Origin of the sequence: Haloarcula salina, assembly GCF_010119195.1 — an archaeon.
GTDB classification, from domain to species: Archaea; Halobacteriota; Halobacteria; order Halobacteriales; family Haloarculaceae; genus Haloarcula; species Haloarcula salina.
On record NZ_WRXL01000001.1, the window covers coordinates 217198 to 326012 of the forward strand.

Genomic DNA, 108815 nt, shown 5'->3' on the forward strand with positions numbered 1-108815 from the left:
CCCGGACGGGACGGTCGGCGTGGCCCACAACGCCGGCGGCACGGTGGCGTCTACGACCGTCCACGTCATGGAGGTGAAAGAATGACCGACCAAGCGCCAGACGGCGAGTACGACGCGTGGCTCGACAGCATCGAGGCCGGCGAGGGATACTACCTCGAATGCGGGAACGGCCACGGCTGGCTCCCGCCCCGCCGGGTGTGTCCACAGTGTCACGACCGGGACCTCTCGCGGGAAGGCCTCCCGGACTCGGGCGAGATCGCGAGCCACACCACGATCACCGTCCCGACGCCGCAGTTCGAGGACGACGCGCCCTACGTGACCGCCGTCGCGGACTTCGGCCCGGTGTCGGTCACCGGCGTCGTTCGCGGCGCGGACCCCGCGGACGTGGCTCTCGGCGACGTTGTCGGACTGGAGGTCGGCGAGCGCGCGACGACCGGCGACCGACTGGTCGTGTTCCGGCCGCGCTGACAGGGAGAAACGGAGCCGCGCGACCGAGAGGACCGCTCAGCCCTCGACGGTCACCGACGTGACATCTCCCCGGACCACTGAGACGAACTCGCCGGGGTGTTCGACGTGGGGGAGCAACAGCGAGTCGCCGAAGACGACGAGGCGCGCGTCCGCCGCCTCTGCGAGTTCGCGCCCCGCCGACAGCGGCGTGATGTCGGCGTCTTCGCCCCAGACCAGCGTCACGGGCACGTCGAGGCCCGCGAGCACCTCGGCGAGGTCCTCGTCCGGATCGAGGAAGCCGGAGACGAACGACGCCGGCGCGAACCGCGCGCCGGGCTGGTGGCCGCTCTTCCACTCGTAGTCGACGATCTCCTCTGTGAGGTTGTCCATGTCGTAGTAGCCGTGGTCGGCGTGGAAGTGCCGGATCGAGGGCTTCGAGACGATGAGGTTGTGGATGGCCTCGCCCAGGAGCGGCGAGCGGATCAGCGAGCGCCGCCAGACGTTCCGGTCGCCCATCGAGCTATCGGTCGGACAGATCAGGATCAGTTCGCGTACGTCGACCTCGCTGGCCGCGCTCGCGGCGTACGCGCCGGTCAGCGACGACGCGACGACCGTCGCGTCGGTGCTGTTGTCCTCGATGAAGTCGCGGACGAACGCGGTGAGCAGGGACGCGGAGTAAAGCAGCGGCGGTCGGTCGGTCTGCCCGAACCCGGGCAGGTCCGGCGCGAGGACGTGATACTCCTCGGCCAGCGTCTCGAACACCGGGTGGAACTCGTGGCTGCTCGCCGCGGCGTTGACGCCGTGGAGGAGCACGAGGTCCGGGTCGTCGGGGTCGCCGGCCTCAGTGTAGGCGACGTCGAACCCGCGCCAGCGGTACGTGCGCTGTTCGCCGGGCAACAGCGGGTCGAAGTCGTCGGCTCGCGAGCGGAGCAGGCTGTTGGCGGCGGCCGTCGCCCCGACCGCGCCCACGGCTGCACCGAGGGCCTTGCGGAGGTTCATATCCTGACGTACCGGCCCGGACGGGCTTATACGTGGGGGACGGTCACCGTCCGAGGGCGGCGAGAAACCGGGAGCGACAGTCGCCGCTGGCCCGAGCGGGCGTCAGCCGTCGCGACGCTCGGCGACGCACTCCCGGAGCGGTTCGAGCACCTCGTCGACGACGGTGTAGGGGTCGGTGTGGCGCTCCACCACGTCGTCGACGTAGCGCTCGATACCGCCCCGTCGCGCGAGCTCGTCTGCCAGCAGTTCGTTCGCGTCCTCCCGGAGCAGGGTCCTGATCTCCGAGGCGTACCGCTCGCGGGTCTGGCGCACTCGCCGGCCGGTTCGGTCGAGATAGTCCCCGTGATTCGCGAGCGCGTCGATGAACGCGCCGACGCCCTCGCTCCGGTTCGCGACGGTCTCGACGATGGGCGGATCCCACGTCTCCGGTTCGTCGTCGCCGTTGGCCTCCAGGGCAGTCGCGTCGCCGCCGAGTTCGGTCGCGCCGTGGTGGCCCGTCTCCGGCCGGCCGTCGCGGCCCTGCAGCATCTCGCGCAGTTGCTGGACGGTCCGGTCGGCCCCGTCGAGGTCGGCCTTGTTGACGACGAACACGTCGCCGATTTCGAGGATGCCCGCCTTCAGCATCTGCACGTCGTCGCCGCTTCCCGGCGGGACGAGGACGGCGACGGTGTCGGCCGTGCGGACGATGTCGACCTCGTTCTGGCCCGCGCCGACCGTCTCGACGATGATCTTGTCCTTTCCGAAGGCGTCGAGCGCTGTCACGGCGTCGGTCGTCGCCGTCGACAGGCCGCCCAGCGAGCCACGGGCGGACATCGAGCGGAAGAACACGTCCATGTCGCCGGCGTTCGAGGCCATGCGGATGCGGTCGCCCAGCACCGCGCCGCCGGAGAACGGCGACGACGGGTCGATGGCGATGACGCCCACGGTCAGGCCCCGGTCGCGGTACGTCGCGGCGACCTTGTCGACCAGCGTGGACTTGCCCGCACCGGGGCTGCCGGTGACGCCGATCACGTCGGCCGACCCGGTGTGCTCGTGGAGGTCGGAGACGATCTCTCTGTAGCCCGGCGAGCGGTTCTCGATCTTCGTGATGACCCGGGCGAGCGCGCTGTGTTTGCCCGCGAGCAGGTCGTCGACGAGGTCGCTCATCGCTCGGGCGCGTTGTCGTGGATGAAGTCGATCATCTCCTCCATCGACGCGCCCGGCCCGAATATCTCGTCGACGCCGAGGTTCCGCAGCTCGTCCTTGTCGTCGTCCGGGACGATGCCGCCGACGAGGATCAGCCGGTCGTCGAAGGCGTCGTACTCCTTCAGCCCATCGAGGATCTTCGGGACGAGCGTGTTGTGCGCCCCCGAGAGAATGGAGATGCCCACCACGTCCACGTCCTCCTGGACGGCGGCCTGCACGACTTCCTCCGGCGCTCGATGGAGCCCGGAGTAGATCACCTCGAAGCCGGCGTCGCGTAACGCCCGCGCGATGACGTGCGCGCCGCGGTCGTGTCCGTCGAGCCCGACTTTCGCCACCAGGCACCTGATGGTCCGTTCCGCCTGCTCCTGCTCGACACTCATGGCAACACCTACCACGTCGGGTGTTTTCATTCTTGCCCTATCGTTCGTGGGAAATCGGCGGCGGCGCGATCACCGGGCAGGCCAGTCACAGACCGTTCGATGTACGCTATGCCGGGAACAGCAGGTACGGGAGGACGAACAGCAGGAGAAACAGGAACAGGAGGACGAGTCCGTACCCCGCGAGGGTCCCCGCCGCGGTCAGCCAGGCCGGATGGTCGAACCGCTCGGTGACGGATGCCATACCGAGCTGTTCGGCGGGAACGGCAAAGTGGTTCGGGTCGTCAGGCCAGTCCCTTCTCTCTCGCGCCCTCGCGGATGCCCTCGGCGCGCTTTCGCACCCGCGAGACGTAGCGCGTGACTTTCTCGCGCTTCACGCCGTAGAACGACGCGAGCCAGTAGTGGTCGATACCCGGCTGCGTGAGGAGGTACGCGACGAGCGTGTCGCGGCCGGCCTGGATGATGGTCGGCGGGACGCCGCGCTCGCCCGTGCCGGCCTCCTGGAAGCCGTTCACGTCGAAGTACACGTCAGCGTACAGCGTGGCCATTTCGGCGTCCTCGAAGGCGATGCCCTCGTGGTCGGGGGCCTCGAAGCGGTAGCGCGTTTCGCCGTCGGCGGTCGTCCGCTCGACCACGCGCACGCCGAGGATGTACTCGCGGTAGGTCGAACTGTCCGTCGCTGGGTCGGCGGTGTCTGATCGTGGCATGGGTCTGTGGATGAATCGCTACGGTCGTCGGGCGGTGCTGGCGGCGAACGCCGCCGCGGCGGCGAGCGCGGCGAGGACCAGCGCCATCGGGAGCGGTCCCTCGGCCGCGGTGGTGGACTGTGCGCCGGCGGCGTTCGCGGAACCGCCGTCTCCGTCACCCGCGGCGCTCCCCGACTCGGACGTAGACGCGTCGGCCGGCGAGGACGCCTCGTTCGCGGCGGCCGCCTCCGTCCCCGCGTCCCCGGTCACGGTGAGCGTCGTGGCCGTCGTCGCGGGCTCGACCGCCCCGCCGCCGTCCGCGTCGACCTGGCTCGATGCGACGGTCAGCCGCGTCTCGCCGCCGTCGACGCCGGCGAGTTCGACCGTCGCGAGCGTCACGTCGCTGGCACCGGGTTCGACCTGGCCGTCGAGGTCGGCCGCCTCCAGCGTGATCGCCCCGCCGTCCGAACTGACGACGGGGTCCGTCGTGAGTCCGAAGCTGTCGGGGTAGCTCGCGTTCTCGAACCGGGCGACAGCGGGGTCGTCGAGCGCGAGTTCGAGCTGGTAGCCGGCCAGGCCGTTCGGCGCGGTAGTGAGGACGACCGGCACGGCGGTGGTCTCGCCGGCGGCGATATCGTCGGTGGCGACGCTGATGGCCGGGTCGCTCTGCCCCGCAGCGAGCGCGGGGACCGTCCCCGCGAGGAGGACGAGCGCGACGAGCGCGAGGGAGGGGCCGGCTGTTCGGACGTGGCCGCGTATCGAAATCGGTCGGGATGTATCGTCGGTCATGGGTCGCTGTATCGAAAGATGAGGGGGGTTCGGCCGCGGCCGTCAGTTGACCTCTTCGTAGAGGGCCGTCACGTCCGCGAAGTCGAGCTTGCCGTTCTCGTTGAAGTCGTACGCGCCGATGTTCAGGCGGACGCTGTCGGCGTCCATGTTCGAGAACAGGACCTGGACGTCCTCGTAGTCGAGGCGGCCGTTGCCGTTGAGGTCCTCGAAGCGGCCGTCGCCGTCCGGGTCGGTCGGCGCGGCGTCACCGACGACCGTCTTCGGGCCGCCGACGACGAGTCCGTCGCGCGTCTCCGCCTCGATGGCGGTGCCGCTCTCGTCGTCCATCGCGTTCACCTCGACGGTGAGGTCGGTCGTGCCGCCGCCGTCGGCGCGCACGTCGAGCGTCGCGAGTTCCACGTCCATCGCGCCGGACTGGACGTTCGTGTCCACGTCAGCCACGCGGATCGTGGCGGACGAGCCGTCGTCGCTAATACTGCTCTCGGTGAGCCCCAGCGCGTCGGGGAAGGAGACGCCCGTGATCGACGCGATGTCGGGGTTCGAGACGCTGACGGTGAGGCGCGCGCCGGAGAAGCCGGCGGGGAGCGAGGACGCCGTCAGCGGGACGCTCCCGGTGGAGCCGCCGCCGACCGCGGCCGAGCCGAGGCCGACGATGACGTTCGGCTGGTAGACGTAGAGCCCGTCGTTCGGGTAGGACCGAGCGGGGCCGCCGAAGCCGTCCTCACAGCAGAGCACGCGGCCGTCTCGCATCGTGTAGACGTTGTCGATGTTCCGGAGGGCGTCGTTGGCGTCCTCCGGCGGGTCGGTGAAGTCGGGGCCGGTGATGACGGGTTCGAGCGTCGAGACGTTGTAGTCCGGTTCGAGCACGCCGCGGTAGACGACGCCGCCGTCGACCCGATCCATCTGAATGTCGCCCTCCTCGTCGGCGAGGGCATCGTTGAACTCGGAGATGCCGAAGTAGACGAAGTCGCCGGGCTGGGAGTCGTCCATGCTGTCGACGCCCTCGGCCTTGTTGAACTCGATGGACGCGCCGATCTCCTTTGCGGCCGCGCGGGTCTCCAGGAACGGGACGTGGCGGAGGTCCTCGTCGACGCCGTCGGGACCGTTGGACTCGTACTGGTCGGCCCACTCGACGATCTCCTCGTTTGCGACGTAGTTCTGGTTGCCGTTCTCGATGACCGTCAGGTCGGCCTGCTTGATCGTCTCCGCGGTCACCTCGTCGCCCTCCTCCCAGTCGGCGTGGGCGCTGAGGTAGTCGGCCTGCGTGACGTCGTCGTACTCGGCGATCCAGGACTCGACCTCGCCGTTGGTGGCGTGGCCGAGTTCGAGCCACTCGACGTCGAGCGGGGTCTGTGCGGGGGAGTTCCGACTGTCGGACTCGGCGGCGCTCGCCGCGTCGTTGGTGATCTTCGGGGCGTACAGCGTCCCGGCGACGTCCATCGGGTCGTCGTACTCCGGAATCGGCTCGTCGGCGACGAACTTGTAGATTCCCTTGCTGTCGCCGTCCGAACAGCCGTAGACGGTCCGCTGGTCGCCTTCGATGTCGGGGGCCTCCCAGGAGGCGCGCCCCATCACGTAGTACTTGACCGCTTCGGGTTCGTCAGCGGTCGGCTCCCGGAAGTCGACGAAGTACCCGTACCGATACGGGTTCGGGTACACGTCGTCGATTGGCGTCGTGGCGAGGTTCTCGCCGTCGCCCTGGTCGTCGCGCTCGGCACCGAGATAGTACGCGAGGAACTCGACGCCGGTCAGTGCCCAGTAACCCTGCGGGCCGAAGTTCGATTCGAGGTCGCCGTTCTCCGCGTAGGTCTCGATAGCGCCCGAGATTTCGCTGGGATTCGGTCGGTTCCAGAACTGACACCCGCCGATGAGTCCCTCACCCGAGCCCGCCTCAACGATGTCGCTGACAGTTGCCTTCAGACTGACGCGGGGATGTGCGTAGTTCTCCTCGGCGGAAATCATCGTCCCCCACGGACTGAGGTCCCCGTAACAGTTGATCCGCGTCCCGCCGTGTTCGCGGAGCGACTCGGTGTTGGTCAGGTTCATCGCGTTCTCGGTGTCTGCGCTCCACTCACCGTTCTCGGTCTGGCTGAGCGGGACCCGCGAGACGCATCCGGGGCTGTTCTCCCAGTTCGTGAACAGGTAGCCTTCTGTCCCCTCGTCGTTCGTTGGGACGAACTGATTGCAGTCGGGGTTCGTCGCCGCGCCACCGTACTGGGTGCCGGCGAAGTTCTCCTGGGTGATGTCCGTTCCGTCAGGCGTCTGGACCACGCCGAGGCGCTCCTCGCCGCCGTTGATCGGCTCGCGGCCCTGCACGAGGATCTCGTAGTTGCCGGCACCGGACCGGACCCGGCGCTGTTTCTCCTCGGTGTCGGGGATGCCGACCTCCGGGAAGTCGTCGTTGCTGCCGTCGAACTCGAACTGGAAGCCGCTGAAGTAGCCCACCGCGGCCCGTCCGAACGGCTCGGGGTTCTTCCCCTCGGGGTGCTGGAGGCTGTAGAGGAGCGACCCGTCCTCGAAGACGAACGGACCGGTCACCTCCGCGCCGAACGCCGTCGTCGAGAAGCGCTTGAGACTCCCCTTGACGCTCGGTGCCCCGGGCGTGTCCGATTCCTCGATTTCTTCCCCACTCGCCACACCGAAGACACTCGCTCCCAGCGCGGCCGCCGCCGACGTCGAGAGCAATTGCCGTCGTGTAAGATCGACCATGCAGGTGAGGGGGAGGAGTGTTCGTAAAAAGCAGTTTATAATACTGGTATGACAGGTCCGGGAGGCTACCCGAGACGACGTGCTCGCCTGTACCAATCGGCTAACGGACGTGTCACACAGGAGATCTATTTTGACGGGATGCGTACCACGTGCGGCCGGTGACAGACGGGCGCATACCACGTTGTTACGAGTCGGCTTCAGTTGGACTCGCGGCGCACCGGACCTGACGGTCCGGCAGTCGCCCCTCGGAGTCGACAGCGCGGGAGAACGGCGAACCGGCCTGCGTCGCGGCCGGTCGCGCGCTTACATCCCCATGTCGGCCGCCGCGCCGGGGACGGGGAGCGCGTTCGGCGACACGCCCAGCAGTTCCGCGGCGTGGTTGAGCGCCATGTCGAAGCCGTAGTAGCGTTCGAGTTCGTCGCCGTCGGCGGTCGGTCGGACCTTCAGCATCGCGTAGCCCTCGATGTTCTGGGCGATAGCGGCCGTTCCGGCGGCGCTCTCGAAGGTGAGGAGTCGCTCGCCGTCGGTCTCGCGATAGCGGGCCGTGATTCCGTCGGCGGAGGCCTCCGCGGCGGAGTCGGTGTCGGTCATCGACGGGCCTAGGGAGCGGGGGTATGCCAAGTTGACGGTCCCGCCGAAACCGAAACCGCGAAGCGAACGGGCCCACACGGGTGGGTATGGCGAAGTGGCTCCAGAGCGGCCGCCGGCGGGACATGTGCGTCCTCCTGGCCGCCGCCGAGGACGGCGAACTGGCCGGCCAGCGGCTCAAGACGCGACTGGAGAGCCGCTACGAGACGCGCATCGAGCCCAAGAGCTTCTACGGCGCGCTCGACGCGCTGGAGTCGGCCGGGTTCGTCGAGCACCGCGAGGACGGTATCGCCGACAAGTACTCGCTGACCGAGGCCGGCGAGCGGCGACTGCGCGAGCAGTTCGAGTGGATGCGCGGGGCGCTCGAAGACGGGGCCTGAAACGGGACGCGGTCTTCTCCCCTCGGGCGGGAGAGGACGATTTATGTTCGAACCGCGAGATGGGACCGGCATGTCCCTGTCCCGCACTGCCCTCGTGGCGGGGCTGGACGCCCTCCCGTTCGCGGCGCTCGCCAGCCTCGCAACAGTCGTGTTCGCCCGCGCCGGTGACCAGCCACCCGAATTCGTCGCGCCACTCGCTGGCGTCGTCGGCACGGCCGCGCTCCTCGGTCTCGGAACGATCAGCGCGAACCGGTACCGACAGACCGACACGCGGTTTTACTTCACGCGTGCCGTGGTCGTCGAGGGGCTCCTGTCGCTCCCCTAGTCGAACAGCTGGTCCGCGATGGTGTTCCGGAGGACCTCGCTGGTCCCCTCGTAGATCTCGTTGAGCTTGGCGTCGCGGTAGAACCGCTCCACCGGGAAGTCCTTGGTGTAGCCGTAGCCGCCGTGGATCTGGATGCCCTCGTTGGCGACCTCCCGGGAGACCTCGGAGGCGTACAGCTTGGCCTGTGCGGCCTCCTTGACGAAGGTCTCGCCGCGCATCTTCTTGTCCGCCGCCCGGTGCATCAGCAGGCGGGCGGCCTCGGTCTTGGTGTCCATGTCGGCGAGCTTGTGCTGGATGGCCTGGAAGTCGCTGATGGGGCGGTCGAACTGCTCGCGGTCCTGGGCGTAGCGCAGCGCCTCGTCCAGCGCGGCCTGCGCGATGCCGACGCCGCGGGCCGCGATGGTGATGCGGCCGCCGTTGAGCGTCTTGAGCGCGTGGACGAACCCGCGGCCCTCCTCGCCGAGAAGCCGGTCGGCCGGCAGTCGCATGTCGTCGAAGCGGAGTTCGGCCGTCGGACAGCCCTTGTCGCCGAGCTTGTGCTCCGTTCCCTCGACGTGGAAGCCCTCGTCCTCCTCGGGACGCACGACGAACGAGGAGATGCCCTTGTTGCCGGCCTCGGGATCGGTCTTGGCGAAGAGGACGACCGTGTCGGCGACGGAGCCGTTCGAGATCCAGAGCTTGCCGCCGTTGACGAGGTACGCGTCGCCGCCGTCGATCGGTTCGGCGGTGGTGTCCATCGCCGGCACGTCGCTGCCCGCACCGGCCTCCGAGAGGGCGAACGCGCCGATCTCGCTCCCCTCGGCGAGCGGGGTGAGATAGGTCTCCTTCTGGCCCTCGTCACCGAACTCGTAGACCATGTTACAGGCCAGCGAGATGTGCGCGGCGACGATGGTTCCGAGGCCGCCGCTCCCCCGAGAAATCTCTTCGAGCGCCATCGCGTAGCTGTGGTAGTCCAGCCCGGCCCCGCCGTAGGTCTCGGGAATCGGCATGCCCATCAGCCCCAGATCGGCCATCTCGTCGACGAGATCCCACGGGAACTCGTCGGTCTCGTCGATGTCGGCGGCGCGGGGGACGACCTCCTCGTCGACGAACTCCGCGACCATCTCCCGGATCTGGCGTTGCTCCTGCGTGGGACTGAAGTCCATGCCAGAACGTACCGAGGGCCGGTCCTTTACTGTTCGCCAACGGGTCACCCGTTGGCGGCACTCGTACTCACGTCGGGCGACCCGTGCGAAGCGCGTTCGCGCTCAGTTGTACTCGTAGAATCCCTTGCCCGACTTCTTCCCGAGGTCGCCCGCCGCGACCTTCCGCTTGAGGAGGTACGCCGGCTTGTAGCGCTCGCCGAGTTCCTCGTACAGCGTCTCGGAGGCGTCGAGCACCACGTCGAGTCCGATGTGGTCGGCGAGTTCGAGCGGCCCCATCGGGACGTTCGTCCCGAGCGTCAGGCCGCGGTCGATGTCGGCCTTGTCCGCGACGCCCTCGTCGTACGCGCGGACGCCCTCGTTGATCCACGGCATGAGGACGCGGTTGACGACGAAGCCCGGCTTGTCGTCGGCCTCCCAGGTCTCCTTGCCGATGTCGCGGGCGAACTCGTGGCCGAGCCTTACCGTCGACTGGTTCGTCTTCTCGCCGACGACGATCTCGACGCCCTTCATCACCGGGACCGGGTTCATGAAGTGCAGCCCCAGCACCTGGGCGGGGCGGTCGGTAGCGCTGGCGATGGTGGTGATCGACAGGGTGCTGGTGTTGCTCGCGAGCACCGCCTCGGGGCCACAGACCTCGTCGAGTTCCTCGAACACCGACCGCTTGATGTCCATGTCCTCGGTCACCGCCTCGACGACGAGGTCGGCGTCGGCGAGGTCCGCCATGGCCGTCGTCCCCGCGATTCGCTCCTGTGCCGCTTCGGCTTCCGACGCGGAGACCGTCCCGCGAGCGACGAGGTTGTCGAGGCTCGCCCCGATGTCCTCGAACCCCGCGGACACCAGGTCTTCTGACACGTCGCGCATGACCACGTCGTAGCCGGCGGTCGCCGAGACCTGCGCGATGCCGTTGCCCATCGTGCCGGCCCCGACGACGCCGACGGTGTCGACTGCTTCGAGGTGCATGAGCGGTAGTTCGACTCGTACTCGTGTAAGTCTGCCGACGGGACCGGCGACGGCCCGCGGACCGCCAGTGGAGCGACACCCGTGACATCAGATAGCGTACGTAGCGGCAATTGAGGAACGTAACGCTAGGATTCACTCGCTATGTAGTAAATGTCAGCAAAAAGATACTTATGGTGTGCCGGAGAAGCACGTCGTACTGGAACGAATCGCGGGTACCCCGCTCGCACCATGACTCGACCGGACTCCGGATCTCTCGGGTCCGACGGGTCGATTCCCGTATCTGACAAATGAGCAAGTCACTCAACACCTCGGCATCCGAGTCCGAGCAGACGGTCGCACAGGTCATCGACACCATCGCCGCGACGACGCCCGACGTTCGCCACGCGATCGCCGAGTACCGCGGCCAGAGCAACTCCGTCAACCCCAGCGGCGACGATCAGTTGGCCGCCGACCTCCGCGCCGACGAACTGTTCGAACAGCGCGTCCTCGACATCGACGGCGTCGCCACGTACGCGAGCGAGGAGCGCGCCGAAGTCGAGACCACGGACGGCCGCCTACACGTCGCCATGGACCCGCTCGACGGGTCGAGCAACCTCGAACCCAACAGCGGGATGGGGACGATCTTCGGCGTGTACAGCGAGCGCCCCCCGACGGCCGGGACCAATCTGCTGGCGTCCGGGTTCGTCATCTACGGGCCGATCACCTCGATGGTCGTCGCCCGGGGCGGTCAGGTCCGCGAGTACATCCTCGAAGACGGCGACAAGCGACTCGTCGACGACGACGTGACGCTCCCCGAGGAGCCGACCGTCTTCGGCTTCGGCGGCGGCGTCGACTCCTGGACCGAGGACTTCGAGTCCGTCGCCGAGGAGATCCGCTACGAACTGAAGCTTCGCTACGGCGGCGCGATGGTCGCCGACATCAATCAGGTGCTCACCTACGGCGGCGTGTTCTCCTACCCGAAGCTGCAGTCTCGGCCCGAAGGAAAGCTCCGACACCAGTTCGAGGGGCACCCGATGGCGTACATCGTCGAGTCCGCCGGCGGGCGCTCCTCCGACGGCGAGCGGTCGCTACTGGAGACCGCGCCGGACGAACTGCACTCGCGGACGCCGCTGTACCTCGGCAACGCCGACCTCATCGAACGGGTCGAATCGAACGTCAACTGACCGGCGCACGGTCAGCGGTCGCGAAGTGATCGGAGAGAACTGTTCGCTGCTCGGTCCGCGCTCGCTGTCGTTACGCGATAGTGGTCGCCGCCGCGATGAACGACCATCGGGTTCCGGACGCTGTCTCGCGCTGCTTGTTCGCCGCTTTCGTCTCGTTTCGTGGGTGATTCCAGTTCATCGCCCGATCGTACGCACCGGACGCCAAAAAGTGTTCGTATAGTGATTATTATTGATGAGAGTCAATCACGCCCCTCGGTACTGTGTGACGTTCCGAGAGCCACAGTGAGTATCGTTCCCATTCAGAAACGTCACTATTCTAACTACACTACTGGAGCGATCAGTGCCGCGGTGTCCCCGGGTCCGAAGTCGCGGGCAGCCGAACGGCAGGACGATCGTCGGACCGACCTCAGTACCCGAGATAGATCGCGAGCGCCTTCAGCACGCCGTAGACCGTGAGGACCAGTCCGACGAGCGCACCGAGGACCGTCCCGACGAGGCCGTCGGGCCACAGCGAGAGCGGGTTCGGGAGCGACGGCAGGGACGGAATCGGGAGGCCGCCGCCGCTGTCGCCGGTCACCGTGGCGACCGGTCGCCCGTCGACGGTCAGCTCGCCCGTCGCGTTCCCGGACACGTCGGGAACGAACGCCGTCGTCCGCGTCTCGCTCGGGGGGACTGTTACCGTCCGGCTCGTCACGATGGAGCCGTTCACCGCGACGAGGACGCGGTGGTCGCCGGTCGCCGTTCCTCGGTTCCGCAGTGCCACGGTGAGCACGACCCGCTCGCCGGGCGCGACCGTCGTCGGGTCGGCCGAGGCGTTCGTCACGGCGATCTCCGGTTCGCCCGTCTCGCGTGGCTGTGACGACTCGTCGGCGGTCGGCGCGTCGGCCGCGGCTTCCGGGGTCGACTCGGGCGGCTGCGCCTCGTCGGTCGCCGTGTCGTTCGCGACGCCGACGACGAACGTCGACAGTCCCGGTGACCGGGCGCGATAGACGACCTGCGACGGACCGCGGCTGGCGACGGTCGTCTCCAGTTCGGTCCAGTCGCCCTGCCGCCGGAAGAGCGCGACGCTGGCCGGCGTTCCGCCGGCCGCGTCGATAGCGGTCCGGTCGACGGCGAACGTGAACGTCACGTCCTCGGCGATGGCGTCGTGGTCCACGTCGAACCGCCCCACGCCGCGGCTGTCGGTCGACGCGCCGAACGACGCAGGGGCCGGCCCGGCGCGGACGGCCACTCGCACCGACTCGTTGGCCGGGAACGATCCCACGAGGCGCTCCAGCGTGACGTTCTCGTCATCGACGAGCGGTCCGTCGGCCGCTTCGACGCGCTGTGGTCGTCCGGTGGCGTTGATCCGCGCCGTCGCGGCGGTCGCGTTCGGTCGGGTGACGGTGACGTTGCCACCCCCGCCGCCCGTCACCGTGACGACCCGGGTCACCGAGGCCGTGTTCCCCATCGGGTCGGACACGCGCGCTTCGACCTCGTGGGTCCCCGGCGTGGCGAAGGCGACGGCGATTCGCTCGCCGGTGAGAATCGTCCCGCTGCCCAGATACCACCGGACGGAGTCGATCCCGTTGTCGTCGGTCGAGTTCGCCGCCGAGAAGTTCACCGACTCGCCGACCGTCGCGTTCGTCGGGCCCTCGACGGTGACGGTCGGCGCGGTCCCGTCGTAGCGGAACGTCCGCTGGCGTCCGAACCTGTTCTCGTTGCCGTTTCGATCGACGGCGCTCATCAGGAGCAGCGAGTACTGGCCCTCGACCGGGAACGTGTACCGGCGGGTGTAGGTCGCCGTCGTTCCGACCCGCTCGGAGAACCCCGAGACGTTGAGCGTGTCGAGCTCCGCGCCGCCGACGGAGATCGTCAGCGCGCTGATCGGTTCGTGCATCTCGACGACGATCTCGGCCGTCGAATTACTGACCCGCCGCACCTCGAAGGACTTGTACTTCGGAACGACCGAGTCCATCCCCGTCACGGTCACGTCCTCGTCCGGGAGTTCGTTGCCCGCCTCGTCGGTGATGCTGGCCGTGTCACTCAGGCTTACAGTGACGTTGTCCACGTCCACCTTCCGTTCGAGCAGCAGCGAGACGCGCGCTCCGGTCCTGTTCGCGCCGGACGCGTTGACCGACGCGACGCTCACGTTGGCAACTCGTCCGGCGGTCAGAGAGAAATCCCCCGCGTCGATGGTCCCCGTATCGAGCGTGCCGCTGTCGTACAGGTAGACGTCGATGGTGGTCGCGTTCCCCCGGGTGGCGTTGCCCCACTCGGGCGGGTCCTCGTCGGCGGCGGCCGCGGGCCCCGCGACCATCCCGGCGAGCACCGGGAGCGCGAGGAGCGCGACGAGTACCGGGAGCCACCGGGCGCGCCCGCCCGACGGCGGCGCGGTCCGGGGACGGGGACCCAGAGAATACATCGGCCAACCCTACCCCGGCCTCCGACATGAATGGTCCCCCGTCATTACGAGACGTGATAATCGGTCGGGGCAACAACTGTGGTCCTCGGGGACGTTGGCCACGGTATGAAGGTCCACATCGCGGCCGAGGCGAGCCACGACGAGGCGTCGGCCATCGCGGCCGCCGTCGCCGAGCACACGGGTCGAACCGTGGAAGTGTTCGTCGGCGACGCGGAGACGCCGACGATCGTCCGCGAGGTGACGGCTGACAGGGACGGCGGGGGCGCGAACAGGGACGCGGGCGTCGATACAGACGGCCGCGGACCGACCGAGCGCGAGGAGGGCCTCCGCGAGGAGATCGCCGACATCGAGTGCGGCGGCCCGCAGAAGTACCGCGAGCGCCTCGCCGACCAGGGCAAGCTGTTCGTCCGCGACCGACTCAAGCTGTGGTTCGGCGAGGAGGGCCTGGACTTCGAGGACGGCCGCTTCGCCAACTTCGACCATTGGCACCCGAGCGCTCCAGAAGGGTCCGACGACGACGGCGACAGACTGCCTGCGGACGGCCTCGTCACCGGCGCGGGGACGTTCGAGGGGCGGAAGGTCCACGTCGCCGCCAACGACTTCACCGTCAAGGCCGGATCGATCGCCAGCCGCGGCGTCGAGAAGTTCCTCCGCCTCCAGCAGCGCGCGCTGAAGAGCGGGCGGCCGCTGCTCTACCTCGTCGACTCCTCCGGCGGGCGGATCGACGAGCAACGCGGCTTCTTCGCCAACCGCGAGGGCATCGGGAAGTTCTACTACAACCACTCGCTGCTCTCGGGCGCGGTCCCGCAGATCTGCGTGCTCTACGGCCCCTGCATCGCCGGCGCAGCCTACACGCCGGTGTTCGCCGACTTCACCGTCATGGTCCGGGGAATGAGCGCGCTCGCCATCGCGTCGCCGCGGATGGTCGAGATGGTCACCGGCGAGGACATCGACCTCGAAACGCTCGGCGGACCCGACCTGCACGCCCGGCACTCCGGGAGCGCCGACCTCGTCGCCGACGACGAGGAGCACGCCCGGGACCTCGTCGCGCAACTCATCACGTATCTGCCCGACAGCGCCGACGAGAAGCCCCCGCGGACCGAGGGGGTCGCGCCCGCCGCCGACCCCGCGGGCCTCGACGCCGTCATCCCCTCGGAGCCGAACAAGGGCTACGACATGCACCGGGTCATCGAGCGCCTGGTGGACGCCGGCTCGTTCTTCGAACTCCAGGCGCAGTACGGTCCAGAGATCTTGACCGGGTTCGCCCGCGTCGACGGCCGCCCGGTCGGCGTCGTCGCGAACCAGCCGAGCCAGCGCGCCGGGGCCATTTTCCCGGACTCGGCCCGCAAGGCCGCCGGCTTCGTCTGGACCTGTGACGCCTACGACATCCCGCTGCTGTACCTCTGTGACACGCCGGGGTTCATGGCCGGTTCTTCCGTCGAGAAGGAGGGAATCCTCGAAGCCGGCAAGCGCATGATCTACGCCACCTCGCAGGCCACCGTCCCGAAGCAGTGCGTCGTCGTCCGCAAGGCCTACGGCGCGGGCATCTACGCCATGTCGGGCCCGGCCTACGACCCCGAGGCGACCCTGGCGCTCCCGGGCAGTGAAATCGCCATCATGGGACCGGAGGCCGCGATCAACGCGGTGTACGCGAACAAACTCGACGCGATAGAGGACCCCGAGGAACGCGCCGAGCGCGAGCGGGAACTCCGGGAGGCCTACCGGGAGGATATCGACGTCCACCGGATGGCCAGCGAGGTCGTCGTCGACGAGATTCTCCCGCCGAGCGACCTGCGCGCCGAACTCGCCGCGCGCTTCGATCTCTACGAGGACGTGGAGAAGGACCGTCCCGACAAGAAACACGGCACGATCCTCTGAGTGCCGAACCGGCGCGCGACGAGCGGAGTAGACGGGGACTACCACGAGAGTTTCGCCGCGTAGTCGCCGAGTAGTTAACATCGCGTCCGAGGATTTCTGGCGTAGACCACGTGGGGGCGTGGTCAGGGTGAACTGTGTTCGAAACCGACCGGACGGCTCCGACAGGAGCCATCGAGCGGTGGTGTAGCGTCCTGCTCGACGAGCTCGCCGCCGTCGAGCGAGAACTGTGGCTGGTGCTCGCGGTGACGCTGGCCATCGACGTGTGGCTGACGCACGTCGGCCTCCAGCACGGCTTCCACGAGGCCAACCCGGTGATGCGCGTCGCGATCGAGACGTTCGGCATCGCCGTCCTCGCGCTGACGAAGGTCGCCGTGCTGTGCGTGGGCGGGCTGGTCCGGCGGGCGCTGAGCGACCCGGGGGGCGTCGTCGTCCCGCTGGGGCTCACGCTCCCGTCCATCGGGGCCGTGCTGGTCAACGCGACCCTGTTAGCGGCGGGCTAACCGGGAACGGGGGTCAGTCCTCCGTCGGGGCCCGCTCGACGAGCGCGGTCCGCTCGAACGTACAGACGAGCGTGTCGTCCTGTTTGTACGCGTCGACCTGCATCGTGACGACGCCGCGCTCCTCGTCGCTGGTCAGGTGCTTTTCGAGGACTGTCGTCTCGGCGCGGATCGTGTCGCCGTGGACGACCGGCGCGGGGTGTTCGACCGCGTCGTAGGAGAGGTTCGCGACGATGGTCCCGTCCGTGGTGTCCGGGATGGTGAGTCCCACCGCGAGCGACATCGTGTAGAGCCCGTTGACCAGGCGCTCGCCGAACTGCGTCTCGGCGGCGAACTCGGCGTCGAGGTGGAGCGGCTGTTGGTTCATCGTCAGGTCACAGAAGCGCTGATTGTCGCTCTCGCTGACGGTCCGGCGCTTCTCGTGGGCGATGCTCTCGCCCGGGGTGAACGCCTCGTAGTACTTGCCGGCCATACGCAAACTCTGGGAGCGGGTACGGTTTAGCCGTGGGGGACTGCCCACCACGCCATCATTTACCACGGGGGCGGGCGTAGCGGGGGTATGCCCCGGAGAAGTGTGTTGTTCTCCCCCGGCGACGACGCGGCGAAGTTGCGGAAGGCGCTCGATAGCGACGCCGACGTGGTCGTCTACGACCTCGAGGACGCCGTGGCACCCGGTGCGAAGCCGGCCGCCCGGCGAACCGTCCGAGAAGTGCTCGACGACGTGCTGCCGGCCGACCGCGAGGTGTGCGTCCGCGTCAATCCGGTCGGCTCGGGGGCCGGCGCGGACCTCGACGTCGTCCTCGACGGCCCGTCGCCCGACAGCGTGATGCTCCCCAAGACCAGCGCGGCGGCGGACGTGCGGAAACTGCGGTCGATGCTCCGGGCGCGCGGCGCGGACCGCCCCGTCCTGGCGCTCGTCGAGTCCGCGGCCGGCGTCCTCCGCGCGGAGGAGATCGCGGCGGTCGACGCGACAGACGCGCTCGTGTTCGGCGCGGAGGATCTCGCGGGCGACATCGGCGCGACCCGGACGCCCACCGGGTCGGAGGTGTCCCACGCCCGCCAGCACGTGGTCCTCGCGGCGCGCGCGGCCGGCGTCTCACCCATCGACACGCCGTACCTCGACTTCTCCGACGCGGACGGGCTCCGCGACGAGACGCGGACGGCGATCGGTCTGGGATACGACGGCAAACTGGCGATCCACCCAGCGCAGGTCCCGGTCATCAACGGGGCGTTCGCGCCGGACGCGGACGAGGTCGCGTGGGCCGAGCGGGTCCTGGACGCGCGGGACGAGGCGGACGGCGGCGTGTTCGTCGTCGACGGCGAGATGGTCGACGCGCCGCTGGTGACGCAGGCCGAGCGGATCCTGGCGCGGGCGGGTGTCGACCGTGAGTGAGCAGTAGGTGCCGTCGAAGGAACCGCGAACGCGGCGCGTTTCCATGGACGGCGGTACGTTTTTCCCACTCGTCGCAGTCACGTACGGTATGTCATCCGAGGTAAACCCGTTCGAGAGCCTCCAGGAGCAGATCGACGACGCGGCGGACTACCTCGAATACTCGACTGACGTGCTGGAGCGACTGAAACACCCCGAACGGGTGCTCGAAACGAACCTCTCGGTGAAGATGGACGACGGCTCGCTCGAAGTGTTCCGGGCCTACCGCTCGCAGTTCAACGGCGACCGCGGTCCCTACAAGGGCGGTATCCGCTACCACCCGCAGGTCTCTCGCGACGAGGTCAAGGCCCTCTCCGGCTGGATGGTGTACAAGTGCGCCGCCGTGAACATCCCCTACGGCGGCGGCAAGGGCGGCATCGAGATCGACCCGCGGGAGTACTCCGCCGACGAGATGGAGCGCATCACACGGTCGTTCGCGAAGGAGCTCCGCCCGATCATCGGCGAGGACCGCGACATCCCCGCGCCCGACGTGAACACCGGCCAGCGGGAGATGAACTGGATCAAGGACACCTTCGAGACGCTGGAGAACACGACCGAACCGGGCGTCATCACCGGGAAAGCGCCGGAGTCCGGCGGCAGCGCGGGCCGCGTCGAGGCGACGGGTCGCTCGGTGATGCTCACCGCGCGCGAGGCGTTCGACTACCTCGGAAAGGACATCGAGGACGCGACCGTGGCCGTCCAGGGCTACGGCAACGCCGGGTCCGTCGCGGCGAAGCTCATCGAGGACCTCGGCGCGAACATCGTCGCCGCCTCCGACTCCTCAGGCGCGGTGTACAACCCCGACGGGTTCGACGCCCGCGAGGCGAAGGACCACAAGCGCGAGACGGGATCGCTGTCGGGCTACGACGGCGCGACCGAGGAACTGTCGAACGAAGACCTGCTGACGATGGACGTGGACCTGCTCGTGCCGGCGGCGCTCGAAAACGCCATCGACGGCGACCTCGCGGCCGACGTGCAGGCGGACATGATCGTCGAGGCGGCGAACGGGCCGCTGACGCCGAACGCCGACGACGTGCTGAAAGATCGCGACGTGGCGGTGTTCCCGGACATCCTCGCCAACGCCGGCGGCGTCACGGTGTCGTACTTCGAGTGGGTCCAGAACCGCCAGCGGTTCTACTGGTCCGAGGAGCGCGTCAACGACGAACTGGAGACGATCATCACGAACGCCTTCGAGGACCTGGTCGAGTCCTACGAGAACACCGGCGCGCCGAACTTCCGGACGGCGATGTACGTCGTCGCCATCCGTCGGGTCGTCTCGGCCGCCGAGGAAGGCGGAATCTGGCCCTGACCCAGCGGTCTCTCGACGCGCTCAGCGTGCGAGACGAGACCGCCGCGACCGCGGGTGTTTTGCCGGCGCTGTCCCTAACGAGCGCATGGACACCTACGAGCGACAGGTCCGCGTCGCCGCGCCCCTCTCTGAGGTCTGGGACTTCCACGCGACGGGCGACGGACTCGTCGCGCTGACCCCCGACTGGATGAACATCCGCATCGAGGAGCAGCGCGGCCCGGACGGCGAGTCCGACCCGGACGAACTGACCGCCGGGTCTGTCGTCGTCTCCTCCATCAGGCCGTTCGGCGTCGGACCCCGACAGCGCTGGGTCTCTGACATCGTCGAGCGCCGGGAGGGAGACGGCGAGGCGATGTTCCGCGACGAGATGCGGGAGGGGCCGTTCCCCCACTGGGTCCACACCCACACCTTCCGCGCGGACGGCGACGACGGAACCATCGTCCACGACCGCGTCGAGTACGAACTCCCCGGCGGGCCGCTGGGCCGGGCCGTCGGCCCGTTCGGGCTGATAGGGTTCGAACCGATGTTCCGCTACCGGCACCGAAAGACGAAGGAACTGCTGGAATAAGCGTTCGGGACCGCCGACGCGACGGAGCGGTCCGGCGCGACCGTCGCCCCGTCAGAGCGGTCCGGGCCCGTTGTGGCCACCGCCCCGACTATGGTCTCCGGTGGCTCTTTAGCCCCGTGTCGGATACTGCCCCTCAATGACTGAGGGACGGGCGGCCGACGAACGGTCAATCTGGTCGAGCTGGCCACGCGGCCACTGCGGAGACCGCGGGCGGGACGACGGAGCGCGATGGGCGTGAGCGAACCGCGCGTCGACCCGCGACTCGCGCTCGCCGTCGCCGTGCTGGCGGTCAGCACCAGCGCCATCCTCGTGCGCTGGAGCGACGCGGCGGCCTCCGTCGCCGCGTTCTACCGGGTGCTGCTGACGACCGCGATGCTGGCTCCGCTGGCGCTCGGTCGCCACCGCTCGGCGTTCGCCGGCCTCTCCCGGCGGGACGTGCTGGCCGCCGGGGCGACGGGCGTCGCGCTCGCGGTCCACTTCGCGGCGTGGTTCGAGAGCCTCGCGTGGACGAGCGTCGCGGCGTCGGTGACGCTGGTCCAGTGCCAGCCGCTGTTCGTCGCCGTCGGCGCGTGGGCCCTCCTCGACGAGCGCGTGACGCGGGGGACGACGGCGGGCATCCTCGTCGCCGTCGGCGGCATCGCGGTGATGTCCGTCGGCGAACTCCTCGGCGGCGGCGCGGTCGGCCCGCGCCCGCTGTACGGGAACGCGCTGGCGCTCGTGGGCGGCGTGATGGCCGCCGGCTACGTGCTGGCCGGACGCTCGCTCCGCCAGCGCTTTCCGCTCATTCCGTACGTCACCGTCGTCTACGCCGTCTCCGCGGCGTGTCTGCTCGCGTTCGTCGTCGCGTCGGGCCACCCCGTGACCGGCTACCCGCCCCGCGAGTGGGCGCTCTTTCTCGCGATGGCCGTCGGGCCCGGCGTGCTCGGCCACACCATCCTCAACTGGGCGCTGGCCCACGTCGAGTCGAGTATGGTCAGCGTCTCGCTGCTGGGCGAGCCGGTCGGGAGCGCGCTGCTGGCACTGGTGTTGCTCGCTGAGATCCCCGGCTGGTCGACGCTTACCGGCGGAGTGGTCGTCCTCGCCGGCATCGGCGTCGTCGCCCGGAGCCGGTCGGTCGCGGAGGCGACGCCGGACTGAGCGAGTCGTCGTCCCGAGCGGCTACCGGGCGCGCTTCTCGACCGCGCCGCGGATGGAAGCCGCGTCGAAGTCGTGATCCGGCCGGAGGTTCACGAAGTCCAGGAACTCCTCGGCGGCCAGCAGTTCCGCGGGATCGTAGTGGCGCGCGGCGGCCGCGACGGCCACCGGCGCGCCGACGAGCGGTTCCAGCGCACCGAGCGCGCAGGCCAGGTCGTACGCCCGCGCGTCGGCGATCGCGCCCTCGCGGACGCTGGTCGCGTCGATGAAGTACAGGTCGCCGTCCGCGACGAGGACGTTCTCACAGCGGAAGTCGCCGTGGGCGAGCCCGTCCTCGTGCATCCGATGGAGGAAGTCGAACACCGCCGGGGCGTGGCTCTCGATAGCCGCGGGCGGCAGGTCGTCCAGCGTCTCGAACGCCCGCAGGTAGCCCAGCACGAGCACACCCAGCCCCTCGTACTCGAAGGCCTCGACGGGCTCCGGGGCGTTGACGCCGATCTCGCGCATCCGCCGGGTGGCCGCCAGTTCGTGCGTCGCCATCTCCTGAGGCGTCTCGAAGTGCTCGAAGAAGCCCTCCGTCCCGGAGGAGAACGCGCCGATGTTCCGGCCGGCGGTCAGCAGCGAGTGGACCAGCGAGTTCTGCTGGGTGATCACCTTCACGAACCACCGGTCGTTGACGACCATCGGCGTCGACAGCCAGTTGTTGGCCTCCAGAAACGTGACGCGGGCGGCGGGCTCGTCGTACCGGTCGACGACTGCCAGCGCTACGCCCTCGAGCTGGTCCCACGGGACCGTCCCGCGTAGCAGTCGCCGGAACGCCATTCACCTGAGGGACGGCGCGGACGGGCAAATGGCTTGCGCCCGCCCCCATGGTATTAGTTCGCACAGCCCCAACGCGGGGCATGGAGTTCGCCATCCCGGACGAGCACCGGATGATCCGCGATTCGGTCCGCGAGTTCTGCGAGAACGAGATCCAGCCCGTCGCCCAGGAGATCGAGGACGAGCACCGCTTCCCCGCGGAGCTGTTCGACGAACTGGGCGAGCTCGACGTGATGGGCGTCCCGATCAGCGAGGCGTGGGGCGGGCTCGGCGGCGACACGCTGATGTACGCCCTCGTCGCCGAGGAGCTCGGTCGGGTCTCGGGGAGCGTCGGCCTCTCGTACGTCGCCCACACCTCGCTCGGGAGCAAGCCGATCGAGCTCTTCGGGACGGACGCCCAGAAGGAGCGCTGGCTCCGACCGCTGGCCACCGGCGAGCACCTCGGCGGCTGGGCGCTCACCGAGCCCGGAAGCGGGAGCGACGCCAGCGACATGGAGACGACGGCAGAGCGCGACGGCGACACGTACGTGCTGAACGGGACCAAGCAGTTCATCACGAACGCCTCCGTCGCCGGCTCCGTGCTCGTCAAGGCCGTCACCGACCCCGAGGCCGGCTACGACGGCATCTCGACGTTCATCGTCTCGCCCGAGGACGACGGCTGGGCGGTGACGACCGAGTGGGAGAAGATGGGGCTGAACGCCTCACCGACCTGCGAACTGCAGTTCGACGACTGCCGGCTCCCCGCGGACCGCCTGCTGGGCGAGGAGGGCGACGGCTGGGACCAGACGCTGAAGACGCTCGACGGCGGCCGCATCTCCATCGCCGCGCTCTCGACCGGCCTCGCACAGGGCGCGTTCGAGGCCGCGAAGTCCTACGCCACGGAGCGCGAGCAGTTCGACCGCCCCATCTCGAAGTTCGACGCGATCCGCGACAAGCTCGTCGAGATGGACCGCAAGATCGAGCGCGCCCGGCTGTTGACCCACAAGGCCGCGACGCTGTACGACGAGGGCGAGGACGTGACGCGCATGTCGTCGCTGGCGAAACTGGACGCCAGCGAGATCTGCCGAGAGGTCGCCGAGGACGCGGTCCAGGTGCTCGGCGGCTACGGCTACACGACGGACTTCGCTCCCCAGCGGTTCTACCGGGACGCCAAGCTCATGGAGATCGGCGAGGGGACCAGCGAGATACAGCGGATGGTGCTCGGGCGCGAGCTCGGGCTGTGAGCGGCGGCGAGCGGTCGGTAGCCGATCAGATCGTCGGCCGCGGCCCGACGGCGGGTCACACCGAGTCGTCGACGGCGGCCTCGCTCCCGTTCGGCACGATGGTGACTGGCACGTCGGCGTCGGCGACGACGGCGAACGCCGTGTCGCCCTCGCGGAGTCGCGCGAGCCAGCCCTTCGACGCGTGGCCCATGACGATGTGGGAGATGTCGACGTCCGCCGCCAGGTCCACGAGCTCCTGTCCGATCCGGCTTCCCGGCCGCGCACCGCTGTGGCTGACGTGTTCGAGCGCGACGGTCGCGACGACGTTCGCGTCGGCGACCCGCTCTCTGGTGGCGTCGCGGACGCGCTTGGCCTCGGCGTCCGCCGTCTCGGCGTCGACGAGGTGGACGACGTAGAGGTCCTGTTCGAGTCCCTTCGCCAGGGCCACCGCAACGTCGAGGACCGCGTCCTGGACGGTGTCTTCCGCGACGGCCACGAGGATCGTCATACGTCCGCACACGACACGGGCCGACAAAGAGATTACCCCACCACCGGCGAGGGTCGATGGCTACTGGGTCGCCTTCAGATTGTGGACTGGCCGAAGATGTTCAGCGATCTCGACAGTTTCCGTGATGTTATCGAGTATTTTCGAGGCGTTTTTGTATGCCGCTGGGGCCTCGTCAATCGGGATGTGTTCAGTGTACACGTTTTCCATGCTCTCTTCCACCTCTCTTTCGGTTAAAGTCTCGTGAGCATCGCGCCGTCCCATCCGGCGACCAGCGCCGTGGGGAGCGGTCTGATGCCATTCCGCGTTACCCTGCCCGCGGGCGATTACCGATCCCTCCGCCATGTTGAACGGAATGAGTAGACGCTGACCCTCGCGGGCGGGCGTCGCGCCTTTGCGAATCGTGAGATCAGTGAAGTCGACCAGATTGTGAACGCTCTGGAAGCGCTCGACGGGGTCGATTCCCAGCGCGTCGCAGACGGCGTCGCTCATCAGCTCGCGGTTCCAGCGGGCGTACTGCTGGGCGAACAGCATGTCGACCAGATAGCCGTGGGCCTCCCGCCCCTCAAGCCAGTCAAGGTCGGTGTTCCGGTCTTCGTCGTCGTCGCTGTGGATCGCGTCCTGTACCTGCCCGAGCGCGTCGAAGGCGTTCTCGATCTCCGAGCCGTCGAGGTCGCTCCGCAGGCGCTCTTTTCGAATGAAGGACTCGCCCATGCCACCGGTGACCCAGGCGTAGAGGTCGCGGGACTCGACGGTGTCGGGGTCGAACTTCAGGTACTCGACGTATTCTTCGGGGAGTTGCTCGCGGATGTCGCCGATGGTCCGGCGGTCCGTGGCCGTCGACTGCCAGTACTCGGCGACGGACTTCCCGAGGTACCGAGAGCCGCTGTGAATCACGAGCCAGTAGTCCCCCGACTCGCGCCCGCAGCCGAACTCAACGAAGTGGTTCCCGCCGCCGAGCGTCCCCGCGCTCCTGATCACGTACCCCATCCCCTGTCGCTGGTCGGCCAGCACGCGGTCACAGAGGGCCTCGAAGTAGTCCCCGTCGTAGCCGTCGAAGTCGAACTCCAGGGGGTCGACGCGCTGGCCGAATCGCTCGGCGTAGGCGTCGTCGAACCGCTCGAAGACGCGGTTCGCGCGCTCGAAGGGGAACTCCTCGACGAGGTGGACGGCGTCGTCGTAGTCGTGGACCGACCGCCCCATCGGCACGGCCTCGCGGACGCGGCGCTCGCGCTCCGCGTCTCCGAGCGGCAGTTCGGGGCCGAGGTTCGTCGCCGCCATCCCACAGCCCACGTCGACGCCGACGATGTTCGGGACGACGCGGTCGCCGAGCGGCATCGTGAAGCCGATGGGCGCGCCCGCACCCCAGTGCGTGTCCGGCATGATGCGGACCGGCTCGGTGAACGCCGGGTGGTCGATGAGCGTCTCGATCTGCTCCAGACACCCCGCTTCGACCAGCGACTCGTCGTCGACCATCACTCGCGCCGTCGTGTGTTCACCCGTCAGTTCGAGTACCATCCTTGTCGTAGGATAGTCGCATCCGCGGCTTGTACTTCACGGTGGCCCGTCACCGGCTGTCATCCTCGCTCCGGGTTCCGGTAGGGGGCTCGGTCGTCGGCCCGTTGACGGCGTAAAAAACCCCAGCCGAACAGGGTCGTCACGCCCGGTTCGAAAATTCACACTTCTCAGGGCCTGAGACCCGTTTTCATCCGCTGGGAACGCGCTCCCGTTTATATGCTCCCTGCCCGCTCAGGTACACATGTGAGGTAACACAGATGTCCTATCAAGCGGCGAACCCCCTGGCAGACGAGTTCGAGCTAGAGCTCGGCGGGGCGTGGACCGCGTACTGGCTGGCGTTCCTGCGTGTCGTGACCGGCTGGTGGTTCTTCCACGCGGGTGTGACGAAACTGATCGAGAACGGCCTGGCCTACGGGTACGGGCCGGCCTATCTCCAGCAGATGACCGGGACGGCGCTCGGTCCGCTCCCCGTCTGGATGGGCGCGAACCTCGGCTGGCTCATCGAGGCGATGGTCCCGCTCGGGGAGACGCTCATCGGCCTGGGACTGATGGTCGGCGCGCTGGTCAGGCTGGCCTCCGTGTTCGGGGCCTTCTTCATGGCCCTGTTCTGGGTCGGCAACGCGGGCTTCGGCCACGGCGTGGTCAACGGGGACTTCATGGGTCTCCTGCTGTTCGTGACGATGATCGTGCTGGCGACCGGTCGCTACTACGGCCTCGACGCCATCATCGAGAAGACCCGGTTCGTCCAGCGCCACCCGCGCCTGAAATACCTGCTCGGCTAACGAGGTGAGAGACAATGCAACAACACACCGACATCATCGACAAGGCGGCGATGGCACTCAGCGGCGGGCTGATGCTGCTGGGCATCGTCGGCCTCGGCATCGTGGAAGTACTCGCGGGACAGCCGTACGGCGCGGCCCCCCTGACCAACGACGCGGGCGAGATCATCGCAACCCCGATGGTCGACCCCACCATCCGAACGGGGCTCGTCCTCGCCGGACTGGTCGTGCTGCTGGTCTACGGCCTCTACCGGCTCGCGACGCCGGTCGAGGAGGCCGACGCCGCGACCGGTCACGAGACGATGGCCGACTGACCCGTGACGGCGACGACCGGCTCCTGACTTCCCCCGCTCTGTTGTGACCGCGTAGCGACGGCACTGGTATCGACGGTCAGGTTCTTCTCTCCGCGCGTCGTCTGCCGTGGTATGCTCGACGCAGGTGACCCCGCACCGGATTTCGACCTGGAGGGGACTGCCGGTGGACAGTCGGGGGCCTACCGGCTCTCGGTCGCCGCCAGCCAGGCCCCCGTCGTCGTGGCGTTTTACACGGGGGACTTCGAGCCGCGCTGTCGGCGGTACCTGACCGCGCTCCGGGACACCGACTGGGGATCGCTGGCCGACGCCGTCGCCGTGCTCGGCGTCGCGCCGGGCGACCTCGAAACACACCGTGAGTTCGCGGCCGACCTGGGACTCCCGTTTCCGCTGCTGGTCGACCACGCCGGTATCGACGCGCAGTTCGGCGTCCAGCGGCCCGACGGGAGCACACGCCGGACCGCGTTCCTCGTGGACGAGCGCTGTCGCGTGCGGTTCGCGTGGGCCGACGACGGGTCGGGGGACGCGCCGGACCTCGGCCCGGTGCTCGACGCCGTCAGCGCGCTGTGATTAGCGCTCCCACTCGGCGGCGAGCAGGCCGTAGACGACTACGTCCTCGTATCGCCCGTCCCGGTACCAGTGGTCGCGGAGGACCCCCTCCTGCTCGAACCCCGCCGTATCGAGGACGCACCGGGACCTCTCGTTCCCCGCGACGGCCTTCGCGTGGACCCGGTTGAGGTTCCGCTCGGAAAAGGCGTACCCGAGAAGCGCCTCGACGGCGTCGGTGGCGTAGCCGTTGCCCCACGCGTCCGGCGCGAAGAAGTACCCGACTTCGGCGTGGCGCGACTGCGCGGCGAGGCTTCCGAGCCCGACCGTCCCGACGGGACCCTCCTCGATACAGACGAGGAGGTGGACGCCGTCGGCGTCGGTGCCGGTGGCGGACTCGACCCACTCGCGCTGGGCCTGCTCCGTCGTCGGTTTCGACACGGCCAGTCCGCGGCGGACCTGCGGATCGTTTCGGAGTCGCTGGAGGAACGTGACGTCGTGGTCTTCGACGGTGTGGAGCGTGACCTGTTCGCCACGGAGGAAGACGGGACCAGGCATGCCGAACACTCCGCATGGGTGACAGAAGAGCGTTCCCGTACCCAGAGACGTGTTAGCACCCGTCAATATAGGGATCGAGAACGACACGCCAAAGTCGGCCCGGCCCCGTCGAGGGGTATGGGCACCCCGCTGGACTCCCGCGAGGAACAGGCGGCCGAAGTCGTCGACAGACTGCACGAGGAGTACCCCGACTCGACCATCTCGCTGACCTACGGCGACCGGCTGGAACTGCTCGTCGCCGTCGTCCTCTCGGCCCAATGCACCGACGAGCGCGTCAACGAGGTCACCGCGGACCTCTTCGAGACGTACCAGTCCGCCGCGGACTACGCGGCGGCGAGCGAGGAGCAACTGGCCGAGGACATCTACGGCATCACGTTCCACAACAACAAGGGCGGCTACCTGAAGGGCATCGGTGAGATCCTCGTGGAGGAACACGACGGCGAGGTTCCCGACACGATGTCGGAACTGACCGACCTCCCCGGCGTCGGCCGCAAGACGGCCAACGTCGTCCTCCAGCACGGTCACGACATCGTCGAGGGCATCGTCGTCGACACCCACGTCCAGCGGCTGTCGCGGCGACTCGGCCTGACCGAGGAAGAGCGCCCCGAGGCTATCGAGGACGACCTCCTCGACGTGGTTCCCGAGGACGAGTGGCAGCAGTTCACGCACCTGCTCATCGACCACGGGCGAGCGATCTGTGGCGCGCGCTCGGCCGATTGCGGAGCCTGCGTCCTCGCGGACATCTGCCCCTCGGAGCAGGGTGACGGCGCCGTCGACCTCGCCAGCGGCGAGGCGTGGTAGCCCGGCTACTGGTAGGCCCCATCGGCCCGCCGACACGCGACGCGCTCAGTCCTCGTCGTCGGCCCGAGCGGTGAGTACCGGCACGTCCGACGTTCTGACGACTTTCTCCGCGATGCTCCCGAGCAGGTAGCGCTCGACGCCCGTCCGCCCATGGGTCCCCATGACGATGAGGTCGATGTCGTGTTCCGCGACGTAGTCGAGGATGGCGGAGTGCGGGTCGCCGCCAGCGACCGCGGTGACGGTCTCGACGTCGCCGGCGGCGCTCGCCGCCTCGTCGACGAGTCCGGTCGCGCGCTCCGCGATAGCGTCCGCGATGTCGTGCTCCTCGCCGACCATCCCCGGTTCGATGGCGTCGTGCTCCGTCGCGATCATGCCGGTCGTCCCCTCGTCGTGGCCCTCGGCGGTCATCCCGATGTGGGGCGAGGACGTGTCCACGACCGTCAGAACGTGGAGCGTCGCGCCGTAGGTGTCGGCGAGGTCCCGCGCGTGTTCGAGCGCCGCCGAAGCGCCGTCGCTGCCGTCGGTCGGAAAGAGGATGTCGTCGTACATCTGAACCACGGCCAAACAGTCGTCCCATTGATACTTAAAGCGTCACACTGCCCGAGCACCGTCCGATCAGGCCACGTATCGGAGTCCGTACCTGACCACGCCGACGAGGTACGCGAGGATCCAGAAGACGACGTAGCCGAACACGCCGATTCGGAGCCGCGACCGCCAGTGGCCCATCGTTTCGCCGCCGATCTCGTCGAGCAGCACGTCCTCGTCGTAGTCGTTGTACAGGTCGTGCTGGCGCTTCGCTCGGAAGATGCGAACGATGCCCGTTCCGCCGAACGCGAGCAGAGCGTACGCCTGCAGACCGAGATACGCGTGGACGGCCGAGAGGCCGCCGAGCTGGTCGGGCAGGCGTGGCAGCATCCACAGCAGCATCGGGACGGTCGTCAGGACCAGCCCGGTCGTGACGAACTTCAGGTGGTGAACGAGCACGTCCCACGTCACGGGCTCGGTCTCGATGATGTAGTAGGCCCCGTAGAGAAAGCAGGGCAGGCTGAGCGTCACCGACACCAACACGACCGTGGCCACGAGGCCGTCCGACACCATACCCGACCTAGGGACAGTGCTCGCTAAAGCGTGCCGAATGTCAGAAGCTGTAAGGCGACGGGGCCCGTACACGTCGGCAATGGCCGACCCGGACTCGACGGCGTCGTCGGACGACGAGCGCGGGACCGCTCCCGAGGAGGCGATCTCCGCCGAAACGGCACCCGGCGAGGGCGCGACCGAGGACGCCGACCTCGACACCGAGGAACTCCGGAAGCAGGTCGAAGAGAAGTACGACTTCGACGACTTCGGGCCGGCGGACATGGCCGAGATGACCGCCGAGGAGTGGGACGTGGCCTTCGACGAGGAGACCTGGATCACCGGCGACGACCTGCTGGACCGAGTGGCCCAGGACCTGCGGTCGCGCGTCGCGAATCGCGACGTGTTCGCTCGCATCGAGCGCCACCGGGACCCCCCGCGAGTGCTCGCGTACTCCGACGAGGGATACGCCATCGTGTACCCCGACGGCAGCCTCGAAGGCGAGGGGACCGTCATGCGGGACGTGAAGCCGACAGTGGCGCTGTGCTCGATGGACTCCTACGACGTGCCCGAGAACGTCCCCGACCGGCCGCTCCCCGAGCCAGAGGCGGTCCCGGAGGGCGGCGGCGAACTCGGTAACCGGATGCTCCAGGCCGTCGCGGGCGTGCAGTTGCTCGCCGGACTCGCGCTGCTCGGGAGCGGCGTCCTCGCGGCGACCGGGATCATCGGAAACGCCGGGACCAGTATCGCGTTGCTCATCGTGGCCGGACTGGCGTTCGTCGGCGTCTCGCTCGTCCTCTTTTTCACGGTCGCGAACGCGCGGCTCTCGGACACGTTCAGAGCCGAGGAGTACCGCGACAGACTCCGAGCGATCGGGCTCGAAGACGGGGAGCGCCCCGACTTCGTTCCGGAGCTAGACCCTCAGAATACGGGGGAACAGACCGACCGCGAAGACGCCGACGAAGCCGGTGGATGACGGTCCCTGCGGGCGGTATTCGGTGGGTTTATACAAACTCAGGCCTGACGGCCAAACGTATATGAACAGACGGGAGTTCGTCCGGACTGCGGGGGGTACCGCCGGCGCTGCGGCGGCCCTCAGCGCCACCGGCTCCGCTGCCGCACAGGAAGGCGGCGGCGAGGGTGGCGAGACCGTCCCGGACTACGGCGGTTTCCTCGACCCGGTCGGAAACTTCAACGGCACGACTGTCGACGCGACGGGACAGGACACGGCGACGGTCGAGGTCGGCGTCCAGGCCAACGGCGGCGCGTTCGGGTTCGGCCCGCCCGCCATCCACGTCGACAACGGCGCGACCGTCCAGTTCGAGTGGACCGGCAACGGCGGCGGCCACAACGTCGTCTCCGCCCCGGACGGTCCGCTGGATTCGGGCAGCGCGGTCTCCAGTGCCGGCGTCAACTACGAACACACGTTCGAAGAGGACGGCATCTACACGTACGTCTGTGTCCCCCACGAGGGACTGGGCATGAAGGGTGCCGTCGTCGTCGGCGAGGAGTACCCGACACAGACCATCGGCGGCGGCGGACCGGTCGAGGTCGACCCCCACTACGCCGGGGTCCCGATCCAGCCCCACTTCGTCGGCTTCGGCGCCGGCCTGGCGGTCATCATCCCGCTCATCTTCACGTTCTTCCAGCTGAAGTACGGTGAGTCGCCCCACACCAGCGGAGGGAACAACTGATGGCCTCAGAAGGCTCCACCTACGGCGACATTCACCGCTACGAGCCGCCGCGCGAGAGCACGGCGGCCGCCGTCGGCATCGTCCTGCTGACCGTCATCCAGGTCGTCCTCGTCGGCCTCTTCACCTACGGCATGATCGCCGGCTGGGCCTCCGGGGTCGGGACGACGCTGACGGTGCGACTCATCGAGGCCAACATGTTCCTCGGGGGCGTGCTGACCGCAATCTTCATCGACCTCGCGTTCATCATGTTACTGTACCGCAAGGAGTTCCTCCCCGACGTGATGATCGTCAAGAAGCGCCGGCGCAAGTGGGAGGACCTCTACGTCCGACAGGAGGACGTCGACGGGGAGACGATGACCGACGGAGAACAGTTTGTCGAGACGTTCAAACGCGCCGTGTATCCATACTACAAGAAATAACATATGCCACTTGATGAAGACAAGTATCCGGCCGAGACAGGTCGGCGACGGTTCGTAAAGGGCGTCGTCGGGAGCGCCGCGCTCTCGAGCGTCGGCGTCGGTGGCGCTGCAGCCGTCGACGCGACGACGGACGCAGCCGGCGAAGGCGGCGGGACGACGCAGTTCGTCGCCGTCGAGAACACCGACGGCCCCGCACCGCGCGGAATGCCGATCATCCCCATCGAAATCAACGGCGGCGAACTCCAGGGCGTCTGGCCCGAGTACGACCCCGATGCCGGGGTCGCGATCGCCCGCGACTTCGGCGGGAGCGGCATCGACTACTCCTCGGCCTGGTTCCAGTACTGCGGGATGCAGACCGCACAGGGTATCTACCCGCAGGCCGAACAGGACAACCTCTTCCGGAGCAGCAGCGGCTCCTACGCCTGGCAGGGCGAGGTCGAAGACGGCACGCCGCTGACCGTCGACATGTTCGACGATTACAAGGAGTGGGGCAACGGTATCGGGAACGCCGGGATCGGGAAGCCCGCGAGCGCGAACTGGCGCTCCGACGGCGACGTCAAGACCATCCCAGTCCAGCTCATCCGCTCCGTCGAGGTCGAGAAGATGGCAAACGGCGAGGGCAAGTACAGCAGCCTGCCCAGCAGTATCCAGAGCTTCATCTCCGAGGCGACGGCAGACGGGTTCATCGCCTGGCTGAACAAGTGCACGCACTTCTGCTGTGTGCCCGGGTTCAAGACCCAGGAAGGGAGCGCCAACTTCGGCGCGGCCAACGACATCTACTGCCAGTGCCACCAGTCCGTGTACGACCCGTTCAGCCCGATCCAGAAACAGTTCGTGGCACTGCCACGCCCACCACAGACGGAGTAACACATGAGTCTCGAACGCAAAGACGAACACGACCACAAAGGCTGGATGGAATCGCGCGATCTGACGCCGATCGAATCGGTGTACCTGACCGTGCTCGTCTGGCTCGACAAGCGCCTGCGTGTGGTTGACTACCTGGAGATCCTCGAGGACCTCTACTACAAGGTCAACATGCAGATGCCAAAGAGCCACACGGAACAGTACAACCTCGACAACAAGTTCTGGTACTGGTACCCGCTGTACGCACTCGGGTCGTTCTCGACAGTCGCGTACGTCGTCGCGGCGATTTCGGGCGCGCTGCTCGGGTTCTACTACGCCCCCGCGGCGGCCGCGGCCGACGGCACACCGACCATCGCGTACGATTCGGTGCTGATCATCATGGGCCAGCTCAACCTCGGGTACTTCCTCCGGTCGGTCCACCGCTGGGCCGCACAGATCATGGTCGCGGCCGTGTTCCTGCACATGCTCCGCGTGTACTTCACCGGCGCGTACAAGGAACCCCGCGAGCTGAACTGGATCATCGGCATCGTCCTCATCTCGCTGACGCTGGTGTTCGGGTACACGGGTTACCTGCTCCCGTGGAGCCAGCTGTCCTACTGGGCGGGCCAGATCGGCGTCGAGATGTCGCTGTCCATCCCGCTCATCGGGGAGTGGGTCGCACAGCTACTGTTCGGCGGGTTCTCCCTGTCGCAGTCGACGCTGCAACGGATGTACATCCTGCACGTGTTCTTCTTGCCGTTCATCACGACCGCCATCATCGCGGTCCACATCGGCATCGTCTGGATGCAGGGGATCGCGGAGCCACACTGATACCATGAGCGACAACACCACAGACGACGACGTTCGCACGGACGGTTCCGGAACCGGTATCGTCTCGCCGGACGACGAGACCCCCGCGTGGTCCGAACGCAAGGAGCGGACCCAGGGGCTCTCCCGGCTGACCTACGAGTACTTCGAGCGCGCTCGCCGCGAGGACCAGGACCTGCGCCAGGAGTCCGACTACGTCGAGCGCGACGTGCTCGCCTTCCCGGCCTGGCCACACGAGATGATGCGCAACATCGCGCTCACCTCGTTCTTCGTCGGGATGATCCTGTTCGTCTCGGCGACGCTCCCGCCGGAGATGCCGAACCCGGCCAACTCCAGCGTGACGCCGGCCATCATCCTGCCGGACTGGTACCTCTACTGGTCCTTCGGCCTGCTCAAGCTCGGCCCGCTGAATCCCGACCTGAGCATCCTCGGCGGCACGAAGCTCATGGCCGACCGAACCTACGGCGTGCTCGCGAACGTGGTCGTCGTCGGCTTCGTCGCCATCGTGCCGTTCCTGAACAAGGGGTCGGCGCGCCGTCCCGTCGAGCAGCCCTTCTGGGCGGCCGTCGGGATGTCCGGCGTCATCTTCAGCTTCACCATCGCCGCGCTGTCCATCAAGAACCTCATCCCGATGGACTCCCACCTGCTGTTCGACCTGACGTTCCTCGTGCCCATCGTCAGCGCGACCATCACCTACGCAGTGCTAAAGACGATGCGCGAGGGCTACATGTTCGACCTCAACCGCCGGTACTACCGACTCCGGCCGCCGAAGTAACGCGCTGTTTTCGACGCGATTTCGCCGGCCGCCGTCTCGCCGCAGTAAAGTAGCTCCCGCCCCTAGCCACGGTGATGACAGACGACCAGTCGGCGGACTCGGGGAATCAGCGACGCGACGTCGTCGTCCCCCTGCGGGTCTACAAGACGGTCACCGTGTTCTCGACGCTGTTCGCCGTCGCCAGCGTCGTGGCCGGGTTCATACTCGTCGACGTGGCGACCCAACTCGCGTCCGCTCCGGTGTCGGAAATCGACGTGCCGGTCGCCATCGCTGGCATCGGCGCCATCCTCGCGGGGACGGTGGTCTACGCCTTCTCGACGCGCTTCCGGACCGAGGAAATGGGAAAGTCTAAAGACGACGCTGACAAACCTTCAGATAATGGCTGACGAGTTCATGAAGGGGTTCGCGTGCCTCATGATCGGCGGGCTCGGATGGATGACCATCGGCGGCTGGTACCGCACTCCGAGTTTCGAGGGGGCACAGATTACGGGCGAAGTGACCGTTGAGAATCTCACGCTGTACGACCAGATCGGCCTGTTCATGGGCGAGGCGTTCTTCTGGTTCGCCGTCTTCGGCGCGCTGACGTTCTGGGTCCTGCTCCCCCTCGCCAGCGAGTTCCGAACCTACCTCGACGAGCGGTCGGCCTGAATTCGGGTCGTCTAGTTCGTTGTCTTTTCTTATCGACCGTCAGTTCGCCGCGCGGTCGCGCTGTACGGTCTGATCGTCTTCGCGCACCGAGATTCCACGGGACCGGAGGGCAGTCTCGAGCTTCTCTGTCGAGACGCCGCTGTAGTCAGCCGCTTGTTCGAGCGTGAGTGTCCGGCCACGGTACAAAGTCAACGCCGTCGTGAGGGACCTGTATGACATCGTTCTCTACACCACCACCAATACATTACGAGTATTAAACTATTTCGGCGGTTAGTGCCCAGTCATCCGAGTTATTCCAGATATAATACTCCATTTGATCCAATATCTCCGAAATAAGATTGTGTTCTATAAATTCCTCAGTGTAGTCAGTTCACACGGTTCGAGCACGAGCGTCCCAATTGTGCTCTGACGGCCGGTGACGCGGGAACGCCGAAGCGGTCGGCACGCTACGATCGCGAGACGAGCGGCCACGGAGAAGACAGCGATGGGAAGAGAAACCGTGAGACGGTGTTAGACGATGGCGCTCCAGGGGCCCTTGATGACCCAGAACAGGCTCTGATAGCCCGCGTACATGAACACGACCAGCGCGGCTACGATGGCGCCCTTCGGTCGCTCGAGGGGAATGTCACGGCGCGCTTCGACCTTCCGAGACTCGAACTCGAAGAAGTCGGTGACGACGGCTCCGAGGACGAGCACCGACAGGACCATGCCGCCGTGCTGGTGGAGCGTCGTGTAGTAGAACGACAGCAGGACCAGCGCGACGTTCGAAGCGGTGTGGAGCGGATAGCGGCTGACCGCTTCGGCTCCGCCGTCGTCGTACTGTCTCGTGTGCCGTCGGTGGGCGAGCGCCCGGGTGACGAAGTTGGCAACCACCAACACGAGGATGACGTATTCGATGAGGTACGTGCCACCGGGTGCGGTACTCCCCAGGATGGTGTCCAGTGGCCCGAAGAGGGTTACGGATGGCTGCATATCTCATGCTCTGTCCGAAGCCCATTAGTGTCTTTCCAATCTCCGGCGGCGTCACCCGAACCGAGACCGGCTCTGGGCGACCACGGCGACGCGGACCGGGGGTGCGGTCGAGATCGCGACCCCCTCGTCACAGGCGACCGTCCGCGACGGCCGGTCGTCGAGCAGCAACTCGACGGTCGCTTCGTCGCGGGCGACCGTCACGCCGATGTCGTCGACCGGGAGGACCCAGTGATCGGGATCGGTGGCGAACGGGGCGATGGGCGCGACGACGGCCTGCGCCGACGGTGCCAGGATCGGTCCGCCGACGCGGTGGGCGTAGCCCGGCGAGCCGGCCGCCGTCGCGACGACGACGCCGTCGGCGCGGAACTGCCCGATGTGGTCGGCCGCCGAATCGATAGCGAACTCGGAGATGCGAGCGGCGTCGGCCGTGACGAGTGTGACATCCCAGAACGCCCGGTCGACGGTGCCGTCGGCCGCTTCGACGGCCAGCACCGGGTGCGATTCGACCCGGGCGTCGCCGAGCGTGGCGACGGCGTCGGCGACGGCCGTTCGGGGAACCGAGCGGACGCCGCGCCCGGCATCGACCGGGACAACGAGCGGGTCTGCCTCGGCCCGGGCGACGGCCGTCATCGCGGCCTCGCCGACGGCGACGACGCGGTCGGTCGCCGGGACCGTCCCGTCGCCGATTTCGACCGCGACGCCGGCCTCCTGCAGGCGGTCGGCGACGGCGGCGTCACCGACCACGCCCACGGTGTGTTCCATCACTGGAAGGTCCGAGCCGTCGGGGAAAAATCTGCCGCACCGCCGCCGTCCGCGCCGCGCTCGGCCGGCTCGCGTGACCCGATCAGATGCCAAGCCGGCGGCGAGCGTACGCCGCGATGACCGGCACGTCGGAGAGGTGCGCCAGCTTCGCGATGGCCCGCCGGTCGCCGCTGTTGATCTGCTTCAGCGTGTCGTCGGCGGTCTGGCGGAGGTCCGCCATCAGTTGATCGTAGCGCTCGTTGGGCGCGAGATACAGCAGTTCGGTCATCATCAGCCGGGCGCTGTGTTTCGGGGCCACGTCGCTGTGCCACAGCTGGTCGTAGACCGACAGCGTCTCCGCGGAGGTGTCCGGCTCGTCGGGCGTCAGCGCCGCGTCGACCGTCGCGGCGGCGGCGCGGGCCGACTTCATCCCCTTGTGGATGCCCTCGCCCCACAGCGGGTCGATCGTCGGGACGGTGTCACCGATGGCCATGAAGCGGTCCGTGCTCATCGACTTCGGTGGCTGGATGTGCGCCGAGCCCCGGTGCTGCTGGCCCTCGATGCGCTCCGCTCCGTCGAATCGGGGGTCCGAATCGAGCCAGTACTCCAGGTAGTCGTCGATGCCCATCCCGTCTTTCGCGTACTTGTGGTGAGAGCCGTTCTGGATGTAACAGAGGCCGACCTTCGCCGTGTCGGCCCCCGTGTGGAAGATCCAGGAGTAGCCGCCGGGAGCGAGATCGTGGTCCAACCGCAGCATCATCGCGTCACGGAGGTCGGCGTAGTCGTCGTGGTTCACGTCGACGCCCTCGAGCTCGTACTCGACGCCGATGGCCTGGTGGTCGCGCTGGAGGTCGCACACGTCGAGCTTCTTCGCCAGCGGCGCGGCGGGGCCGGTGGCGTCGATGACGATGTCCGCGTACACTTCCTCGTCGCCGTCGTACCGGACGCCGGCGATCTCGCCGTTCTCCATGATTGGCGCGGACACGCGGGCGTCGAACCGGTAGGTCGCGCCGTGGTCGCGTCCCTCGGCGACCAGCCAGCGCTTGAACTCGGCGAACTCGAGGACCGCGCCGGTCTGCTTGCGAACGTAGTGGTCGTTCGGGGACTCGAGGACGACGTTGTCCGTGTAGTTCATCACGACTTCGTCGGGGATGCTGAAGGAGGTCATCGCCGACATGAACGTCCCGGCGGTCGACTTGTTGCTCTGACGCGGGAACCCGTCCTCGGACTCGGTTTCGAGGACGAGCACGTCGTAGTCTCGCTCCGCCAGATCACGGGCACACTGGGCTCCTGCGGGCCCGGCCCCGGCTATCACCACGTCAAAGCGCTCGCGCATGGTTGTGGGTGATTCCTGTTCGTAATCAGTCTTTCCGAATAGGGTGACGCCGGTCTCGAAAGGGTAAAGGCGGCCCCCGCCACACCACCGGAACACCCGGGGCACACACGATGGTTCTCAAGACAGGCGCAGGCGCGCTCGCGGACAGGCGGCGACTTCCCACGGCGCTACGAGCGGTGCTGGGATACTACGCGGACACCGGCGTCTTCGACTACGCCAGCCTCTCGCTGAAATCGGAGATCGACGACCGCACGGAACAGATGGTCGACGACGTGACCGCCCGCGTCGAGGACGCGCTCGAAGCCGAGTTCGGTCAGCCGGTGGACTTCTCCTACGACACGAAGCTCATCCTACCCGCCCAGCTCACGCTGGGCTACGTCTACCGGAACGCCCGCCAACAGGCCCCCGGCGACCCCGTCATCGACGCCATCGCCGACGGCGTCCCGGCGGTCGACGAGACGGCGCTGGAACAGGGGCCGGCCCAGGACCTCGCGCCCCGCGAGATGGTCGTCCGGGCCGAGCAGATGACGCGCCTGTCCATCGAGGCGCTGCTCGACGGCGACATGCGCGACGCGATCAACGACGAGGAGTTCGAGGACTTCGAGGTCGAGTTTGAGGCGGGCGAGGGCGACCGCCGGGAGCCCTCGAAGCGACGCGAACCGTGGAGCGGGAGCGAGGCCGACCGACGGCGCGTCGCCGAGGTCGCACAGGAGGCGCTCCAGTCGCACCTCGACGGCCTGCTCGAGGACATGCCGCCGGTCGTCGCGGAGGCCTACCAGTGGGCCGTCGACTACAGCGAGGCACACCAGGCCCGCGACGAGCACTTCCGGGACCTGATGACCGCGGCCGAAGACGGGGACGAGGACGCCCTCGACGCCGTCCGCGAGGAGTACAAGTTCGCGACCTACGACGAGGAGCCCGCGACCTTCACCGAGCGGGAGAAAGCCCTCCCGTACAGCAAGACCCAGTACGCCCGCGTCGGGGTCATCTACGACGGTATGCTCGACCTGTACCGGCTCGCCGGACTGGACATCGACCGCGAGTTCGCGAAGGCCATCGTGCTCGCCATCATCGGCGCGCAGGTCTGGCTCGACGACGTGGACGACTACGACGACGACCGCCGGGAGGGACAGCTCACGCCGGTCACCGCCGAGTACCTGCTCGCGCCGGACGACGAAGCCGCCTACCGCCGCGTCGTCGACGTGACCGAGCAGTACCTCGACCTGGCGAAGACCTACGCGACCGAGGCCGACTCGCCGCTGACCGGCGTCGCCGTCGAGTACATTTACCGCTCGGGCGTGCCCGGCGTGTTGCCCGGGAACCCCGACCGCTGATCGGCGACCGCGCCGCGCACCCGCCCCAGCGACTGCCCGAGAGCGATAGCGTTTACTCCTGGCCGACCCCAGCGAGACGTGAATGCTCCACTCGTGGCCGGGACGGATCGCGGGCGTCGTCGCTCTCCTGGCCGTGCTGTTCGCGCTGGTGGTCGGGTTCGGCTCGCTCGGACCCGCTCCCGAACTCGGGGCGTACCCGGACGGGGAAGCGCTCGCTCAGGAGTACGACGCCCACGTCGGCGACGAGATTCAGGTGACGGGGACCGTCGTCCGGACCGACCCCGTCGCTATCGCCGTCGAGTACGACTTCTACGCCGACGGTGGCCGTCACACCGGGGTCCTCGAACTGACCGTCACAGCGGTCTCGACGGCCGTCAGCGAGGGAGAGACGGTACAGGTGTACGGCACGCTCCAGTCCGACCGGACCGTCGTCGCGTCGAACAGTGTGGCCATCCCGGCGGCCAACTTCGCCTCGATGTACGTCGTCTCCGCGCTCGCCGGGGTGTGGACGCTCGGGCGACTCGTCTGTGGCTGGCGGATCGACTGGCGACGCGGTGCGTTCCGTCGGCGCGACGACCCGCTCACGCCCGGTCGGTCGGCCCTCACCGCGGTCAGGGAGGCCCTCGACTGATGCCGGACCTGCTGTCGCACGCGTTCATCGCGTTCACGCTCTGTACGCTCCTCGCGCGTCGGTACGGCTGGCTCACCAATGAGTACGTCACCGTCGGCATGGCGGGGGCGTTCATCCCCGACATGGCGAAGGTCAAACTCGTCGTCGACGGGGCGGCGGTCGGGGCGGCGCTCGACCTCCCGTTCAATTGGTTCGGCATCCACACGCTCGGCGGCGCGGTCGTCTCGGTCCTGATCGGCGTCGTCGCCGTGACGCGCGAGGACCGTCGGCGCGTGCTCGCACTGCTCTCGCTCGGAGCCGCCAGCCACCTGCTCGCCGACGCCCTGCTGTTCAAGGCGTCGGGCCGCTCCTACCCGCTGTTCTGGCCGCTGACGCAGTATCACCCGCCGACGCCCGGCCTGTACCTGAGCACGGACCTCTGGGTCGCGGGCGCGACCGGGGCCGTCGCGGCGGCGACGTGGCTGGCGGTGCGGTGGCGAGCGTCGACCGCGGCGTGACGGTCACCGTACCCCGAGCGCGCGTTCGAACACCCGCTGTGCCCGCTCGTAGGCCGCGTCCCGGTCGACGATGGGACTCGGATACTCGGGCGCCAGCCGCTCGCGCTCGTCCTCGGAGAGCGTCGGCCAGTCGACGACTTTCTCGGGCGGCACGCCGCGGAGCTCGGGCACGTAGGCCGTGACGTAGTCCGCGCCGGCGTCGTACTTGTGCAGTTGTGCGACGGGATCGAAGATGCGAACGGCGACCGAATCGGTCCCGGTGGACGCGATCCACTGCCAGTTCGCGGCGTTGTTCGCCGGATCGTAGTCCAGCAGTTGCTCGCGGAAGTGACGCTCCCCGATCCGCCAGTCGACCAGCAGGTGCTTGGTCAGGAACGACGCGACGTTCTGGCGCGGGCGATTGTGGATATAGCCCTCGCGGTCGAGCTGGCGCATCCCGGCGTCGACGAGCGGGTAGCCCGTCTCGCCGCGCTTCCAGGCCGCGACGTGGTCCGGGTCGTTCTCCCACTCGATGGGGTTCGGGACGGACGTGTAGTTCTCCGACGCGAGCGCCGGATTGCGGAACAGAAGGTGGTAGTTCGCCTCGCGCCAGGAGAGTTCGTAGCGGTACTTCTCGACGTTTCGCTGTGCGTCCCCGCTCACCTCGGCGTGGCGGTCCGACGCGTCCGCCCACACCTCGCGAATACCGATCATGCCGGCCGCGAGGTACGGCGACAGCCGCGAGACGGCGTTCGCGGGGCGGTCCACGGCGGCCGCCACGTCGTCGCGCGTGTCGCGATACGTCTCGATACCGTCGGCGAGGAAGTCGTCGTAGCGCCGGCGGGCGACCCGGTAGCCGGCGTCCGGGAGCTCGATGTCCGTCTGGACAGACGGTGGGGTCGCCGGATCGTCGAGCGTCACGAGCGCGTCGCCGTCGGGGGCGTCGACCGGCGACGGCTTGGCTCGCGTCTGCCAGTCGTCGTGGAACCGACCGTGGGTCTCGTACCGTTCGTCCAGCGTCGCGGGATCGACCAGCACGAGGTCGGTCCGCGAAGCCGTCGCCACGGCCTCAGCCACCCGTCGCTGTCGATCGCGGCGCTCCGGAGCGTAGTGCTCGTTGTAGAACACGCGGTCCGCGCCGTACTCCGAAACGACATCGGAGAGGACCGCCGCCGGCGAGCCCTCGCGGACGAGCAGGTCGCCGCCGCGGTCGCGATAGGCCCGCTTCAGCGCCCGGACACCGGCCAGGGAGAACGCTCGCTGTCGCGCCCCAAGCCCCGCAAGCAGGTCGGCGTCCACGACGTACACCGGCAGGACCTCGCCGTCCGCGGCCGCGGCCGCGAGCCCGCGGTTGTCCGGGACGCGCAGGTCCCGCTGATGCCAGAAGACGTGCATACCGTCCGTTAGGGTTCCGGGCGTATGGACGCGGCCCCGATTCTATTGTGTACGAGACCGATTGAAGCGGTGCCATCGCCCGTTGCGAGACCAGAAACCATCGCGGTCAGCGTACGGCGGCCTGTGGCCGCCGTTTCACGACTTCGCGGCGTCGCCGCGAAGTCGCCTTTTTCGCCACCGAAAGACTCGCTTCGCTCGTCTTTCGAGCCTTGCTTCGCTTCGCTCAGCAAGACCACGTTTTTCGAGTCGAGCGGGACCAAAGGTCCCGCGGACCATGCGAACGGGCGCTTCGCGCCCGTGAGCAGAGAGCCTTCCCACAGCGCGCTCGTAGAGCGCGCGAGGAAAGGCGACGACGAAAAACGTGGTCTAGTAGAACTCGCGGACCAGATCCATCGCGCCCTCGGGCGCGCCGTCGGGGATCTCGGCCATCGACTCTGTGACGCCCTCCCGCTCCTCGAAGGGGACGGAGCCCTCGTCCTGGTAGAGGACGCCCATGTACTCCTTGTCGCTCTCCAGGATCTTGTCCTTGGCCTGGTCCCGGTCGGTCCGGTCGTGGTCGGTCTCGTCGAGGTCCACGATGGCGTCCCGGAAGTAGTCGTAGGTGTCCACGTCGTTGAACGTGACACAGGGCGAGTAGACGTTCACGAAGCCGAAGCCGTCGTGCTCGATGGCCTCCTGGACGATCTCGGCGTGGCGCTGGGCGTTCGAGCTAAAGGACTGTGCGATGAAGGTCGCGCCGGAGGCCAGGGCGAGCGCCTTGGGGTTGACCGGCGGCTGGTTCGGGCCGTCGGGCGAAGTCGAGGTCTCGAAGTCCTCGCGCGAGGTCGGCGAGGCCTGGCCCTTGGTGAGGCCGTAGATGCGGTTGTCCATCACGACGTAGCTCATGTCGACGTTGCGCCGGACGGCGTGGATGAAGTGGCCGGCACCGATGGAGTAGCCGTCGCCGTCGCCGCCCGAGACCATCACTTCGAGGTTCGGGTTGGCCATCTTCACGCCGATGCCCACGGGCAGCGCGCGGCCGTGGACGCCGTGGAGCGCGTAGCTGTGCATGTAGGTTCCGATCTTGCCGGAACAGCCGATTCCGGCGACGATGAAGGTGTTGTCGGGGTCGTTGCCCGTCTCGGCCAGCGCCTTCATCATGCCGTTCATCGTCCCGAAGTCGCCGCATCCGGGACACCAGGTCGGCTGCTTGTCGGACTTGAAGTCTGTGAAGCGAACGTCGGAGCTCATTGTGCTGCCTCCTGTGGTTTGTCGAGCGTCTGCTTGATCTCGTCTGCGAGTTCGTCGGCCTTGAACCGCACGCCGTTGTACTTGTTGATGCGCTCGACGCGTTCGAGCACGTCGTGTTCGATGATGTCCGCGAACTGCCCGGTGGCGTTACACTCGACGACGATGACGTTGTCGGCCGCCTGGATCTCCTCGGTGAGGTCCGGGCGCGGGAAGATGTACGGGACCGAGAGGAACCGGATGTCGTAGCCGTCGTCTTCGAGGAGTGTCAGCCCCTCGCGGAGCGCGCCCTCGTTGGAGCCCCAGGAGATGACGAGCGTGTCGGCGTCCGCGTCGCCGAACTCGCGGTAGTCGAAGTTCTCCTGCTCGCGAGCCGTCTCGACCTTCCGCTGGCGCTTGTCGACCTGTTCGATGCGCACGTCGGTGTCCTCCGTCCGGCGACCGAGTTCGTCGTGTTCGAGGCCGGTGGTCATGTGCGCGCCGTCGGTGGTCCCGGGGAAGGCCCGCGGCGAGACGCCGTCTGCGGCCGGGAAGTGGGCCTGGAAGCGGCCCTTCTCGTCCAGCCAGGTGTCGACGTCGTCCCCGTCGACGACCTTGCCGCGGTCGATCTCGACTTCGTCCATGTCGAAGGTCTCGGGCGAGAACGTCTGTTCCGTTACCGCCATCGCGAGGTCGGAGACGAGGAAGACCGGCGTCTGGTACTTCTCGGCGAGGTTGAACGCCTCGACGGTCTTCCAGAAGCACTCGGAGACGGTGGTCGGCGCGACGACGAACCGCGGGATCTCGCCGTGGCCGCCGTACAGCGTCATGTTGAGGTCGCCCTGTTCCTGCTTGGTCGGCATCCCGGTCGAGGGACCGGAGCGCATGACGTCACAGATGACCAGCGGCGTCTCGCTCGTGGCGACCAGCCCGAACGTCTCGGTCATCAGGTCGATTCCTGGGCCCGACGTGGCGGTCATCGCCCGAGCGCCGGCGCGAGCGGCACCCAGCGCCATGTTGATGGCGGACAGCTCGTCCTCGGCCTGGACGACTTTACCGCCGTACTGGTCGACGCGGCCGGTCATGTACTCCATCACGTCCGTCGCGGGGGTGATGGGGTACCCCGCGTAGAAGCGACAGCCGGCGGCGATGGCGCCCATACCGATGGCCTCGTCGCCGTTCAGCAGGACGTAGTCGGCGTCGGTTGTCTCGAGGTCGTAGTCGAAGTCCTCGTCGAACTCCTCGCGGACGTACTCCTGGCCCTTCCGGGCGGCTTCCTTGTTGTTCTCGACGATGGCCTCGCCCTTGTCCCCGAAGCGCTTCTTGAGGCTCTCGTCCAAGTTCTCGATGGGGAAGTTCGTCACCTCGCACGCCGCGCCGAGCGCGACGACGTTCAGCATGATCGCGCCGCCGGCGTCTTCGGCGAGACGCTTCAGCGGCACTTCGAGCGCGGTGGCGTCGCCCGGAACCTCCACGTCCTGCATCGTCGAGCGCTCGCCGTCGTAGATGATGACGGAGTCGTCGTGGAGCTCGTCCTCGTTCTCGTGGATGGTTCGTTCGGTGAGTGCGATCAGGATGTCCAGGCGGTCGACGACGCTCTCGACCCGGTCGACGGACGTCCGGACTTTGTACGCGGTGTAGCCCCCGCGGATGCGGGAGGCGAAGTCCTTCGAGGTGAAGACGTGACGACCGGCCCGGGAGAGCGCCTGCGCGAAAATCTTCCCGGTTGAGTCGATTCCATCGCCGGCTTCACCGCCGATGGCCCAGTTCAGGTCCTCTGGCATTATATCGCACGGGTAGCCCTCGGGGTAGGAAAAGCCTTCCGTAAACGCCCGCGCGCGTGTAACTCGGTTTCGAGTTAACACCGGCAGGGATGCCCGAATGTTGGAAGAAGGAACCGGTCGCATTCGCAGACAGCCGGAATTTGCGGCATATATCTCCGCTTCGCGTGACGAACGCCGACCGTAATTCCCATGCCGGGCCGCGGCGAGGTACCGGTATGGACGAACGCGAACTCGCCGTGGTCGCCGTCCGAGACGTGGGACCGGACACCGTCGCCATCGACATCGAAACGCCGGACGCGTTCGACGCGCAACCGGGCCAGTTCGTCAAGCTGACGCTGACCGTCGACGGCGAGGACGTCTCGCGGTTCTACACCGTCTCCTCGCCCGCGGTCGAGGACGCCTTCGAGATCACGGTCGGTATCGACCCCGACGGGGAACTGGCCCCCCAGCTCGGCGCGCTCGAAGCGGGCGACGCCGTCCGCATCGCCGGGCCGTTCGGCTCGGATTTCTACGAGGGCGAGGCCCGCGCCGTCGTGCTCGCCGGCGGTCCCGGTGTCGGGCCGGCGGTCGGCATCGCCGAGCGGGCGCTCGAAGACGGGAACGAGGCCGCCGTGGTGTACCGGGACGACGAGCCGGTTCACGAGGAGCGCCTGGACGCGCTCGCCGAGGCCGGCGCGCTCGTCCGCGTCGTCGGGGCCGACGAAGACCTCACGGAGCACGTCGCGGACGCCGTGGCCGACGGCGGGCAGGTGTTCATCTACGGGTTCGCGGACTTCCTCGACGCCGCGACCGAGGCGCTGGACGCGGCCGGCGTCGACACCGACGACGCCAAGGTCGAGAACTTCGGGTAGCGCGGCCGCTCAGGCCTCGTCGCCGGCGTCAGGCGACCGGACGGTCAGGACGGGGACCGGCGCGGTCCGGACGATCTTCTCGGTGACGCTCCCGAGCAGGTAGCGGTCGATACCGGTCCGCCCGTGCGTGCCGATGACGACGAGGTCCACGTCGTTGTCGTCGATCGCCTGAAGGATCACCTGGTAGGGAATCCCGTGTGCGACGGCCGTCTTGACGGCATCGACGCCGTCCTCGTAGAGGCGATCGGACGCGGTGGCGACGGCGTCGTCGGCGACGGACTCCAGCTCGTCGATGATGACGCTCGACCCCACGTCGATACCGAGCGAGCGCGTGTCCACGGCAGAGAGCACGTGGACGGTCGCGTCGGTTGTACTGGCGAGCGCCGCGGTCGGCTCGATCGCCGCCTCGGCCCCGCTGCTGCCGTCGGTCGGGAGCAGGATGTCGTCGAACGAGACCTCGCCCGCCTCGGCGTCGGCCTTGACCGAGAGGACCGGCACGTCGGACAGGCGGACCACTTTCTCCGTGACGCTCCCGAGCAGGTAGCGCCGGACGCCGGTGCGCCCGTGGGTCCCCATGACGACGAGGTCGACGCCGCTCTCGTCGGCGTAGTCGAGTATTTCCTCGTGGACGACGCCCTCGCGCACGGCGGGCGTCACGTCGATACCGTCGGCGCTGACCGCGTCAGCGTGCTCGTCGACAAAGGCCGCCGCTGGCGAGTCGCCGTCCCTATCCCACTCGTCGGTCCGCGGGCCGTGCTCGTCGACCACGGAGAGGACGTGGACCGCCGAACCGTACTGCTTCGCGAGGGTCACTGCGGCCTCGAAGGCCCGCTCTGAGCCGGGGCTGTCGTCGATGGGAACGAGGATGGTATCGAACATCGCTTGTGGACCCGGTGTTCGCCGGCGGGCGTGATAAAGTGTCGTGACGGGTGTGGGTATCCATCACCGTCGAGAATACGCCCAACTAGCAAGCCGGTCGAGTCCGGGAACGCGACCCGTTTCTGTCACCCCCACATTTAGGGAAAACACGGTCGACAGTCGACGCATGGCAACCGTCCGCCGACTCGTCATCGACGTGCTGAAGCCCCACGAGCCGCCGCTGATCGACTTCACCGAGCGGATCGCCGCTCAGCACAGCGTCGCCGGCGTGACCGCCTCGCTCGTCGAGCGCGACAAGGAGGTACAGAACGTCAAACTCACGCTCGAGGGCGACGGCGTGGACTACACGTCGGTCCAGGAGGCCGTGGAGGAACTGGGCGCGTCGGTCCACTCGATCGACGAGGTGAGCTGCGGCGAGCGCGTCGTCGAGGAGCGAGCCACGTTTCAGGACCGCTGAGCCGTGGTCTCGATACGCCAGTTGCTGACGCGCCTCCTCGGGAAGGAGGACGTGCGCGCCATCTCCCGGCGGTACTTCATCTCCAACGGCTTCGACGGCACGCTGACGAGCATCGGTATCGTCGTCGGCGCGGTGCTGTCGGGCGTTCCCGACGGCGCCACCGTCATCAAAATCGGCCTCGGCGCGGCGGTGGGCCTCGGCACGTCCGCGGTCTGGAGCGTCTGGGAGATCGAGCGCGCGGAGACGCGGGCCGAGATCCTCCGCATCGAACAGGCCATGCTGGCGGACTTAGACGACACCCGCATCCAGCGCGAGCAGCGCGGCGCTCGCGTCCTGCACGCGACGATGAGCGGCCTCGGTCCGCTCATCGGCATCGCCGTGCCGCTCGTCCCGTTCTTCTTCGAGGGGTCGGTGCTGACGATGGGCGAGGCCGCGCTGGTCGCCGTCGGGCTGGGTATCGGCGTCCTCGGCGTCTTCGGCGCGTACATGGGTTCGATCTCGGGCCAGCGGTGGTACGTCGCCGCGGCCCGGATGGGCCTCGCCGGCCTCGTGGTGGCCGTCATCAACTACGTCATGCCCGGCTAGGCGGCGTCGACGCGCCTGACTCCCCAGCCGACGAGGGCGAGCAGCGGCGCGCCGACGGCGAGCATCACCGCGATCAGCCCCCAGTCGGCGACCCCGAGCGCGACCGTCCCGAAGTACTGTCGGAGCGGCGTGTACAGGATCGCGAGGTGGAGGGCGAGCGAGGCGGCGACGGACGCGGCCAGCCACGGGTTCGAGAGCAGCGGCGTCTCGCGCGTCCAGCGCACCACGTACAGCTTCACGAACTCAAGCGCGACGAACCCGGTGAACACCATCGTCATCGCGTAATCCGTGGTGGACGGCGCGCCGTCGAGCGCGTACGTCATCAGCCCCAGCATGAGCGCCGTCGCGACCAGCCCCATGCCGCCGATGAGCGTCAGCATCTGCCGGTCGATGATGCCCGTCTCGCCCGAGCGGGGCTCGCGGTCCATCACGTCGCCGGAGGGGTCGGCCCCGAGCGCGAGCGCCGGCAGGCCGTCGGTCAGGAGATTGATCCACAACAGTTGCACCGCCGGGAGGATGAGGTAGCCAAAGAGCGACGCGATGAAAACCAGCAGCACCTCGGCGGCGTTCGCGCTCAACAGGTAGCCGACGAACTTCCAGACGTTGTCGAAGATGGTCCGCCCGCGGCGGATGGCGTTGCGGATGGTGGCGTAGTTGTCGTCGAGCAGGACGATGTCGCTGGCCTCCTTCGCCACGTCCGTCCCGCGGACGCCCATCGCGATGCCGATGTCGGCGTTCTTCAGCGCCGGCGCGTCGTTGACGCCGTCGCCGGTCATCGCCACGGAGTGGCCGTTGCCCTGGAGCGCTTTGAGCACGCGGACCTTGTGGGTCGGTTCCATCCGGGCGAACACGTCGACCGCTTCGGCGCGCTCTGAGAGCGTCTTGTCGTCCATCTCGGCGACCTCCGTGCCGGTCAGCACGTCGGATTCGATCCCGATTTCGGCGGCGATAGCGGTGGCCGTCACCGCGTTGTCGCCGGTGACCATCTTCACGTCGATGCCGGCGCGGTGCGTGTCCGCGATGGCGTCCCTGACGGCCGACCGAGGGGGGTCGATCAACCCCTGCAGGCCGACGAAGACGAGGTTCTCCTCGGGGCCGCCGTCATCGCTTCGTTCCTTGTACGCGAATCCGAGGACCCGGAGCGCGTCGCCGGCGAAGGAGTCGACCTGCTCGGCAATGCGCTCGCGGGTCGCGTCGTCCAAGTCGGTCGGCCCGTCCGCGGTGAGCACCCGCGTCGAGCGGTCGAGGACCACCTGCGGCGCGCCCTTGACGTACACTTCGTCGTCGTGTACCGTCGCCATCCGTCGGCGTTCCGAGGAGAAGGGAACTTCGTCGGTCCGCGGGCGTTCCTCGCGGAGCGCCTCGACGTCGATACCGCACTGGCTCGCGCCGTCGACCAGCGCCCGCTCGGTCGGGTCCCCGTCCTCGGCCGTGGCGTCGTTACACAGCACGCCGATTTCGAGGAGTCGGCGGAGCCGCTCGCCCTCGACGGAGGCCGGGCGGTCCTCGCCGCCGAGGTCTGTCGCTTCGTCGTACACCCAGGCGGCCCTGAGGCGCATCTCGCCCTCGGTCAGGGTCCCGGTCTTGTCCGTACAGACCACGTCGACCGCGCCCAGGCCCTCCACTGCGGGGAGCGTCCGCACCAGCGCGTTCTCGTCGGCCATCCGCCGGACGCCCAGCGCGAGCGTCAGCGTCACGACCGCGGGCAGGCCTTCGGGGATGGCGGCGACGGCGAGCGAAATTGCGGTCAGCGCCGCCTGCACGAGCGCGGTCCCGCCGAGGGAGAGCACCGGCACGATGACGACCGAGAGCGCGACGACGCCGAGACCCAGGCGTCGGCCGAGCGTGTCGAGGTCGCGCTGCAGCGGCGTCTGGCTGTCCTCGGCGCTGAGCAGTTCCGTCGCGATCGCCCCCATCTCCGTCTCCATCCCGGTCTCGACGACGACGGCGACGGCGCTCCCCCGCGTGACGCTCGTGCCCTTGTAGAGCACGCTCGTCCGCTCGGCCAGCGGTGTCTCCTCCGCCACGGGCTCGACGCTCTTCTCGACGGGCATGCTCTCGCCGGTCAGCGCCGCCTCGTCGACTTCGAGGGACTGCGACTCGACGACGCGGCAGTCAGCCGGCACGACGTCGCCCTGCTGGAGGACGACCACGTCGCCGGGGACCAGCGCCGTCGCCTCGACGGTCTGTTCGGTCCCGTCCCGTCGAACCACCACCTCCGGTGTGGCGAGCTCGCGGAGCGCCTCAAGGCTCTGCTCGGCACGGTACTCCTGGACGAAACCGAAGACGCCGTTCCCGAGGAGGATGATCCCGATGAGCACCGCGTCGACGGTGTGTCCGATGGCCACCGACAGCGCGGCCGCGCCGAAGAGGACCCAGATGAGCGCGCTGGAGAACTGCGAGAGGAACACCCACAGCGGGCTCCGGCCCTCGCTCGACGTGATCTCGTTCGGGCCATCGGCGTCGAGTCGCGAGGCCGCGTCGTCGGCCGACAGGCCTCCCTCGGCGCTGTCGAGCGCCTGGAACACGTCGTCGACCGGGCGCGCGTGCCAGGAGGCGTCGCGCCCGTCGGGACGCCCGTCGCGGGTCTGTTCGGTCGATTGCGGTCCGCTCTCGCCGGTCGTCGGCTGCGTCCCGGTATCCGACATCGACCGTTCAGGTCCCGCGCTGGAGTTCCTCGCGAGCGGTCAGTTCGTCCGGCACCAGCCGGAAGAACTCGAAGGTGACCTCGCGGACCGGGCGGTCGAACACGTCGACGAGCGGGATGTCGACGCGCTCGAAGCCGTCGAGGACCTCGCTCGTGATGTCGTCGCGCGACGCGTCTTCGAGCCGCCCGCTGGCGACGACGCTCTTCCAGGGCTCGTCGCCGTCGCCGTAGGTCACGAACGTCACCGGACGGCCGTCGAGGTGCCCCTTCTCGCTGTCGCGGTTCGCGGCCAGACGGAAGTAGAAGACGGAGTCCTCGGGGTCGTAGCCGTACGAGACCGGGGCCGCGTACGGGGCTGTCTCCTCGTCCACCGCGAGCGACAGGACCCCCGTTCCGCCGACGCCGAGGAACGCGTCCCGGTCGTCGGCACTCATCTCGGTGCGCTTCGTTTCAGCCATACGAGATATCACTCGCCGACGGTAAATAAAGCCCCGCGCGCCTCGCGACCGACCGGGAACTCCCGGGCGGAATAAGACATATAACGGTCGGTTGCGAACTGTTGCCATGCGCGAGGCACGTCGGACGACACGCCAGCGCATCGCTGACCAACTGCGCGAGGAACCCATGGCGGCGGGGACAATCGCGAACGTTTTCGAGATTCAGACCAGCGACGCGCTCACACACGTCGAACACATCGCGAAATCGCTCGACGCGACCGACGAGCAGCTGCTCGTCGCCCCGCCCGAGTGCGAGGAGTGCGGCTTCACCGACTTCGACGACCTGACGAACCGGCCGAGCAGGTGCCCCGAGTGCAAGTGCGAGTCGGTCGCCGAACCGGCCTACCGGATCGGCTGACGCGGTATCACCGCCGCGGCGTTAGTTCCCGGAGAAGCCGATGCGACCGCGCGAGGAGAGGTCGTGGTCGCCGGAGGGCCCCTGCTGCTCGAACTCGTAGCGGTCGTCGGTCAGGTAGACGACGCCGTCCTCGACGGCGACCGACACCTCCTCTAAGACCGCGCCCTCGCAGGGGCCGTAGTTACACAGGCCGGAGTCCGATTCGAACGTCGCGCCGTGTTTCTCACACACCAGTTCGCCGTTGCGGACCGTCGCGCCGTCGCCCTTGTCGAGGCGGATGTCCCGCCAGTGGGGGCAGTAGTTCTCGAAGGCGACGACGGCGTCGGACAACTGCACGACGAACGCCTCCGTCGTGTCGAAGCCGTCCCGGACCGTGAACAGGAAGGTTCCGTCGTCGGGCACCTCATCCAGCGCGACGATACGACTGTCCTCGTCCATGCTGGTCACCCGTACGATTCTCGGGGGTTTCAAACCGCCGGTCGCCACAGGATAGTGACTACACCGGCTTCGATCGGTCGTCGGGGGGTTGCCATTCAGGGCGACGGCTGTTTGGGTGTCGAGACCCCGTCCAGTTTGCGATGACAGATCAGGGGAGTTTGCCGAATAATGCACCGCTCAGTTCCTGTTACCCCAAATTTATAATGAAGTAATTATTCATCAATTTTCACTGCCGGAACAGGTCCGGCAGAACCACGGTTCGACACAGATGACACGAAACGCAATCCCAGGCGAGGCTCGACGCTCTCGGCGAACAGTTCTCAAAGGCATCGGCGCGCTCGGTGCGGCGGCGGTCGGTACGTTCGTCCCGTCCGGTCCCGCGAGCGCAGTCGGGTCGAGCGCCGTCTACCAGTACTACCACACGGACTGGAGCGAGATCACCGCCAATCTGGCGACGCTCGCAGAACAGGGCTACGACGCGATACAGGTCCCGCCCGCTCAGCGGAGCCGACTCGACCGGAGCCACCAGCGCGGCGTGACGGACCCGCCGCTGGGCTACCAGCCGGTCGACTACACGGACTTCGACAGCGTGTTCGGCACGGAGGCGGAGTACGAGACGATGGTCGAGACGGCCCACGACCACGGGCTCGACGTGGTCGCCGACGCCGTCATCAACCACATGGCGGCGAACGACGATTTCCGCGGCGCACCGGGCTACACCTTCGCCGATCTGCCGTATTTCAGTGAGCGGGATTTCCACCCACAGGACCCGATCGACTACGACGACCCGGAGTCGGTCGAGGACGACTGGCTCGTCGGACTCAAGGACCTGAAAATCGAGTCCTCGTACGTCCGTGGACAGCTCGAAAACTACGTTGAGAAGTACGCGAATCTCGGCGTCGACGGGATCCGGTGGGACGCCGCCAAGCACGTCCCGGAGTCGTTCTTCCGGGACTACGCCAATCAGTGGGCCGACGACCTCGGGCTCTGGACCGTCGGCGAGGTCCTGCAGGGAAGCGTCGACTACTGCCAGGGCTACGCCGACACCGGGATGTCGGTCACCGACTACCCGCTGTACTACACCATGAAGGAGGACGCGTTCCACAGCGGCGGGGACATGCGCGCCCTGGACGGGGCCGGCCTGGTCGACCAATCGCCGTTCCGGTCGCTGACGTTCGTCTCCAATCACGACAGCGACCCGCCCGAGTACGAGAAGCTCGCGTACGCCTACATCCTGACCTACGAGGGGTATCCCCGCGTCTACAGCAACCGAATCGGAATCACGGACGGCGACGTGCAGAACCTGCTCTGGATCAGGAACAACCTCGCGGGCGGCTCGTCGAAGACCCGGTACGTGGACCGTGACCTCTACGTCTACGAGCGGACGGGGAACCTCCTCGTCGGCCTGAACCGCTCGAGCAGCCAGCGGAGCGCGTGGGTCTCCACGGGCTGGAGTTCTCGGACGCTCAACGACTACAGCGGGAACGCGGGGAACGTCTCGACGGCGGGCGACGGCCGGGTGCAGGTGTCCGTCCCGCCGACGGGCTGGGTCTGTTACGCGCCTGAGTGACCGTCCGAGCGCGTGACGGCCGAGAAAGAGTCCTTCGTCTCAGTAGTGCTCGGCCTCGACGCGGTCGTCGAACAGCCGCTGCAGCAGTTTCGTCATCGGTCCGGTCCCGACGGGGATGCCGTCGACTGACTCGACCGGGCGGATCTCCCACGTGGAGTTCGTGAGGAACGCCTCGTCGGCGTCGCGGACGGCGTCGAGCGAGTAGTGGCCGGTCTCGACGGGGAAGTCCTCGGCTCGGGCGAGGTCCATCACCACGTCGCGGGTCACGCCGGGGAGCAGGTCGAGGTCCGCGCTCGGCGTTCGCAGGCCGTTCTCCGTGACGAAAAAGAGGTTGCTCGTCGCGCCCTCGACGACGTTCCCGTCCGTGTCCCGGACGAGGCACTCGTCGGCGGGGTCGCCGCCCGCGGCCGCTTTGCGGAGTTCCAGTCGGCCGAGGATACCGTTGAGGTAGTTGTGCGTCTTCGCGTCCGCCGGGACGGCCTCGCCGGGAATCCGCCGGGTCCGCACCGTCTGGACCGATGCCGGGCCGTCCCAGACGCGCTCGCCGTCGCGGCCGCCGCGAGGCAGTTCCGAACAGAGCACCACGGCCGTCGGGTCCACGTCGGGATCGGGCGTGAGCTTCCCCGGCTGAACGCCGCGGGAGACCGAGAGGCGGACGTAGGCCTCGGTGAGGTCGTTGGCCGCGAGCGTCTCGTCGACGCGCTCGCGGAGGTCGTCGGGGACGGCGTCGGCGAAGCCGAGCGTCTCGGCGGTCCGCTGGAGGCGCTCGCGGTGGGCGTCCCACGCGAACGGGTCGCCGCCGTAGGCCCGGAGCGTCTCGAACGCCGCGTCGCCGTACATGAAGCCGCGGTCGCGCACCGACACCCTCGCCTCGTCCGCCGGGACGAGGTCGCCGTTTACGTGGTAGTGCATAGCAGGCAGAAGTTCTCGATCATGGTCTTGCCGTGGTCGGTCAGGATGCTCTCCGGGTGGAACTGGACGCCGAGGTGCGGTCGGTCGCGGTGGCGCACCCCCATCACGACGCTGGCCTCGTCGGTGCCGAGGTGACCGTCCCCGTCGGTCGGTCCGGCACTCTCCTCGCCCGCCCCGCCGGTGACGGTGTAGGCCGTCTCGGTCAGCGCGTCGGGCAGGTCCTCGCGGTCGACGGCGAGCGAGTGGTAGCGGCCGACCTCGACGGGGTCGGGCAGCCCCTCGAAAACGCCGGTGCCGTCGTGGGTGACGGCCGACGACTTGCCGTGGACGACCGCCTCGGCGTGGCCGACCGGCGCGCCGTTGGCCGCACACAGCGCCTGGTGGCCGAGACAGACCCCGAGCGTCGGGTACCGGAGGTCCGCGAAGATCGGCATCGAGACGCCGGCCTCCTCGGGGGTTCCGGGGCCCGGCGAGACGACGATGCCGTCCGGGTCGAGGTCGCGGATCGCGTCCACGTCGACGGCGTCGTTGCGCCGGACCACCACGTCGTCCTCGGTCCCGCCGAGGCGCAGGACCACCTCGCCGACGTACTGGACGAGGTTATAGGCGAACGAGTCGTAGTTGTCGACGACGAGGACAGTCGGGGCGAGTGCGTCGGGGTCGCTGCCCGCCGCGTTCGCCCCGCTCATGCCGCGTCCTCCATGTCGAGGTCGACGCGCCGGCCGAGCGCCTCGTCGACGGCCGTGACGAGCGCGCGGCCCTTGTCCAGCGTCTCCTGATACTCCGCGTCGGGGTCGGAGTCGTGGACGATGCCGGCCCCCACGCGGAGGTGGTACTCGTCGGCGTAGCGCACGAGCGTCCGGATGACGATGTTCAGCGTCGCCCGCCCGTCGAAGCCGAAGATGCCGATCGAACCGGTGTAGGGGCCGCGGCGCGTCGCCTCCACTTCGTCGATGATCGCCATGGTCCGGGGCTTGGGCGCGCCGGTGATGGTCCCGCCGGGGAACACCGCGGCGACAGCGTCCTCCAGACTCGCCCGCTCGCGGAGGCGACCCTCGACGACGGAGACGAGGTGCATCACCTCCGAGTAGCGGTCGACGCGGCGGTAGTCCGACACCTCGACGCTGCCGAACCGGCTCACCTTTCCGAGGTCGTTTCGCTCCAGGTCGACGAGCATGGCGTGTTCGGCCCGCTCCTTCTCGTCGGCGAGCAGGTCGGCCTCCAGTCGCTCGTCGTCGGCCGGCGCGTCGCCCCGCGGGCGCGTCCCGGCGATGGGCTCGGTCACGAGGCTGTCACCGTCGCGGTTGAGCAGGAGTTCCGGGCTGGCGCTGACGAGGTCGACGCCGGGGAACTCCACGAGCGCCGAGTAGGGCGCGGGATTCACCGCCCGCAGCGCGTCGAACGCCTCGACGGGGTGGACCGCCGCGGGCGCGCGGAGGCGCTGGGAGACGTTCGCCTGGAAGGTGTCGCCGTCGCGGATGTAGTGCTTGACGGTCCGGACCCGGTCGGCGAACGCCTCGCGCGTGCAGTCGCTCTCGAAGGTGGCCTCGTCGGCCGCGACCGGCGGGTCGCCGACGCTCGGGTCGCCCTCGACGGCCGCCGTCGCGAGGTCCAGGGCGTGTTGCTTGCCGAACTCGTAGGCCAGGTCCGCGGTCTCGAAGTCGTCGAGCCGCGGGCAGGCCGTCACCCGGAGCGTCACGCGGTCCTCGCGCGGCTCCTCCCAGGCGGCGACGCGGTCGTACTTCGCCGCTTGCAGTGTCGGCAGGGCGCGGTCCGCGGCGGCGCTGTCCGGCAGCGACTCCAGTTCGCGGGCCACGTCGTAGGAGAGCCACCCGATCGCGCCGCAGGGGTAGGGAACGTCGCAGTCGCCGCGGGCGAGCGACTCGCCGTCGAGGAAGTCGGTGAGCGCGGCGAGGGTGCCGCCCGCGCCGGGGTCGACCTCGCGGAAGTCCGCCGGCGCGGTGGCGAAGTACCCCCACCCGGACTGGCCGCCGGTGGTCGCCAGGTACGCGCCGCCGATGTCCTCGCGCGCCCGGCGGTAGGCGAGAAACGGGTCGTCGACGGTGACGCGGACCTCGACCGGGACCCGAGCGGTCGGGGGCGCGTCGGCTGCGAGGTCGGCGAACGCGGTCCGGTCGGTCTCGACCGATGGCATTACTGCAGGAAAGCGGCGCGGCGACTAACTCCCTTGCGGTTCGCGCAGTCAGTACGCCGCGGCCCGCTCGACCCAGCCGGCGACCCGGCTCTCTGAGAGGTCGGTCTCGGCCGCGATGTCGGCGGCGTCCGCGGCGGCGAGGTCGCCGACAGTCTCGATGCCGATGTCGGCGAGGCGCTCCGCGTACGCGGGCCCGATGCCCTTGATCTCGGTGACGGGGTCGTCCGATCCCTCGGCCGCCGCGTCGGCCTCGGCGGCGTCCTCCCCGTCAGATGCGGCTGCGTCCCCGTCGTCGGATTCGGCGGCGCCGCCTTCACCCGCCGGTTCGGCCTCGTCGATGACGGGTTCGTTCTCACCCGTGGCGTCGTCGATGGCTGGCTCCTCGTTGGCCTCGGTGTCGGAGTCGGACGCAGCCTCGGCGTCGATATCCGTATCGGTGTCAGCGTCCGGCTCGACGCCCGCGTCAGGCGTCGCCTCGGACGCGTCGCCCCCGGCGGTGCCGACCTCGCTCGTCGCGGTGTTCGTCCCCTTCACGGCGTCCTCGTCTTCAGTAGAAGGCTCGCGCTCGACGGTGACGTCGACGTCGGAGGCCGTCGACGTGGTCGAACTCGACCCGTCGAGCCCGAGGGCGGATTTCAGCTTCTGAAGCAGACCCATACACGAACGTATTTTGCCCCCACACAAATCTCTTACCTGTGGCCGCTTGCGCTACAGGTTCGCACGGAGCGCGTCGTTCATCGCCGCGACGGGGGCCTCAGCGCCGGTCCACAGCTCGAACGCCTCGACGCCCTGGAACAGGAGCATCCACGCCCCGTCGACGGTCGTCGCGCCCGCGTCCGCGGCGTCGCGCAGCAGTCGCGTCTCGATCGGCGTGTAGACCGCGTCGAGCACCGCGAGGTCGCCGTGCAGTGCGGACGCGGGGACCGGCGTCTCGTCGCTCTCCATGCCGACGCTCGTGCAGTTCACCAGCACGTCGGCGTCGGCGAGCAGGTCCCCGAGTTCGTCGAGCCCGTGGCCCGTCGCGCCGGGCACGTCGTCCGCGAGCGCGTGCGCCTTCGACTCGGTTCGGTTCGCGATGCGGACCGACAGGTCCTCGTCGGCGAGGCCGAACGAGACCGCGCGCCCGGCGCCGCCGGCACCGACGACGACGGCCGTCCCGGACAGCGCCACGTCGTGGTGCGAGAGGGCGCGGACCGCGCCGACGGCGTCGGTGTTGTGGCCCGTCGGCGTGTCGCCCGAGAAGTCGACGGTGTTGACCGCGCCGATGCGCTCGGCGAGCGGGGTCGGCTCGACGGCCTCCATCACGTCCTGCTTGAACGGGATGGTGACGTTGAGCCCCGAGACGCCGAGCGTCTCGGCCGCCTCGACCGCCGCCGCACCCTCGTCTGCGGGCGGCTCGAAGGCGACGTAGCGCGCGTCGAGGCCGAGTTCGTCGTAGCCCGCCTCGTGCATCGGCGGGGACAGCGAGTGACCGACCGGGTTCCCGATGAGACCGTAGACGTCCATACGAACGCCAGCGGGCCCCGGTCGTATGAACGCCACGCTCTGGTGCGAGCGAGCCCTGTGCCGTGGGTTCAGGCTCGGAATACCTCGTCCAGTCGACGGTTTCGCAAGCTTTTCACGCGGACCTGACCACACCTCGGGTAGTGAGCAGTCTACGTCATCCCCTGGTACAGGTCGCCGTCGCGTTCGCCCTGACGGCCACCTGGGTCGGTCTGCTGGTCACCGGGACCGAAGTCGGAACCGTCGCGACCGTCGCGATCAGCGGATTCGCGGTGCTCGGCGCGTCGTTCCTCCTCGCGTGGGGGGCGGAGACGGCCGAGAAGGACGTGCCGCGCGCGTTCGCCATCGCCGTCCTCGCCATCCTCGCCGTCGCCCCCGAGTACGCCGTCGACGCGCTGTACGCCTGGAACGCCGGGGCCGGCGGCGCGACGGCCGAGGCCTGCAGTCAGCTCTCCGCGCAGGCCGTCGAGGCCGGCGAGACGCAGCTGGCCCGTGCCTGTCACGACGCCAACCTCGCCATCGCGAACATGACCGGCGCGAACCGCATCCTCATCGGCCTCGGCTGGGCCGGCATCGCGGTGTTCACCGTCATGCGCGCGGCGTCGACCCGCGACACCGCCGTGGTGAACCGCGACGGCTTCCTGAACGACGCGGTCCAGCTCGACACCGACATCGCGATGGAGATCGCCTTCCTCTTTCTGGCGACCTGCTGGGCGTTCCTCGTGCCCTTCGGCGGCGGCATCGGCGCGCTCGACACGCTGTTTCTCGTCGGCCTCTACGTCGCGTACATCGGCCTCGTGCTCAGATCCGACATCGAGCAGAGCGAGCACACCGTCGGGGTCCCGAAGTACTTCCAGGAGTGGTCGCTGCCGTGGCGGCCCATCGTCGTCCTCCTGCTGTTCGGCTACTCCGGCGCGATGATCTTCACCGCCGTCGAGCCGTTCGCCCACGGCCTCGAAGAGATCGGTCTCGACAACGGCATCCCCGAGTTCTTCATGATCCAGTGGGTCGCGCCGCTGGCGAGCGAGTCGCCGGAGCTCATCGTCGTCGCCGTGCTGGTCAACAAGGCCCGGTCGACCGCGGGCTTCAACGCCCTCATCTCCTCGAAGCTCAATCAGTGGACGCTCCTCATCGGGACCATCGCCGTCGTCTACTCCATCGCGCTCGGCGGCTACGGCGTCCTCCCGTTCGACGCCCGACAGGGGGCGGAGATCTGGATCACGGCCGGACAGTCGTTCTTCGCGCTGGCAATCCTCGTCAACTTCGAGATCAGCATCCGCGAGGCGGTGGTGCTGTTCGCGCTGTTCATCTCGCAGGTGCTCCTGGAGTTCGCGCTCATCAGGGACCTCGTCGAACTGCCGCTGAACAGCCACGACCTGCTGCTGGCCTACACCGCCCTGTACCTCGTCGCGGGCGGGGCGCTGTTCGCCCACCGCCGGCGGGCGCTGAAGCGCCTGTTCGGACTGGCCGGCGACGCCATCCGGAGCGCGTTCGGTCGCGAGCAGGTCTCCGGGGAGCAGGCGGACTGATGCTGGGGATCGTCGTCTCGCGCGAAGACGCAGCGTCCGAACACATCGGCGAACACCTGCTGTCGCTGCGCGACTGGGACCGCACCACCGACGACAGCCGCGCTGACGCCGACGGCGGGGGAACGGTGTACCGAACGGACGCCGTCGAACTCCGCGAGTTCGAGTCGCTGCACCTGCACCTCGACGGCGTGGCGTCGGCCTTCGGCGACGTGGACTTGCTCGTGTTCGCCTCGAAGCACGCCGGCGAGACGGACGAACTGCTGACCGCCCACCACACCGGGAACTTCGGCGTCGCGGAGTACGGCGGCCGCGACGGCCGCTTCGCCCGCGCCTGCCCGAGCGCGCATCGCGAAGTCGTCTCGGCGCTCGACGACCACGCGCCCCCCGACTACGAGGTCGGGATGGAGTGCACCCACCACGGACCGACCGACGTGGGCGCCCCCTCGATGTTCGTCGAGGTCGGCAGCGCGCGCGAGCAGTGGGAGGACCCCGCCGCCGCCGAGGCAGTCGCGAGAGCGATCCTCGATCTGGCCGAGGAAGCGCCCGACGCCGCGGGCGAGAACGGCACGCGCCGCCACCTCGTCGGCCTGGGCGGCGGGCACTACGCGCCGCGCTTCGAGCGGGTCGTCCGCGAGACGGACTGGTCGGTCGGCCACGTCGCCGCCGACTGGTCGCTGGACGCGCTCGACGAGTGGGCCGACGACGAGGACGAGCGCGACGCCGTCCTCGACCGCGCCTTCCGGGCGAGCGCGGCCGACTACGCGCTCATGGAGGGCGAGCGCCCCGGTCTCCGGGACGCCGTCGAGTCGCTCGGCCACCGCGTCGTCGGCGAGACGTTCGTCCGCGAGACCAGCGGCGTCCCGCTCGGACTCGTCGAGGAGCTTGAGACCGAAGTCCAGTCGGTCGAGGGCGGCCTCCGATTCGGCGAGCGAGCGGTCGGGTACAGCGGCGAGTGGACGGTGCTCGACCTCCCGGCGGACCTGCTCGCGGACGCTCGCGGCATCGACGACGAGGCGCTACGCGAGGCCGTCGAGCGACACGCGGTCGCGTTCGACACCGACCAGAACGGCACGGTCGTCACGGAGCCGGTCGTCGTCCGCGCGGGGACCGACGTCGAGGCGCTCGTCGATCCGCTTGCCGACATTCTCGAAGCGGGGTACGACAGCGTCGCTAGAGAGGACGGCGACATCGTCGCCCGCGAGACCGCGTTCGACCCCGACCTCGCGCGAACCGCGGGCGTCCCCGAAGGCCCGAAGTTCGGCAGGCTCGCCTCGGGCGAGTCGATCGAGGTCGACGGCGAAGAGATCGGCCCGGAGCGGTTCCAGCGGGAACGTATACGTCGATACACGCTGTGAACACGCGCGTCTCAGTCGCCGAAACTGACGTTCGGCGCGTCAGACGCGTGTCAGACGTGAGGGGAAAACTAATAACTGTTCGTCTGCAAGGGGGTTTTAAATTATGGATTCGATAATCGACGACGCTATCGACGAGGCCGAACAGGAAGGGGAGGACGCGGACGGAGGACGTGTCGACAAGTCGACATCGACGCCGTCACAGGACATGTCGACCTCCGGGACGATGTCCGACGAGGAACTCGCGAGCGTCGTCAAGGACTTAGAGACGAAGATCACCGTCGTCGGCTGCGGCGGTGCGGGCGGGAACACGGTCACCCGGATGATGGAGGAAGGCATCCACGGGGCCAAGCTCGTCGCCGCCAACACGGACGCCCAGCACCTCGCCGACGAGGTCGCTGCCGACACCAAGATCCTCATCGGCCGCAAGCGCACCGGCGGCCGCGGCGCGGGCTCGGTCCCGAAGATCGGCGAGGAGGCCGCCCAGGAGGACATCGAGGACATCCAGCAGTCCATCGACGGCTCCGACATGGTGTTCGTCACGGCCGGCCTCGGCGGCGGGACCGGCACCGGCGCGGCCCCGGTCGTCGCACAGGCCGCCCAAGAGGCCGGCGCGCTCACGATCTCTATCGTCACCATCCCGTTCACCGCGGAGGGCGAGCGACGCCGCGCGAACGCCGACGCCGGCCTCGAACGACTCCGCTCCGTCTCCGACACCGTCATCGTCGTCCCGAACGACCGCCTGCTCGACTACGCGCCCTCGATGCCGCTGCAGGACGCGTTCAAGATCTGCGACCGCGTGCTCATGCGCTCGGTCAAGGGCATGACCGAACTCATCACCAAGCCCGGCCTCGTCAACGTCGACTTCGCCGACGTTCGAACCATCATGGAGAACGGCGGCGTCGCCATGATCGGCCTCGGCGAGTCCGACTCCGAGAACAAGGCCCAGGACTCCATCCGCTCGGCCCTCCGCTCGCCGCTGCTCGACGTGGAGTTCGACGGCGCGAACAGCGCCCTGGTGAACGTCGTCGGCGGCCCCGACATGAGCATCGAGGAGGCCGAGGGCGTCGTCGAGGAGATCTACGACCGCATCGACCCCGACGCCCGCATCATCTGGGGCGCGTCGGTCAACAACGAGTTCGAGGGCAAGATGGAGACGATGATCGTCGTCACCGGCGTCGAGAGCCCGCAGATCTACGGCCAGAGCGAGGCCCAGCAGGAGAAGGCCGCCCAGCAGATCGGCGAAGACATCGACTACGTCGACTGAGGCGTTCTGTGACACGGGTGCGGTTTCGCTTCTTGTACACTTGAGCCGCGGCTCCGGCCCCGTCTCTCGCCGCGACGCATCACAATATAGAAAAGCCACCAGTGGGTACGACCCGCTATGGACGTTCCGTACGACCTCACCTCCTACATCCGCGTACTCAAACTGGCGAGTACGCCGTCGTGGGAGGAGTTCTCTCAGATCGCGAAAATCGCCGGCGCGGGCATCGCGCTGGTCGGACTACTCGGGTTCATCATCTTCGCCGTCATGACGTTCGTCCCAGGCAGCAAGCCGGTGTAAACAGATGAGTATCTACGCAGTCAAAACCACGGCCAGTCAGGAGCGCACCGTCGCGGACATGATCATCTCGCGCGAGGAAGACGAGATCCACGCCGCGCTCGCGCCGGACTCGCTGACCAGTTACGTCATGGTCGAGGCCGACAACCCGGCCGTCTTCGACCGCATCCTCGACGAGATCCCCCACGCCAACGGCGTCGTCCAGGGCGAGTCCTCGATGGCGGAAGTCGAGCACTTCCTCTCGCCGAAGCCCGACGTGGAGGGCATCGCCGAGGGCGACATCGTCGAACTCATCGCCGGCCCGTTCAAGGGCGAGAAGGCGCAGGTCCAGCGCATCGACGAAGGCAAAGACCAGGTCACCGTCGAGCTGTACGAGGCGACCGTTCCGATTCCGGTCACCGTGCGCGGCGACCAGATCCGCGTGCTGGACAGCGAAGAACGGTAAGCGTCAGACGGGGCGAACACGGCGATTCGAAGCGGTCGCCGACTCGCTCACAGCCGGATTCAGTACCGTCTCGACGCCGGGTTTTCCCGAGAGTTCGTTCGTCCGGATGGTCTCTCCTCGTATTCGATCGGGTGCCGGAATCGCCGCAGACAGCCATTCAAGGGAGAGTTTCGAACCGCGGACGTGTCTCGGAGGGTATGTTACGGGACCAATATATACGGGTGTCCACGTCGTTGGGACCGTATCAGCATGAGCGTTCTACTGGAGTTCACCGTCGCGAGCAAAGAGTTCCAACTGGGACAGGTACTCGCACACCCTTCGGGGATGCACATCGAGATCGAACGGGTCGTGCCGACGGGAGACCAGATCATGCCCTTCATCTGGGTGACTGGGGACGACCACGCTGAGTTTGAGGAATCGGTTCGAGATCACGCTGCAGTCAGAGAACTGGTCGCTCTCGATCCAATCAGCAACAGTTGCCTGTATCGACTCGAGTGGGAACACGCCGGGGACGACATCGTCGACGGCATCGCGCTGGCGGAGGGGACCGTCCTCGAAGCGACCCGAGACGAGCAGTGGCTGTTCCGACTGCGCTTTCCCGACCACACCGGTCTCACCGAGTTTCACAACTACTGTACCGAACACGAGATCTCCATTCACGTCGAGCGGACCTACACGCTCAGTGAGGCGACCGACGAGCACCGCCAGTTCGACCTGACGGACGAACAGCGCGCGGCGCTCGTCCTGGCGCTACGCCGCGGGTACTTCGCGACACCCCGAGAGACCAGTCTCGGCGACATCGCCGACGAGCTCGACATCTCGCGACAGGCGCTGTCGAACCGGATTCGTCGGAGCAACGAGAAGGTGCTCCAGACGGTGCTGATCTCGTCGTTTCCCGACATCGAGTGAGGTTCCCACTTAGTAGGTTTTACAAGTCAACCACGTCTCGTAACCCGGTTGGACGGATACAGCAGGTATGTCCTTTCGTCGCACTGGCCTCGGGGAGTACAGGACCCGCCACGCACGGGAGAGCGGTGAGGGCGGCCGCCGCGCGTACGAGAACCGTGAAGGCGGATGCCATGACTAGTGACGGCAGCGGCGAGGCGAGAAGTATGGCGACGAGACCCGACGTGACGGGCGGCTATCGGTGGACGTGCCCGCTCTGTGAGAAGTCACAGACGAACTACCTCAGCGGGGGCGAGGACGAAGCGACGGTCGTCCAGGCACTGGAGGCACACATCCGCGTCTCCGACGGCGACGGACACGGTGAGGCACACACGATTCCCGAGGAGATAGACGCTGATTCGCTGACGAACCACATCGTCGAGACGGACTGAGACGCCGGTTCGGCGCTATTCGCGGACCGCCTCAGGCGTCGCCTTCGAGGCGTTCGATGACCTCGCTCATGTTGGCGGCGGACTCCACAGACTCCTTGATCTGCTCGCGGCGGCGGACCTCGGCGGCGGAGGCGTCGTAGGCGCGGACGTACTCGGCGCGGGAGTGTTCGTCGAAGGCGTGCTTGATGGCGAAGTAGCCGTCGGGGACGACCGCACCGCAGACCTTGCACTCGATGCGGTCGTGTTCGACCGACTGGTGGACGATGAGTTCCTCGACGCGGTCGAACTGTCTGTCGTCCCCTTCGATGGCGCACTCCCAGCGTGGCATTTGCTCAGTGGCAGGCGGCGCGGGGGTAAAAACCTTGGCTGACACCTGTCAGACGGTTGCGACTCGGCGTGGCGAAACGGAAACCCCTAATGGCACTACGGCGATACCATCTTCCGTGCAACGCGAGGGGTACGCCGTCGACATGCACGTGAAAGTGCTCGACGAGCGGGTGGTCGAGCGGGCCAAAGAGCGGGGGCTGGACGCGCTGGTGTACGCGCCGCACTTCACGCGCCTTCCAGAGATACGCTCGCGAGCGGCGGCGTTCTCCGACGACGAACTCACGGTCTTTCCGGCCCGGGAACTGTTCACCGGGGCCTGGCAGGAGCGCCGCCACGTGCTCGCCATCGGACTCGACGAGCCGGTGCCGGACTTCATCACCCTCGAAGGAGCGATGACGGAACTGGAACGACAGGGCGCGGCCGTCCTCGTCCCCCACCCCGGCTACCTGAACGTCAGCATGGGCCTCGAGGACATCGAGCGCTACCGCGACATCATCGACGCCGTCGAGATCTACAACCCCAAGCAGCTCTCCTATCACTGGGACCGCGCCCGTGCGTTCGCCGAGCGGACCGGCCACGAGACGTTCGTCTCGTCGTACGCGCACCTCCGCGGGACGGTCGGCGAGGTGTCAGTCGCCTTCGACGAGGGACTCGACGACGTGACTGCGCTGACCCGGGCGCTCAAGACCGACGCGAAGCGGACGCTGATCCATCGGGACGGCCCGTCCCACGCGCTGCGGCGCGCGCTTGAGTGGGCACATCTGGGGTTCGAGAACACGTGGGGGAAGTTCGACCGACTGATGCTCCAGGGGACGGAGCCGACACACCCTGACCACGTCGCTTACGACGACCGCTTCGACGACGTGAAGGTCTACTAGACGAGGAACGCGCTGTTCTCCGCGACGAAGGCGCTGACGCCCGGCGGGAGGTACTGGGGCACCACGTGGATCAACAGCGCCACGGCGGCCAGTTCGAACACCGTAATGACCACGGTGACGATTTCGGCGTACTCGCTCGAAGTGGTCACGCCCGTCGGCGACCCGTACTCCCGGTCCGAGACCGGATAGAACAGCGCGATCCCGCGCCGGGAGCCGAAGTAGTCGAGGACGTAGTGGGTGAGGACGCCGAGCCAGACCCACTGGAGGTTGCCCGCGTGGTACAGCGGGTGGGCGAGGAAGATCACGAGGACCGGGATGTTGTGCAGGGTCTTGCGGTGTTTGCCGAAGGCGGTGTCCACGTCGGGAAACAGCGCGCCGAGGACGACCGGGAGGAACACCTCGGCGATCGTCGCGAACGTCGTCACGTCGCCGGAGGGGTCGAGGACGTACCCCAGACCGATGCTCAGGAGGACGGCGTTCAGTACGTGCCCGCGTTTGTTCATCTACCGGAGCGTAACTGTCCCCGGTAAAAGACCTTGCTACTCCCGTATGGCGGTTTCGAGGTCGGACAGCGCCTGCGTCGCGATCCGGTCTTTGATCTCCAGCCGGTCGCCGTCGAACTCGTGGTGAGAGGCGGTCACGCCGGACTCGTTTGTCTCCCACGGGGCGGCCTCGGCGACGGCGATGTAGACCGTGCCCACGGGCGTCGTGTCGGTGCCGCCGCCCGGGCCGGCGACGCCGGTCGTCGCCACGCCCCAGTCGGTCCCGGCGGTGTCGCGGACGCCCTGAGCCATCTCGACGGCGACCGCCTCCGACACCGCGCCGTGGGCGTCGAGGGCCTCGCGGGAGACGGCCAGGAGCTCCTGCTTGGCCGCGTAGGAGTAGGTGACCAGCGAGCGGTCGAAGTAGTCGCTCGACCCCGGTACGTCCGTGAGCTTCGAGCCCACCAGCCCCCCGGTACAGGACTCGGCGACTGCGAGCGTCTCGTCGCGCTCGCGGAGGCGGTCGCCGACGCGCTGGTGGACGGGGGTATCGGTCGCGTCGTCCATACCGGGTGCTGGTCGCGCCCTCGAATAAGCGTTCAGGTCAGGCCACATACATTTCAGTGCGCGGGAACAAACGGTCGTATGAGCTATCAGACGACGATCGGCTGGTCACTCGTTTCCTCGGGGCTCGTGACGCTCGCGCTCTGGGCGCTGCCCGGGTCGGACATCCTGTGGGGACTGCTCTTGCTGGCCCTCGGCGCGGTGACCCTGTACATCCGCCAGTAAACGGAAAGACAGACGGGTCCGGCGCTCGGAGTGCGGACATGGACTACGAGGAACCCCAGTTCTTCCGGGTCATGCAGTACGCGGCCCGCGCGGACCGGGACGTGGTCGACATGGTCTCGGGGAACCCCGACTGGGACCCGCCCGAGGGGCTCCGAGACGGCCTCAGAGACTACGCCGAGGCCGACGCCGGCGACTATCAGTACCCGCCCAGCGTCGGCCTCGCGGGCCTCAGAGACGCGATCGCCGCGCGCCGGGGCGTTGACCGGAACAGAGTGCTCGTCACGAACGGCGCGGGCGAGGCGAACCACCTGGCGATGACGGGGGGCCTCCACTACTTCGACGGGACAGAGGTACTGCTCACCGACCCCGTCTACCCGTACTACGCCGGGCGCGCGAACTTCCTCGGCGCGGACCGCTCGTTCGTCCCCGTCGCGGAGGACAACCGCCTCCGACCGGCCGACGTGCGGGCGGCCGCGAGCGAGGAGACGGCGGTCATCGTCGTCAACTCCCCGAACAACCCCACCGGCGCGGTGTACGACGCGGACGCGATGGCGGAGTTCGCCGCCATCGCCGAGGAGAACGAGGCCCTGCTGGTCAGCGACGAAGTGTACGACCACTTCGACTTCAGCGGTCGGTTCGCGTCGGCGCTCGACGCCGACTCGCCGAACGTCGTCGCCACTAACTCATTCTCGAAGACGATGGCGATAACGGGCTTTCGCGTTGGCTACGCCGTCTTCCCGCCGGAGGACGGCCCCACCGGCGAGCTCTTAGAGCGGGCGCGCACTCAGCACATGTTGACGAACGTCACCGGCAGTCGGCCGGCACAGTACGCCGTCCTGCGGGCGCTGAAGACGACCCCACCGGACTACTACGCCGCGTGCCGGCGACGCCTCGAGCGGCGCGTCGACGCGTTCTGCGACGCGCTCGCGGAGGCCGGCGCGGCCTATAACCGTCCGGAGGGCGGCTTCTACGTGCTGGCGCGCTTTCCCGACTTCCCCGGGACGTTCGAGAACGTCTACGAACTGATCGACGAGGCCGGCGTCGCCGGGATGCCCGGCGAGGCGTTCGGCGAGTCCCGCAGCGACTGGATCCGCTTCGCGCTGGTGACGCCGCGGGTCGACGAGGCGGCCGCGCGGCTGGCGGCGTACTTCGAGTGAAAAGAACGGCCGCACAGTTCGGTCGGCCGACTCAGCCGAAGATCAAGTCGACGGCGTTCGCCCGGTCGAGCACGTCTTCGTCGTAGTACTCCTCGGTCTGTGCGGGGTGGGCCTCGTCGATGGCTCGCACCGTCTTGACGGTGTTGGCGAAGTTCTTGTAGGTGGCCTCGTCGACCATCTGGCCGTCGACGACCACCGCGCCCGTGCCCTCGCGCTTGGCCTCGTTGAACGACTCGATCTTGTGGAGGTCCCGCTCCAGTTCGTCGGCCGTCGGCATGTGGATGCGGTTTGCCTGCTCGGTCTGCTTCGGGTGTAGCGACCACGAGCCGTCGATGCCGATGGTCGCCTCGTGTTCGACCTGGTCGGCGTAGCCCTCGGCGTTGTAGTAGGTCACGCCGGCGCGCTCGTGGAACAACTGGTCGAACGGGCCGCCGATAGCGGCGACGCCGGCCGCGCTGGTCTCGTTCGAGAGCGCTTCGAGCAGGCCGTCCCAGCGCGGGCGCTCGCCGTGGAGCGCGCGGCCGCCGAGTTCGGCGGTGTAGTCGACCGGCCCGAAGACGAGCGCTGACAGCCGCGAGTCGGCGGCGTACTGGCAAATCTCCCGCAGATCCGAGCGCGCGCGTGCGGTTTCGAGGATGATCGCCAGGTCCAGGCTCCCCTCGTCGAGGCCGGCGTCGCGCTCGGCGTCGGCGACGACCCCCGCGGCGTCGCGCACGTCGTCGAGGCGGCCGACCTTCGGGAAGACGAAGCCGTCGATGTGCTCGCCCACCTCGTCGGCGAGTCGCTCGACCTGCTCGACGCCGCGCTCGCAGGCGTCGGCGTCGTCGTAGGCCCACTCCACGCGCGGGAGGATGTCCCCGGCGAAGTCGGGCGCGTGGTCGGGGACGTGCGCGACGATGTTGTCGACGGCCTCGCCTTTCATCGACGGGGCCGTCCCGTCCTCGATGTCGGGGACGAGCCAGTCGGGGGCCTGGAAGCCCTCGCTCGTCAGCCCAGAGCGGAGGAACTTCGCGCTGTCGTCGTTCGGTATCGCGGCCGGTGCGGTCTGGAAGGTGCGGCAGAGTCGTGTCATGTGTCTCGCTGGATGAGTGCGGTTCGCCGGCCCGAGTAGACCGGGGTCTGGTCCTGGTTGAACGCGACGTGCTCGAAGGTGACCGCGCCGGCCCGGTCGGGACCGGCGTCCAGGTCGGCGTCGAGGACGCGCGTGAAGCCGTAGATCGTGTCGCCGAGCGTGACGAAGTCGTGGAAGCGCTCGTCCGCGAAGCGCCGCTCGCGGTAGGTCGCCTCGTCGGAGCGGGCGTGTGCCAGCGCGACGGAGCGCGTCACGTCGCCGTACGCGACGATGTCGCCCGACGGCGAGTCGGCCATCTCGTCGCGGTTGTGGTGCTGGCGCGCGGTGTTGAGCGTCGCCAGCGGCAGGCCGGCGACGAGCTGGTCGTCCATCGTCCGACCGCGCTCGTGTCGGTAGGCGACGGCGGCGTGCTCCTCGCGGGCGGTGTCGAGCGCCCGCCGGAAGTCCTCGAAGTGCTCTCCGTCGGGCGTCACGAGCGTGTCGGGGAGCGTCGGGCCGCCCTCGTCCTGCTCACCGACCGCGCCGCCGTCTGTCGCCGCCGGCTCGCGGCGCGGAATCATGTTCGTCCGCTCGTACGTCACCAGCGTCTCGCCCGTCTCGCGGTCGCGGCCCTCCGTCTCCCACGTGACGATGCCGTACTTCGGCCGGGACGAGGAGGTCCGCGTGTCGACGACGGTCGAGGTGACGGCGAGCGACGTGCCCGCGGTCGCCGGGTGGTGAAAGCGCACGTCGTCGCGCCCGAGGAAGTATCCGCCCTTCTCCGAGAGGTCTTCGACGGTGATTCCCATGACGCAGGCGAGCAGGTAGTCCGGGTGGACGGGCACGCCCTCGTAGTCGCGCTCGCTGGCCGCGTCGGCGCGCCAGTACGCCGGGTCGTGGTTGAGCGTCTGGCCCATCCACTGCTCGCTGCCGTGCTGTGAGAGGCGCAGGCCGGGGTCGTGGACGAGTTCGTCGCCCTCGGCGAAGAACTCGAAGAAGTGGCCCTTCTCTCTGGTCTCGGCGCGGTCGAGCAGGGCGTCGAACGTCTCGGCGTCCGAGAGGTCCATCGCCTCGGAGTCGGTCCAGTCAGTCATCGGCCGGCACCTCCCGTGTGGCCTCCCGGCGTGCAAGCGCCCGCCGCATCTCGTTGGTGACGACCATGAAGCCCTCGTCGAAGCCCATCCCGGGCTTGGCGAGCACCTGCGCGGCGTCGGTCGCCAGCGCGACGTGGGCGCAGGCCCGCGCCGAAGTCACGGTCTCGTTGCAGGTCCCGCCGAGGTACGCGCGGGTGTCCGTGCCGTCGCAGTACAGGACCGCCTCGGCCGAGCGCTGGACGCCGCCGAGGTCAGGCGTCTTCACCTGGACCAGGTCGGCCGCGCCCGCGTCGACGAACGCCTGCACGTCCTCGAAGGTGTTACACCACTCGTCGGCGACGATGTCGACCTCGACGCCGGCGTCGGCCAGCCCCTCGCGGAGTTCGGCCATCTCGGCGATCTGGTCGGCGCGGCCGCCCGCGTCCATCGGTCCCTCCACCTGCAGGGGGTACGGCGCGGCGGCCTCCCGGAGCGTCTCGAAGTAGTCGGTCACCTCGGTCCGGTCGTACGGCGGGCCGAACACCTTCCCGAGGATGCCGTACACGTCGACGTGGAAGCGCGGCGAGTACCCCTCGGGGCCGAGCGCGCCCGCCCGGTCCGAGAGCCACGCGAGGTACTCGCGCAGGCCCTCGCCGTCCTCGCCGACCTTCTCGACGCTGTTGAACAGGCCGTGTGGCAGCACCGGGACGCCCTTGATGAGCATCTTCTCGGCGTTGATGCGGCGCTCGTCGCCGGACTGGCCGAACACCGGGACCGGCGAAGTCGCCGGCTCGGTGTCGTAGGCGTCGGCGAGCACGTCCGTCGGCGTCACGCCCTGGGCCCGCGCGGCGGCGTTCAACAGCGCCTGTGAGACGCCGTATCGGACCGCCGTGTGCAGTCGGTCGCCGCCGGAACGCTCGGGGTCCATCTCCTCGACGAGCGTCGCGTTCGCCCGGAACTCCGTCGCGTCCCGCCCGCGCAGGGCGTCGGCGACCGGGCCCTCCACGACCGGGCGGTACGCCTCGGCGCGGAACAGCGGGTCCCGGCCGCCGGCCCCGGAGTACTGGACCGCGGCGCAGTCGCCGGTCGCGACCGTGCCGTCCGCGAGTTCGAGTTCGACGATGAGCGCCTCGCCGGCCTCGCGAATGCGGTCGAACCCCTCGGTCACGGGCTGGCCGTCGTAAGCGAACCCGGACTGCGTCGCGCCCTCCTTGATTGCCCGCTGGTCGTCGAAGAAGAAGCCCGACAGGCCGGGAATCGTCAGAACGTCCTCAATCCGCATCGCTCGCACCCCCCGCGGGCTTGCCGTCGCCGGTCGGTCTCCCGATGAGCTTTCCGTCGCTGATGGCGTCCACGTCGTCGGCCACCATTCGGAACGACTGGTCGCGGCCCTCAGTTCGGGCGCGCTCGCCCAGTCGAGCCGCGTGGATCTCCTTGATGTCGTCCGGGAGCGCGAGGTCCGCGAACTCGAAGATGCGGACCCGGCCGTCGTCGTCCCGCGCCGGTAGCACCGCGCCCTTGGCGGCGTCGCTCGGCGCGAACGGCACGTCCAGCGCGCCGCTGTCGAACGCCTCGATGACGCCGCGGGCGACGTCGCCGTCGCCGGCCGTGAGAACGGCCTCCATCAGCGCGTGCGTCGTCCGCTCGATCAGTCGCTGTTCCTCGTCTATCCCACCCAAGTCGATGTCCTGTTCGATCATCATATCGATGAGCTGTCTCGTCGTTCGCAGTCCGGCCGCGTTGGCCTCCTTCGTCGGCACGCCCTGGAACTCCTGGGGCGACTTCGTGATGACTTTGTCCGGCTTGGCGACGGCCGCCGTCGCGCCGCCGAGGCTGATGACGCCGTTGGCGCGCGCCTCGTCCGGCGGGAACCCGCCCATCCACTCGTGGAAGACGGTGGTGACCGTCACCTCGTCGGGCAGGTACTCCTCGCCGAGCGCGCGCAGGGCGCGCAGCGCCGCCACGTCCTGAACGAGGTTTCCGACCTGCCCGTACCCGAGCGTGAGCGAGCGGACGCCCTGCGTGGCGGCGAGCTGGCCCTCGACGAGCATCACCGCGATGGCGATGCTCGGCGGGACGAGCGTCCCCGTCAGCGGGCCGAACGGCTCGCGGTTGATCGTGACGCCGCGCTCGGTGTACGCGCCACAGAGCCGGTCGACGAACTGCCAGTGCTCGATTGTCGTCGCCAGGTCGTGGCGCTTCGTGTAGGGAATGTTGTACGAGATGGGGCCGCCCTCGAAGCTCTGGAAGCCGCCGGCGAGGGTGACCATCGCGAGCAGGCGGGCGTCGGGCGTCCCGTGGCGCACCTCGACGGGCGCGTCGAGCGCCCGGATGAGCCGCCGGCAGTCCTCGACGCCGTGGTTCACCGCTGGGAAGCCGTTGAGTTCGTTCTCCTCGCTCCCGCGGGAGGCTGCCAGTCCCTCCTCGGCCTTCTCGTACTCGTTGTCGCGTGTGTACGAGTCGATGGTCGTCGGCAGGAGGTCCGCGCCGCCCTCGTCCTGCAGGTAGCGCAGGAGGTCGATCTGCTCTTCGAGGCAGGGAACTCCCGCGCGCGGCTGGAGGAGCGGTCTGTCGGCCGACTCCAGAACGGTGGCGAACTGCTTGGACGGCGGTAGCGACTCGTGGAAGGCGATTGCCTCCTCGAAGTCCACCTGCCGGCCGGTGTGCCAGTTGTCCCGGAGGTCGTTTGCGATGCGCTGTAGCTGGTCGTCGCTGAGCCGCTCGTCAGTTGGCATGGTCACCCGTCAACCTTGATCTGCTCCGCCTCTGTGGTCGTCAGCTGGAGGTCGCTGCGGAGCTTGGCGATGGCCTCCTCTGGGTCGGTCTCCGCGTCGAAGACCCGATCGAAGCCCATCTCGCGGAAGGTCTCGCGCGTGTCCTCGAAGTCGTTCTGCCCGACGGCGAGGTTGCCGCCGACGTAGGTCAGGACGTCGAGGCCGGCCGCGTCGAGTTCCTCGTGGAGCCCCTCGCAGTCCTGGCGCGCGTGGCCGTACAGCGAGGATACAAGTACCGCCTCGGCGTCGTGAGATTTCGCGGCGCTGACGAACTCGTCCTGTGAGGTCTGGACCCCGAGGTTGATGACCTCGAAGCCCGCGGACGAGAGCGCCTGCTCGAGAATCGTGATACCGACGACGTGTGCGTCGGAGCCGATCACGCCGAGGATAACGGTCCGGGGCATGTACTACGTCGTGGTCGGCGGGCAGGTATAAACCTAATGGTCTTTCATGATAATACGGCCTTATATGATTTATAATGAATTATCACAAGGGTTTAGGCCCCCGCCCGCTCGTGGTTTCGGTATGGGTGCGCTTGACGACCTGCGTGTGCTCGACCTCACGCAGGTCCTCGCCGGACCGTACTGTACGATGTTGCTCGCGGACATGGGCGCGGACGTGGTAAAGGTCGAGCGCCCGGGCGGCGACCTCATCAGGTCGAACCCGCCGTTCGTCACCGACCGCGAGCGCGAAGCCTACGGCGGCTACTTCCAGAGCGTCAACCGCGGGAAGCGCTCGCTCGAACTCGACCTGCGGACCGACGCCGACCGCGAGGCGTTCCTCTCGCTGGTCGAGCGCGCGGACGTAGTGGTGGAGAACTTCAAAGCCGGGACGATGGAGAAGTTCGACTGCGGGTACGAGACCCTGCGCGAGCGCAACCCACAGCTCGTCTACTCCTCCATCCGTGGCTTCGGCGACCCGCGCACCGGCGAGACCCACCGCCAGGGCCAGCCGTCGTTCGACCTCATCGCGCAGGCGCTCGGCGGCGTTATGGAAATCACCGGCCAGCCGGACGGGCCGCCGACGAAGGTCGGTCCCGGCGTCGGCGACCTCTTCACCGCGGCGCTGAACGCCGTCGGCATCCTCGCCGCCGTCCACCACCGCGAACGCACCGGCGAGGGCCAGTACGTCGACACCGCGATGTACGACTCGATGGTCTCGCTGTGCGAGCGGACGGTGTATCAGTACTCCTGTGACGGCGAGTCTCCGACCCGGCAGGGCAACTCCCACCCGACGCTGTTCCCTTACGACTCCTTCGAGGCCGCCGACGGCCACGTCGTCATCGCGGCGTTCTCCGACGGCCACTGGGAGGCGCTGTGCGAGGCGATGGACCGGCCCGACCTCGCGGCCGACTACCCCGACGCCGGGAGTCGGATCGCCAACCGCCAGGCGCTGCGGGCGGAAATTGCGGACTGGACCGAGACGGTCGAGACCGAGACCATGCTGGACCTGCTCGAAGGCCGCGTGCCCGCCGCGCCGGTCCAGAACACCGCTGACATCTTCGACGACCCCCACATCCGCGACCGCGACATGCTCGCCGACGTGGATCAACCGGGCGCTGACGACCGGATGACTATCGCCGGCAGCCCGATCAAGATGACCGAAACGATGCCCGAACCGGGCGGGCGCGCACCGCTGCTCGACGAGCACCGGGACGAACTACTGGCAGAAATCGAAGAGGCGACAGCAGGCCGCGTGGAAGGCGACGACTGAGCGCGACCCAGTCAGTCTCCCAGTCGGTCAGCGATCGCCTCGACCTGTGGCAGGGTCGACACCGCGTATCCCGTCAACAGGGCGAAGACGGGGCCGAGCGGCGCGCGGTACCGCCAGGCCATGCTGACGAGCGTCACGGACACGACCGCCGTCACGACGACGATCGGCGAGAGGAGGAGCGTCGCGACGTCGGGCCGACGGCGAATCGCCTTGACCCCGCCGTAGATCGATCCCAGCAGGAGTGGCACCAAGACGAGGGCATTGAAGACGTTCCAAAATGGACTCTCCCAGGCGTCGACTAACGGGACGTACAGTACCAGCACCCGGAGTGCCGACATGATCGCGATATGGTCCGCGTTCACCAGGACGAACTCCACGAAGCTTCCGCTCGGCCGTGGCGTGTACACGTACTCCGAGAAGAACAGATCCGTCTTGCCCTGATAGAGGATCCAGCCCTCTCGCCAGCCGATTTCGACCTGCTTGAGTTTCCGACGTGCGCTGGAAAAGACCAGAATAATCGCCGGAAGAATCACCGATGCCGACGTGGCGAACCACCGCGGGAGCACATTTAACCGATACGGCGAATCGGATGGGAGGATATCGAGTGCGAGCCAACAAGCGACAATCGGCATGCCGAACGGTCGCGTCGTCGAGAGCCATAGCATACTGCCAAACACTGCCGCTCTGCGCCGGGTCCCCGGATTCCGCTTGTATGCGACGAGCGAGCCGATGGTGAGGACAAACACGAAGACGAACGTCGTCTCGGCCAGGAGGAACGCGGTGTACCGGAACGTGTCGAACAACAGGGCGATCGACATCCCTGCTACGAAGCCGCCGACGCGATTCGTGAGTTGCGATCCGATGTAGAAGACGAGGACAGCCGTCGACGCCGAGACGAGGATCTGTACGAGTACCCATGCGAGCCCGCTCCCACCACTCAGCCACTCGACGACACAGAAGGGAATGTTGAACCCGAGATACATCAACCCCTTTACCTTCGACACCACGTTCAGGGGTTCAGTCGCCAGAATCTGGCAACTGCGTCTGAACGCAGGAGTGTCACCGGCAACGCGTACCCCATCGTGGACCTGCAGGATCCGAACGAGATAGAGCAGTCTGAGAACAAGTGCCGTCACGAAGACGACGGCCGCCGCGTAGGCTCTCCTCTCCAGGAGACGACTGATGAGTGCCGTGAACGAATAGTTCGCGCGAGAGTGACTGTGACTCATTCTGCGAGATGAACTCGGTACTGCTGTTTTCGGTGTTGTTATATTACCCCTTTGAAACCGCGGCCGAGACTTCGCCGGCATCCCGCCGCGAGAGCCGACGGCCACGGTCGCTAGACAGGACCATTATCTATCATGAGCCGTACGATAGTCTATGGTCGAAGTTCCAGACGCTCTCAATACGCTCTTCAGCGCGCAAGTCGAGTCCGACGGCGACCGGTACGTCGTCGAGATTCCGAAACGCGAGGTCAGCCACGGCGCCCTCGCCCCGGGCGAGACGTACCGCGTCGGGCTCCTCTCACAGGTAGACGGGGAGACAGCGACATCGACACCGGAACCGGCACGCGAGACCGACTCGGTCAGTACGTCGTCAGGCGTCCCACAGCCACCGGTCGACGAGGGCGAGGTCCGCGAGGTGACCATCGAGTCCCTCGGCGATCAGGGCGACGGAATCGCCAAGGTCGAGCGCGGCTACGTCGTCATCGTTCCGGACGGACAGCCCGGCGACTCGCCGACGGTGGAGATCGAGACCGTTCAGGAGAACGTCGCCTTCGCGAGCGTCGTCGACACCGACGGCCAGCGCGCGTAGTCGCCCCGCGGCGCTCCCGGCTCGTTACCGGTCGGCTCTCACGTCCGGAAGGAGGGCGTGAGCGGTGCCGTTCGCCCACTTGAATGGGATCTGTCGCTCGCGATAGAAGTCCAAGAACGACTAGTAATCACAGCATCACAAACGTTTATATAATTTAAGTTCGGTATTTAAAACACTATATGGTCGACCCAAAAGAGAGCATTGACATCGAAAATGTCGTTGCTTCGACCGGAATCGGACAGGAACTCGACCTTGAGAGCGTCGCGATGGACCTGGAGGGGGCCGACTACGACCCCGAGCAGTTCCCGGGCCTCGTCTATCGCACACAGGACCCCAAGTCCGCCGCCCTCATCTTCCGGTCGGGCAAGATCGTCTGCACCGGCGCGAAGTCGACGGACGACGTGCACCAGAGCCTGCGTATCGTCTTCGACAAGCTCCGCGAACTCAACATCCAGGTCGACGACGACCCGGAGATCGTCGTCCAGAACATCGTCAGCTCCGCCGATCTGGGGAGCTCGCTCAACCTGAACGCCATCGCCATCGGGCTTGGACTGGAGAACATCGAGTACGAGCCCGAGCAGTTCCCGGGCCTCGTCTACCGACTGGACGAACCGGACGTGGTCGCGCTGCTGTTCGGCTCCGGGAAGCTCGTCGTCACCGGCGGGAAGCGCAAGGAGGACGCCGAAGAGGCCGTCGACACCATCGTCGAGCGTCTCAGCGACCTCGGCCTGCTGGACTGAGACAGACCGCGGCGGACAGAGGTCACACAGTTTTATCCCCGAACCGCTTCCGAGCGACCGCGTCGGCGGCGACCGTCCGACGCCGACGCGAACCCCGCGGTTCAAATACCATCGCGCCCAACCCCGTTCCGATGGCAGACCCCGCCTCGACGGGCACGGAGTCCTGGCGCGAGTACTTCGGCTTCGACGAGCCGTACGACAACCAGGCCGACGCCGTCGAGCGGGCGATCGAAGCGGGAAAAGCCCGCGGCTTCCTCGCGATGGAGGGGCCCTGCGGGACGGGCAAGACGATGGCCGCGCTCACCGCCGCGGCGACGCTCGTCCGCGACACCGACCTCTACGAGCGCGTCGTCGTCGTCACGCCGGTCAAACAGCAGCTCCAGCAGTTCGTCGACGACCTCCGGACGCTCAATGCGGGCGTCGAGGAGCCGTTTTCCGGCATCTCGCTCGTCGGCAAGCGCGACCTGTGTCCGTACGGGCGGGAGGGGCTGTTTCCCGACGACGCGAGCACGCACGACCGCTGTGAGGACCTGCGGGAGGCGACGGCGCGCTTCGTGGAGGACGACGGGCGCTCGGACGGGGCAGCGGTCGCGGACGCGGCGGTCGCCGGCGAGGCCGACGACGACCAGTGGTGGGACCCGCGGAAGGGACAGGACCTCGCGGCGGCCGCCCGCCCCGACGCCGCCTCGCAAGCGACCCTCGGCGAAGACACGCTCTCGACCGCGGGCGCGCACTCCCCGTACCGGCCGAGTCAGCCGACCGCCCCGGAATCGATGGCCGAGGGATCGGACCCGCCGCTGTACTGCCCGTTCGAGGCGGACTGGTACGCCCGCAACAAGGGCTCGCCCGTCGACTTCTCCGCCGGCGAGCACGGCGTCGTGACGATGGCCGACTACCTCCCGGCGGCGACCGAGCGGGGGACGTGTCCCCACCGCGTGATGAGCGTCCTGCTCTCCGCGGCCGACGTGATCGTCGGGAACTACAACCACCTGTTCGACCCGGCGTCGCGGCCGCTCCTCTCGGAGGTGCTGGACGAGCAGACGTTCGTGATCGTCGACGAGGCCCACCGCCTCGAAGAGCGCGTCAGGGACCTCCTGTCGGACCGCATCGGCAGGCAGACGCTCGTGCAAGCGCGCAACGACTGTAACACGCTGATCCAGCGCGCCCAGCAGAGCGCCGACCACAAGCGGCAGGTGCGCGAGGTGCTGTCGGCCCGCGAAGTACCGCTCGATGCGGTCGATCAGGCCCGGACGTTCTACGACGACCTCCTGGGCTGGCTCGACGACCGCGTCGAGTCCTTCCTCGACGCCGAGTACGAGGGGTGGCGCGCGGACCTGTCGACACTCCCCGAACACGACATGGAGATCCCGCTTCGCGACCCTGACACCGTCGAGCGGGACGAGCTCACCGAGTGGGCCGAGCGCCGTGGCTACGACGGGACGGTCTGGCGGACGCTGTCGCAGGTCGGCGCGGCCGTCGAGGACGTGATCGACCAGCTCGGGCTGACCCGCCAGCCGGTGTGCGCCGCCGTCGGCGTCCTCGCGGGCCACTGGTGGGAGCGCGATCACGCGACCTTCCTCCGAGAGATCGAACTGGAGCACTCGCCCGACGAGCGCCGCCGCGGCGAGGCCGACTACCGGGCCGCCTACACCGCCGGGCTGTGCTGCTACAACTGCATGCCCGCCACGGCGCTCCGGAACGTCTTCGACGACCTCGGCGGCGGCGTTCTCATGAGCGCGACGCTGGAACCGCTCGACGTGTTCACCCGCGTCTCGGGGCTGGACGCGATGGCCGAGGACGGCACGGGCGGGGTAGACGAGAGCGACGGCCGGCCCGTTCGGACGACGACCTACGACCTCCCCTTTCCCCCGGAGAACCGCGCGTCGTACCTCGTCGACGCGACGCCGTTCACCGCCCGCAACCGCGGCGACCCGGAGGCGATGGAGCCGCTGGGTGAGGACTGGAACCCCACCCGCGACGAGTACGCCCAGGCGCTCCGGGCGCTCGCGCGCTCGCCGGGCAACGTCATGATCGCGATGCCTAACTACCGCGAGGCGCGCTGGGCCGGCGCGTACCTCCGGGAGGCGGTCGAGAAGTCGGTACTCATCGACGAGTCCTCGAGCAACGAGGAGACGGAGCGCACGAAACGCGAGTTCTTCCGCGGCGAGGGGCGGGTCCTCGTCACCTCGACGCGCGGGACGCTGACGGAGGGCGTCGACTACGACGGCGCGAAGCTCTCGACCTGTGCCGTCGTGGGCATTCCGCTGGTCAACATCGGCTCGCCGCGCGTGCGCGGCGTCCAGCGGGCCTACGGCGACGCCTTCGGCGAGGACAACGCCTTCGAGTACGCCCTGACCGTCCCCGCGGTCCGCCGGGCGCGACAGGCCATCGGCCGCGTCATCCGCGGGGCCGACGAGGTCGGCGTCCGCGCCCTCGTCGGTCGCCGCTACGCCCCGGACGCCCGCCACTCCGTCTATCCCTACCTCCCCGAGGGCGAGCGCGAGGAGTTCACGCGGATGACGCCTGACTTCCTCGCCTCCCAACTGGAGTCGTTCTGGAACGACCATCGGTGAGTTCCTGTCGATGAATCGGAACATATGGCGGGCAACGGAAAGCCTATACAGCGTGGAACGAGTGTTTGTATAGATGCCCGAGTGTCAGAACTGCGGCGAGTTCGTTACCGAGCAGTACGTACGGGTCTTCACACCAGAGGCCGTCGAGGGTCACGGGCCGCGCGTCTGCCCGAACTGTGAGGACAAACTCCGGGACGGCGCGGACGTTCGCGAAGCCCGGTCGTCGAGACAGTAGGGCGACTCGTTTTCGGGAAGTACACAAGGCCGGCAGCGCGTAGCTACTGCCATGAGCGAACTCGACGTTGAGGCGGTCGACGAGATCGACGCCCCGACGGGAATCGACGCGGCCGAGTACGTCCTCTACGGAGGGAAAGGCGGCGTCGGGAAGACGACCTGCGCCGCGGCGACCGCGCTGGCGTCGGCCCGCGACGGGACGGCGACGCTCGTCGTCTCGACTGACCCCGCGCACTCGCTGTCGGACACGCTGGACGCCGACATCCCGGCGACGCCGACGCGAATCCGCGAGGAGATCCCGCTGTTCGCGGCCGAGATCGACCCGGAGGCCGCCGTCGGCGACGGGCCGCTGGGCGTCGACGGCGACGCCTTCGGCGGGATGGGCGACCTGCTCGGCGGCGACGGCATGATGGGCGGGGGCGGTGCAGAGGCTGGTGACCCAATCAGCGGCGAAGACGGTCTGCTCGGTGGGTCCATGCCGGGTGCCGACGAGGCCGCCGCCATGCGCCTGTTGCTCGACTACGTCGACGACGACCGCTTCGACCGCGTCGTCATCGACACCGCGCCGACCGGCCACACCCTGCGCCTGCTCGAACTCCCGGAGACGATGGACTCGATGGTCGGGAAGATCCTCCAGCTCCGCGAGCGCTTCTCCGGCATGATGGGCAATCTCACCGGGATGTTCGGCGGCGATGACGACGACGTGGACGCCGAAGCCGGTATCGAGGACCTCCGCGAACTCTCGGACCGCATCGAACACCTGCGCTCGATCCTCCAGGACCCGGGGCGCACTGACTTCCGGATCGTGATGGTCCCCGAGGAACTCTCCGTCGTCGAGTCCGAGCGCCTGCTCGGCCGGCTGGCCGAGTTCGACATTCCCGTCGGGACCGTCGTCGTCAACCGAGTGATGCAGGACCCGAGCGAGGTGCTCGGCGGGGACGTCGACATCCCGGGCCCGAACCACGACGACTGCGAGTTCTGCGCGCGGCGCTGGCAGGTCCAGCAGGAGGCGCTGGCGCGCTCACAGGACATGTTCCGCGGGCACGACGTGCGCCGCGTCCCGCTGTTCGCGGAGGAAGTGCGGGGCGAGCGGCTGCTGGGCGTCGTCGCGGCCTGTCTGGACTAGCTCGTCAGCGTTCGGAACACGTCGAAGGCGGCGTCGCGCCACCGCGCCGGGAGGTAATCGAGCATGAGCAGGAGCTTCGCGCCCTGGCCGACGGGGTATCGCGGCTCGGGGTCGCTCGCGCTCGCGGCGTCGCGGATCGTCAGCGCGACCGCGCCGGGCGCGACCGACAGCGCGTCCCGGACCCCGACGAGGTTCGAGTCCTCTTGTGCCCGATAGAGCCAGTCGTACGCGCCGGTCGGTTCCAACCCGTCTGGGGCCGCGTCCGGACCGCCTCCAGCGGCGGCATCCACGGGACCGGGCTCGACGAGCACCACGTCGACGCCGAACTGCTCGACCTCCATCCGGAGCGCGTCGCTCAGTCCCTCCAGCGCGAACTCCGAGGCCGCGTACGCGCCCTGATTCGGGAAGGCGATTCGCCCGGCGACGCTGGAGACGTTGACGACGGTCCCGTTCTCGCGGGCCCGCATGTGCGGGAGCGCCTCGCGGACGAGGCGATGTGGCCCGTAGACGTTCCTGTCGAACTGCTCGTGCAACGCCGCCGTGGGCACGTCCTCGACCGCGCCGAACTGCGCGGCGCCGGCGCCGTTCACCAGGCAGTCGAGTCGGCCCTCCGCCTCGACGAGCGACTCGACGACGCGCTCGCACTCGCGTGGGTTCGTCACGTCGAGTTCGGCCGTCTCGCAGCCGTCCTCGGCGAGGTCGGACAGGTCCGACTCGTCGCGCGCGGTCGCCCAGACGATCCAGTCGTCGGCCAGGAACGCCTCGGCGGTCGCGCGCCCGATTCCCGACGCCGCCCCCGCTATCAGCACCGTCTTCGCCATGTGTTGGCCGGTGGAACACACCCCGGACAGTTATAGTGTCGGTTGTCGGCGGTCAGGTCCGCGGCGGCGGGACCGTGCCGAGGTTAGCGACGCGGTCCCGGATCAAAGCGGGCGGCGCGTCCCCGACCGAGGCCGGCGGCGCGGTCACTCCACAGACGCCTTCGCCTCGTCGGCGTAGCTGTCGGCCAGCCGCGTCGGTTCGGGGAGCTTGTACCCGTCGGTCGTCGCCTCGACGAGGTCGGCGGCGGTCGACGCGGCGACGCGGTGGCCGGGACTGACGATGAGGGGGTTGATGTGGCGGTTCCGCGAGTCGTACTGTCGCGTCTGGACGGCGTGGCCGATGCGTGTCCCATCGGCGCACGTCTCCACCGACTCGTCGGCGGTGATGGGGATTCGCGTGCCGACCGGGTATTTCTCGTCCAGCGACCGATCCGGCGTGCCACAGAGGAGGCTCTTGGCGACGCCGACGGCCGGAACGTCCAGCGTGACGCCGACGTGCGTCGCCAGTCCGGCTTCCCGGAAGTGGATGCGTCCGCTGCCGTCGACGAGGATCACGTCCGGCTCGTGTGAGAGTTCGGCGAACGCCGCCAGTATCGCCCCGCCCTCGCGAAACGACAGCAGGCCCGGGATGTAGGGAATCTCGGTCCGCTCGACGGCGTGCACGCGCTCGACCACCTCGCCGTCCCGGAGCACGACGATGGCGGAGACCGCTCGGTCGCCGACGAACGCCTGGTCGACACCGGCGACGATCGGCGGTTCCGCGCCATCGCAGGTCTCACCCAAAGTCGCCTGCTCGGTGTCCGTCGGCTCACTTCCGATTCGGGCCGGTGACACGGCGAGGTCGTCCTCGAAGCGCGCGGCGTCGGCGATGTCGCGCTGGAGGGCCTCCATCTCTGCCTGGGACAGCGACGGATCGGGGACGAACTCGGGGCGAACGGGCTCCATCGTCACGGTCGCCGGCGGCCCGGACCGCCAGGTCCGCCGGGCCCGCGGCCGCCGCCGAACTGTATCTGCCCGGGAATGCGGCTGCGCCCTTTGACCCGCTGGCCGTACCACAGCCCGATGACGAGGCCGATGAGGTGCGCGAGGTGCGCAATGTTGCCCGCGAGCAGGCCCGACCCCATCGGATTGAGTGATCCCATGATGCTCAACAGGAAGTAGAAGCCGGTGATCGCCCAGATGGGGACCGGGATCAGGAAGTAGAGGTACACCTTGAGGTCGGGCTTCAGTACCGTCAGAAACGCCATGATCGCGAGCGCGGCGCCGCTGGCTCCGAGGACGCCAGCCGAGGTTCCCTGTACGGCCTGGATGGCGATCTGACCGAGGCCCGCCAGGACGCCGGACGCGAGGAAGAACGCCGCGAACTTCTTCGAGCCGATCTGTTGCTCGACGAGACGGCCGAAGAAGTAGATGATGATGCCGTTCCCGAAGATGTGATAGAAGCCGAAGGGGGCGTGAGAGAACACGGACGTGACCCAGGTCCAGACGTACTCGGGGTGGCTCGGATGGAGCACGAACAGCGCCTGAAAGGCATCGGAGCCGAGCGCTAGGATGACGACGTGCTCGAGGATGAACACGATGCCCATGATCGCCAGGAACAGGTACGTGACGTTCCCGCGGAAGTACGCGAGCGGGCCGCCCGTCCCGGTGTTGATTCCGAGGCGGTCGCCGACGCCACCGCTCGACGTGTCACCGCTGCTCACGCTGTCGTCGAACCCGCTGTCGAACACGCCGCCGGGATCGTCCCAGTTCTGCAACCCGGCACAGTCGTGGGCCTCGGGGAGACGGTGTTCGGAACAGTAGGTCCCGCCGCAGTGCCCACACTGATACGGCATGTTCTCTTGCTTCCCACAGGCGTCGCACTCCGACATTGGCTCACGTTAGGAGAGGCCGGTGCAAAGGGATTGTGTTTGGAAAAAGAGACGACGAGATGCGGCAGCCCGGAATGCGACGAGTTCGAGCGGTCGAGTGCGTTAGGCGCCTCCGTCGGGCCCCTTCTCTGCGTCCCGAAGCACGCCGATCCACGCCGGGTCCCCGTCATACTCGATCGAACCGCCGGACACCTCGATGGTGAGCGCCTCGCCGTCGGCGCGCTGCCCCTCGAACGCCGAGTGAAAGGAGTCGAGATCGTCGGCCTCGGAGGCCCGAATCGAATCGAGGAACTGCTCCTCCTCCCTGTCGGGCGCGAGCACCGTCGGCGACTCGTCCACCAGTTCGCTCTGGTCGTACCCGAAGATGTCCGCCAGCTTCTGGTTCACGTAGACGAACGTCCCGTCCTGAATGATGCAGACCCCGGCGAGTTCTTGCTCGACGAGGCGCTGGTACCACGAGAGGGCGTTCCAGAACTGCTGTTCCGTGCGGTGCTGCTCGATCGCGTTCTCGACGCGGTTCGCCAGCACCTCGTACGTGTCCGAACCGGCCCCCTTCTGCATGTAGTCCGTGACGCCCGAGGCGATCGCCTCGCTCGCGATCTCCTCGCTCCCCTTGCCGGTAAAGAGAATGAACGGAACGTCGGCGTACCGCTCGCGGACGATCTCGAGGAACTCCAGTCCGTCGGTGCTCGGCATCTCGTAGTCGCTGACGATGCAGTCCACGTCCTCGGACTCCAGGAAGTCCAGCGCCGCGACGACGCTGGTCTTCGAGACGACGTTCAGATCCTCGGTGATGCGAGAGAGGTACAGTTCGACCAGTTCGCCCACCTGCGGGTCGTCGTCGACGTGGAGGAGTGTGGACTCCTGGGACTCCTGATCCGTCGCCAGCGGAATCGGGACTTCCGTCCGTACCTCTTCGGGAGTGTTCGCTGACTCGGTCCGGATGAGGGGGACTCGCCGCGTCGTGGCGCGGCTGCTCCCCCGAATCGCGCCGTCGGGTAAATCGACGGTCCGACCGCCGAGCGTCCACGGTCCGTCGGTCTTCATCGGCGGCACCCATGCCTCGCGTGCAGACCAGGCCCCGAACGCTTCGATTCGACAGTTCGCGTGCACACGCCCTGAGCCCGCACTGCGATGTTTCGTCGAAGTCGCGTTGCCACCCGATCTGCGACTCCGCGCCGTCCAGTCTCGTTCGTCGTTTGTAGTTCAGCCATCGATACCCAATCCTGCATGTCCATTGCGTCGCAGCCCACTAAACAATATTGATAGTTTCAACGATCGGTTCCGCTCAATCAAGCGCCGTCGGACACCAATTCTCCGAACGAATATTCTCAGAAATGTTAACGGCAGTTCGAGAGTTAGTTTTGTGGTAGTTGACTATTATTTTCAGAGTTAATATAATCTATAATATGTAGGTACTATTCAAATATTTTTAATTTACATCCCATCGACAGTCAAATCGTATCATGTCCGATACCACCATGCGCGAATACCTCGCAGAGCACCCGAAAATGGCCGGCGCACTGTTCACCCTCCTGATGCTGCTGACGCAGGCGGGGAACGCGGCGGCGAACAACAACGCGTACTTCGGCCCGTAGAAAAGATTTCGAGAGAATTTCGTAACGCTATTCTGCCGTACTCCCACGAAAGACGTTCGTAACAGATTAAAAGACGGTACGTAGATCGACCGACGTACTCCAGTGCAGGTCGCCGTCAATTCTAACAGGCACCTCCTGAAGTTTGAGGAACTCTGAGATTTCATCATGAGTTGCACGGAACGTTCCAAGCCGGCCAGACGTTAAGAAATGAGACTCGCAGCTCTCAATAAAGGGCATAATAATCGTTCCTAAACCTTTGACATCTGTCGGATAGGTGTACATAGTAACTGAAAAGCCATCTTCTGCCTCGCTGATTTCGAGGAGGTTCGGCGTCCCGCTCTGTACCTGTGTCACCGTGATCCCGCCGTCGCCGACGACGATGTACTGGCCGCCGAGGATGCTCTCGTCGCGGGCGATGGTCAGCGCCGCCCGGAGCGGGAACCCGCAGTTCATCAGGCGCGCGACTGTCTCGCCGATTCGGACCGCGCCGTCGTTGAGGACCTCGTTGAGGGTGACGATGCCACCGATCGCCCCGTTTTCGACGAGCGCGAGGCCCTGGTTGTATGAGTTACAGGCGTTCAGGAGGAACGTGTCGACGCCGACCGAGTCCAGTTCCGTCGCGTCGAGCTTGCCGTCGGTGCAGGTGAAGCCCTCGTAGTCGGTGTGGCCGATGTAGTGGAAGAACTCCGTGTCCGACGTGAGGACGCGTTCGAGTTCCGCCCGCGTCAGGTCCTGTTCGACGGTCACGTCGAAGGGCAGGTCCTCCCGGGACCCGTACACCTCGTCGACGAGGTGTCGCTCTGCCTCCATCCGGGTGTCGTTCTGGACCACGGTGATGGAGATGTCGCCGGCGTTGCGCTCGCGGTCCAGGCGGTGCTGGAACGCCTCGACCGTGAGCTTGCTCGCGCCGATGGGGATGCTGTCGCCGATCCAGGCCTGTTCGAGCGTGTCCGTGGACTGGGGCTGGACGTAGTCGTCCCTGGGCGGGACGGTGTCGGCGGTGGCCGCGCGGGTGACGGTACCGGCACCGGCCGAGCGGGTGATCACGTCGTTGCGGGTGAACTCCGCTTGTGCTTCGGCCGGGATGCTCGCCTCGTTCATCGTCGGCTGCTCGTGAGTTCGGACCAGCGCGAGGTCGTCGACGACGTAGGGCAACTGCTCGGCGTTAGCAGCCACGGGGTCGACGTGCGCCGTCAGCCGCCACTCGGGGATGTGCTCTTCGAGGACGTCGTAGGGGACGTCGAGGTACGCGGCGACCTGCTCGCTGAGCGACGCCTCGTACAGCGCCGCGAAGTCGAGGTCGACGTACGGTTCGATCGCGTGGCGCTCGTGGAGCGAGATCTGGTGGAACCCCTCCGTGCGAGTCACGCAGTCGAGGAAGAACAGCCGTTTGAGCGTCCGGCCGACCTCGGTCTCGAAGCCCCGCGCGGTGTCGAGCGAGTACGAAAAGCCGGTGTCGGTGACGAGGCGGGGCTCCGACGCGGGGACGAGCGACGCGCCGAGGTAGTACGACAGCGGGGCGGCGACGAACACCGACGCGAGGTCGGGCGGGAGTTCCAGGCGCACCCCGGTGTCGGGCACGTCGAGCTGCGACGGGATGTCGAGGCGGTCGCCGAGCTCGATTGCCGGCGGGTGGCCGCGGAGCGTCGGATACGAGCGCTCCGGGTCGTGGGCCTTCAGCGCGGACCCGAAGGTCTCGACGGCGGCCATCATATCGACCGGATCGTCGGTGGTCGTCACGGTCGCCGCCGGTCGGTCGTGCTGTGAGCGCGCGCCGAGCAACACCTCGGTCGGCGACTCGAACTCGATTCGGGTCTCGTTCAGGTCGACGGACACTTCGAAGGCGGCGTCGAGGTGGACGTAGGTCTTGATCTGTGTACAGGGATCGAGGATGTAGGCGTCCTCCTCGAAGGACTCGGACTCGAACTGCTGGACCTCGCCGACCATCGACCCGTCGGCGTCGCGGACGTACACCATGACGACCGTCGGGAGCACGAGCTCCGTCGTCCGGATCGAGACGGCGTCGCTGACGGGGAACAGAAACGGATCGGTCGAGGCCGGTTCGCAGTCGAGTGGACCGGGCGTGTAGAGGCGGTAGCGCTGGCGCTCGATCTCGTCGATGACCTGAATCCCGTCCTGGTCGTCGAGCGGTTCGAAAGTGAGGGTCATAGGGCGAAGGTGGAGGGAACCGTGGTAGTCTCGTCTCGACCGAACGGTCGATAGCGGCAAAAAGATATCGCCGACACCCTGCATTCTCAGTGACGTGTCATCGAGAGAACGGTCGGTCAGCGGGCCGTCCCGTCACGTGTCGGAGGACCTCCGGCCGACATGACCGTCTTCGGACGAGGTGGCGGGTCGCGGGGGAGCGAAGCGAGTAAGGGGGTCCCGCCCCAACGGGTGGATAGTGAAGGAGTTCGAGCGCAAGCAACTGCTAGAGCGCATCGAACGGGACAGCGCGACCGTCGGTGCGGACATCCCCGACGAGATCACGATCCAGGGCGAGGAGGTCGAACTGCGGTCGTTCGTCTTCGAGATCAAGCGCCGGGACACGATCCCGTCGGGAGAGCGAGAGCGGGTGACGCAGGCGAAGAAGAACCTGCGGCGCGAGCGCCTCCAGCGCAAGCAGCGCATCGAGGACGGCGAGGTGAGCTACGAGCGCGGCGAGGAGCTGGCGAACGCCATCATCGGCATCGACCGCGCGCTCAACGCCCTCGAACAGCTCGGCCCGGCGAACCTCGAACAGGAGGCCCAAGCCCAGGAGGCCGCCGACCAGAAGCGCTGGATGAAGTTCCTGCAGAAGGCGCTGGGCCACCAGGACGCGGATTCCGGCACGGGTCGTGCCGGGCGGAGCCTCTGACATGAGCCGGAACGACGAAATCGCGACGCTGCTGGAGGAGTTCGCCGACCTGCTGGACGCGAAGGGCGTCGAGTACAAGCCCCGCGCCTACCGCCGGGCGGCCGAGAACATCAGGGACTATCCCGGCGCGATCGAGGGGCTCGCCGCCGACGGCGAGGAGCGCGTCGGCGAGATCGACGGCGTGGGCGACGCCATCTCCGCGAAGGTCGTCGAGTACGTCGAGACGGGCGAAATCGCGGAGCTGACCGAGCTCCGCGAGGAGCTGCCGGTCGAGATGGACGCCCTGACCGCCGTCGAGGGCGTCGGCCCCAAGTCGGTCGGCAAGCTGTACGACGCCCTCGGCATCACAACGCTTGACGAACTCGAAGCGGCCGCCGAGGCCGGCGAGATTCAGGAGGTGTCGGGCTTCGGCGCGAAGACCGAGCAGAACATCCTCGACAACATCGACTTCGCGCGCGAGGCCCACGAGCGGTCGCTGCTGGGCGAGGCCAGGCCCTACGGCGACCGGATCCGCGAGTACATGGCGGACGGGGAAGCCGTCGACCGCTGCGCCCTCGGCGGGTCGATCCGCCGCTGGCGGCCGACCATCGGCGACGTTGACGTGCTGGTCGCCAGCACCGATCCGGCGGCGGTGATCGAGCGGTTCGCAGACTGGAGCGAACTCGACCGAGTGATCGAGTCCGGCGAGACGAAGGCGAGCGCGTACGCCGACGACGTTCGCGTCGACCTGCGAATCGTCGTTCCGGAGGAGTTCGGCGCGGCGCTGCAGTACTTCACCGGGAGCAAGGACCACAACGTCGCCGTCCGCAACCGCGCCATCGACCGGGACCTGAAAGTCAACGAGTACGGGGTCTTCGACGTGGCGGGCGTCGAGGACGACGACCAGCGCGCCGGCGAGCGAGTGGCCGGCGAGACCGAGGAGGGCGTCTACGAGGCCCTCGGGATGGAGTGGCTGGCGCCGGAACTCCGCGAGAACCGCGGCGAGGTCGAAGCCGCCGCCGAGGGGGCGCTCCCGGACCTGCTGGGCGAGGGCGACGTCCGCGGCGACCTCCACACGCACACGGACTGGTCCGACGGGCGCAACAGCATTGCGGAACTGGTCGCGGGCGCGGCCGCCTTCGGACACGACTACGTCGCGGTGACGGACCACGCGACCGGGCCGGGGATGGTCGGCGGCGTCGGCGTGGAAGACGACGACCTCCGCGAGCAGATCGAGGAAGTGGAGGCGGCCGCGGCCGACGCCGACATCGACGTGTTCACCGGCGTCGAGGCGAACATCGCCGAGGACGGCGGCCTCTCGGTCGCCGACGACTTGCTCGCCGACCTCGACGTGGTCGTCGCCTCGCCCCACGCCGCGCTCGACGGCGACGGCACGGACCGCCTCGTCGCGGCCGCCGAGCACCCACAGGTGAACGTCATCGGCCACCCGACCGGCCGGTATCTGAACCGTCGCGCCGGGCTCGACGTGGATATCGAACGCCTGGCCGAGGCGGCCGCCGAACACGACACGGCGCTGGAGATCAACGCCAACCCCGCCCGCCTCGACCTGAGCGGCCACGCGGTCAAGCGGGCCATCGAGGCCGGCGCGACCGTCGTCGTCAACACGGACGCCCACAGCCCCGGCGACTTCGAGCTCGTCCGCTACGGCGTCCACACGGCCCGCCGCGGGTGGGCCGAGGCCGGTGACGTGCTCAACACCCGCGACGCCGCGGGCGTCCGCGAGTTCCTCGATGCCTGATGCGGGACCGACTCTTGCTCGACGCGATGCTCGGGAAACTGGCGACGTACCTGCGGATGTGCGGCTACGACGCGGCCTACGCGCTCGACCGCGACGCTGAGGCCGACGAGGACGCGCTCGGCCTCGCTGTCTCCGAAGACCGACTGTTGCTCACGCGGGACGAGCGCCTCGCGAACCGCGCCCCCGAGAGCGTCCTCCTCACCGAGCGCGACGTGACCGACCAGCTCCGCGAACTCGCGGTCGCGGACTTCCCCCTGGAATTGCCCGCGGAGCCGTCGCGGTGTAGCGCCTGTAACGGCCCGGTCGAGCGGGTCGAGCCGTCCGAGCGGACACCGGAGTACGCGCCCGATGCCAGCGACGAGCGGGTCTGGCGCTGCGCGGACTGCGGGCAGCACTTCTGGAAGGGGAGCCACTGGGACGCGGTGGCGGCGACGCTCGGTGACCTGGAGTCCGGGGAGTGAAAAGAGCGGGCAGAGCGCCCGAGCTTACAGCCCGCGAGCCGCGTCGACGGCGTCGTCGACGGACCCTTCGACGACCACGCCGGTGGTCACGTCCTCGTCGTCGGTCCAGTACACGACGGCGCGGCCGTCACGCTCGACGGCCGTGGCGTTCCGGCCGTCCACCTGGACTGTCGTCCCGTTCTTCACCGATTCGAGATAGGTCGACGCGCCGGTCGCGCTCACGAGCGTGACGTTCCCGTCGGCCCCGTCGTAGCGCTGGAACACCGCCGTGCCGTCCGGACGGCTGACGGAGCGCGCTTCCTCGAACGTCCCGTCGTCGCACGCGGGCAGGTCGAGGGCCGTCGCCGACTGGGCGGCGGCGAAGGTGTCGTACGTCTCGACGGTCGTCACGGCGACGCGGTCAGCCGGCGGCGCGAACTGGCTGTCGTCGATGCTGACGTTGAACCGCGTCTCCGAGACGCTGACCGCGGTCCGGTTGGTCCCGTCGTCCGTCGTCATCCGCAGCACGCGGTAGTCCTCGGTGGCTACCCACAGCGAGGTGTCCGGCGCGTCGAGACTCTCGTTCGTCGGCTCCAGATCGAGGACGTAGGCCGACTCGCCGTCGAGTTCGGTGGTGTTCACGAGCGTCGCCGTGACGTTCGTCTCGGGGAACGGGTCGGCGGTGTCGTTCATCCCCGCCGACCGGGCGGGCAGTTCGCGGGCGTACGACTCGTTCTCGCCGACGGCCCAGACCACCGACCCGTTCGTCCCCATCTCGTAGGTGGCGTCGTCGCTCGTGACGGCGGCCCAGGTCTGATTCGGTTCCGCGGCGGCGTACTCGACCGTCGCCGTCGTCGAGTTCGTCTCGTTCGCCACCGTCACCGTCGCGGTTCCGGTGACGGTCCGGGCCGCGTCGTAGCGGGCTTCGGCGCGGTCGAGCACCTCGTCGCCGGACGGCTGAGCCACCGCAGAGAGCCCCGTGACGCCGGCGACGGCCCCCGCGGCGAGCAGTCCGACGGTCACCACCACTGCGACGATCGCCAGCCTCCGCCCGGAGTCTGGTAGCATTGACCGGTCTTGGGACCGAACGAATAAGTGGGTTCCTCCTGTCAGAGCGGTGGTGTGTCCGGCGGCGGCGAGCGCCGTCGAACCCCTCATTGTCGTCGGGGCCGTACCGGGGGTGTGAGCGAGACAGCGAACGCCACCGTCGTGGTCGACGGCGTCAGCAAGCACTACGACCTCGGCGGGCGAGTGACGGCGCTCGACGACGTGAGCCTGACGCTGTCGAAGGGCTCGTACACGGCGATCATGGGCCCGAGCGGCTCCGGCAAGAGCACGCTGTTGAACCTCGTCGGCGGCCTCGACACGCCGTCGGCGGGGCGCGTCGTCGTCGACGGTCGGGACCTGTCGTCGGCCGGCGAAGACGAACTGGCCGCCGTCAGGGGGACCGATGTCGGGTTCGTCTTCCAGACGTTCAATCTCATGCCCCGCCTGACCGCCGTCGAGAACGTCGCTCTCCCGCTCGTGTTCGACGGCTGGGACCGCGACCGACGCCGCGAACGAGCGCTGTCGCTGCTGTCGGACGTGGGGTTGGGCGACAGAATCGACCACCTCCCGACGGAGCTGAGCGGCGGGCAGCGCCAGCGCGTCGCCATCGCGCGCGCCCTGTCGACCGAGCCCGCGCTGATCCTCGCCGACGAGCCGACCGGCAACGTCGACACCGAGACCGGGGCGCGCATCCTCGACGTGTTCGACGACCTCCACGCGGCGGGCAACACCCTCCTGCTCGTGACCCACGAACGACACGTCGCCGAGCGAGCGGAGCGCGTGGTCCACGTCGAGGACGGCCGCGTTCGGTCCATCGAGGAGACGCCGGAGGGGACGGACTGATGGACCCCGCCGAGAGCGTCCGGATGACGGTCCGCTCGATACGGGGCCACAAGCTCCGGTCCGCCCTGACCGTCGTCGGCGTCGTCATCGGCATCGCCTCGGTCATCACGTTCGCCACGTTCGGCGCGAGCGTCGAGACCGAGATCGTCGGCGACATCGAGACGACGAACGCGGGCAACGTCTACGTGTTCGCCACCGCGTCGGGCGACGACGACTTCGACCGCGTGCTCCAGCCGGTGTTCACGGAGTCCGACGTGAACCGACTGGCGGCCACGGACGGCGTCCGCGCGGCCTTACCGAGAGGCATCGTCCGGACGCAGTCCATCCGCCACGGGAACCAGACGCTCGCCAGACAGCAGGTGACGGCGACGCGGCCGGCCAGCTTCACGCCGAGCGTGCTCGTCGAGGGCCGCGCGTTCGAGTCCGGCGAGGACGCGGTCGTCGTCAACGAGGACATGGCGCGGTCGTTCGACGGGAACCTCAGCGCGGGCGAGACGGTGACGCTGACGACGGCCGACGGCGAAGAGCGGACGCTCGCGGTCGTCGGCGTGGTCAACGGCACGCGAGGAGAGCTCCCGGTCAGCGACTTCGCCCGCCAGCCGCGGGTCTACGTCCCCATCGAGCCGTTCTACGACGCCGTCGTCGAGAGCCCGTCGGCGGGCGTCCGCCAGCGCGCGTACCCGCAGGTGACGCTCGTCGCTGACCCGCGGCGGATCCCGGAGACGCAGTCGGCGGTGCAGGCGTACCTCTCCGAGGAGTCGGACGCGCGCTCGCTGTCGGCGGACGACACGGACCTGGTCGCGCGCTCGGGCAGCGACTTCGTCGAGCAGATCAGCGACGTGATCGAGCGGATCACGCGCTTCGTCACCGGGATCGCGGTCATCGCGCTCGTCGTCGGGGCCATCGGCATCGCCAACGTCATGCTGGTCAGCGTCACCGAACGGACCCGTGAAATCGGGATCATGAAGGCCGTCGGTGCGCGCAACCGCGACGTGATGCAGATCTTCCTCGTCGAGGCCGCCCTGCTCGGTGCGTTCGGGTCGCTCCTGGGCGTGCCGCTGGGACTGGTGGTCGGCTACGCCGCGACGCGATACGCCGAGGTCACGTTCTCGCTCGCCCCGCTGTGGATGGGGCTGGCGGTCGCTGTCGGCGTCCTCGTCGGCGTTCTTGCCGGTCTCTATCCCGCGTGGCGGGCGGCGCGGGTCGATCCCATCGACGCGCTGCGACACGAGTGAGCGCTCCGGGGATTCAGAACACCGAAATACGTGGTCCACCTAGCCGCCGGCGATGACCCTCTCGGAGGAGGCCCGCGAGCGACTCGCCGACGTCGTCGAACTTCAGCCGACGAAGAACAGCGAGCTACAGGAGCGCTGGGACATGGACAGCGGGAGCGAGGTCCACCAGTACCTCGAATCGGAACTCAAGGAGCACTACTACCGCGACGACAACAGCCTGATCTGTGCGACGCCGGAGGCGACGACGCTCATCGACGGCGCGGACTCGGACCGGGTCCAGACGGTGACGGTCACGCCGCTCCAGCAGGCCGTCGTCGACGTGATCGCCGGCCCCGACGAGGAGAGCCAGAGCGTCGTGTCGGTGCTGCACGCGCTGCGCGACGCCGGCGAGGACCGCGAGACGGACGAGGTCCGGTCCGCGCTGCGGAGCCTCGCAGACAAGGGCATCGTCGAGACGATACAGAAGACCGTCCCGACGTTCAGGCTGGCCGTCGCGCGCGACGAACTGGACATCGAACTGGCCGAAGAGTAACGCCCTACGTCACGTTCGGCCGGTCGCGTCGGCCCCGCTATTCTGAGAGCCCCGGTCGCTGCCGACGTCGACGCCGGTCGAGCAACCGTCGTATCGCCCCGCCAGGGCCGCCGTCGAGCGGCCAGCCCTTCGACCGCCAGATCGGTGGCTCTGGTTCGTACGACGGGCACGCGCCGCGACACTCCGCGGCCGTCGGAACGCGCTCTTTCGCCGCGCAATAGGGATAGACGCCCGTCTCGTCCGCGCGGAGTTGGAAGTGCCGACAGTCGGGCCGCATCGTGTCGGCGTAGGCGCGCCAGCCGCGCTCGTAGGCCCGCTCGGCGATGGCGAGGCGGCGCTCGCGCTTCCAGTCCGGGTCGACGTACTCGAAGCGGGCCGCGCTGTGGTCGTCGTCTGGACGGTCGAGGATGCGAGTTCCAGGGTCGGCGACCGACAGCGACCGCGGCTGCCAGACGTCCTCGGCCGTGCCGCGGTCGGCGTCGACGGTCAGGACGCCGGCCGCCGCGGGCATGTCGGTCAGCAGGACGGGCTCGACGCGCTCGCCGGTCGCCGCCGTGGCGACCCACACCTCGTCGGCCAGCGACAGCGCGACGTCCCGCTCCAGTTGCGGCGCGAGGTCGCGGGCCGCGCTGGCCGTCAGGTCCGGCTTGTTCTCGATTGCGACGATCCGGCGGAGCCAGTCCGGGTAGGGACGAACCCGCCGGATCTGGATGCGGTTTCCTCGCTTTCGCGTATCGAGCGCGTCGCGGTCAGCGGCCTCGTGGATCGATTCGCGGACGTAGCGCCACGGATACCCGGGGTCGGGGAGCGCGTCGCGGTAGTACGTCCAGTCGGCCGGTGCGTTCCGAAGGACGTGCAGAAGGTCAGAGTCGAACGATTCCGCGCCGAGCTTCGCTCGCTCGCGGAGCCCGTCCGGGTCGCACTCGAGGACGACGGTGTCCCACCGGCGGTGTTTCGTTCCCAGTTGGCGGGCGACCAGCACCGCCGAATCGTCGGCCGGCACCCACGCCCGCTCGGCCCACTGGCAGACTTGCAGTTCGAACGCGAACTCAGAGGTGACCGACACGGGCAACGCTTCGGCCGTGGACAGCAAAACGTTTTATCGTGCGGCCGACGCCGTCGGTATCCTTCCAGTATTCCACAGATATGACACCACTCGACAGTGGTATTATTTTATTTATATATCGCTACGAAAGTTTTATTCTTGCAGACGGGATGCCCAGTAGTGTATGGATAAACATCCACGAGCAAACCTCGAAAAGAAAGCTGGACTCGGCAAACGGTTCGCGGCGCGGTTCCTCGACGGGCTCCTTATCGGCGTCATCTTCGGAGCCATCTTCTTCGTCATCGGCGGTGTCGGCGGTGCAGCCTCCGGCGAGAACAACGCCGTCGTAACAGGATTAGCAGGGGCCTACCTCTTCATGCTCATCGGATTCCCGTTCATTTACTTCCTCTATCACACCATCATGGAAGCGATGTACGGGTACACGCTCGGGAAACACGCGCTCGGACTCGTCATCACCGACGAGAGCGGCAGCGACATCACCTGGGTCGACTCGATCGTCAGGAACGTGTTCCGACTCGTCGGCTTCTTCTTCTCGCCGTTCTCGGCGCTGTTGGCTGTGATTCTCATCGCGGTGAATGACGACGAACAGCGCCTCGGCGACATGGCCGGAAGCACCGTCGTCGTCGAACAGGCCTAAGCGGACACCGACACCTGTTTCGAACAGCGTTCGAGAGAGCCACCGCTGTCTCCGTCGGCGGATCGGCGACCGCGACGGTCCCTACTCCTCGTCTTCGTCGCGCTCGTCGAGGAACTCGTGTGCCTCTTCGAGTATCTCGCGGGGGCCGTCCTGCGTGACAGTGTTGATCGCCTGTTCGTAGTCGCGCCACTGCAGGTCGCGGTGTTCGGTGGACAGTTCGGCTGACGCTTCGAACGACTTCGCGACGAACAGGTGCACCGTCTTGTGGATGGTGTTCCCGTTCGCTTCGAACACGTAGTCGTAATCTTCGCGGAACCCGTCTAAGAGCCGGAAATCGCCGATTCCGGCCTCCTCTTTCACTTCGCGGATGGCGGTCTGCTGCAGTTCCTCTTCGCCCTCGACGCCGCCCTTGGGGAACTCCCAATCGCCGGGTCGGCTCTTGAGCAGGAGGTACTCCCGCCGGCCACGCGTATCGCGAAAGAGGATGGCTCCCGCGCTCGTGGCCTCTATCATTATCCGAAATTACTACACCAGTACTTAAGAGAATATCGGAGACGCGACGCGAACAGGTGCCCTTTTACCGCTCGCCGAGGAGTACCTTCCACAGATGCCGTTCGTCACGACACTCACGCTCACGAGCGGGGACAGACACCGACTCGACGACGTGGTCTCGGAGATCAAAACGATGGCCGAACAGAAGGGCGTCGAACTGAAGGGGCCCCATCCCAAGCAACCGCGGGAACTGCGCGTGCCGCAGTCGAAGTCGCTGGGGCCGAGCGGCGGCCGATTCGAGTCCTGGAACTACTCGGTGTACACGCGTACGGTCGAGGTCGTCGGCTACGAGGACTTCGCCCGGACCGTCACCCAGCGGACGTACCCTGATTCGATCCACGTCGAGGCAGAGGTCGAGCAGCGGACGCAGGTCGGCAGCGGGTCCTGACGCGACCCCGCCCGGCGTCCCCCGTTTTCCTATAAGTTACTGGCGTTCCTCTCCCCGGCATGGACGAGGACAGACTGGCGCACCTCACGTCGCTTCGGCGGGAACTACACCGCTATCCCGAACCCGCCTGGCGAGAGTTCTACACGACGAGCCGTATCGTCGACGAACTGGAACGGATCGGCGTCGACCAGTTGCACCTCGGCCGGGACGCGCTCGACGCAGACGCGCGCATGGCCGTCCCCGACGAGGACGAACTGACGCCGTGGCACGAGCGGGCCCGCGACGCCGGCGCTCGCGAGGACGTACTGGACGCCACGGAAGGCGGTTTCACGGGCGCGCTGGCGGCCCTCGAACGGGGCGAGGGCCCGACCGTCGCGCTCAGAGTCGACATCGACGCCCTGCCGATCACCGAGTCCGGATCGCCGGCGCACGTCCCGGCCGACGAGGGGTTCCGCTCGAACAACGAGGGGTTCATGCACGCCTGCGGGCACGACGCCCACGCGACCATCGGCCTCGGGGTGCTCGAAGCCGTCGCCGAGAGCGAGTTCCGCGGGACGTTCAAGCTGGTGATCCAGCCGGCGGAAGAGGTCATCGGGGGCGGCAAGGCCATCGCCGAGAGCGGGCACCTCGACGACGTGGACCACCTGCTGGCGATCCACATCGGCCTCGACCACCCGACGGGCGAGGTCGTCGCCGGCGTCGGCGGCTTCCTCGCAGTCCGGCAGTTCGAGGCGACGTTCACCGGCGAGTCGGCCCACGCCGGCGGCCACCCAGCCCAGGGACGGGACGCGGTGCAGGCCCTCGCCACCGCGGTCCAGAACCTCCACGCGATCCGCCGACACGGCGACGGCGCCACGCGTGTCAACGCGGGCGTCGTCAGGGGCGGGACGGCGACGAACATCGTCCCGGAACGCGCGACGATGGAGGGCGAGGTCCGCGGTGAGACGACCGAACTGAAGGAGTACATGAGCGAGCGGGCGGACACCGTCGTCGAATCCGCGGCGGCCATGCACGACTGTGACGCGACCGTCGAGACGACCGCGGAAGCGCCGAGCGCCGAGAGCGACGCGTCGCTCGCCGATACCGTCTACGACGCGGCCGGAACCGTCTCCGGCGTCACCAGTCGACTCCGATCCGCCGATCTGGGCGGGAGCGAAGACGCGACGTACCTGATGGACCGCGTCCAGAAGCACGGTGGCAGGGCGACGTTCGTCGGCATCGGCACGGACCACCCCGGCGGTCATCATACGCCGACCTTCGACGTGGACGAGCGGTCACTGGCCGTCGGCGTCGACGTCGTCAGCGAAGCGGTGAAACGGCTCGGCCGGTGACGGCAGTTACGGCGCGTCCCAGGACGCGAGCTGGACCGAGCGATCGTTGTTGGGCGAGCGCCAGTTTACCGTCACCGTCGCGTCGGACAGGTCGAGCGAAGCGGTCGAGAACGTCGCGCGGGTCCCGGCCGCGACCTTCGACCCCGCGGCAGGTGTCCCACTGAGACTGGTGAACGCGTGCTGCCCGTTACCGGTCGAGGCCCCGCTGACGGTGACGTACAGCGACCCGGCACGGATCGAGTCGCCGCTTCGGTGTTCGATGATCAGGCTGTCGGTGCTCCCCGCCTCGTAGTCGAACGTGAACGCCGCCTGTGGTGCCTGTTCGCTCATGGCACCCGACGAGCCGAGGTCGAGGAAGAACGTCGCCGCCGTTGCTGCCAGTAGTACCGTGATGGCGACCATCAGGATGACCCCGACGACTGGTGAAACTGCGCTCTCGTCTGTTCGGAAGATGTGTGTACTCATGTTGTAACCCCCACTCGGAAGACAGCCGTCCGGCCGTCTCGGTTGTCGGCGACCCCCCAGTCGACCGACCCGAGTGACTTCATTTGCTTATCATGTTTGTGCAAGATAAATCTTTTTATCCATACACGTCTGTTCATTGGGTTCCGATACGTACCAGACTGGTGACCTGGGGCTACAGTCAGCGGCGACGGAAAATAGCCTGTTCGCGCCGAGAGCGGCGGTCAGTACTTCGGGTCCGCGCCGGTGAGTTCGTAGATGTCGTCCATGATGTCGTTGCGCTCGCGTCGCCAGGCTTCGAATCCGCTCGGGTCGTCCGGGTAGTCCTCGTAGTGTGCGAGCAGACGGTCGGCGAGGGACTTCGTCTGATAGAGATCGTAGATCGTTCCCCAGTGACCGAGGCTCTTGATCGCGGTCTTGATCTTCAGGCCGAGGCCGACGCTGGTCGAACCGCCGTACAGCGCTTCGGCGAGTTTCTCCCCGGGAAGCGACGCCAGCAACGCCATCAGATCGTCCACGTCGTAGGCGGTGGTGAAGATGTTGTACACGTCGAGGGCGGCGTAGCGCGCGCCGAAGTGGTCCATCACCCGCTCGTTGTACTCCCAGAGCGCCGCCTCGTCGTCCGTCCGACCGGACTCAATGGCTTCGATGGCTTGCTCGGCCGCGTACTTGCCGGCGTAGGCCGCGCCGGCGATGCCGCCGCCCGTGGTCGGATTGACGTGACCGGCCGCGTCGCCGACCGCCATGAATCCGGGCGCGACCGCGGAGTCGTAGGGGCGACGCGTCGGCAGCGCCGCGCCGAGCTTGTCTTTGACCGTCGCGCCCTCGAACTCGCGGCGACCCTCCAGATCGCGCTTGAGGTCGTCGACCAGTTCCATCGGTTCCTCGTTCATCTGGAAGCCCAGTCCGGCGTTGATCTCCGTGTCCGTGCGCGGGAAGTACCAGAGGTAGCCCGCGGACCGCTCGGTCGGCTTGAACACGAGCGCGTCGTCCCACTCGACAGGCTCGTCGACCTCGATGATCTCCCGGTACGCCGAGCAGAACTGCGAGTACTGGACGTTGGTGTCGAAGGTGGCGTCTTCCAGGTCGGTCTTGTCCTGGAGGATCGACAGCGCGCCCGCGCCGTCGATGACGATGTCCGCCTCGTAGGTGACCGGGTCGCCCTTCCGCATCGCCTTCACGCCGGTGACGCGCCCGTCCTCTTCCTGCGTCACGTCCTGAACGACGGTGTCGTAGTGGAACGTCGCCCCGCTGTCGCCCGCGCCCTCGATGAGACGGCGACCGTACTCCCAGCGGTCGATGACGGCGAGTTCGCCCGGGACCGGGATTTCGAGAACGGTGTCCTCCTGTGGAATCTCGAAGCGTCCGTGGTCCACGCCGGTGTTGGTAAAGGCCGGTTCGAGCTGGGACTTCGGGATCGCCTCGGGGAAGTCACTGGCCCCCTTCAGCGCGTCCCCGCAGGCGATGTGGCCGGCCTCCGTCTCGTCCTTGCGTTCGACGACGACGACGTCGTAGCCCGCCTCCGCGACCGTCGCGGCGGCGTAACAGCCGGACGTTCCGGCCCCGACGACGACGATGTCCGCGGCAACGGTCCGCGGGCCGCCGGTGGCGCTGTCGCCCGTGTTCGTGGTCATGCACTCTGGTCCATGCCGGAGAGAGAAAATTATTCCGACTGGCCGTCTGACCGCTGGACGGCGGTGGTAAGAGTTTTGCCGGGGGGTGTCAAACAGCGGGGCATGACCGAGTACACGGTGACGTTCGTCGGGACCGGCGAGGAGATCACGGTCTCGGACAAGGAGACGATCCTCTCGCGCTGCATCGAGGAGGGCATCGCCCAGGAGTACTCCTGTCGCGTCGGGATGTGTCTCGCCTGCTCGGCGGAGATCGTCGACGGCACGGTCACGCAACCGGCCGCACGCGGACTCACCGACACCGAGCGAGAGAACTACGCGCTGACGTGCATGGCGCGTCCGCAGTCGGACCTGGAGCTCGATCGCGGGAAGTACCCCCCGAGCATCGAAAGCGAACTCGCGGTCGAGGACGGCGATCCGGCCGCCGCCGACGATTAATCCGCTCCTACTTCGATCCTGTGACGGCGTATGAGGTGTTAGTGAGCGTGTAATCAGCCGATAATCGCCCGCAGAATCGCGCTCAAAGGGTCAGGTCGTTGTCGCGAGTGAAGGACAGATCATATAAGCAAGTGGCTCCTATAGGGAAACGACTACAGCGTCAGCGGACGGCCTTCGACGACTGATACACGCTTCCCCCAACCATGACCAGCCGCGTATACAGACTTCATTCGACACTCGAACTGCCACTGGAAGACGCCTACGATTTCTTCGAAGATCCCGATCTACCACCCGAGATCGCTGACATCGACATCACGCGCCGAAACAACACGCTCATCGTCAGCGCCGTCGCGAAAGACGACTCGATGAGCAAGTACACGCCGACGGCGCAGTTGAAAGCCAGCGTCACGGAGAACCGGGTCTACGAGGAAGATCCGGACGAGATGGGGCCGCCGGGCGCGGCGAGTACCGGAAGTACCGGCGGTGGGCCGCAGTGGGGTGCGCTCGAAGAGGAAGAAGAGGAGATCGAGTCCGAACTCGTCGAGTACGCCTGTTTCAAGGGCGACCGCGAGACGGTCCTCCAGAACACCGCGCTCCAGTACGCGATGTTCGAGGTTCTCTGTGAGGTCGCCAAGGTGGCGGAGAAGGGCACACTGACGGCGATCGCCGCAGTCGACGAAGAGCTTGAGGCCGTCCGCATCGTCGACGGCGAAGAGCGGCCCGCCGCCATCAACGTCGCCGAGGAACCGCGCGAGAGCGAAGACGAAGAGGGCGTCAACTGGCGCGACAACGAGTTCATCTCGTAACTCCGTCCGCGATCGGTTCTCCCTGCCGTCCGCACACTGTGAGCCGTGGCTGTGGTTCCCCCTTCGCTTATCAGGGCCCTAACTGGCGATTGCAGGCAGGTTACTAATACGTGTCACCGGTGAACGGACGGTCGCAGAACCTACTGCTATGACTGGTGACGAGGGATCCACGGAGGCGACGGTACCAGCCGGCGAAGACAATCGGGTGTACGCTCACGTCCGCGAGACGATACTCACCGGCGTCGCGATCACCGTGCCCGTCGTGGTCACGATCTACGTCCTCTCCGTGGTCCTGGATTTCGTGGTCGAGGCGCTGGTCCCGGTGATCCAGGTGTTGCGCTGGCTGGGCGTCATCGAGGCCGTCGAGAGCGTCTACCTGGTCGGACTGCTGATCGACCTCGGCGTGTACTCGCACATCGTCGATTTCCTCACCGAACTCATCGCCGTCCTGGTGTTGCTGTCTGTCGTCCTGATCGTCGGGAGCGTCGGGAGCCACCGATACGGCGAGTTGCTCGTCGATCTCTTCGACTTCGTTATCGCCCGAATCCCGGCCGTGGGGACGGTCTACCAGAGCTTCCGTCGGATGAGCGACGTGATGGTCGGCAACGGCGGTGACGAGAATTTCCAGGACGTGAAACTGGTCGAGTGTTTCGGCGACGACGTGTACGTCCTGGGCTTTCAGACCAACAGATCGCTTCAGACGGTCGAAGCGGGCGTCGATCACGACGACATGGTCGCCATGTTCCTCCCGCTCGCGCCGAACCCGGTCACCGGCGGCTTCCTCACCTACATCCCCGAATCGAACCTCCACGACGTCGACATGACCGTCGAGGAGGCCGTCCGAAGCATCCTGACCAGCGGCGTCGCCTCCGGAGACGGCATGAACGATCCCAATACCCTGTCGCTGACCGACATTCAGGGCGTGCCGAACGTCGGTCCGATGTCGTCCGCCGACGGGGACGGCACCAAGAACTGATCGAGAGAGCGGTCGCTACGCGGGCGAGACGACCGCGCCGTTCGCGGCGATACCCGAGAGATCGGCGTCGGTGAACCGGTCGGCGATTTCGAGCGTCAGGTTCGCCTCAATGAACGCGGCGACGACGATGAGGGCCACTGCGAGCGTGAGGAGCCAACCGGCTTCGCGGAGGTCCCGGGTCGTGAGGAGGGCGTCCGTGCGCCCGCGGAGGTACTGGATCGACAGCCAGCCGAAACGGAGGCCGACGGCGGCGACGACGAGCAGCGCCGGAATCTCGACGAGGCCGTGAGGAACGATGAGCGCCGCGACGACGACCGGGGAGACCTGCTTGAGCGCGATGGCGACGATCGCGCCGATGACGAAGCCGTTCAGGACCAGCGACAGCACGGTCGCGGCCCCGAGCGAGACGGCCCCGAGGAACATGACGAACAAGGCGCCGAGGTTGTGGACGGCGAGCGAGACGGTGGTGAGCTCGACCGGCGTGAACGGGCTCTGTCCGGCAGTTCCAGGGGCTTGCAACCACGACGACGGGACCTGGCTCCCGAGCGCGAAGCCGACCAGCCCGCTCGCGAGCAGGAGCAGCGCCGCGACGGGGACGTACCGAGCGATCCAGCGGCGGTAGAGGCGTGCCGCCGGGGGCGGGCGAGGGACCATGTACGCCACTTGGCGGGCGACGACAAAAAGCGTCGATGGCTCTGTAGACAGGGGTCCGCCGGTGAAAAGTGGTGGCGCTCACTCCCGGCGAGTGACGACAGTCACCAGTAGCTAAATTTACGCCGCGCGTGTGCCGCCGGTATGGGCGTCGATCGGTGGAGCTATCGACCGGCAGGAAGCGTCCGAATCCGGGAGAAATCGACGGATGAGTAGCCACGACGAGCGGTCGCCACAGGCCGAACTCGGTCTCCTCGACGCGACGATGATCGGGATGGGCGCGATGATCGGAGCCGGGATCTTCGTCCTGACGGGGCTGGCGGCGGAGATCGCCGGCCCCGCCGCGCTCCTCGTGTTCGTCCTCAACGGCGTCGTCACCGCCTTCACCGGCCTCTCGTACGCCGAACTGGCGAGCGCGATTCCCAAGAGCGGCGGCGGGTACGCGTTCGTCCGCGAGGTGTTCGACGACTTCCAGTCGTTCCTGATGGGCTGGATGCTCTGGTTCGCGTACATGATCGCCGGCGCGCTGTACGCGCTGGGGTTCGCGCCGAACTTCCTCGAGTTGCTCCACGTCTACGGGGTCGTCGCGCCGCCGGATCAGGTCGGCGCGCTCGCGCTCCCGGCCGTCGACGCCGCCGTCCCGGCGGGACTGGCGCTCGCGTTCGTCGCCGTCGCGCTGTTCGTCGCCGTCAACGCCGTCTCGACGGCCGCGAGCGGGAGCATCGAGACGATCTTCACGGCGACGAAGGTCACGATACTCCTGGTGTTCGTCGCCTTCGGCGCGGTGTCGCCGATGTTCTCCACCGCCGAGTTCCAGCCCCTGTTCCCCGAGGAATCGGGCGCGTTCGCGATACTGCCCGCGATGGGGCTGACGTTCATCGCCTTCGAGGGGTACGACCTCATCACGACGGTCACGGAGGAGGTGAAGAACCCGCGCGAGAACATCCCGAAGGCCATCTTCGTCAGTCTCGGGGCGACCGTGCTCGTTTACGTGGCGGTCGTCACGGTCGCCATCGGCACCCTCGGGGCCCAGGGGTTGGCCGAGGCGGGCGAGGCCGGCATCGCACGCGCAGCCACAACGTTCATGCCGACGGGGCTGCCGGTCATCAAGAACGGCGGCGCGGTCATCGTCTTCGGGGCCGTGTTCTCGACCCTGACGGCGCTGAACGCCGTGGTCATCGCCTCCTCGCGCGTCGCGTTCTCGATGGGGCGCGAGGGACAGTTGCTCCCGTCGTTCGGCCAACTCCACCACCGCTTCGGGACGCCGTTCGCCGCCATCGTCGCGAGCGCCGTAGTGATGCTCGGGTCGGTGGTCCTGCCGACGAAGAGTGCCGGCAACATGTCGAGCCTGTTCTTCCTGCTCTCCTTCGTCGTCGTCAACGGGGCCGTGATCAAACTCCGTCGGGAGCGACCGGACATGAACCGACCCTACGAACTCCCGTACTACCCGATTCCGCCGCTGCTCGGGATCCTGCTGAATCTCGTCCTGACCGTCGTGCTGGTGGGCTATCTGGTCCGAACCGATCCGGTCGCACTGGTGCTCAGCGGCGGCTGGATCGCCCTCGGCGTGATCGCGTACTACGGGCTGGCGGCCGTTCGATCGGAACCGGGTACCGAGAGGGAACCGAGCGACAGTGCGGAGCTGCTTACCGAGGACGACTGACAATGACACAGAAACTCGACATAGTCATCGCGGGCGGCGGGCGCGTCGGCTCCCAGACGGCCGAACTGCTCGTCGACCGGGGCAACGACGTGACGATCATCGAACGGGACGAGGACGCGGTCGACGCCATCGCCGAGAAGTGGATGGCGACGGTCATTACCGGCGACGCGACGGACCCGAACATCCTCGAACAGGCGAGCATCGAGAGCGCGGACGTGATCGCCGCGCTCACCGGTGATACAGGGCTGAATCTCGCCATTTGCATGGCCGCGAAGGAACTGGCACCGGGCATTCGGACGGTGGCCAGAATCGACAGGGCGTCGGCGGAGAGCTACGCGCGGTTCGTCGACGCCGTCCTCTACCCCGAACGGGCCGGCGCGCGGCAGGCGGCGAACGAGATCGTCGGCAGCGACGTGCAGACGCTCGCAGACGTGACCAGCACGCTCGACATCATGGACATCCTCGTCGAAGAGGGCGCGCCCGCCGCCGGCAAACAGCTCGCGGACGTGCGATTCCCCGCGGGCACGTTGGTCATCTCCGGCGAGGACGGCGACCGCATCGCGCGCCCGGAGACCACGCTAGAGGCCGGGAAACGCTACATCGTCGCCGTCGAGCCGGACGTGGTCGACGAGGTGCTGAACCTGTTGCGGGGCTGAGCGGCGGCTCCCGTCAGCGCCGAGAATTTGACAGCCGCTCACACACCTGTCGAATATCCAAAAAATACTTAGTGGTCGTAATTATATCTCATTACACTATGTCCGAATCAGCCGAGTTCCCGGACTATCTGGACGTCGATTACACCGACGGCGAGGGCGAAGAGCCCGCCGAGTATCCCACGATCAACCACAAGATCGAGAAGGCGATCGAGGTCACGAAGACCGGCCTCGAAGAGTACGAGAACCCCGTGGTCATGTGGACCGGCGGGAAAGACTCGACGCTGACGCTGTACTTCGTCAAGGAGGTCGCGGACCGCTTCGACCTCGAGGTCCCCCCGGTCGTCTTCATCGACCACTACCAGCACTTCGACGAGCTCATCGACTTCGTCGAGCACTGGGCCGACGAGTGGGACCTCGACGTGATCTGGGCGCGCAACGAGGACGTGGGCGAGTACGTCGACGAGAACGGCCTCGAGCCGGGCGACGACATCCCCATCAGCGAACTCTCGGAACACAACCAGCACCACGTCCGCAACATCCTCGAGTACGAGGAGGACACGTTCCCGTTCCTGCTGGACACCTACGTCGGGAACCACCTGCTGAAGACGGTGGCGCTCAACGACGCCATCGAGGAGTACGACGTCGACGGGATCATCTCGGGTATCCGCTGGGACGAACAGGAGTCCCGCGCCGACGAGACGTTCTTCTCGCCGCGTCACGACCCCGACATCTACCCGCCCCACGACCGCGTCCAGACGATCCTCCAGTTCGCCGAGGCCGACGTGTGGGAGGCCTTCTGGAACTTCGTCGTCCCGGATACCGTCGAGGGCTATCCCGAAGAGGGCTACGTCCCGCAGGGCCAGGACGACCTCCCCGAGGGCATCGAGAAGGAGGACGTGCCGGTCTCGCCGAAGTACTTCGCCGGGTTCCGCTCGCTCGGCAGCGAGGTCAGCACCGACAAGTCCGCCGAGGAGCCCGCCTGGCTACAGGACATGGAGAACACGACCGAGCGCGCCGGCCGCGCCCAGGACAAAGAGGACCTGATGGAGCGCCTGCGCGACCTCGGCTACATGTAAGCTCGGCCGACTGACTGCAGTCCTTTTTTTTTTCGACGTGCCGGCCGAGAGGCCTCCCAGAGAACCGCTGACGAGAGCGGGCTCCGGTCGCAGTATTTGTAACATAAAATAATGTATTATTAGTTCGACACGAGTCGATGGGGCGAATTCGGCGTTCGTTCAATTCCTTCGAGGGAGCCATCTTTTCGCGAGTCCGCCCGTCACTCTGTCTTTCCACCGAACACGTCCGAGATCACCGGTGTGACTCGGATGAGTGTGACACTCACGCTACCGGTCGAAGCCGACTGTCTCCCGCAAATTCGACTCGGTCTGGGTGGGGAGGCAGCGCCTTGATTTCATACTCTCATTCGCCGATATTGGACCTAAGAGCCCGCTACACCCCGAATATTCACACATAGACAATTGTCGTATAAACATTTAGGTATTGTCGAATTGTACCGGCTGATGATGAACGCGACCCAGTACAAGTGTCCGAAGTGCGGCGAAGAACTGAGCTACGTAACGACGAAGCACAACGGCTGTTCGAACTGCGGCTTCGTCCCGCCCCACAGCGCCGAGTGAGCGCGCCGGCGTGAGCCGTAGGGTCGCTCTGTCCCGGCGACCCGTGGCGCTTGCCGTTCCGTCGCTCTGCCGCAGTGGCTCGGCGCCACCGCGGTGAACGCGCTCCGGCGACCACGTAGCCTGTCCCGAACCGCGATTCCGTGCACGCGGACCCCCCGCAGCCGGCGAGCCGTTCCGCTCCCGTCCGTCCGGCTTCGCCACCTATTTTCTCCGTCTCGCCGTAGGGTCGCCCATGTCGGACAGCCGAGACCGGGGGCTGCTCGCTGGCGTCGTCTTCGCCGTCCTGCTCGCGCAGGTCCTCCTCTACCCCGGCGTCGACCGCCTCGTGGGGGCGCTGGGGGCGTCGTCCGACCTGAACGCGAGCATGTGGTTCCTCGCCACAGAGTTCGGGGCGTTCGTCGTCTTCGCCGGCGTCTGGGGCGCACTCAGCGACGTGAGCGGGCGGCGGACGCCGTTCATCGCCGGCGGCGCGGCCGCCGGTGCGGTTCTCTACGCAGTCCTCGGATGGTTTGCCGGGGATATCCAGACGCCGTTTCTCCTGGTGCTCTCCGTCCGAACGCTCCAGGGCGCGGCCACCATCGCGGCGTTCTCGCTCTCGATGACGATGCTGATGGACCTCGGCGGCGGCCACGGCAAGAACATGGGCGCGGCGGGCATCGCCATCGGCTCGGGGACGGCCCTGGGCGCGCCCCTCGGCGGGCAGTTGTACGAGGTCGCGACGCCACTACCGCTGTATGCGGCGAGCGCCCTCCTGCTCGCGGTGGCCGGCCTCGCCCTGGTCGTCGAGGACCGCGCCCCCGACGGCGACGGGCGGACGCTCGCGGCCGCGCTCACCGGCCTCAGACGGACGCCGACGCTGTCGATCCCCTACGCCTTCGGGTTCGTCGACCGGATGACCGCCGGCTTCTTCGCGCTCGTCGGAACGCTGTACTTCCGCGAGACGTTCGGTCTCGGACCGGGCGAGACGGGCGTCATGCTGTCGCTCTTCTTCGCGCCCTTCGCCCTCCTGCAGTACCCCTTCGGGACGCTCTCGGACCGAATCGGTCGGACGGTCCCCATCGTCGTCGGGTCGCTGCTGTACGGCCTCGTCGTCATCGCCGTCGGACTGGCCCCCACGGTGACCACGGCCGGCGCGGGCATGGTCGCGACCGGGGTCATCGGCGCGCTGATGGCCCCGGCGACGATGGCGCTCGTCTCCGACCTCGCGGCGTCGACCGAGCGCGGCACGGCGATGGCGGGATTCAACGTCTTCGGGAGCGTCGGCTTCCTCGCCGGCATCCTCGTCGGCGGCGGCGTCGCGGGCGCGTTCGGCTACCTCCCCGCGTTCCTCGTCGCCGGAGGGACCGAAGTGGCTATCGCCGTCCTCGCCCTCCCGCGCCTGCTCGGCCTCGACGCGCCGGCCGAGGAGCCAGTCGAGGGCTGATACGGACTGCTGTCCGTCAGCATCGCACCAGCCGCCTGCAGTCGAGACGGTCGTCGAAATATCAATTGTCGCGAACGCCGGTTCGTTATTCTCTTGGGTGGCTGAAATAGCTGCTCGGTTCGTCTGCCATTGTTCATTTGCGGAGGTTCGTGACCTCCATCACAGTCTGAAGAATCTCAGTCTCGAAGTCGCTATCTGCGACGACAAGTTCGTCTCCCGTTGAGCGGGCTGTGGCCGCAATAAGCATATCAGCAGTTGCCAGTCGCCCCCCATCGGTCATTATTTCGTCTTGGAGGCGTGCGGCCTCGACCGCAATGGGTTCGTTCAGATCAAGTGTCTGCACATCCGAAAATTCTTGTCTGACGGCCAGCACGTCAGTTTCGCCGCTTCCAAGCCGCCCGTTGATATACTCGAAGGCGCAGATCGTGGACGTGTACCACGGGCGGCCATCATCGATATACTCGACAGCGCGCTCATCTCCTTGTTGGTAGGCGATAATCGCGGAGGTGTCGAGAAACATTACCGCTCGCGACCTTCTCGTACGATTTCCAGTGCTTCCTCAGCTTCTTCATCAGACAGTGTCCCTGGAGACATCCCGTCTCCGGTCGCTGCAACGATTCGGAGCAGAAATTCATCCCACGTCTCGTCTTCTCGTTTCGCCTCGTCGAGTCTGTTTTTCGTGTCGGTGTCTATTGGAATGGACGTACGGCTCATATGAATTTCTAGTGAATTTCTCGGTTATGAGTGTTTGCCCTGTACTGTCAAATAGCCGGTAGAGCTCCGTGAAGAGAAGCATCGTATTCACAACGACTGAGAGACGGCTACAGCAGGCCGTCAGATTACCGGGCCTCGCGGACGGTCTCCAGGGCATCGGGGTTCTCGATGCTGGACATGTCGCCGAGGTCCTCGTCCCGGTAGACCGCCTCGATGGCTCGGCGGATGATCTTCCCGGACTGGGTCTTGGGGAACTCGTCGACGAACAGCACCTCTCGGGGCCGGAACGGCTTGCCCAGTTCCTCGCCGACGGCCGCGCGGATGGACTCCCGGAGGTCGTCCGAAGGGTCGTAGTCGGGTTCGAGCACGACGTAGAGGACGACGGCGGTCCCGGTGGTGTCGTCCGGCGCGCCGACGGCTGCGGCCTGATTGACTGCGGCGTGTTCCATCGCCGCTCCTTCGACTTCCGCGGGACCGACCTTCCGCCCGGCGACGTTGAGCACGTCGTCGGCCCGCCCGTGGAGGAACCACAGGCCGTCAGCGTCCTTCTGGGCCCAGTCGCCGTGGTCCCACACGTCGTCCCACGTCGACCAGTACTCCGCCAGATAGCGCTCGTCGCCGCTCCACAGCGACTTCGTCATCGACGGGCAGGAGTCCCGCGCGACGAGGTAGCCCCGCTCGCGGGCGTCGGCGACGGAGTTCCCCTCGGCGTCGACGATGTCCACGGCCATCCCGAGGCCGGGCCCGCCGAGCGTGCAGGGCTTGAGCGACTGGATGGGCATCGGCATGAGAAAGCAACCCATGATCTCGGTCCCGCCGGAGATGTT

The 108815-nt window shown here is 67.7% G+C and carries 122 protein-coding genes (2 of these 122 only partly in view); 65 read left to right on the plus strand and 57 right to left on the minus strand.

Going from position 1 to position 108815, the window contains the following annotated elements; all coding sequences use genetic code 11:
• Both GM656_RS01190 and GM656_RS01195 read left to right on the plus strand, forming a co-directional pair.
• On the plus strand, positions 1-85 hold the 3' end of the coding sequence (locus tag GM656_RS01190) for a thiolase domain-containing protein (RefSeq protein WP_162411820.1). 1082 nt of this gene lie to the left of the window's left edge; 85 of the gene's 1167 nt are visible here — the last part of the coding sequence; its start codon lies off the left edge, out of view; the stop codon is at positions 83-85.
• Positions 82-468, plus strand: a complete 387-nt coding sequence (locus tag GM656_RS01195) for a Zn-ribbon domain-containing OB-fold protein (RefSeq protein ID WP_162411821.1) — start codon at positions 82-84, stop codon at positions 466-468. The genes GM656_RS01190 and GM656_RS01195 overlap by 4 nt, the downstream gene beginning before the upstream one ends.
• 36 nt (positions 469-504) lie before the next feature.
• On the opposite strand, the gene GM656_RS01200 is transcribed toward GM656_RS01195, so the two are convergent.
• The 8 genes from GM656_RS01200 to GM656_RS01230 form a co-directional block, all read right to left on the minus strand.
• Positions 505-1446 (minus strand): alpha/beta fold hydrolase, encoded by a 942-nt coding sequence (locus GM656_RS01200; RefSeq protein ID WP_162411822.1) that lies wholly within the window; start codon positions 1444-1446, stop codon positions 505-507.
• Positions 1447-1548: 102 nt separating this feature from the next.
• Complete coding sequence (gene meaB / locus GM656_RS01205) at positions 1549-2592, minus strand: methylmalonyl Co-A mutase-associated GTPase MeaB (protein WP_162411823.1); 1044 nt, start codon at positions 2590-2592, stop codon at positions 1549-1551.
• Complete coding sequence (locus GM656_RS01210) at positions 2589-3011, minus strand: cobalamin B12-binding domain-containing protein (RefSeq protein WP_162411824.1); 423 nt, start codon at positions 3009-3011, stop codon at positions 2589-2591. The genes meaB and GM656_RS01210 overlap by 4 nt, the downstream gene beginning before the upstream one ends.
• 106 nt (positions 3012-3117) lie before the next feature.
• Complete coding sequence (locus tag GM656_RS19425) at positions 3118-3252, minus strand: hypothetical protein (protein WP_277815030.1); 135 nt, start codon at positions 3250-3252, stop codon at positions 3118-3120.
• A gap of 40 nt (positions 3253-3292) precedes the next feature.
• A complete protein-coding gene (locus tag GM656_RS01215; protein ID WP_162411825.1) occupies positions 3293-3715 on the minus strand; it encodes a hypothetical protein in 423 nt (140 codons plus the stop codon).
• A gap of 18 nt (positions 3716-3733) precedes the next feature.
• Complete coding sequence (locus GM656_RS01220; protein ID WP_162411826.1) at positions 3734-4483, minus strand: cell surface protein; 750 nt, start codon at positions 4481-4483, stop codon at positions 3734-3736.
• 42 nt (positions 4484-4525) lie between these two features.
• Entirely contained in the window at positions 4526-7192 is a 2667-nt protein-coding gene (locus GM656_RS01225; RefSeq protein WP_162411827.1) for an alkaline phosphatase PhoX, read from the minus strand.
• Positions 7193-7495: 303 nt separating this feature from the next.
• Positions 7496-7783 carry a DUF7111 family protein gene (locus tag GM656_RS01230; RefSeq protein ID WP_162411828.1) on the minus strand — a complete coding sequence of 96 codons (288 nt, stop codon included), beginning with the start codon at positions 7781-7783 and terminating at the stop codon, positions 7496-7498.
• An 86-nt stretch (positions 7784-7869) separates the two neighbouring features.
• On the opposite strand from GM656_RS01230, the gene GM656_RS01235 reads away from it, so the two are divergent.
• Both GM656_RS01235 and GM656_RS01240 read left to right on the plus strand, forming a co-directional pair.
• Positions 7870-8160, plus strand: a complete 291-nt coding sequence (locus tag GM656_RS01235) for a PadR family transcriptional regulator (RefSeq protein WP_162411829.1) — start codon at positions 7870-7872, stop codon at positions 8158-8160.
• 70 nt (positions 8161-8230) lie between these two features.
• Complete coding sequence (locus tag GM656_RS01240) at positions 8231-8485, plus strand: hypothetical protein (protein ID WP_162411830.1); 255 nt, start codon at positions 8231-8233, stop codon at positions 8483-8485.
• Here GM656_RS01240 and GM656_RS01245 read toward each other — a convergent pair.
• Both GM656_RS01245 and GM656_RS01250 read right to left on the minus strand, forming a co-directional pair.
• The gene (locus GM656_RS01245; RefSeq protein WP_162411831.1) at positions 8482-9630 is read right to left on the minus strand and encodes an acyl-CoA dehydrogenase; all 1149 of its coding nucleotides are present in this window, start codon (positions 9628-9630) and stop codon (positions 8482-8484) included. The genes GM656_RS01240 and GM656_RS01245 overlap by 4 nt on opposite strands.
• 102 nt (positions 9631-9732) lie before the next feature.
• Positions 9733-10590, minus strand: a complete 858-nt coding sequence (locus tag GM656_RS01250) for a 3-hydroxyacyl-CoA dehydrogenase family protein (protein WP_162411832.1) — start codon at positions 10588-10590, stop codon at positions 9733-9735.
• Between the two features lie 287 nt (positions 10591-10877).
• Here GM656_RS01250 and GM656_RS01255 point away from each other — a divergent pair, with 287 nt between their 5' ends.
• Positions 10878-11753, plus strand: coding sequence for a class 1 fructose-bisphosphatase (locus GM656_RS01255; RefSeq protein WP_162411833.1), 876 nt, complete (start codon positions 10878-10880; stop codon positions 11751-11753).
• 406 nt (positions 11754-12159) lie between these two features.
• Here the strand turns inward: GM656_RS01255 and GM656_RS01260 are convergent, their stop codons facing one another.
• Positions 12160-14157: a PKD domain-containing protein gene (locus GM656_RS01260; RefSeq protein ID WP_162411834.1), complete on the minus strand. Its 1998-nt coding sequence runs from the start codon at positions 14155-14157 to the stop codon at positions 12160-12162.
• Positions 14158-14262: 105 nt separating this feature from the next.
• Here GM656_RS01260 and GM656_RS01265 point away from each other — a divergent pair, with 105 nt between their 5' ends.
• Positions 14263-16035, plus strand: a complete 1773-nt coding sequence (locus GM656_RS01265) for an acyl-CoA carboxylase subunit beta (protein WP_162411835.1) — start codon at positions 14263-14265, stop codon at positions 16033-16035.
• A gap of 134 nt (positions 16036-16169) precedes the next feature.
• Positions 16170-16535, plus strand: a complete 366-nt coding sequence (locus GM656_RS01270; RefSeq protein ID WP_162411836.1) for a DUF5658 family protein — start codon at positions 16170-16172, stop codon at positions 16533-16535.
• A gap of 13 nt (positions 16536-16548) precedes the next feature.
• On the opposite strand, the gene GM656_RS01275 is transcribed toward GM656_RS01270, so the two are convergent.
• Positions 16549-17004, minus strand: coding sequence for a MaoC family dehydratase (locus tag GM656_RS01275; protein WP_162411837.1), 456 nt, complete (start codon positions 17002-17004; stop codon positions 16549-16551).
• Between the two features lie 87 nt (positions 17005-17091).
• On the opposite strand from GM656_RS01275, the gene GM656_RS01280 reads away from it, so the two are divergent.
• The 4 genes from GM656_RS01280 (at position 17092) to GM656_RS01295 (ending at position 20975) form a co-directional block, all read left to right on the plus strand.
• The gene (locus GM656_RS01280) at positions 17092-17925 is read left to right on the plus strand and encodes an HpcH/HpaI aldolase/citrate lyase family protein (protein WP_162411838.1); all 834 of its coding nucleotides are present in this window, start codon (positions 17092-17094) and stop codon (positions 17923-17925) included.
• An 88-nt stretch (positions 17926-18013) separates the two neighbouring features.
• Complete coding sequence (locus tag GM656_RS01285) at positions 18014-19270, plus strand: Glu/Leu/Phe/Val family dehydrogenase (protein ID WP_162411839.1); 1257 nt, start codon at positions 18014-18016, stop codon at positions 19268-19270.
• A gap of 85 nt (positions 19271-19355) precedes the next feature.
• Positions 19356-19838, plus strand: a complete 483-nt coding sequence (locus GM656_RS01290) for an SRPBCC family protein (RefSeq protein WP_162411840.1) — start codon at positions 19356-19358, stop codon at positions 19836-19838.
• Between the two features lie 228 nt (positions 19839-20066).
• Complete coding sequence (locus tag GM656_RS01295; protein WP_162411841.1) at positions 20067-20975, plus strand: DMT family transporter; 909 nt, start codon at positions 20067-20069, stop codon at positions 20973-20975.
• Positions 20976-20996: 21 nt separating this feature from the next.
• Here the strand turns inward: GM656_RS01295 and GM656_RS01300 are convergent, their stop codons facing one another.
• Positions 20997-21794, minus strand: a complete 798-nt coding sequence (locus GM656_RS01300) for an RIO1 family regulatory kinase/ATPase domain-containing protein (protein WP_162411842.1) — start codon at positions 21792-21794, stop codon at positions 20997-20999.
• 80 nt (positions 21795-21874) lie between these two features.
• On the opposite strand from GM656_RS01300, the gene GM656_RS01305 reads away from it, so the two are divergent.
• The gene (locus GM656_RS01305) at positions 21875-23014 is read left to right on the plus strand and encodes an acyl-CoA dehydrogenase family protein (RefSeq protein WP_162411843.1); all 1140 of its coding nucleotides are present in this window, start codon (positions 21875-21877) and stop codon (positions 23012-23014) included.
• A gap of 55 nt (positions 23015-23069) precedes the next feature.
• Here GM656_RS01305 and GM656_RS01310 read toward each other — a convergent pair whose 3' ends face one another.
• On the minus strand, positions 23070-23501 hold the full coding sequence (locus GM656_RS01310; RefSeq protein ID WP_162411844.1) for a universal stress protein: 432 nt from the start codon (positions 23499-23501) through the stop codon (positions 23070-23072).
• Between the two features lie 60 nt (positions 23502-23561).
• On the minus strand, positions 23562-25016 hold the full coding sequence (locus GM656_RS01315; RefSeq protein ID WP_162411845.1) for an RtcB family protein: 1455 nt from the start codon (positions 25014-25016) through the stop codon (positions 23562-23564).
• A 257-nt stretch (positions 25017-25273) separates the two neighbouring features.
• Here GM656_RS01315 and GM656_RS01320 point away from each other — a divergent pair, with 257 nt between their 5' ends.
• The 3 genes from GM656_RS01320 (at position 25274) to GM656_RS01330 (ending at position 26676) form a co-directional block, all read left to right on the plus strand.
• Complete coding sequence (locus GM656_RS01320) at positions 25274-25798, plus strand: DoxX family protein (protein WP_162411846.1); 525 nt, start codon at positions 25274-25276, stop codon at positions 25796-25798.
• Between the two features lie 14 nt (positions 25799-25812).
• On the plus strand, positions 25813-26109 hold the full coding sequence (locus GM656_RS01325; RefSeq protein ID WP_162411847.1) for a hypothetical protein: 297 nt from the start codon (positions 25813-25815) through the stop codon (positions 26107-26109).
• A 111-nt stretch (positions 26110-26220) separates the two neighbouring features.
• A complete protein-coding gene (locus GM656_RS01330; protein ID WP_162411848.1) occupies positions 26221-26676 on the plus strand; it encodes a peroxiredoxin family protein in 456 nt (151 codons plus the stop codon).
• Here the strand turns inward: GM656_RS01330 and GM656_RS01335 are convergent, their stop codons facing one another.
• Positions 26677-27210 carry a GNAT family N-acetyltransferase gene (locus GM656_RS01335; RefSeq protein WP_162411849.1) on the minus strand — a complete coding sequence of 178 codons (534 nt, stop codon included), beginning with the start codon at positions 27208-27210 and terminating at the stop codon, positions 26677-26679. It lies immediately after the preceding gene.
• Between the two features lie 117 nt (positions 27211-27327).
• Between GM656_RS01335 and nth the strand changes: the two genes are divergently transcribed.
• Positions 27328-28011, plus strand: coding sequence for an endonuclease III (nth, locus tag GM656_RS01340; RefSeq protein WP_162411850.1), 684 nt, complete (start codon positions 27328-27330; stop codon positions 28009-28011).
• A 45-nt stretch (positions 28012-28056) separates the two neighbouring features.
• Here the strand turns inward: nth and GM656_RS01345 are convergent, their stop codons facing one another.
• Positions 28057-28560 carry a universal stress protein gene (locus GM656_RS01345; protein WP_162412531.1) on the minus strand — a complete coding sequence of 168 codons (504 nt, stop codon included), beginning with the start codon at positions 28558-28560 and terminating at the stop codon, positions 28057-28059.
• Between the two features lie 66 nt (positions 28561-28626).
• On the minus strand, positions 28627-29109 hold the full coding sequence (locus GM656_RS01350) for a DUF7321 family protein (RefSeq protein WP_162411851.1): 483 nt from the start codon (positions 29107-29109) through the stop codon (positions 28627-28629).
• 79 nt (positions 29110-29188) lie between these two features.
• Here GM656_RS01350 and GM656_RS01355 point away from each other — a divergent pair, with 79 nt between their 5' ends.
• The 8 genes from GM656_RS01355 to GM656_RS01390 all read left to right on the plus strand — a co-directional run bounded on the left by GM656_RS01355 (position 29189) and on the right by GM656_RS01390 (position 34292).
• On the plus strand, positions 29189-30061 hold the full coding sequence (locus GM656_RS01355) for a DUF7319 domain-containing protein (protein WP_162411852.1): 873 nt from the start codon (positions 29189-29191) through the stop codon (positions 30059-30061).
• Between the two features lie 61 nt (positions 30062-30122).
• The gene (locus GM656_RS01360; RefSeq protein ID WP_162411853.1) at positions 30123-30779 is read left to right on the plus strand and encodes a halocyanin domain-containing protein; all 657 of its coding nucleotides are present in this window, start codon (positions 30123-30125) and stop codon (positions 30777-30779) included.
• Complete coding sequence (locus tag GM656_RS01365) at positions 30779-31198, plus strand: DUF7318 family protein (protein ID WP_162411854.1); 420 nt, start codon at positions 30779-30781, stop codon at positions 31196-31198. The genes GM656_RS01360 and GM656_RS01365 overlap by 1 nt, the downstream gene beginning before the upstream one ends.
• A gap of 3 nt (positions 31199-31201) precedes the next feature.
• Positions 31202-32065: a ubiquinol-cytochrome c reductase iron-sulfur subunit gene (locus tag GM656_RS01370; RefSeq protein WP_162411855.1), complete on the plus strand. Its 864-nt coding sequence runs from the start codon at positions 31202-31204 to the stop codon at positions 32063-32065.
• Positions 32066-32068: 3 nt separating this feature from the next.
• Entirely contained in the window at positions 32069-32872 is an 804-nt protein-coding gene (locus GM656_RS01375; protein WP_162411856.1) for a cytochrome b, read from the plus strand.
• 4 nt (positions 32873-32876) lie between these two features.
• Entirely contained in the window at positions 32877-33644 is a 768-nt protein-coding gene (locus GM656_RS01380; protein ID WP_162411857.1) for a cytochrome bc complex cytochrome b subunit, read from the plus strand.
• A 74-nt stretch (positions 33645-33718) separates the two neighbouring features.
• Positions 33719-34030: a DUF7315 family membrane protein gene (locus GM656_RS01385; RefSeq protein ID WP_162411858.1), complete on the plus strand. Its 312-nt coding sequence runs from the start codon at positions 33719-33721 to the stop codon at positions 34028-34030.
• Positions 34023-34292 (plus strand): DUF7314 family protein, encoded by a 270-nt coding sequence (locus tag GM656_RS01390; RefSeq protein ID WP_162411859.1) that lies wholly within the window; start codon positions 34023-34025, stop codon positions 34290-34292. Before GM656_RS01385 ends, GM656_RS01390 begins: the two co-directional genes overlap by 8 nt.
• Positions 34293-34331: 39 nt before the next feature.
• Here the strand turns inward: GM656_RS01390 and GM656_RS01395 are convergent, their stop codons facing one another.
• The 4 genes from GM656_RS01395 to GM656_RS01410 form a co-directional block, all read right to left on the minus strand.
• Entirely contained in the window at positions 34332-34511 is a 180-nt protein-coding gene (locus GM656_RS01395) for a DUF7317 family protein (RefSeq protein WP_162411860.1), read from the minus strand.
• A 291-nt stretch (positions 34512-34802) separates the two neighbouring features.
• Positions 34803-35264 carry a DUF7313 family protein gene (locus GM656_RS01400; RefSeq protein WP_162411861.1) on the minus strand — a complete coding sequence of 154 codons (462 nt, stop codon included), beginning with the start codon at positions 35262-35264 and terminating at the stop codon, positions 34803-34805.
• A gap of 51 nt (positions 35265-35315) precedes the next feature.
• On the minus strand, positions 35316-36026 hold the full coding sequence (locus tag GM656_RS01405) for an NAD(+)/NADH kinase (RefSeq protein WP_162411862.1): 711 nt from the start codon (positions 36024-36026) through the stop codon (positions 35316-35318).
• Positions 36027-36108: 82 nt separating this feature from the next.
• Positions 36109-37341, minus strand: coding sequence for a digeranylgeranylglycerophospholipid reductase (locus GM656_RS01410; protein WP_162411863.1), 1233 nt, complete (start codon positions 37339-37341; stop codon positions 36109-36111).
• Between the two features lie 110 nt (positions 37342-37451).
• Here GM656_RS01410 and GM656_RS01415 point away from each other — a divergent pair, with 110 nt between their 5' ends.
• The 3 genes from GM656_RS01415 (at position 37452) to GM656_RS01425 (ending at position 39803) form a co-directional block, all read left to right on the plus strand.
• Positions 37452-38675, plus strand: coding sequence for a hypothetical protein (locus GM656_RS01415; protein ID WP_162411864.1), 1224 nt, complete (start codon positions 37452-37454; stop codon positions 38673-38675).
• Between the two features lie 82 nt (positions 38676-38757).
• A complete protein-coding gene (locus tag GM656_RS01420) occupies positions 38758-39306 on the plus strand; it encodes a hypothetical protein (RefSeq protein ID WP_162411865.1) in 549 nt (182 codons plus the stop codon).
• Positions 39306-39803 (plus strand): metal-dependent hydrolase, encoded by a 498-nt coding sequence (locus tag GM656_RS01425; RefSeq protein WP_162411866.1) that lies wholly within the window; start codon positions 39306-39308, stop codon positions 39801-39803. The genes GM656_RS01420 and GM656_RS01425 overlap by 1 nt, the downstream gene beginning before the upstream one ends.
• A gap of 3 nt (positions 39804-39806) precedes the next feature.
• Here GM656_RS01425 and GM656_RS01430 read toward each other — a convergent pair whose 3' ends face one another.
• The 3 genes from GM656_RS01430 to GM656_RS01440 form a co-directional block, all read right to left on the minus strand.
• A complete protein-coding gene (locus GM656_RS01430; protein WP_162411867.1) occupies positions 39807-41177 on the minus strand; it encodes a cryptochrome/photolyase family protein in 1371 nt (456 codons plus the stop codon).
• A gap of 366 nt (positions 41178-41543) precedes the next feature.
• Positions 41544-42407, minus strand: a complete 864-nt coding sequence (locus GM656_RS01435; protein ID WP_162411868.1) for a 2-oxoacid:ferredoxin oxidoreductase subunit beta — start codon at positions 42405-42407, stop codon at positions 41544-41546.
• Positions 42404-44167 carry a 2-oxoacid:acceptor oxidoreductase subunit alpha gene (locus GM656_RS01440; protein WP_162411869.1) on the minus strand — a complete coding sequence of 588 codons (1764 nt, stop codon included), beginning with the start codon at positions 44165-44167 and terminating at the stop codon, positions 42404-42406. Before GM656_RS01440 ends, GM656_RS01435 begins: the two co-directional genes overlap by 4 nt.
• 215 nt (positions 44168-44382) lie before the next feature.
• On the opposite strand from GM656_RS01440, the gene GM656_RS01445 reads away from it, so the two are divergent.
• The gene (locus tag GM656_RS01445; protein ID WP_162411870.1) at positions 44383-45018 is read left to right on the plus strand and encodes an FAD-dependent oxidoreductase; all 636 of its coding nucleotides are present in this window, start codon (positions 44383-44385) and stop codon (positions 45016-45018) included.
• A gap of 9 nt (positions 45019-45027) precedes the next feature.
• On the opposite strand, the gene GM656_RS01450 is transcribed toward GM656_RS01445, so the two are convergent.
• Positions 45028-45897 (minus strand): universal stress protein, encoded by an 870-nt coding sequence (locus GM656_RS01450; protein ID WP_162411871.1) that lies wholly within the window; start codon positions 45895-45897, stop codon positions 45028-45030.
• A 166-nt stretch (positions 45898-46063) separates the two neighbouring features.
• Here GM656_RS01450 and GM656_RS01455 point away from each other — a divergent pair, with 166 nt between their 5' ends.
• Together GM656_RS01455 and GM656_RS01460 are read left to right on the plus strand one after the other, a co-directional pair.
• Positions 46064-46354, plus strand: a complete 291-nt coding sequence (locus GM656_RS01455) for a DUF211 domain-containing protein (RefSeq protein ID WP_162411872.1) — start codon at positions 46064-46066, stop codon at positions 46352-46354.
• Between the two features lie 3 nt (positions 46355-46357).
• Positions 46358-46939, plus strand: coding sequence for a VIT1/CCC1 transporter family protein (locus GM656_RS01460; RefSeq protein ID WP_162411873.1), 582 nt, complete (start codon positions 46358-46360; stop codon positions 46937-46939).
• Here GM656_RS01460 and GM656_RS01465 read toward each other — a convergent pair.
• Entirely contained in the window at positions 46936-49587 is a 2652-nt protein-coding gene (locus GM656_RS01465) for a cation-translocating P-type ATPase (protein WP_162411874.1), read from the minus strand. The two genes, GM656_RS01460 and GM656_RS01465, sit on opposite strands and share 4 nt — an antisense overlap.
• Positions 49588-49594: 7 nt before the next feature.
• Positions 49595-50044, minus strand: coding sequence for a pyridoxamine 5'-phosphate oxidase family protein (locus GM656_RS01470; RefSeq protein WP_162411875.1), 450 nt, complete (start codon positions 50042-50044; stop codon positions 49595-49597).
• Positions 50045-50150: 106 nt separating this feature from the next.
• Here GM656_RS01470 and GM656_RS01475 point away from each other — a divergent pair, with 106 nt between their 5' ends.
• Positions 50151-50441: a transcriptional regulator gene (locus tag GM656_RS01475; RefSeq protein WP_162411876.1), complete on the plus strand. Its 291-nt coding sequence runs from the start codon at positions 50151-50153 to the stop codon at positions 50439-50441.
• A gap of 21 nt (positions 50442-50462) precedes the next feature.
• On the opposite strand, the gene GM656_RS01480 is transcribed toward GM656_RS01475, so the two are convergent.
• Positions 50463-50879 (minus strand): Rieske (2Fe-2S) protein, encoded by a 417-nt coding sequence (locus GM656_RS01480; protein WP_162411877.1) that lies wholly within the window; start codon positions 50877-50879, stop codon positions 50463-50465.
• A gap of 268 nt (positions 50880-51147) precedes the next feature.
• Here GM656_RS01480 and GM656_RS01485 point away from each other — a divergent pair, with 268 nt between their 5' ends.
• Positions 51148-52449: an alpha-amylase domain-containing protein gene (locus tag GM656_RS01485; protein ID WP_162411878.1), complete on the plus strand. Its 1302-nt coding sequence runs from the start codon at positions 51148-51150 to the stop codon at positions 52447-52449.
• Positions 52450-52488: 39 nt separating this feature from the next.
• Here the strand turns inward: GM656_RS01485 and GM656_RS01490 are convergent, their stop codons facing one another.
• Genes GM656_RS01490 through GM656_RS01510 form a run of 5 tightly spaced genes read right to left on the minus strand, consistent with a single transcriptional unit; the run spans position 52489 to position 57022 of the window.
• Complete coding sequence (locus GM656_RS01490) at positions 52489-53361, minus strand: aminotransferase class IV (protein ID WP_162411879.1); 873 nt, start codon at positions 53359-53361, stop codon at positions 52489-52491.
• The gene (locus GM656_RS01495; RefSeq protein WP_162411880.1) at positions 53346-54050 is read right to left on the minus strand and encodes an anthranilate synthase component II; all 705 of its coding nucleotides are present in this window, start codon (positions 54048-54050) and stop codon (positions 53346-53348) included. Before GM656_RS01495 ends, GM656_RS01490 begins: the two co-directional genes overlap by 16 nt.
• The gene (pabB, locus tag GM656_RS01500; protein ID WP_162411881.1) at positions 54047-55516 is read right to left on the minus strand and encodes an aminodeoxychorismate synthase, component I; all 1470 of its coding nucleotides are present in this window, start codon (positions 55514-55516) and stop codon (positions 54047-54049) included. Before pabB ends, GM656_RS01495 begins: the two co-directional genes overlap by 4 nt.
• A gap of 48 nt (positions 55517-55564) precedes the next feature.
• Entirely contained in the window at positions 55565-56173 is a 609-nt protein-coding gene (locus GM656_RS01505; RefSeq protein ID WP_162411882.1) for a helix-hairpin-helix domain-containing protein, read from the minus strand.
• 51 nt (positions 56174-56224) lie between these two features.
• The gene (locus GM656_RS01510; RefSeq protein WP_162411883.1) at positions 56225-57022 is read right to left on the minus strand and encodes a shikimate dehydrogenase; all 798 of its coding nucleotides are present in this window, start codon (positions 57020-57022) and stop codon (positions 56225-56227) included.
• A gap of 140 nt (positions 57023-57162) precedes the next feature.
• On the opposite strand from GM656_RS01510, the gene GM656_RS01515 reads away from it, so the two are divergent.
• From GM656_RS01515 to GM656_RS01545, 7 genes are all read left to right on the plus strand, one after another.
• Positions 57163-58548 (plus strand): sodium:calcium antiporter, encoded by a 1386-nt coding sequence (locus GM656_RS01515; RefSeq protein WP_162411884.1) that lies wholly within the window; start codon positions 57163-57165, stop codon positions 58546-58548.
• Positions 58548-59903, plus strand: coding sequence for a D-aminoacyl-tRNA deacylase (locus GM656_RS01520; protein WP_162411885.1), 1356 nt, complete (start codon positions 58548-58550; stop codon positions 59901-59903). The genes GM656_RS01515 and GM656_RS01520 overlap by 1 nt, the downstream gene beginning before the upstream one ends.
• Positions 59904-60006: 103 nt before the next feature.
• Positions 60007-61167 (plus strand): cell division protein FtsZ, encoded by a 1161-nt coding sequence (gene ftsZ / locus GM656_RS01525; RefSeq protein ID WP_162411886.1) that lies wholly within the window; start codon positions 60007-60009, stop codon positions 61165-61167.
• 117 nt (positions 61168-61284) lie between these two features.
• Entirely contained in the window at positions 61285-61464 is a 180-nt protein-coding gene (locus tag GM656_RS01530) for a protein translocase SEC61 complex subunit gamma (RefSeq protein WP_004516835.1), read from the plus strand.
• A gap of 4 nt (positions 61465-61468) precedes the next feature.
• Entirely contained in the window at positions 61469-61906 is a 438-nt protein-coding gene (locus GM656_RS01535; RefSeq protein ID WP_162411887.1) for a transcription elongation factor Spt5, read from the plus strand.
• Between the two features lie 249 nt (positions 61907-62155).
• Positions 62156-62815, plus strand: a complete 660-nt coding sequence (locus GM656_RS01540; RefSeq protein WP_162411888.1) for a helix-turn-helix domain-containing protein — start codon at positions 62156-62158, stop codon at positions 62813-62815.
• A gap of 203 nt (positions 62816-63018) precedes the next feature.
• Positions 63019-63243: a hypothetical protein gene (locus GM656_RS01545; RefSeq protein ID WP_162411889.1), complete on the plus strand. Its 225-nt coding sequence runs from the start codon at positions 63019-63021 to the stop codon at positions 63241-63243.
• 31 nt (positions 63244-63274) lie between these two features.
• Here GM656_RS01545 and GM656_RS01550 read toward each other — a convergent pair whose 3' ends face one another.
• Positions 63275-63571 (minus strand): DUF7565 family protein, encoded by a 297-nt coding sequence (locus GM656_RS01550; RefSeq protein WP_162411890.1) that lies wholly within the window; start codon positions 63569-63571, stop codon positions 63275-63277.
• Positions 63572-63686: 115 nt separating this feature from the next.
• Here GM656_RS01550 and GM656_RS01555 point away from each other — a divergent pair, with 115 nt between their 5' ends.
• Positions 63687-64448, plus strand: a complete 762-nt coding sequence (locus tag GM656_RS01555; RefSeq protein WP_162411891.1) for a PHP-associated domain-containing protein — start codon at positions 63687-63689, stop codon at positions 64446-64448.
• Here GM656_RS01555 and GM656_RS01560 read toward each other — a convergent pair.
• The gene (locus tag GM656_RS01560; RefSeq protein ID WP_162411892.1) at positions 64445-64951 is read right to left on the minus strand and encodes a metal-dependent hydrolase; all 507 of its coding nucleotides are present in this window, start codon (positions 64949-64951) and stop codon (positions 64445-64447) included. The genes GM656_RS01555 and GM656_RS01560 overlap by 4 nt on opposite strands.
• A 36-nt stretch (positions 64952-64987) precedes the next feature.
• Complete coding sequence (locus tag GM656_RS01565; RefSeq protein ID WP_162411893.1) at positions 64988-65497, minus strand: CinA family protein; 510 nt, start codon at positions 65495-65497, stop codon at positions 64988-64990.
• Between the two features lie 78 nt (positions 65498-65575).
• Here GM656_RS01565 and GM656_RS18970 point away from each other — a divergent pair, with 78 nt between their 5' ends.
• Both GM656_RS18970 and GM656_RS01570 read left to right on the plus strand, forming a co-directional pair.
• A complete protein-coding gene (locus tag GM656_RS18970) occupies positions 65576-65719 on the plus strand; it encodes a hypothetical protein (RefSeq protein ID WP_174242914.1) in 144 nt (47 codons plus the stop codon).
• A 38-nt stretch (positions 65720-65757) separates the two neighbouring features.
• Positions 65758-66876 (plus strand): pyridoxal phosphate-dependent aminotransferase, encoded by a 1119-nt coding sequence (locus tag GM656_RS01570; RefSeq protein WP_162411894.1) that lies wholly within the window; start codon positions 65758-65760, stop codon positions 66874-66876.
• Positions 66877-66907: 31 nt separating this feature from the next.
• Here GM656_RS01570 and citE read toward each other — a convergent pair whose 3' ends face one another.
• Genes citE through glmS form a run of 5 tightly spaced genes read right to left on the minus strand, consistent with a single transcriptional unit; the run spans position 66908 to position 72178 of the window.
• Positions 66908-67948 (minus strand): L-malyl-CoA/beta-methylmalyl-CoA lyase, encoded by a 1041-nt coding sequence (gene citE, locus GM656_RS01575; protein ID WP_162411895.1) that lies wholly within the window; start codon positions 67946-67948, stop codon positions 66908-66910.
• Positions 67945-69021 (minus strand): 2-methylfumaryl-CoA hydratase, encoded by a 1077-nt coding sequence (gene mch, locus GM656_RS01580; RefSeq protein ID WP_162411896.1) that lies wholly within the window; start codon positions 69019-69021, stop codon positions 67945-67947. The genes citE and mch overlap by 4 nt, the downstream gene beginning before the upstream one ends.
• Positions 69014-70282, minus strand: coding sequence for a methylaspartate ammonia-lyase (locus GM656_RS01585; RefSeq protein ID WP_162411897.1), 1269 nt, complete (start codon positions 70280-70282; stop codon positions 69014-69016). The genes mch and GM656_RS01585 overlap by 8 nt, the downstream gene beginning before the upstream one ends.
• Positions 70272-71735, minus strand: a complete 1464-nt coding sequence (locus GM656_RS01590; RefSeq protein ID WP_162411898.1) for a methylaspartate mutase subunit E — start codon at positions 71733-71735, stop codon at positions 70272-70274. Before GM656_RS01590 ends, GM656_RS01585 begins: the two co-directional genes overlap by 11 nt.
• Positions 71736-71737: 2 nt before the next feature.
• Positions 71738-72178 carry a methylaspartate mutase subunit S gene (gene glmS, locus GM656_RS01595; protein WP_162411899.1) on the minus strand — a complete coding sequence of 147 codons (441 nt, stop codon included), beginning with the start codon at positions 72176-72178 and terminating at the stop codon, positions 71738-71740.
• A 121-nt stretch (positions 72179-72299) separates the two neighbouring features.
• Here glmS and mct point away from each other — a divergent pair, with 121 nt between their 5' ends.
• A complete protein-coding gene (gene mct, locus GM656_RS01600; protein WP_162411900.1) occupies positions 72300-73487 on the plus strand; it encodes a succinyl-CoA:mesaconate CoA-transferase in 1188 nt (395 codons plus the stop codon).
• 11 nt (positions 73488-73498) lie between these two features.
• On the opposite strand, the gene GM656_RS01605 is transcribed toward mct, so the two are convergent.
• A complete protein-coding gene (locus GM656_RS01605) occupies positions 73499-74821 on the minus strand; it encodes a hypothetical protein (protein ID WP_162411901.1) in 1323 nt (440 codons plus the stop codon).
• Positions 74822-74867: 46 nt separating this feature from the next.
• On the opposite strand from GM656_RS01605, the gene GM656_RS01610 reads away from it, so the two are divergent.
• From GM656_RS01610 to GM656_RS01625, 5 genes are all read left to right on the plus strand, one after another.
• Positions 74868-75302, plus strand: a complete 435-nt coding sequence (locus GM656_RS01610) for a TRAM domain-containing protein (protein ID WP_162411902.1) — start codon at positions 74868-74870, stop codon at positions 75300-75302.
• A 179-nt stretch (positions 75303-75481) separates the two neighbouring features.
• Complete coding sequence (locus GM656_RS01615; RefSeq protein ID WP_162411903.1) at positions 75482-76042, plus strand: TATA-box-binding protein; 561 nt, start codon at positions 75482-75484, stop codon at positions 76040-76042.
• Positions 76043-76173: 131 nt separating this feature from the next.
• Complete coding sequence (locus GM656_RS01620; RefSeq protein ID WP_162411904.1) at positions 76174-78615, plus strand: ATP-dependent DNA helicase; 2442 nt, start codon at positions 76174-76176, stop codon at positions 78613-78615.
• Between the two features lie 73 nt (positions 78616-78688).
• On the plus strand, positions 78689-78850 hold the full coding sequence (locus tag GM656_RS18975) for a DUF7563 family protein (RefSeq protein WP_004516852.1): 162 nt from the start codon (positions 78689-78691) through the stop codon (positions 78848-78850).
• Between the two features lie 51 nt (positions 78851-78901).
• A complete protein-coding gene (locus GM656_RS01625) occupies positions 78902-79975 on the plus strand; it encodes an ArsA family ATPase (RefSeq protein ID WP_162411905.1) in 1074 nt (357 codons plus the stop codon).
• Here GM656_RS01625 and GM656_RS01630 read toward each other — a convergent pair.
• The 4 genes from GM656_RS01630 to GM656_RS01645 form a co-directional block, all read right to left on the minus strand.
• Complete coding sequence (locus tag GM656_RS01630; RefSeq protein WP_162411906.1) at positions 79972-80796, minus strand: SDR family oxidoreductase; 825 nt, start codon at positions 80794-80796, stop codon at positions 79972-79974. The two genes, GM656_RS01625 and GM656_RS01630, sit on opposite strands and share 4 nt — an antisense overlap.
• 144 nt (positions 80797-80940) lie before the next feature.
• Positions 80941-81741: an endonuclease V gene (locus GM656_RS01635; protein WP_174242915.1), complete on the minus strand. Its 801-nt coding sequence runs from the start codon at positions 81739-81741 to the stop codon at positions 80941-80943.
• Between the two features lie 2 nt (positions 81742-81743).
• Positions 81744-82667 carry a rhomboid family intramembrane serine protease gene (locus GM656_RS01640; protein ID WP_162411908.1) on the minus strand — a complete coding sequence of 308 codons (924 nt, stop codon included), beginning with the start codon at positions 82665-82667 and terminating at the stop codon, positions 81744-81746.
• 102 nt (positions 82668-82769) lie between these two features.
• On the minus strand, positions 82770-83714 hold the full coding sequence (locus GM656_RS01645) for a response regulator (RefSeq protein WP_162411909.1): 945 nt from the start codon (positions 83712-83714) through the stop codon (positions 82770-82772).
• Positions 83715-84133: 419 nt separating this feature from the next.
• Here GM656_RS01645 and GM656_RS19430 point away from each other — a divergent pair, with 419 nt between their 5' ends.
• The gene (locus GM656_RS19430) at positions 84134-84265 is read left to right on the plus strand and encodes a DUF7503 family protein (protein WP_277815031.1); all 132 of its coding nucleotides are present in this window, start codon (positions 84134-84136) and stop codon (positions 84263-84265) included.
• A gap of 66 nt (positions 84266-84331) precedes the next feature.
• Here GM656_RS19430 and GM656_RS01650 read toward each other — a convergent pair whose 3' ends face one another.
• On the minus strand, positions 84332-86434 hold the full coding sequence (locus GM656_RS01650) for a hypothetical protein (protein WP_162411910.1): 2103 nt from the start codon (positions 86432-86434) through the stop codon (positions 84332-84334).
• A gap of 235 nt (positions 86435-86669) precedes the next feature.
• Here GM656_RS01650 and GM656_RS01655 point away from each other — a divergent pair, with 235 nt between their 5' ends.
• Genes GM656_RS01655 through GM656_RS01665 form a run of 3 tightly spaced genes read left to right on the plus strand, consistent with a single transcriptional unit; the run spans position 86670 to position 89321 of the window.
• Positions 86670-87122, plus strand: a complete 453-nt coding sequence (locus GM656_RS01655) for a DUF5788 family protein (protein ID WP_162411911.1) — start codon at positions 86670-86672, stop codon at positions 87120-87122.
• 1 nt (position 87123) lies between these two features.
• Positions 87124-88860, plus strand: coding sequence for a DNA polymerase/3'-5' exonuclease PolX (gene polX / locus GM656_RS01660; RefSeq protein WP_162411912.1), 1737 nt, complete (start codon positions 87124-87126; stop codon positions 88858-88860).
• Complete coding sequence (locus tag GM656_RS01665) at positions 88860-89321, plus strand: Mut7-C RNAse domain-containing protein (protein ID WP_162411913.1); 462 nt, start codon at positions 88860-88862, stop codon at positions 89319-89321. Before polX ends, GM656_RS01665 begins: the two co-directional genes overlap by 1 nt.
• A gap of 24 nt (positions 89322-89345) precedes the next feature.
• Here the strand turns inward: GM656_RS01665 and GM656_RS01670 are convergent, their stop codons facing one another.
• On the minus strand, positions 89346-90368 hold the full coding sequence (locus GM656_RS01670) for a LolA family protein (protein ID WP_162411914.1): 1023 nt from the start codon (positions 90366-90368) through the stop codon (positions 89346-89348).
• Between the two features lie 114 nt (positions 90369-90482).
• On the opposite strand from GM656_RS01670, the gene GM656_RS01675 reads away from it, so the two are divergent.
• Genes GM656_RS01675 through GM656_RS01685 form a run of 3 tightly spaced genes read left to right on the plus strand, consistent with a single transcriptional unit; the run spans position 90483 to position 92957 of the window.
• Positions 90483-91190: an ABC transporter ATP-binding protein gene (locus GM656_RS01675; RefSeq protein ID WP_162411915.1), complete on the plus strand. Its 708-nt coding sequence runs from the start codon at positions 90483-90485 to the stop codon at positions 91188-91190.
• A complete protein-coding gene (locus tag GM656_RS01680; RefSeq protein WP_162411916.1) occupies positions 91190-92425 on the plus strand; it encodes an ABC transporter permease in 1236 nt (411 codons plus the stop codon). The genes GM656_RS01675 and GM656_RS01680 overlap by 1 nt, the downstream gene beginning before the upstream one ends.
• A 52-nt stretch (positions 92426-92477) precedes the next feature.
• Positions 92478-92957 (plus strand): DUF5797 family protein, encoded by a 480-nt coding sequence (locus tag GM656_RS01685; protein WP_162411917.1) that lies wholly within the window; start codon positions 92478-92480, stop codon positions 92955-92957.
• 37 nt (positions 92958-92994) lie between these two features.
• Here GM656_RS01685 and GM656_RS01690 read toward each other — a convergent pair whose 3' ends face one another.
• The gene (locus tag GM656_RS01690; protein ID WP_162411918.1) at positions 92995-94050 is read right to left on the minus strand and encodes a DUF5787 family protein; all 1056 of its coding nucleotides are present in this window, start codon (positions 94048-94050) and stop codon (positions 92995-92997) included.
• Positions 94051-94186: 136 nt separating this feature from the next.
• Between GM656_RS01690 and GM656_RS01695 the strand changes: the two genes are divergently transcribed.
• Positions 94187-94660 (plus strand): RDD family protein, encoded by a 474-nt coding sequence (locus GM656_RS01695; RefSeq protein WP_162411919.1) that lies wholly within the window; start codon positions 94187-94189, stop codon positions 94658-94660.
• A gap of 81 nt (positions 94661-94741) precedes the next feature.
• Here GM656_RS01695 and GM656_RS01700 read toward each other — a convergent pair whose 3' ends face one another.
• Positions 94742-95173: a bis(5'-nucleosyl)-tetraphosphatase gene (locus GM656_RS01700; protein ID WP_174242916.1), complete on the minus strand. Its 432-nt coding sequence runs from the start codon at positions 95171-95173 to the stop codon at positions 94742-94744.
• 94 nt (positions 95174-95267) lie between these two features.
• Between GM656_RS01700 and GM656_RS01705 the strand changes: the two genes are divergently transcribed.
• Positions 95268-95600: an uS10/mL48 family ribosomal protein gene (locus GM656_RS01705; RefSeq protein WP_162411920.1), complete on the plus strand. Its 333-nt coding sequence runs from the start codon at positions 95268-95270 to the stop codon at positions 95598-95600.
• Positions 95601-95659: 59 nt separating this feature from the next.
• Positions 95660-96931 carry an amidohydrolase gene (locus GM656_RS01710; protein WP_162411921.1) on the plus strand — a complete coding sequence of 424 codons (1272 nt, stop codon included), beginning with the start codon at positions 95660-95662 and terminating at the stop codon, positions 96929-96931.
• A 6-nt stretch (positions 96932-96937) separates the two neighbouring features.
• On the opposite strand, the gene GM656_RS01715 is transcribed toward GM656_RS01710, so the two are convergent.
• Positions 96938-97396, minus strand: a complete 459-nt coding sequence (locus GM656_RS01715) for a type IV pilin (RefSeq protein ID WP_162411922.1) — start codon at positions 97394-97396, stop codon at positions 96938-96940.
• A gap of 221 nt (positions 97397-97617) precedes the next feature.
• Entirely contained in the window at positions 97618-99027 is a 1410-nt protein-coding gene (locus GM656_RS01720; protein WP_162411923.1) for a geranylgeranyl reductase family protein, read from the minus strand.
• A gap of 102 nt (positions 99028-99129) precedes the next feature.
• Here GM656_RS01720 and GM656_RS01725 point away from each other — a divergent pair, with 102 nt between their 5' ends.
• From GM656_RS01725 to GM656_RS01735, 3 genes are all read left to right on the plus strand, one after another.
• On the plus strand, positions 99130-99462 hold the full coding sequence (locus GM656_RS01725; RefSeq protein ID WP_162411924.1) for a 2Fe-2S iron-sulfur cluster-binding protein: 333 nt from the start codon (positions 99130-99132) through the stop codon (positions 99460-99462).
• Between the two features lie 203 nt (positions 99463-99665).
• Entirely contained in the window at positions 99666-100268 is a 603-nt protein-coding gene (locus tag GM656_RS01730; RefSeq protein WP_162411925.1) for a DUF7110 family protein, read from the plus strand.
• Positions 100269-100416: 148 nt separating this feature from the next.
• Complete coding sequence (locus tag GM656_RS01735) at positions 100417-101244, plus strand: DUF502 domain-containing protein (RefSeq protein ID WP_162411926.1); 828 nt, start codon at positions 100417-100419, stop codon at positions 101242-101244.
• A 15-nt stretch (positions 101245-101259) separates the two neighbouring features.
• Here the strand turns inward: GM656_RS01735 and GM656_RS01740 are convergent, their stop codons facing one another.
• On the minus strand, positions 101260-101898 hold the full coding sequence (locus GM656_RS01740) for a stage II sporulation protein M (RefSeq protein WP_162411927.1): 639 nt from the start codon (positions 101896-101898) through the stop codon (positions 101260-101262).
• Between the two features lie 205 nt (positions 101899-102103).
• On the opposite strand from GM656_RS01740, the gene GM656_RS01745 reads away from it, so the two are divergent.
• The 4 genes from GM656_RS01745 (at position 102104) to GM656_RS01760 (ending at position 107274) form a co-directional block, all read left to right on the plus strand.
• Positions 102104-103558: an APC family permease gene (locus GM656_RS01745; protein ID WP_162411928.1), complete on the plus strand. Its 1455-nt coding sequence runs from the start codon at positions 102104-102106 to the stop codon at positions 103556-103558.
• A gap of 2 nt (positions 103559-103560) precedes the next feature.
• Entirely contained in the window at positions 103561-104214 is a 654-nt protein-coding gene (locus GM656_RS01750) for a potassium channel family protein (RefSeq protein ID WP_162411929.1), read from the plus strand.
• A gap of 98 nt (positions 104215-104312) precedes the next feature.
• Entirely contained in the window at positions 104313-105290 is a 978-nt protein-coding gene (locus GM656_RS01755) for a phosphoadenosine phosphosulfate reductase family protein (RefSeq protein ID WP_162411930.1), read from the plus strand.
• 793 nt (positions 105291-106083) lie between these two features.
• Entirely contained in the window at positions 106084-107274 is a 1191-nt protein-coding gene (locus GM656_RS01760; RefSeq protein ID WP_162411931.1) for an MFS transporter, read from the plus strand.
• 133 nt (positions 107275-107407) lie between these two features.
• Here GM656_RS01760 and GM656_RS01765 read toward each other — a convergent pair whose 3' ends face one another.
• From GM656_RS01765 to GM656_RS01775, 3 genes are all read right to left on the minus strand, one after another.
• A complete protein-coding gene (locus tag GM656_RS01765; protein ID WP_162411932.1) occupies positions 107408-107794 on the minus strand; it encodes a PIN domain-containing protein in 387 nt (128 codons plus the stop codon).
• Positions 107794-107988, minus strand: coding sequence for a DUF7557 family protein (locus GM656_RS01770; RefSeq protein WP_162411933.1), 195 nt, complete (start codon positions 107986-107988; stop codon positions 107794-107796). Before GM656_RS01770 ends, GM656_RS01765 begins: the two co-directional genes overlap by 1 nt.
• A 125-nt stretch (positions 107989-108113) precedes the next feature.
• A protein-coding gene (locus GM656_RS01775; RefSeq protein ID WP_162411934.1) for an AMP-binding protein crosses the window boundary here: on the minus strand, positions 108114-108815 show its final stretch. It continues 1320 nt past the right edge of the window; 702 of the gene's 2022 nt are visible here — the last part of the coding sequence; the start codon falls outside the window, past its right edge; the stop codon is at positions 108114-108116.

Bases quoted from the DNA above. Each gene is read 5' to 3' on its own strand.
- GM656_RS01195 (WP_162411821.1), top strand. From the start codon at position 82: ATGACCGACCAAGCGCCAGACGGCGAGTACGACGCGTGGCTCGACAGC.
- GM656_RS01200 (WP_162411822.1), bottom strand. From the start codon at position 1,446: ATGAACCTCCGCAAGGCCCTCGGTGCAGCCGTGGGCGCGGTCGGGGCG.
- meaB (WP_162411823.1), bottom strand. From the start codon at position 2,592: ATGAGCGACCTCGTCGACGACCTGCTCGCGGGCAAACACAGCGCGCTC.
- GM656_RS01210 (WP_162411824.1), bottom strand. From the start codon at position 3,011: ATGAGTGTCGAGCAGGAGCAGGCGGAACGGACCATCAGGTGCCTGGTG.
- GM656_RS19425 (WP_277815030.1), bottom strand. From the start codon at position 3,252: ATGGCATCCGTCACCGAGCGGTTCGACCATCCGGCCTGGCTGACCGCG.
- GM656_RS01215 (WP_162411825.1), bottom strand. From the start codon at position 3,715: ATGCCACGATCAGACACCGCCGACCCAGCGACGGACAGTTCGACCTAC.
- GM656_RS01220 (WP_162411826.1), bottom strand. From the start codon at position 4,483: ATGACCGACGATACATCCCGACCGATTTCGATACGCGGCCACGTCCGA.
- GM656_RS01225 (WP_162411827.1), bottom strand. From the start codon at position 7,192: ATGGTCGATCTTACACGACGGCAATTGCTCTCGACGTCGGCGGCGGCC.
- GM656_RS01230 (WP_162411828.1), bottom strand. From the start codon at position 7,783: ATGACCGACACCGACTCCGCCGCGGAGGCCTCCGCCGACGGAATCACG.
- GM656_RS01235 (WP_162411829.1), top strand. From the start codon at position 7,870: ATGGCGAAGTGGCTCCAGAGCGGCCGCCGGCGGGACATGTGCGTCCTC.
- GM656_RS01240 (WP_162411830.1), top strand. From the start codon at position 8,231: ATGTCCCTGTCCCGCACTGCCCTCGTGGCGGGGCTGGACGCCCTCCCG.
- GM656_RS01245 (WP_162411831.1), bottom strand. From the start codon at position 9,630: ATGGACTTCAGTCCCACGCAGGAGCAACGCCAGATCCGGGAGATGGTC.
- GM656_RS01250 (WP_162411832.1), bottom strand. From the start codon at position 10,590: ATGCACCTCGAAGCAGTCGACACCGTCGGCGTCGTCGGGGCCGGCACG.
- GM656_RS01255 (WP_162411833.1), top strand. From the start codon at position 10,878: ATGAGCAAGTCACTCAACACCTCGGCATCCGAGTCCGAGCAGACGGTC.
- GM656_RS01260 (WP_162411834.1), bottom strand. From the start codon at position 14,157: ATGTATTCTCTGGGTCCCCGTCCCCGGACCGCGCCGCCGTCGGGCGGG.
- GM656_RS01265 (WP_162411835.1), top strand. From the start codon at position 14,263: ATGAAGGTCCACATCGCGGCCGAGGCGAGCCACGACGAGGCGTCGGCC.
- GM656_RS01275 (WP_162411837.1), bottom strand. From the start codon at position 17,004: ATGGCCGGCAAGTACTACGAGGCGTTCACCCCGGGCGAGAGCATCGCC.
- GM656_RS01280 (WP_162411838.1), top strand. From the start codon at position 17,092: ATGCCCCGGAGAAGTGTGTTGTTCTCCCCCGGCGACGACGCGGCGAAG.
- GM656_RS01285 (WP_162411839.1), top strand. From the start codon at position 18,014: ATGTCATCCGAGGTAAACCCGTTCGAGAGCCTCCAGGAGCAGATCGAC.
- GM656_RS01290 (WP_162411840.1), top strand. From the start codon at position 19,356: ATGGACACCTACGAGCGACAGGTCCGCGTCGCCGCGCCCCTCTCTGAG.
- GM656_RS01295 (WP_162411841.1), top strand. From the start codon at position 20,067: ATGGGCGTGAGCGAACCGCGCGTCGACCCGCGACTCGCGCTCGCCGTC.
- GM656_RS01300 (WP_162411842.1), bottom strand. From the start codon at position 21,794: ATGGCGTTCCGGCGACTGCTACGCGGGACGGTCCCGTGGGACCAGCTC.
- GM656_RS01305 (WP_162411843.1), top strand. From the start codon at position 21,875: ATGGAGTTCGCCATCCCGGACGAGCACCGGATGATCCGCGATTCGGTC.
- GM656_RS01310 (WP_162411844.1), bottom strand. From the start codon at position 23,501: ATGACGATCCTCGTGGCCGTCGCGGAAGACACCGTCCAGGACGCGGTC.
- GM656_RS01315 (WP_162411845.1), bottom strand. From the start codon at position 25,016: ATGGTACTCGAACTGACGGGTGAACACACGACGGCGCGAGTGATGGTC.
- GM656_RS01320 (WP_162411846.1), top strand. From the start codon at position 25,274: ATGTCCTATCAAGCGGCGAACCCCCTGGCAGACGAGTTCGAGCTAGAG.
- GM656_RS01325 (WP_162411847.1), top strand. From the start codon at position 25,813: ATGCAACAACACACCGACATCATCGACAAGGCGGCGATGGCACTCAGC.
- GM656_RS01330 (WP_162411848.1), top strand. From the start codon at position 26,221: ATGCTCGACGCAGGTGACCCCGCACCGGATTTCGACCTGGAGGGGACT.
- GM656_RS01335 (WP_162411849.1), bottom strand. From the start codon at position 27,210: ATGCCTGGTCCCGTCTTCCTCCGTGGCGAACAGGTCACGCTCCACACC.
- nth (WP_162411850.1), top strand. From the start codon at position 27,328: ATGGGCACCCCGCTGGACTCCCGCGAGGAACAGGCGGCCGAAGTCGTC.
- GM656_RS01345 (WP_162412531.1), bottom strand. From the start codon at position 28,560: ATGTACGACGACATCCTCTTTCCGACCGACGGCAGCGACGGCGCTTCG.
- GM656_RS01350 (WP_162411851.1), bottom strand. From the start codon at position 29,109: ATGGTGTCGGACGGCCTCGTGGCCACGGTCGTGTTGGTGTCGGTGACG.
- GM656_RS01355 (WP_162411852.1), top strand. From the start codon at position 29,189: ATGGCCGACCCGGACTCGACGGCGTCGTCGGACGACGAGCGCGGGACC.
- GM656_RS01360 (WP_162411853.1), top strand. From the start codon at position 30,123: ATGAACAGACGGGAGTTCGTCCGGACTGCGGGGGGTACCGCCGGCGCT.
- GM656_RS01365 (WP_162411854.1), top strand. From the start codon at position 30,779: ATGGCCTCAGAAGGCTCCACCTACGGCGACATTCACCGCTACGAGCCG.
- GM656_RS01370 (WP_162411855.1), top strand. From the start codon at position 31,202: ATGCCACTTGATGAAGACAAGTATCCGGCCGAGACAGGTCGGCGACGG.
- GM656_RS01375 (WP_162411856.1), top strand. From the start codon at position 32,069: ATGAGTCTCGAACGCAAAGACGAACACGACCACAAAGGCTGGATGGAA.
- GM656_RS01380 (WP_162411857.1), top strand. From the start codon at position 32,877: ATGAGCGACAACACCACAGACGACGACGTTCGCACGGACGGTTCCGGA.
- GM656_RS01385 (WP_162411858.1), top strand. From the start codon at position 33,719: ATGACAGACGACCAGTCGGCGGACTCGGGGAATCAGCGACGCGACGTC.
- GM656_RS01390 (WP_162411859.1), top strand. From the start codon at position 34,023: ATGGCTGACGAGTTCATGAAGGGGTTCGCGTGCCTCATGATCGGCGGG.
- GM656_RS01395 (WP_162411860.1), bottom strand. From the start codon at position 34,511: ATGTCATACAGGTCCCTCACGACGGCGTTGACTTTGTACCGTGGCCGG.
- GM656_RS01400 (WP_162411861.1), bottom strand. From the start codon at position 35,264: ATGCAGCCATCCGTAACCCTCTTCGGGCCACTGGACACCATCCTGGGG.
- GM656_RS01405 (WP_162411862.1), bottom strand. From the start codon at position 36,026: ATGGAACACACCGTGGGCGTGGTCGGTGACGCCGCCGTCGCCGACCGC.
- GM656_RS01410 (WP_162411863.1), bottom strand. From the start codon at position 37,341: ATGCGCGAGCGCTTTGACGTGGTGATAGCCGGGGCCGGGCCCGCAGGA.
- GM656_RS01415 (WP_162411864.1), top strand. From the start codon at position 37,452: ATGGTTCTCAAGACAGGCGCAGGCGCGCTCGCGGACAGGCGGCGACTT.
- GM656_RS01420 (WP_162411865.1), top strand. From the start codon at position 38,758: ATGCTCCACTCGTGGCCGGGACGGATCGCGGGCGTCGTCGCTCTCCTG.
- GM656_RS01425 (WP_162411866.1), top strand. From the start codon at position 39,306: ATGCCGGACCTGCTGTCGCACGCGTTCATCGCGTTCACGCTCTGTACG.
- GM656_RS01430 (WP_162411867.1), bottom strand. From the start codon at position 41,177: ATGCACGTCTTCTGGCATCAGCGGGACCTGCGCGTCCCGGACAACCGC.
- GM656_RS01435 (WP_162411868.1), bottom strand. From the start codon at position 42,407: ATGAGCTCCGACGTTCGCTTCACAGACTTCAAGTCCGACAAGCAGCCG.
- GM656_RS01440 (WP_162411869.1), bottom strand. From the start codon at position 44,167: ATGCCAGAGGACCTGAACTGGGCCATCGGCGGTGAAGCCGGCGATGGA.
- GM656_RS01445 (WP_162411870.1), top strand. From the start codon at position 44,383: ATGGACGAACGCGAACTCGCCGTGGTCGCCGTCCGAGACGTGGGACCG.
- GM656_RS01450 (WP_162411871.1), bottom strand. From the start codon at position 45,897: ATGTTCGATACCATCCTCGTTCCCATCGACGACAGCCCCGGCTCAGAG.
- GM656_RS01455 (WP_162411872.1), top strand. From the start codon at position 46,064: ATGGCAACCGTCCGCCGACTCGTCATCGACGTGCTGAAGCCCCACGAG.
- GM656_RS01465 (WP_162411874.1), bottom strand. From the start codon at position 49,587: ATGTCGGATACCGGGACGCAGCCGACGACCGGCGAGAGCGGACCGCAA.
- GM656_RS01470 (WP_162411875.1), bottom strand. From the start codon at position 50,044: ATGGCTGAAACGAAGCGCACCGAGATGAGTGCCGACGACCGGGACGCG.
- GM656_RS01475 (WP_162411876.1), top strand. From the start codon at position 50,151: ATGCGCGAGGCACGTCGGACGACACGCCAGCGCATCGCTGACCAACTG.
- GM656_RS01480 (WP_162411877.1), bottom strand. From the start codon at position 50,879: ATGGACGAGGACAGTCGTATCGTCGCGCTGGATGAGGTGCCCGACGAC.
- GM656_RS01485 (WP_162411878.1), top strand. From the start codon at position 51,148: ATGACACGAAACGCAATCCCAGGCGAGGCTCGACGCTCTCGGCGAACA.
- GM656_RS01490 (WP_162411879.1), bottom strand. From the start codon at position 53,361: ATGCACTACCACGTAAACGGCGACCTCGTCCCGGCGGACGAGGCGAGG.
- GM656_RS01495 (WP_162411880.1), bottom strand. From the start codon at position 54,050: ATGAGCGGGGCGAACGCGGCGGGCAGCGACCCCGACGCACTCGCCCCG.
- pabB (WP_162411881.1), bottom strand. From the start codon at position 55,516: ATGCCATCGGTCGAGACCGACCGGACCGCGTTCGCCGACCTCGCAGCC.
- GM656_RS01505 (WP_162411882.1), bottom strand. From the start codon at position 56,173: ATGGGTCTGCTTCAGAAGCTGAAATCCGCCCTCGGGCTCGACGGGTCG.
- GM656_RS01510 (WP_162411883.1), bottom strand. From the start codon at position 57,022: ATGGACGTCTACGGTCTCATCGGGAACCCGGTCGGTCACTCGCTGTCC.
- GM656_RS01520 (WP_162411885.1), top strand. From the start codon at position 58,548: ATGCTGGGGATCGTCGTCTCGCGCGAAGACGCAGCGTCCGAACACATC.
- ftsZ (WP_162411886.1), top strand. From the start codon at position 60,007: ATGGATTCGATAATCGACGACGCTATCGACGAGGCCGAACAGGAAGGG.
- GM656_RS01530 (WP_004516835.1), top strand. From the start codon at position 61,285: ATGGACGTTCCGTACGACCTCACCTCCTACATCCGCGTACTCAAACTG.
- GM656_RS01535 (WP_162411887.1), top strand. From the start codon at position 61,469: ATGAGTATCTACGCAGTCAAAACCACGGCCAGTCAGGAGCGCACCGTC.
- GM656_RS01540 (WP_162411888.1), top strand. From the start codon at position 62,156: ATGAGCGTTCTACTGGAGTTCACCGTCGCGAGCAAAGAGTTCCAACTG.
- GM656_RS01545 (WP_162411889.1), top strand. From the start codon at position 63,019: ATGGCGACGAGACCCGACGTGACGGGCGGCTATCGGTGGACGTGCCCG.
- GM656_RS01550 (WP_162411890.1), bottom strand. From the start codon at position 63,571: ATGCCACGCTGGGAGTGCGCCATCGAAGGGGACGACAGACAGTTCGAC.
- GM656_RS01560 (WP_162411892.1), bottom strand. From the start codon at position 64,951: ATGAACAAACGCGGGCACGTACTGAACGCCGTCCTCCTGAGCATCGGT.
- GM656_RS01565 (WP_162411893.1), bottom strand. From the start codon at position 65,497: ATGGACGACGCGACCGATACCCCCGTCCACCAGCGCGTCGGCGACCGC.
- GM656_RS18970 (WP_174242914.1), top strand. From the start codon at position 65,576: ATGAGCTATCAGACGACGATCGGCTGGTCACTCGTTTCCTCGGGGCTC.
- GM656_RS01570 (WP_162411894.1), top strand. From the start codon at position 65,758: ATGGACTACGAGGAACCCCAGTTCTTCCGGGTCATGCAGTACGCGGCC.
- citE (WP_162411895.1), bottom strand. From the start codon at position 67,948: ATGACACGACTCTGCCGCACCTTCCAGACCGCACCGGCCGCGATACCG.
- mch (WP_162411896.1), bottom strand. From the start codon at position 69,021: ATGACTGACTGGACCGACTCCGAGGCGATGGACCTCTCGGACGCCGAG.
- GM656_RS01585 (WP_162411897.1), bottom strand. From the start codon at position 70,282: ATGCGGATTGAGGACGTTCTGACGATTCCCGGCCTGTCGGGCTTCTTC.
- GM656_RS01590 (WP_162411898.1), bottom strand. From the start codon at position 71,735: ATGCCAACTGACGAGCGGCTCAGCGACGACCAGCTACAGCGCATCGCA.
- glmS (WP_162411899.1), bottom strand. From the start codon at position 72,178: ATGCCCCGGACCGTTATCCTCGGCGTGATCGGCTCCGACGCACACGTC.
- mct (WP_162411900.1), top strand. From the start codon at position 72,300: ATGGGTGCGCTTGACGACCTGCGTGTGCTCGACCTCACGCAGGTCCTC.
- GM656_RS01610 (WP_162411902.1), top strand. From the start codon at position 74,868: ATGGTCGAAGTTCCAGACGCTCTCAATACGCTCTTCAGCGCGCAAGTC.
- GM656_RS01615 (WP_162411903.1), top strand. From the start codon at position 75,482: ATGGTCGACCCAAAAGAGAGCATTGACATCGAAAATGTCGTTGCTTCG.
- GM656_RS01620 (WP_162411904.1), top strand. From the start codon at position 76,174: ATGGCAGACCCCGCCTCGACGGGCACGGAGTCCTGGCGCGAGTACTTC.
- GM656_RS18975 (WP_004516852.1), top strand. From the start codon at position 78,689: ATGCCCGAGTGTCAGAACTGCGGCGAGTTCGTTACCGAGCAGTACGTA.
- GM656_RS01625 (WP_162411905.1), top strand. From the start codon at position 78,902: ATGAGCGAACTCGACGTTGAGGCGGTCGACGAGATCGACGCCCCGACG.
- GM656_RS01630 (WP_162411906.1), bottom strand. From the start codon at position 80,796: ATGGCGAAGACGGTGCTGATAGCGGGGGCGGCGTCGGGAATCGGGCGC.
- GM656_RS01635 (WP_174242915.1), bottom strand. From the start codon at position 81,741: ATGGAGCCCGTTCGCCCCGAGTTCGTCCCCGATCCGTCGCTGTCCCAG.
- GM656_RS01640 (WP_162411908.1), bottom strand. From the start codon at position 82,667: ATGTCGGAGTGCGACGCCTGTGGGAAGCAAGAGAACATGCCGTATCAG.
- GM656_RS01645 (WP_162411909.1), bottom strand. From the start codon at position 83,714: ATGAAGACCGACGGACCGTGGACGCTCGGCGGTCGGACCGTCGATTTA.
- GM656_RS19430 (WP_277815031.1), top strand. From the start codon at position 84,134: ATGTCCGATACCACCATGCGCGAATACCTCGCAGAGCACCCGAAAATG.
- GM656_RS01650 (WP_162411910.1), bottom strand. From the start codon at position 86,434: ATGACCCTCACTTTCGAACCGCTCGACGACCAGGACGGGATTCAGGTC.
- polX (WP_162411912.1), top strand. From the start codon at position 87,124: ATGAGCCGGAACGACGAAATCGCGACGCTGCTGGAGGAGTTCGCCGAC.
- GM656_RS01665 (WP_162411913.1), top strand. From the start codon at position 88,860: ATGCGGGACCGACTCTTGCTCGACGCGATGCTCGGGAAACTGGCGACG.
- GM656_RS01670 (WP_162411914.1), bottom strand. From the start codon at position 90,368: ATGCTACCAGACTCCGGGCGGAGGCTGGCGATCGTCGCAGTGGTGGTG.
- GM656_RS01680 (WP_162411916.1), top strand. From the start codon at position 91,190: ATGGACCCCGCCGAGAGCGTCCGGATGACGGTCCGCTCGATACGGGGC.
- GM656_RS01685 (WP_162411917.1), top strand. From the start codon at position 92,478: ATGACCCTCTCGGAGGAGGCCCGCGAGCGACTCGCCGACGTCGTCGAA.
- GM656_RS01695 (WP_162411919.1), top strand. From the start codon at position 94,187: ATGGATAAACATCCACGAGCAAACCTCGAAAAGAAAGCTGGACTCGGC.
- GM656_RS01700 (WP_174242916.1), bottom strand. From the start codon at position 95,173: ATGATAGAGGCCACGAGCGCGGGAGCCATCCTCTTTCGCGATACGCGT.
- GM656_RS01705 (WP_162411920.1), top strand. From the start codon at position 95,268: ATGCCGTTCGTCACGACACTCACGCTCACGAGCGGGGACAGACACCGA.
- GM656_RS01710 (WP_162411921.1), top strand. From the start codon at position 95,660: ATGGACGAGGACAGACTGGCGCACCTCACGTCGCTTCGGCGGGAACTA.
- GM656_RS01715 (WP_162411922.1), bottom strand. From the start codon at position 97,396: ATGAGTACACACATCTTCCGAACAGACGAGAGCGCAGTTTCACCAGTC.
- GM656_RS01720 (WP_162411923.1), bottom strand. From the start codon at position 99,027: ATGACCACGAACACGGGCGACAGCGCCACCGGCGGCCCGCGGACCGTT.
- GM656_RS01725 (WP_162411924.1), top strand. From the start codon at position 99,130: ATGACCGAGTACACGGTGACGTTCGTCGGGACCGGCGAGGAGATCACG.
- GM656_RS01730 (WP_162411925.1), top strand. From the start codon at position 99,666: ATGACCAGCCGCGTATACAGACTTCATTCGACACTCGAACTGCCACTG.
- GM656_RS01735 (WP_162411926.1), top strand. From the start codon at position 100,417: ATGACTGGTGACGAGGGATCCACGGAGGCGACGGTACCAGCCGGCGAA.
- GM656_RS01740 (WP_162411927.1), bottom strand. From the start codon at position 101,898: ATGGTCCCTCGCCCGCCCCCGGCGGCACGCCTCTACCGCCGCTGGATC.
- GM656_RS01745 (WP_162411928.1), top strand. From the start codon at position 102,104: ATGAGTAGCCACGACGAGCGGTCGCCACAGGCCGAACTCGGTCTCCTC.
- GM656_RS01750 (WP_162411929.1), top strand. From the start codon at position 103,561: ATGACACAGAAACTCGACATAGTCATCGCGGGCGGCGGGCGCGTCGGC.
- GM656_RS01755 (WP_162411930.1), top strand. From the start codon at position 104,313: ATGTCCGAATCAGCCGAGTTCCCGGACTATCTGGACGTCGATTACACC.
- GM656_RS01760 (WP_162411931.1), top strand. From the start codon at position 106,084: ATGTCGGACAGCCGAGACCGGGGGCTGCTCGCTGGCGTCGTCTTCGCC.
- GM656_RS01765 (WP_162411932.1), bottom strand. From the start codon at position 107,794: ATGTTTCTCGACACCTCCGCGATTATCGCCTACCAACAAGGAGATGAG.
- GM656_RS01770 (WP_162411933.1), bottom strand. From the start codon at position 107,988: ATGAGCCGTACGTCCATTCCAATAGACACCGACACGAAAAACAGACTC.